This is a genomic window from Ruminococcus sp. AM42-11 (genome assembly GCF_003480145.1).
In the GTDB taxonomy this organism is placed as follows: Bacteria; Bacillota; Clostridia; order Lachnospirales; family Lachnospiraceae; genus Blautia_A; species Blautia_A faecis.
On sequence record NZ_QUIO01000005.1, the window covers coordinates 1 to 115,343 of the forward strand.

The 115,343-nt window shown below is 46.6% G+C and carries 123 protein-coding genes and 8 pseudogenes; 8 read left to right on the forward strand and 123 right to left on the reverse strand.

Translation table 11 applies throughout. The features are described 5' to 3' along the window. Window positions 1–403: collagen-like protein (locus DW904_RS04410; RefSeq protein ID WP_147422291.1), on the reverse strand; the 403-nt coding region annotated here is incomplete at its 3' end. 75 nt (window positions 404–478) lie between these two features. Beyond that, window positions 479–1,558, reverse strand: a complete 1,080-nt coding sequence (locus tag DW904_RS04415; protein WP_118578248.1) for a glycosyltransferase family 2 protein — start codon at window positions 1,556–1,558, stop codon at window positions 479–481. A 195-nt stretch (window positions 1,559–1,753) separates the two neighbouring features. On the opposite strand from DW904_RS04415, the gene DW904_RS04420 reads away from it, so the two are divergent. Next, window positions 1,754–3,184, forward strand: coding sequence for a hypothetical protein (locus DW904_RS04420; RefSeq protein ID WP_118578249.1), 1,431 nt, complete (start codon window positions 1,754–1,756; stop codon window positions 3,182–3,184). 87 nt (window positions 3,185–3,271) lie between these two features. On the opposite strand, the gene DW904_RS04425 is transcribed toward DW904_RS04420, so the two are convergent. The 10 genes from DW904_RS04425 to DW904_RS04470 form a co-directional block, all read right to left on the reverse strand. Next, window positions 3,272–4,861, reverse strand: a complete 1,590-nt coding sequence (locus DW904_RS04425; protein ID WP_118578250.1) for an AAA family ATPase — start codon at window positions 4,859–4,861, stop codon at window positions 3,272–3,274. A gap of 135 nt (window positions 4,862–4,996) precedes the next feature. Next, window positions 4,997–6,181 (reverse strand): ATP-binding protein, encoded by a 1,185-nt coding sequence (locus tag DW904_RS04430; RefSeq protein ID WP_118578251.1) that lies wholly within the window; start codon window positions 6,179–6,181, stop codon window positions 4,997–4,999. Between the two features lie 94 nt (window positions 6,182–6,275). Continuing rightward, window positions 6,276–7,412 (reverse strand): AAA family ATPase, encoded by a 1,137-nt coding sequence (locus DW904_RS04435; protein WP_118578252.1) that lies wholly within the window; start codon window positions 7,410–7,412, stop codon window positions 6,276–6,278. Between the two features lie 160 nt (window positions 7,413–7,572). Continuing rightward, window positions 7,573–7,800, reverse strand: coding sequence for a DUF6718 family protein (locus tag DW904_RS04440; protein ID WP_118578253.1), 228 nt, complete (start codon window positions 7,798–7,800; stop codon window positions 7,573–7,575). Beyond that, the gene (locus DW904_RS04445; RefSeq protein ID WP_118578254.1) at window positions 7,775–8,395 is read right to left on the reverse strand and encodes a RelA/SpoT domain-containing protein; all 621 of its coding nucleotides are present in this window, start codon (window positions 8,393–8,395) and stop codon (window positions 7,775–7,777) included. Before DW904_RS04445 ends, DW904_RS04440 begins: the two co-directional genes overlap by 26 nt. A gap of 228 nt (window positions 8,396–8,623) precedes the next feature. Then, on the reverse strand, window positions 8,624–9,586 hold the full coding sequence (locus tag DW904_RS04450) for a hypothetical protein (RefSeq protein ID WP_118578255.1): 963 nt from the start codon (window positions 9,584–9,586) through the stop codon (window positions 8,624–8,626). 727 nt (window positions 9,587–10,313) lie between these two features. Then, a complete protein-coding gene (locus tag DW904_RS04455; protein ID WP_118578256.1) occupies window positions 10,314–10,796 on the reverse strand; it encodes a hypothetical protein in 483 nt (160 codons plus the stop codon). A 54-nt stretch (window positions 10,797–10,850) separates the two neighbouring features. Then, the gene (locus DW904_RS04460; RefSeq protein WP_118578257.1) at window positions 10,851–11,552 is read right to left on the reverse strand and encodes a hypothetical protein; all 702 of its coding nucleotides are present in this window, start codon (window positions 11,550–11,552) and stop codon (window positions 10,851–10,853) included. Next, entirely contained in the window at window positions 11,545–13,377 is a 1,833-nt protein-coding gene (locus DW904_RS04465) for a recombinase family protein (protein WP_118578258.1), read from the reverse strand. Before DW904_RS04465 ends, DW904_RS04460 begins: the two co-directional genes overlap by 8 nt. 10 nt (window positions 13,378–13,387) lie before the next feature. Continuing rightward, the gene (locus DW904_RS04470) at window positions 13,388–14,365 is read right to left on the reverse strand and encodes an AAA family ATPase (protein ID WP_118578259.1); all 978 of its coding nucleotides are present in this window, start codon (window positions 14,363–14,365) and stop codon (window positions 13,388–13,390) included. Window positions 14,366–14,617: 252 nt separating this feature from the next. Between DW904_RS04470 and DW904_RS04475 the strand changes: the two genes are divergently transcribed. Continuing rightward, window positions 14,618–14,959 (forward strand): helix-turn-helix transcriptional regulator, encoded by a 342-nt coding sequence (locus tag DW904_RS04475; RefSeq protein ID WP_118578260.1) that lies wholly within the window; start codon window positions 14,618–14,620, stop codon window positions 14,957–14,959. Between the two features lie 164 nt (window positions 14,960–15,123). Here DW904_RS04475 and DW904_RS04480 read toward each other — a convergent pair whose 3' ends face one another. The 48 genes and pseudogenes from DW904_RS04480 to DW904_RS22745 form a co-directional block, all read right to left on the reverse strand. Continuing rightward, entirely contained in the window at window positions 15,124–15,447 is a 324-nt protein-coding gene (locus tag DW904_RS04480; RefSeq protein ID WP_147422292.1) for a hypothetical protein, read from the reverse strand. Then, window positions 15,431–16,129: a MerR family transcriptional regulator gene (locus tag DW904_RS04485; protein ID WP_118578262.1), complete on the reverse strand. Its 699-nt coding sequence runs from the start codon at window positions 16,127–16,129 to the stop codon at window positions 15,431–15,433. Before DW904_RS04485 ends, DW904_RS04480 begins: the two co-directional genes overlap by 17 nt. 110 nt (window positions 16,130–16,239) lie before the next feature. After that, window positions 16,240–16,653: a hypothetical protein gene (locus tag DW904_RS04490; RefSeq protein ID WP_147422293.1), complete on the reverse strand. Its 414-nt coding sequence runs from the start codon at window positions 16,651–16,653 to the stop codon at window positions 16,240–16,242. Window positions 16,654–16,800: 147 nt separating this feature from the next. Beyond that, window positions 16,801–17,739 carry a hypothetical protein gene (locus DW904_RS04495; protein ID WP_118578264.1) on the reverse strand — a complete coding sequence of 313 codons (939 nt, stop codon included), beginning with the start codon at window positions 17,737–17,739 and terminating at the stop codon, window positions 16,801–16,803. Further along, on the reverse strand, window positions 17,718–19,097 hold the full coding sequence (locus tag DW904_RS04500; protein ID WP_118578265.1) for a recombinase family protein: 1,380 nt from the start codon (window positions 19,095–19,097) through the stop codon (window positions 17,718–17,720). Before DW904_RS04500 ends, DW904_RS04495 begins: the two co-directional genes overlap by 22 nt. 19 nt (window positions 19,098–19,116) lie before the next feature. Beyond that, window positions 19,117–21,108: a recombinase family protein gene (locus DW904_RS04505; protein WP_118578266.1), complete on the reverse strand. Its 1,992-nt coding sequence runs from the start codon at window positions 21,106–21,108 to the stop codon at window positions 19,117–19,119. A 6-nt stretch (window positions 21,109–21,114) separates the two neighbouring features. Beyond that, on the reverse strand, window positions 21,115–22,131 hold the full coding sequence (locus tag DW904_RS04510; protein ID WP_243110306.1) for a recombinase zinc beta ribbon domain-containing protein: 1,017 nt from the start codon (window positions 22,129–22,131) through the stop codon (window positions 21,115–21,117). Further along, complete coding sequence (locus DW904_RS04515; RefSeq protein WP_118578268.1) at window positions 22,128–23,543, reverse strand: recombinase family protein; 1,416 nt, start codon at window positions 23,541–23,543, stop codon at window positions 22,128–22,130. Before DW904_RS04515 ends, DW904_RS04510 begins: the two co-directional genes overlap by 4 nt. Before the next feature lie 179 nt (window positions 23,544–23,722). Then, entirely contained in the window at window positions 23,723–25,201 is a 1,479-nt protein-coding gene (locus tag DW904_RS04520; protein WP_118578269.1) for a glucosaminidase domain-containing protein, read from the reverse strand. A 71-nt stretch (window positions 25,202–25,272) separates the two neighbouring features. After that, the gene (locus tag DW904_RS04525) at window positions 25,273–25,977 is read right to left on the reverse strand and encodes a LysM peptidoglycan-binding domain-containing protein (protein WP_118578270.1); all 705 of its coding nucleotides are present in this window, start codon (window positions 25,975–25,977) and stop codon (window positions 25,273–25,275) included. A 53-nt stretch (window positions 25,978–26,030) separates the two neighbouring features. Continuing rightward, window positions 26,031–26,449, reverse strand: a pseudogene (locus DW904_RS04530) (phage holin family protein). A gap of 136 nt (window positions 26,450–26,585) precedes the next feature. Continuing rightward, on the reverse strand, window positions 26,586–29,234 hold the full coding sequence (locus DW904_RS04535) for a hypothetical protein (RefSeq protein WP_118578271.1): 2,649 nt from the start codon (window positions 29,232–29,234) through the stop codon (window positions 26,586–26,588). A gap of 161 nt (window positions 29,235–29,395) precedes the next feature. Beyond that, entirely contained in the window at window positions 29,396–29,665 is a 270-nt protein-coding gene (locus tag DW904_RS04540; protein WP_118578272.1) for a hypothetical protein, read from the reverse strand. Next, window positions 29,662–30,282 (reverse strand): hypothetical protein, encoded by a 621-nt coding sequence (locus DW904_RS04545; RefSeq protein ID WP_118578273.1) that lies wholly within the window; start codon window positions 30,280–30,282, stop codon window positions 29,662–29,664. The genes DW904_RS04540 and DW904_RS04545 overlap by 4 nt, the downstream gene beginning before the upstream one ends. Continuing rightward, window positions 30,276–31,721 (reverse strand): hypothetical protein, encoded by a 1,446-nt coding sequence (locus tag DW904_RS04550; protein WP_147422295.1) that lies wholly within the window; start codon window positions 31,719–31,721, stop codon window positions 30,276–30,278. The genes DW904_RS04545 and DW904_RS04550 overlap by 7 nt, the downstream gene beginning before the upstream one ends. A gap of 11 nt (window positions 31,722–31,732) precedes the next feature. Further along, window positions 31,733–33,076, reverse strand: coding sequence for a hypothetical protein (locus DW904_RS04555; protein ID WP_118578275.1), 1,344 nt, complete (start codon window positions 33,074–33,076; stop codon window positions 31,733–31,735). After that, window positions 33,073–33,810 (reverse strand): hypothetical protein, encoded by a 738-nt coding sequence (locus tag DW904_RS04560; protein WP_118578276.1) that lies wholly within the window; start codon window positions 33,808–33,810, stop codon window positions 33,073–33,075. The genes DW904_RS04555 and DW904_RS04560 overlap by 4 nt, the downstream gene beginning before the upstream one ends. Beyond that, the gene (locus DW904_RS04565; RefSeq protein ID WP_118578277.1) at window positions 33,734–35,728 is read right to left on the reverse strand and encodes a phage tail spike protein; all 1,995 of its coding nucleotides are present in this window, start codon (window positions 35,726–35,728) and stop codon (window positions 33,734–33,736) included. The genes DW904_RS04560 and DW904_RS04565 overlap by 77 nt, the downstream gene beginning before the upstream one ends. Window positions 35,729–35,744: 16 nt before the next feature. Next, the gene (locus tag DW904_RS04570) at window positions 35,745–36,521 is read right to left on the reverse strand and encodes a hypothetical protein (protein ID WP_118578278.1); all 777 of its coding nucleotides are present in this window, start codon (window positions 36,519–36,521) and stop codon (window positions 35,745–35,747) included. Window positions 36,522–36,536: 15 nt separating this feature from the next. Beyond that, entirely contained in the window at window positions 36,537–41,246 is a 4,710-nt protein-coding gene (locus tag DW904_RS22735) for a phage tail tape measure protein (RefSeq protein WP_279254382.1), read from the reverse strand. Beyond that, complete coding sequence (locus tag DW904_RS24465) at window positions 41,246–42,136, reverse strand: phage tail tape measure protein (protein WP_279254383.1); 891 nt, start codon at window positions 42,134–42,136, stop codon at window positions 41,246–41,248. Before DW904_RS24465 ends, DW904_RS22735 begins: the two co-directional genes overlap by 1 nt. Before the next feature lie 83 nt (window positions 42,137–42,219). Beyond that, the gene (locus DW904_RS23560) at window positions 42,220–42,444 is read right to left on the reverse strand and encodes a hypothetical protein (RefSeq protein WP_243110297.1); all 225 of its coding nucleotides are present in this window, start codon (window positions 42,442–42,444) and stop codon (window positions 42,220–42,222) included. 264 nt (window positions 42,445–42,708) lie between these two features. Continuing rightward, on the reverse strand, window positions 42,709–43,428 hold the full coding sequence (locus DW904_RS04585; protein ID WP_118578279.1) for a DUF6036 family nucleotidyltransferase: 720 nt from the start codon (window positions 43,426–43,428) through the stop codon (window positions 42,709–42,711). Between the two features lie 66 nt (window positions 43,429–43,494). Next, the gene (locus DW904_RS04590; protein WP_118578280.1) at window positions 43,495–44,010 is read right to left on the reverse strand and encodes a helix-turn-helix transcriptional regulator; all 516 of its coding nucleotides are present in this window, start codon (window positions 44,008–44,010) and stop codon (window positions 43,495–43,497) included. A 60-nt stretch (window positions 44,011–44,070) separates the two neighbouring features. Beyond that, window positions 44,071–44,646, reverse strand: coding sequence for an abortive phage infection protein (locus DW904_RS04595; protein ID WP_118578373.1), 576 nt, complete (start codon window positions 44,644–44,646; stop codon window positions 44,071–44,073). A gap of 74 nt (window positions 44,647–44,720) precedes the next feature. After that, a complete protein-coding gene (locus DW904_RS22740) occupies window positions 44,721–44,885 on the reverse strand; it encodes a hypothetical protein (RefSeq protein ID WP_173702803.1) in 165 nt (54 codons plus the stop codon). Continuing rightward, window positions 44,882–45,262, reverse strand: a complete 381-nt coding sequence (locus tag DW904_RS04600) for a hypothetical protein (protein ID WP_118578281.1) — start codon at window positions 45,260–45,262, stop codon at window positions 44,882–44,884. Before DW904_RS04600 ends, DW904_RS22740 begins: the two co-directional genes overlap by 4 nt. 66 nt (window positions 45,263–45,328) lie before the next feature. Next, window positions 45,329–46,156, reverse strand: coding sequence for an SPFH domain-containing protein (locus DW904_RS04605; RefSeq protein WP_202187662.1), 828 nt, complete (start codon window positions 46,154–46,156; stop codon window positions 45,329–45,331). Window positions 46,157–46,218: 62 nt separating this feature from the next. Next, entirely contained in the window at window positions 46,219–46,833 is a 615-nt protein-coding gene (locus tag DW904_RS04610) for a major tail protein (protein WP_118524258.1), read from the reverse strand. Between the two features lie 34 nt (window positions 46,834–46,867). Further along, entirely contained in the window at window positions 46,868–47,185 is a 318-nt protein-coding gene (locus DW904_RS04615; protein ID WP_118578283.1) for a hypothetical protein, read from the reverse strand. A 10-nt stretch (window positions 47,186–47,195) separates the two neighbouring features. Further along, on the reverse strand, window positions 47,196–47,573 hold the full coding sequence (locus DW904_RS04620) for an HK97 gp10 family phage protein (RefSeq protein WP_118578284.1): 378 nt from the start codon (window positions 47,571–47,573) through the stop codon (window positions 47,196–47,198). Next, entirely contained in the window at window positions 47,548–47,904 is a 357-nt protein-coding gene (locus DW904_RS04625) for a phage head closure protein (protein WP_118578285.1), read from the reverse strand. Before DW904_RS04625 ends, DW904_RS04620 begins: the two co-directional genes overlap by 26 nt. Next, on the reverse strand, window positions 47,904–48,020 hold the full coding sequence (locus tag DW904_RS24960) for a hypothetical protein (protein WP_347562019.1): 117 nt from the start codon (window positions 48,018–48,020) through the stop codon (window positions 47,904–47,906). Before DW904_RS24960 ends, DW904_RS04625 begins: the two co-directional genes overlap by 1 nt. 247 nt (window positions 48,021–48,267) lie before the next feature. Beyond that, window positions 48,268–49,472 (reverse strand): annotated as a pseudogene (locus DW904_RS04635) (phage major capsid protein). 399 nt (window positions 49,473–49,871) lie between these two features. Next, window positions 49,872–50,429 (reverse strand): annotated as a pseudogene (locus DW904_RS23565) (head maturation protease, ClpP-related); the annotation flags it as partial. Between the two features lie 278 nt (window positions 50,430–50,707). Further along, window positions 50,708–51,418: pseudogene (locus tag DW904_RS04645) on the reverse strand (phage portal protein); the annotation flags it as partial. Between the two features lie 89 nt (window positions 51,419–51,507). Beyond that, a pseudogene (locus DW904_RS24965) lies at window positions 51,508–51,834 on the reverse strand (phage portal protein); the annotation flags it as partial. Then, window positions 51,834–52,049 carry a holin gene (locus DW904_RS04650; protein WP_233430175.1) on the reverse strand — a complete coding sequence of 72 codons (216 nt, stop codon included), beginning with the start codon at window positions 52,047–52,049 and terminating at the stop codon, window positions 51,834–51,836. The gene DW904_RS04650 and the pseudogene DW904_RS24965, both read right to left, overlap by 1 nt. A gap of 24 nt (window positions 52,050–52,073) precedes the next feature. Continuing rightward, the gene (locus DW904_RS04655) at window positions 52,074–53,699 is read right to left on the reverse strand and encodes a terminase TerL endonuclease subunit (RefSeq protein ID WP_207664906.1); all 1,626 of its coding nucleotides are present in this window, start codon (window positions 53,697–53,699) and stop codon (window positions 52,074–52,076) included. Continuing rightward, on the reverse strand, window positions 53,699–54,178 hold the full coding sequence (locus DW904_RS04660) for a phage terminase small subunit P27 family (RefSeq protein ID WP_107000223.1): 480 nt from the start codon (window positions 54,176–54,178) through the stop codon (window positions 53,699–53,701). Before DW904_RS04660 ends, DW904_RS04655 begins: the two co-directional genes overlap by 1 nt. A gap of 191 nt (window positions 54,179–54,369) precedes the next feature. Then, on the reverse strand, window positions 54,370–54,747 hold the full coding sequence (locus DW904_RS04665) for a hypothetical protein (protein ID WP_118578287.1): 378 nt from the start codon (window positions 54,745–54,747) through the stop codon (window positions 54,370–54,372). Between the two features lie 199 nt (window positions 54,748–54,946). After that, window positions 54,947–55,231 (reverse strand): hypothetical protein, encoded by a 285-nt coding sequence (locus DW904_RS04670; RefSeq protein ID WP_118578288.1) that lies wholly within the window; start codon window positions 55,229–55,231, stop codon window positions 54,947–54,949. Window positions 55,232–55,366: 135 nt separating this feature from the next. Beyond that, window positions 55,367–55,651, reverse strand: coding sequence for a hypothetical protein (locus DW904_RS04675; protein ID WP_118578289.1), 285 nt, complete (start codon window positions 55,649–55,651; stop codon window positions 55,367–55,369). Window positions 55,652–55,696: 45 nt separating this feature from the next. After that, complete coding sequence (locus DW904_RS04680; protein ID WP_118578290.1) at window positions 55,697–55,888, reverse strand: hypothetical protein; 192 nt, start codon at window positions 55,886–55,888, stop codon at window positions 55,697–55,699. A gap of 397 nt (window positions 55,889–56,285) precedes the next feature. After that, window positions 56,286–56,507: a hypothetical protein gene (locus DW904_RS04685; protein WP_118578291.1), complete on the reverse strand. Its 222-nt coding sequence runs from the start codon at window positions 56,505–56,507 to the stop codon at window positions 56,286–56,288. Window positions 56,508–56,709: 202 nt separating this feature from the next. Then, window positions 56,710–56,970: a hypothetical protein gene (locus DW904_RS04690; protein WP_118578292.1), complete on the reverse strand. Its 261-nt coding sequence runs from the start codon at window positions 56,968–56,970 to the stop codon at window positions 56,710–56,712. Between the two features lie 15 nt (window positions 56,971–56,985). Beyond that, the gene (locus tag DW904_RS04695; RefSeq protein WP_118578293.1) at window positions 56,986–57,192 is read right to left on the reverse strand and encodes a hypothetical protein; all 207 of its coding nucleotides are present in this window, start codon (window positions 57,190–57,192) and stop codon (window positions 56,986–56,988) included. Window positions 57,193–57,331: 139 nt separating this feature from the next. Beyond that, on the reverse strand, window positions 57,332–57,508 hold the full coding sequence (locus DW904_RS22745; RefSeq protein ID WP_195455161.1) for a hypothetical protein: 177 nt from the start codon (window positions 57,506–57,508) through the stop codon (window positions 57,332–57,334). Window positions 57,509–57,717: 209 nt separating this feature from the next. Between DW904_RS22745 and DW904_RS04700 the strand changes: the two genes are divergently transcribed. Next, complete coding sequence (locus tag DW904_RS04700) at window positions 57,718–57,969, forward strand: hypothetical protein (protein ID WP_107000230.1); 252 nt, start codon at window positions 57,718–57,720, stop codon at window positions 57,967–57,969. Window positions 57,970–58,168: 199 nt separating this feature from the next. On the opposite strand, the gene DW904_RS04705 is transcribed toward DW904_RS04700, so the two are convergent. From DW904_RS04705 to DW904_RS04780, 15 genes and pseudogenes are all read right to left on the reverse strand, one after another. Further along, window positions 58,169–58,360, reverse strand: a complete 192-nt coding sequence (locus DW904_RS04705) for a hypothetical protein (protein WP_118578294.1) — start codon at window positions 58,358–58,360, stop codon at window positions 58,169–58,171. Between the two features lie 73 nt (window positions 58,361–58,433). Beyond that, window positions 58,434–58,805, reverse strand: coding sequence for a DUF3846 domain-containing protein (locus tag DW904_RS04710; protein WP_202187663.1), 372 nt, complete (start codon window positions 58,803–58,805; stop codon window positions 58,434–58,436). After that, window positions 58,802–59,269: a DUF4314 domain-containing protein gene (locus DW904_RS24970; protein ID WP_118578296.1), complete on the reverse strand. Its 468-nt coding sequence runs from the start codon at window positions 59,267–59,269 to the stop codon at window positions 58,802–58,804. Before DW904_RS24970 ends, DW904_RS04710 begins: the two co-directional genes overlap by 4 nt. Next, window positions 59,266–59,745, reverse strand: a complete 480-nt coding sequence (locus tag DW904_RS04720) for a gamma-glutamylcyclotransferase family protein (RefSeq protein WP_202187664.1) — start codon at window positions 59,743–59,745, stop codon at window positions 59,266–59,268. The genes DW904_RS24970 and DW904_RS04720 overlap by 4 nt, the downstream gene beginning before the upstream one ends. Before the next feature lie 130 nt (window positions 59,746–59,875). Next, on the reverse strand, window positions 59,876–60,388 hold the full coding sequence (locus tag DW904_RS04725; RefSeq protein WP_202187665.1) for a gamma-glutamylcyclotransferase family protein: 513 nt from the start codon (window positions 60,386–60,388) through the stop codon (window positions 59,876–59,878). A gap of 1 nt (window position 60,389) precedes the next feature. Beyond that, window positions 60,390–60,626 carry a DpnD/PcfM family protein gene (locus DW904_RS04730; protein WP_107000236.1) on the reverse strand — a complete coding sequence of 79 codons (237 nt, stop codon included), beginning with the start codon at window positions 60,624–60,626 and terminating at the stop codon, window positions 60,390–60,392. Between the two features lie 67 nt (window positions 60,627–60,693). Next, window positions 60,694–61,632 carry an amidoligase family protein gene (locus tag DW904_RS04735; RefSeq protein ID WP_118578299.1) on the reverse strand — a complete coding sequence of 313 codons (939 nt, stop codon included), beginning with the start codon at window positions 61,630–61,632 and terminating at the stop codon, window positions 60,694–60,696. 232 nt (window positions 61,633–61,864) lie between these two features. After that, window positions 61,865–62,815: a hypothetical protein gene (locus tag DW904_RS04740; protein WP_118578300.1), complete on the reverse strand. Its 951-nt coding sequence runs from the start codon at window positions 62,813–62,815 to the stop codon at window positions 61,865–61,867. Further along, window positions 62,809–62,991 (reverse strand): hypothetical protein, encoded by a 183-nt coding sequence (locus tag DW904_RS04745; protein WP_118578301.1) that lies wholly within the window; start codon window positions 62,989–62,991, stop codon window positions 62,809–62,811. Before DW904_RS04745 ends, DW904_RS04740 begins: the two co-directional genes overlap by 7 nt. Before the next feature lie 223 nt (window positions 62,992–63,214). Beyond that, window positions 63,215–65,333 (reverse strand): annotated as a pseudogene (locus DW904_RS24975) (DNA cytosine methyltransferase). Continuing rightward, window positions 65,323–66,570 carry a site-specific DNA-methyltransferase gene (locus tag DW904_RS04755; RefSeq protein ID WP_118578302.1) on the reverse strand — a complete coding sequence of 416 codons (1,248 nt, stop codon included), beginning with the start codon at window positions 66,568–66,570 and terminating at the stop codon, window positions 65,323–65,325. Before DW904_RS04755 ends, DW904_RS24975 begins: the two are co-directional and overlap by 11 nt. Window positions 66,571–66,614: 44 nt before the next feature. Beyond that, window positions 66,615–66,842 (reverse strand): hypothetical protein, encoded by a 228-nt coding sequence (locus DW904_RS04760; RefSeq protein WP_118578303.1) that lies wholly within the window; start codon window positions 66,840–66,842, stop codon window positions 66,615–66,617. Continuing rightward, complete coding sequence (locus DW904_RS04765) at window positions 66,835–67,338, reverse strand: hypothetical protein (protein ID WP_118578304.1); 504 nt, start codon at window positions 67,336–67,338, stop codon at window positions 66,835–66,837. Before DW904_RS04765 ends, DW904_RS04760 begins: the two co-directional genes overlap by 8 nt. Further along, complete coding sequence (locus DW904_RS04770) at window positions 67,319–67,627, reverse strand: DUF2256 domain-containing protein (protein ID WP_118578305.1); 309 nt, start codon at window positions 67,625–67,627, stop codon at window positions 67,319–67,321. Before DW904_RS04770 ends, DW904_RS04765 begins: the two co-directional genes overlap by 20 nt. 434 nt (window positions 67,628–68,061) lie before the next feature. Beyond that, a complete protein-coding gene (locus DW904_RS04780) occupies window positions 68,062–68,388 on the reverse strand; it encodes an HNH endonuclease (RefSeq protein ID WP_347562020.1) in 327 nt (108 codons plus the stop codon). A 91-nt stretch (window positions 68,389–68,479) separates the two neighbouring features. Here DW904_RS04780 and DW904_RS04785 point away from each other — a divergent pair, with 91 nt between their 5' ends. Together DW904_RS04785 and DW904_RS04790 are read left to right on the forward strand one after the other, a co-directional pair. After that, window positions 68,480–68,863: a type II toxin-antitoxin system RelE/ParE family toxin gene (locus DW904_RS04785; RefSeq protein WP_118578307.1), complete on the forward strand. Its 384-nt coding sequence runs from the start codon at window positions 68,480–68,482 to the stop codon at window positions 68,861–68,863. Then, window positions 68,860–69,147 carry a helix-turn-helix transcriptional regulator gene (locus DW904_RS04790; RefSeq protein ID WP_118578308.1) on the forward strand — a complete coding sequence of 96 codons (288 nt, stop codon included), beginning with the start codon at window positions 68,860–68,862 and terminating at the stop codon, window positions 69,145–69,147. Before DW904_RS04785 ends, DW904_RS04790 begins: the two co-directional genes overlap by 4 nt. Window positions 69,148–69,231: 84 nt before the next feature. On the opposite strand, the gene metK is transcribed toward DW904_RS04790, so the two are convergent. From metK to DW904_RS04905, 24 genes and pseudogenes are all read right to left on the reverse strand, one after another. Continuing rightward, complete coding sequence (metK, locus tag DW904_RS04795; protein ID WP_118578309.1) at window positions 69,232–70,299, reverse strand: methionine adenosyltransferase; 1,068 nt, start codon at window positions 70,297–70,299, stop codon at window positions 69,232–69,234. Window positions 70,300–70,650: 351 nt separating this feature from the next. Beyond that, complete coding sequence (locus DW904_RS23590) at window positions 70,651–71,361, reverse strand: phage/plasmid primase, P4 family (RefSeq protein ID WP_243110300.1); 711 nt, start codon at window positions 71,359–71,361, stop codon at window positions 70,651–70,653. Beyond that, window positions 71,331–73,079 carry a nucleoside triphosphatase gene (locus tag DW904_RS04800; protein ID WP_243110301.1) on the reverse strand — a complete coding sequence of 583 codons (1,749 nt, stop codon included), beginning with the start codon at window positions 73,077–73,079 and terminating at the stop codon, window positions 71,331–71,333. The genes DW904_RS23590 and DW904_RS04800 overlap by 31 nt, the downstream gene beginning before the upstream one ends. Then, window positions 73,076–73,645: a type II toxin-antitoxin system PemK/MazF family toxin gene (locus DW904_RS04805; RefSeq protein ID WP_118578310.1), complete on the reverse strand. Its 570-nt coding sequence runs from the start codon at window positions 73,643–73,645 to the stop codon at window positions 73,076–73,078. The genes DW904_RS04800 and DW904_RS04805 overlap by 4 nt, the downstream gene beginning before the upstream one ends. Before the next feature lie 227 nt (window positions 73,646–73,872). Then, window positions 73,873–74,325 (reverse strand): hypothetical protein, encoded by a 453-nt coding sequence (locus tag DW904_RS04810; protein WP_118578311.1) that lies wholly within the window; start codon window positions 74,323–74,325, stop codon window positions 73,873–73,875. Between the two features lies 1 nt (window position 74,326). Next, window positions 74,327–74,629 (reverse strand): hypothetical protein, encoded by a 303-nt coding sequence (locus tag DW904_RS04815; protein ID WP_118578312.1) that lies wholly within the window; start codon window positions 74,627–74,629, stop codon window positions 74,327–74,329. Beyond that, a complete protein-coding gene (locus tag DW904_RS04820) occupies window positions 74,623–74,844 on the reverse strand; it encodes a hypothetical protein (protein ID WP_118578313.1) in 222 nt (73 codons plus the stop codon). The genes DW904_RS04815 and DW904_RS04820 overlap by 7 nt, the downstream gene beginning before the upstream one ends. A 113-nt stretch (window positions 74,845–74,957) precedes the next feature. After that, entirely contained in the window at window positions 74,958–75,257 is a 300-nt protein-coding gene (locus tag DW904_RS24980; RefSeq protein WP_347562021.1) for a hypothetical protein, read from the reverse strand. After that, complete coding sequence (locus tag DW904_RS04830) at window positions 75,257–76,024, reverse strand: hypothetical protein (protein ID WP_118578314.1); 768 nt, start codon at window positions 76,022–76,024, stop codon at window positions 75,257–75,259. Before DW904_RS04830 ends, DW904_RS24980 begins: the two co-directional genes overlap by 1 nt. A 9-nt stretch (window positions 76,025–76,033) precedes the next feature. Further along, a pseudogene (locus DW904_RS04835) lies at window positions 76,034–77,416 on the reverse strand (DEAD/DEAH box helicase). After that, complete coding sequence (locus DW904_RS24985; protein WP_347562022.1) at window positions 77,413–77,832, reverse strand: VRR-NUC domain-containing protein; 420 nt, start codon at window positions 77,830–77,832, stop codon at window positions 77,413–77,415. The pseudogene DW904_RS04835 and the gene DW904_RS24985 overlap by 4 nt, the downstream one beginning before the upstream one ends. Beyond that, window positions 77,819–78,055, reverse strand: coding sequence for a hypothetical protein (locus DW904_RS04845; protein ID WP_118578315.1), 237 nt, complete (start codon window positions 78,053–78,055; stop codon window positions 77,819–77,821). Before DW904_RS04845 ends, DW904_RS24985 begins: the two co-directional genes overlap by 14 nt. Before the next feature lie 9 nt (window positions 78,056–78,064). Next, window positions 78,065–79,132, reverse strand: coding sequence for a DUF932 domain-containing protein (locus tag DW904_RS04850; RefSeq protein WP_118578316.1), 1,068 nt, complete (start codon window positions 79,130–79,132; stop codon window positions 78,065–78,067). 99 nt (window positions 79,133–79,231) lie between these two features. Beyond that, window positions 79,232–79,570: a hypothetical protein gene (locus DW904_RS04855; protein ID WP_118578317.1), complete on the reverse strand. Its 339-nt coding sequence runs from the start codon at window positions 79,568–79,570 to the stop codon at window positions 79,232–79,234. Between the two features lie 12 nt (window positions 79,571–79,582). Beyond that, on the reverse strand, window positions 79,583–81,580 hold the full coding sequence (locus tag DW904_RS04860; protein ID WP_118578318.1) for a DNA polymerase: 1,998 nt from the start codon (window positions 81,578–81,580) through the stop codon (window positions 79,583–79,585). A gap of 78 nt (window positions 81,581–81,658) precedes the next feature. After that, window positions 81,659–82,243 carry a DUF2815 family protein gene (locus DW904_RS04865; protein ID WP_118578319.1) on the reverse strand — a complete coding sequence of 195 codons (585 nt, stop codon included), beginning with the start codon at window positions 82,241–82,243 and terminating at the stop codon, window positions 81,659–81,661. Between the two features lie 46 nt (window positions 82,244–82,289). After that, window positions 82,290–83,513, reverse strand: coding sequence for a DUF2800 domain-containing protein (locus DW904_RS04870; protein WP_118578320.1), 1,224 nt, complete (start codon window positions 83,511–83,513; stop codon window positions 82,290–82,292). An 11-nt stretch (window positions 83,514–83,524) separates the two neighbouring features. Further along, window positions 83,525–84,178 carry a hypothetical protein gene (locus DW904_RS04875; protein ID WP_118578321.1) on the reverse strand — a complete coding sequence of 218 codons (654 nt, stop codon included), beginning with the start codon at window positions 84,176–84,178 and terminating at the stop codon, window positions 83,525–83,527. Beyond that, on the reverse strand, window positions 84,175–84,609 hold the full coding sequence (locus DW904_RS04880) for a hypothetical protein (RefSeq protein WP_147422297.1): 435 nt from the start codon (window positions 84,607–84,609) through the stop codon (window positions 84,175–84,177). Before DW904_RS04880 ends, DW904_RS04875 begins: the two co-directional genes overlap by 4 nt. Next, on the reverse strand, window positions 84,587–85,144 hold the full coding sequence (locus tag DW904_RS04885; protein WP_118578323.1) for a DUF4406 domain-containing protein: 558 nt from the start codon (window positions 85,142–85,144) through the stop codon (window positions 84,587–84,589). The genes DW904_RS04880 and DW904_RS04885 overlap by 23 nt, the downstream gene beginning before the upstream one ends. Window positions 85,145–85,238: 94 nt before the next feature. Further along, entirely contained in the window at window positions 85,239–86,123 is an 885-nt protein-coding gene (locus DW904_RS04890) for a sigma-70 family RNA polymerase sigma factor (protein WP_118578324.1), read from the reverse strand. A gap of 317 nt (window positions 86,124–86,440) precedes the next feature. Further along, complete coding sequence (locus tag DW904_RS04895) at window positions 86,441–86,788, reverse strand: helix-turn-helix domain-containing protein (RefSeq protein WP_118578325.1); 348 nt, start codon at window positions 86,786–86,788, stop codon at window positions 86,441–86,443. Between the two features lie 939 nt (window positions 86,789–87,727). Continuing rightward, window positions 87,728–87,931 carry a hypothetical protein gene (locus DW904_RS04900; protein WP_147422298.1) on the reverse strand — a complete coding sequence of 68 codons (204 nt, stop codon included), beginning with the start codon at window positions 87,929–87,931 and terminating at the stop codon, window positions 87,728–87,730. Window positions 87,932–87,962: 31 nt separating this feature from the next. Beyond that, entirely contained in the window at window positions 87,963–88,724 is a 762-nt protein-coding gene (locus tag DW904_RS04905; RefSeq protein ID WP_118578327.1) for a hypothetical protein, read from the reverse strand. A gap of 300 nt (window positions 88,725–89,024) precedes the next feature. Between DW904_RS04905 and DW904_RS04910 the strand changes: the two genes are divergently transcribed. From DW904_RS04910 to DW904_RS22750, 3 genes are read left to right on the forward strand one after another with little or no spacing between them, the layout of a single operon-like run. Next, entirely contained in the window at window positions 89,025–89,534 is a 510-nt protein-coding gene (locus DW904_RS04910) for a helix-turn-helix transcriptional regulator (protein ID WP_202187666.1), read from the forward strand. A 34-nt stretch (window positions 89,535–89,568) separates the two neighbouring features. Further along, a complete protein-coding gene (locus DW904_RS04915) occupies window positions 89,569–90,243 on the forward strand; it encodes an ImmA/IrrE family metallo-endopeptidase (protein WP_118578329.1) in 675 nt (224 codons plus the stop codon). After that, window positions 90,240–90,410 carry a hypothetical protein gene (locus tag DW904_RS22750; RefSeq protein WP_167515455.1) on the forward strand — a complete coding sequence of 57 codons (171 nt, stop codon included), beginning with the start codon at window positions 90,240–90,242 and terminating at the stop codon, window positions 90,408–90,410. The genes DW904_RS04915 and DW904_RS22750 overlap by 4 nt, the downstream gene beginning before the upstream one ends. Before the next feature lie 52 nt (window positions 90,411–90,462). Here DW904_RS22750 and DW904_RS04920 read toward each other — a convergent pair whose 3' ends face one another. The 24 genes and pseudogenes from DW904_RS04920 to DW904_RS05035 all read right to left on the reverse strand — a co-directional run bounded on the left by DW904_RS04920 (window position 90,463) and on the right by DW904_RS05035 (window position 115,274). Next, a complete protein-coding gene (locus DW904_RS04920) occupies window positions 90,463–90,849 on the reverse strand; it encodes a hypothetical protein (RefSeq protein WP_118578330.1) in 387 nt (128 codons plus the stop codon). Window positions 90,850–90,993: 144 nt separating this feature from the next. Further along, window positions 90,994–91,335 (reverse strand): hypothetical protein, encoded by a 342-nt coding sequence (locus tag DW904_RS04925; RefSeq protein WP_118578331.1) that lies wholly within the window; start codon window positions 91,333–91,335, stop codon window positions 90,994–90,996. 23 nt (window positions 91,336–91,358) lie between these two features. After that, window positions 91,359–91,586, reverse strand: a complete 228-nt coding sequence (locus DW904_RS04930) for a hypothetical protein (protein ID WP_118578332.1) — start codon at window positions 91,584–91,586, stop codon at window positions 91,359–91,361. 80 nt (window positions 91,587–91,666) lie between these two features. Continuing rightward, a pseudogene (locus tag DW904_RS23600) lies at window positions 91,667–91,930 on the reverse strand (dTDP-4-dehydrorhamnose 3,5-epimerase family protein); the annotation flags it as partial. Between the two features lie 331 nt (window positions 91,931–92,261). Further along, window positions 92,262–93,125 carry an AraC family transcriptional regulator gene (locus tag DW904_RS04940; RefSeq protein WP_118578333.1) on the reverse strand — a complete coding sequence of 288 codons (864 nt, stop codon included), beginning with the start codon at window positions 93,123–93,125 and terminating at the stop codon, window positions 92,262–92,264. Window positions 93,126–93,153: 28 nt separating this feature from the next. Then, entirely contained in the window at window positions 93,154–94,017 is an 864-nt protein-coding gene (locus tag DW904_RS04945) for a hypothetical protein (RefSeq protein WP_118578334.1), read from the reverse strand. 167 nt (window positions 94,018–94,184) lie between these two features. Continuing rightward, window positions 94,185–95,735: a BCCT family transporter gene (locus DW904_RS04950; protein WP_118578335.1), complete on the reverse strand. Its 1,551-nt coding sequence runs from the start codon at window positions 95,733–95,735 to the stop codon at window positions 94,185–94,187. Further along, a complete protein-coding gene (locus tag DW904_RS04955; protein WP_118578336.1) occupies window positions 95,736–96,455 on the reverse strand; it encodes an NTP transferase domain-containing protein in 720 nt (239 codons plus the stop codon). Continuing rightward, window positions 96,456–98,225, reverse strand: coding sequence for a phosphotransferase (locus DW904_RS04960; RefSeq protein ID WP_118578337.1), 1,770 nt, complete (start codon window positions 98,223–98,225; stop codon window positions 96,456–96,458). A gap of 113 nt (window positions 98,226–98,338) precedes the next feature. Further along, on the reverse strand, window positions 98,339–99,058 hold the full coding sequence (locus tag DW904_RS04965; RefSeq protein WP_118578338.1) for a hypothetical protein: 720 nt from the start codon (window positions 99,056–99,058) through the stop codon (window positions 98,339–98,341). 222 nt (window positions 99,059–99,280) lie between these two features. Further along, window positions 99,281–100,111: a LicD family protein gene (locus DW904_RS04970; protein ID WP_202187667.1), complete on the reverse strand. Its 831-nt coding sequence runs from the start codon at window positions 100,109–100,111 to the stop codon at window positions 99,281–99,283. 36 nt (window positions 100,112–100,147) lie between these two features. Then, a complete protein-coding gene (locus tag DW904_RS04975; RefSeq protein ID WP_202187668.1) occupies window positions 100,148–101,293 on the reverse strand; it encodes a Coenzyme F420 hydrogenase/dehydrogenase, beta subunit C-terminal domain in 1,146 nt (381 codons plus the stop codon). A gap of 121 nt (window positions 101,294–101,414) precedes the next feature. Continuing rightward, a complete protein-coding gene (locus DW904_RS04980; RefSeq protein ID WP_118578341.1) occupies window positions 101,415–102,395 on the reverse strand; it encodes a polysaccharide pyruvyl transferase family protein in 981 nt (326 codons plus the stop codon). A gap of 34 nt (window positions 102,396–102,429) precedes the next feature. Next, window positions 102,430–103,647, reverse strand: coding sequence for an oligosaccharide flippase family protein (locus DW904_RS24470; protein ID WP_118578342.1), 1,218 nt, complete (start codon window positions 103,645–103,647; stop codon window positions 102,430–102,432). A 258-nt stretch (window positions 103,648–103,905) separates the two neighbouring features. Then, window positions 103,906–104,733: a glycosyltransferase family 2 protein gene (locus DW904_RS04995; protein ID WP_118578344.1), complete on the reverse strand. Its 828-nt coding sequence runs from the start codon at window positions 104,731–104,733 to the stop codon at window positions 103,906–103,908. Window positions 104,734–104,759: 26 nt separating this feature from the next. Then, on the reverse strand, window positions 104,760–105,965 hold the full coding sequence (locus DW904_RS05000) for an O-antigen ligase family protein (protein ID WP_118578345.1): 1,206 nt from the start codon (window positions 105,963–105,965) through the stop codon (window positions 104,760–104,762). Continuing rightward, the gene (locus DW904_RS05005) at window positions 105,958–106,635 is read right to left on the reverse strand and encodes a CatB-related O-acetyltransferase (protein ID WP_118578346.1); all 678 of its coding nucleotides are present in this window, start codon (window positions 106,633–106,635) and stop codon (window positions 105,958–105,960) included. The genes DW904_RS05000 and DW904_RS05005 overlap by 8 nt, the downstream gene beginning before the upstream one ends. Window positions 106,636–106,638: 3 nt before the next feature. Further along, the gene (locus DW904_RS05010) at window positions 106,639–107,223 is read right to left on the reverse strand and encodes an acyltransferase (RefSeq protein ID WP_118578347.1); all 585 of its coding nucleotides are present in this window, start codon (window positions 107,221–107,223) and stop codon (window positions 106,639–106,641) included. A gap of 9 nt (window positions 107,224–107,232) precedes the next feature. Continuing rightward, window positions 107,233–108,015 carry a glycosyltransferase family 2 protein gene (locus DW904_RS05015; protein ID WP_202187669.1) on the reverse strand — a complete coding sequence of 261 codons (783 nt, stop codon included), beginning with the start codon at window positions 108,013–108,015 and terminating at the stop codon, window positions 107,233–107,235. A 13-nt stretch (window positions 108,016–108,028) separates the two neighbouring features. Continuing rightward, on the reverse strand, window positions 108,029–109,207 hold the full coding sequence (locus tag DW904_RS05020) for a glycosyltransferase family 4 protein (RefSeq protein ID WP_202187670.1): 1,179 nt from the start codon (window positions 109,205–109,207) through the stop codon (window positions 108,029–108,031). Window positions 109,208–109,217: 10 nt separating this feature from the next. Continuing rightward, window positions 109,218–109,985, reverse strand: coding sequence for a WecB/TagA/CpsF family glycosyltransferase (locus DW904_RS05025; protein ID WP_118578350.1), 768 nt, complete (start codon window positions 109,983–109,985; stop codon window positions 109,218–109,220). A 702-nt stretch (window positions 109,986–110,687) separates the two neighbouring features. Beyond that, the gene (locus DW904_RS24990; RefSeq protein WP_347562026.1) at window positions 110,688–112,577 is read right to left on the reverse strand and encodes an L-fucokinase; all 1,890 of its coding nucleotides are present in this window, start codon (window positions 112,575–112,577) and stop codon (window positions 110,688–110,690) included. Continuing rightward, the gene (locus DW904_RS23625; protein ID WP_347562024.1) at window positions 112,556–113,755 is read right to left on the reverse strand and encodes an L-fucokinase; all 1,200 of its coding nucleotides are present in this window, start codon (window positions 113,753–113,755) and stop codon (window positions 112,556–112,558) included. Before DW904_RS23625 ends, DW904_RS24990 begins: the two co-directional genes overlap by 22 nt. A gap of 67 nt (window positions 113,756–113,822) precedes the next feature. Beyond that, the gene (locus tag DW904_RS05035; RefSeq protein WP_118578351.1) at window positions 113,823–115,274 is read right to left on the reverse strand and encodes a sugar transferase; all 1,452 of its coding nucleotides are present in this window, start codon (window positions 115,272–115,274) and stop codon (window positions 113,823–113,825) included. Window positions 115,275–115,343 lie beyond the last annotated feature (69 nt).

Below are 115,343 nucleotides of genomic sequence, written 5' to 3' on the forward strand. Positions count from 1 at the left end.
CGGTTGAGCCTGTCGCTCCGGCTGGGCCGGTTGGGCCTGTTGAGCCTATCGCTCCGGCTGGGCCGGTTGGGCCTGTTGAGCCTGTCGCTCCGGCGGGGCCGGCTTCTCCGGCAGGCCCCATAACGCCTGGCATGCCCGGCTCTCCCTGCGGGCCCATAGGACCTGCAGGGCCTACTGCTCCCTGGCATCCTCTTGGTCCCATAGGACCAGTCACACCGGGACACCCTCTTGGACCAATAGGTCCCATAGGACCGGTTGCACCACGAGGCCCTGTGGCTCCCTGTCCCGAACAACTGCAATCGCAGCCGCAGCGATTATTGTTTCCAAAACAGGATGTACAGGTGATATCACCAGAAGCTTCCTTTTCAGAAGAATTTTTCTGATTATGACGATCAAAAAACATACACATTCTCCCATAACAGCTTAGATATTCACTATCAATATATGAAATACTAACAATACAGGTGAATTTTCCCTCTCACTCCATACCCCAAACATCCCTGAAATACTTCTCATTTCCAATAACTGCCTGATGCAGAGGCTTCAATACTCTTGCTTTTTTATGAAATTCAAACGCCTCCCTGTGCCTTCCCGCTTTATCCAGACATACACACATTTGTATCGCAGGTATAAAATCATGACTGTCTGCAATATAAAAACCGCCGTTTTTCTTTTTCCGTGGCGCAAGAAGAGCCTGCTGATACCAATATGCTGCCGTCACATACTCCCTTTTTTCCATAAACAATCTTCCTATCTCACAACAGATCTCCGCTCTCGGAACATCCATCGTAAAGCTGTAAAAAAGTATATCAAAAGCAGCTGCATTCTCTCCCATTGCCTGATAACAGCAGGAAAGAACCAGACAGCTGTTCAGTTTATTCTCTATCCAGCCATCTGGTTCTTCCAGAAATTTTTTTAAAATTAAAATTGCATACTCATATTGCTTATGATAAAAAAGCTCCCGCCCATAATAAAAGAAATGTCTCGGTTCCATTTTTTCACCGGCATCAATCATCTGCTCATATATATGCAGATTGCGAAAAGACTCTCCAGCCTTTATTTTCCGATGCTCAATCACCACATCCGAATATGAAATATTCCCCGCCGGAACAACCGTTTCATGGACGCGCCCCTGCCATCTGAAATTCCGGGAAGTCTTCATAATACGCTCTCTGTAATAAGAAAACGTAACATGCTCCCATTCATCAAATCCCACTGCATAATCCATCATAACCACATCCGTATCTGAATCCATGCTCTCTTTCAACCTGAGCAGCTTCTCCTGATTTTCCGGCGTAATGACATCATCTGCATCCAGCCACATCCAATAATCCGTATCTGCTTTTTCCGTAATAAAATTGCGGGCAGCAGAGAAATCATCTTTCCACAAAAAATCATAAACCTCATCGGTAAACTCCCTGGCAATCTCCTTCGTTTTATCCACCGATCCGGTATCGCAAATATAGATTTTGTCCACAAGCTTGCTCATCGGCATGAGGATTCTGCGAAGTACAGCCTCCTCATTTTTTACGATCATACACAGGCCAATTGATATCATGCCAAATATCCTTTTTTCAATAGCCTATGCAGGACAAATTACTTTTATTCCCATTTGCCGCTTCCGGATATCCGCATTTTTTCCAGCAATAACGCTTTCCTTACGGATTACCTGTCATTTGTGTCAGTGACAACGTCTCCAAAATCTGGGAAAATAAAAATACAAAACATTCCACATAGAAAAGAGGTGCTGAATATGAGAAAAAAAATATGGAAAATACTACCTCTTGTGACCGGACTTGTGCTTCTGACTGCCAGTAGCGCTCTCACCGTTCATGGAGAAAGTGGCAACACCATTGACGTAACCCTGTTCAAGCTTAACCTTCCGGATGACTGGAGCTATGATCCGAATGATATCAGCGATTATGAATACACCTGCTCTGTCAGCGTATTCGAAGGTGCAGACAAGGATAGCTCACAAAATGATTTCACCATTAAAGCAAATGAAGAATCAAGCTACTCTTTCCGCAAATATCTGCAAACCTCCGATATCGATCTTCATGACTATGCAGACGGCACTATTGAAAAAACAACCATTGGCGATGTGGATTATATACGAACCACAGACAATTTTGACAGAATTTACTACATTTATCGTCACGAGCCATCCGGTGTGACCTACAAAGTTATCATTTCCGGAGAAGAAAATGATTCTGTCAGAAACGTTTTTAACAATCTGGAACTGAAATTAGAGGACACCGGCAATGTAGAAGCACCTTACCCCTGGGATGGAACTCCATTCACACCGGCTCCGCAGAGTATAGCTGTTGGAGATTATACCGTCACTCCGGAGTATATTCCATTTAGTGTTTCCCAGAACGGATTTGAAATCATGCGTCACCAGTTTGCAATATCTGGAGACCGGATGTATCATCAGCTGAATAATACTCTGGAAACTTATGAATATACTGGAAGCACTCTGAATCTTCTTTCTTCTGACACAATGGATGAGCCGGGAATGGATCTTTTTACAGACACGGACGGAAAACTTTATATTTCCCGTAACGGTGGAAAAGGAATCGTTATGAAAGACGGGCAGACCATATTGGAGACCGGCACAAGCGGTTACCTGTCTGTGCACCCATCCGGTGCCTGGGGCATTACCAGCTACCTTGGCTATGACACGGAAAAAGTAACCTTCCAGGACGGCAGCGTGCTTACAGAGCCCTGGATCTTAACCTCCATGAATGATGACGAGGCACGAACCGGTATTTTTAAATTTGTCAGCCTAGTTGAGATCAGCAATGATCATATTATGGTATACGGACGTCTTGCAGGAGATGACACCCCATCGAAAATAGCAGTTTATGATCTGGAGGGCAACCAGCAGCTGCTTCTTGGCGGTGACCAGCACGAGGATCCTGCTTATTTCGGAAGTCTCACGGGAATAGCGGAGACAGCGAATGGCTATATTGCAGCAGATGGAAATATGCGAGAATTCTACTTCTGGTCAAAGGACGGAACTCTCCTCGCCGAAGTAGACTGCTACGATATGTTTGGAACCAGATACCCCTGGATTGAAGATATGAAAGTTGCAGAGGATGGTTCTGTGATGGTTCTTATGACACAGGACCGTGACGACGACTCTGCAAGCGAATTAATGGTATTCCGACTTACAGGTTTCTGATACATTCCCCTCACGAAAGGGCAGGTTGTGGAGAACATCCACACCTGCCCTTTTAAGTTATTTTCATTCGGCACTGTTCTGGCAAAATCAATCTTTTTCGTACTTCTCAATCAGGCACTGGTGTTCCTTACTTTTTTTATCATAATTGATTCCAACAAGAAGAATATCGCCTGTATAATTCAAAATCGAAGAAGGATACTTTTTTGTCTTAATTTGTGTTAATGCAGTCTGCGCATTCTGGTTCCACTTCAATTCCACCAGCAATGCCGGATAATCATTTTTGTACTCTGGCTTTGGGATAAATACAAAGTCAGCAAATCCCCGTCCTGTAGGAAATTCACGGATTGGCTTAAAATAGTATTGCATTGCGCTTAAGTAGGCAATTGTAAGCACACTGCTCAAGGAATTCTCATTATTATACTGAATTACTGACACATGCTCGTTATGGATTTTTTCAATCTCTTCTGCAACCGCCTCACCATCCATATCCAATGTAGCATCCAGCAGATTTTCCGAATTCAGCTGCAATATCAGCATTTCATTCCACTTTTTACTCTCAACAGCAGTCGTCAGCTCCTGTCGTATCTCCTCATTTGGTACAAAAGCAGTCTTCCTGTTCTCATTATAACCAAGGTATCCTAAATGGATCATATAAGTCAATACATCATCTTTACTTTTAATATCTTCCGTATCATTTTGAAAAGCTGCCACATTCACCTTGACTTCGGCTCCGGAAAGCATCTCAATAACAGCTGTTTTCAGCCCATCATAGTTCATGTTAATCAACGGCACAATCACATCATAGGATGCTGTTTCTGACCAGTAACTCCTGTATTCCCCCCTTAGCATTACGCTGACAACTGCTCTGGGATTATAAACCTGGTAATCCTTCAGAAGATAGCCATCGTACCATCGCTTCACTTCAGCAAAGTCCTGCTGATATTTTTCTGACAGCTTTTTCACTTCAGCTTCTGTAAAACCAATATACGGAGCCAGATTACTTGCGCTCAGCATTGTAAACTCATCAAAATTATTTAATGCCGACTGAGTTTTTTCCTTTTTAATTGGAAGAATACCAGTAAGATATGCAAGTTGAATATATTTTGTTGGTTCTGTTCCTTTGAACATTGCCCTGAGAAAATTAATATACTCTTCTTGTACCCTTTTATTAACGTCCTTGTCACGAATAAGGACATCCCATTCATCAATGATGACAATAAATTTTTTTCCAGTTGCACCATTAATACGAGACAACACTTCTGGCAAAGATTCCGTCTTCTCTTTCAATACACCTGGATAGTATTCCGCAAGCTCCGCAATCGTCTTTTCCGAAATATAAGAAACCACCCGTTCAGGTCCACCAGCTGGCTCTATACACCATTGGATATCAAGATGTATTACATCATATTGGTTCAAGTGCTTCTTAAAATCTGCACTTTTACTAATTTCCAATCCGGCGAACATTTCTTCTGAATTACAGCCTCTGCTGTAATAAGCTGTAAGCATATTCGCTGTAATAGATTTTCCAAACCTTCTCGGACGGCTATTGCAAATATAGGCCTGCAATGTATTCAAAACTTTATTCGTATACTTAATAAGTCCGCTTTTATCAACATATATCTCGGAATTCAATGCTACCTGAAAAGCGAAATTATCTGGATTCACTAATATTCCCATCACACACACTCCCTATATAAAAAAGCTTCCACAGTATCACTATTTTCTACCAATAATGATATCATGAAAACTTTTGGTGCTCAATAATTTTATTGGGATGTTTTCTGAAAGCTCACAGAGAGTTACTGTTTGATTCTACTTTGATATACACCACTGTTTATATTCTTCCAGTCTTTGTATATATCCTGAAAATTCTGGAACCGTAAAATCAAGTTCTTTATATCTTACAGGATATATAATTCCCTTGCTAATTAACTGTGCTCTTGTTGTTGAAATAGATCCAACTGTTTTATTAAGATTGTGTGCAACATTTGATATCGTACATGGTAATTCACCACATTCTACCATTGCAAAAATAAATTTTTTATCACTTTCTGCACATCTTTCATATCTTGATTTAAAGAATCTTTCGTCCAGAGATGATAAAAATTCATCTATACAATTTTCTACATCAGACAATTCTATGACATCTTTATTTGTTTTATCGTACACAATTTTGCATAACTGTTGAATAAAAAAAGGATACCCTTTTGTAATTTCTACTATTTTGTTTGTGGCTTCATGTGCATATATTATATTGAATTTTTTTGCTGGCTCTTCAATTGCTTTTTCTGATTGCTCATCCGTCAATGAATCGATTTTTTTATACATAAACAATCTTTCGGAATAAGATTTTTCATCAGAAAGCATTTTATATATTTTAGGCAATCCTGCACCTATAATCATAATTGGATAACCTAACTGATTTGCTCTATGCAATGCAGCGATCAAAGATCCTAGCTGGTTTTGCTTCATATACTGAATTTCATCTATAAAGAAACAAATTGGCGTTTCCGTTTTTTGTGCGGTTTCTCCGATTGTTGAAAATACTTCAGTAAGTGTTTGCGTTAAATTATTTGACACATACAATTCCCTATCCTGCATTGATAAAGAAAATGAATTATCTTCTGGGTTAAAAGAAACAACTAAGGACTTTATTGCCTCTAATGGCTTCTGTATTAAATGTTTAAATTTTTCTTTTGCACTTACTGTTCTTAAAAATGCCTGAGAACATTCAGCAATCTGTGAAATAAAGTCATTTCTCTCCTCAATTTCAATATGCTTACAAAAAATACCTTTTTCTTCTGCAATACTTTGCAGCTTATTTATTAAAACAGTTTTTCCAACGCCGCGCAAACCACTAAAAATAATTGATTGAGTAGGTATATCCATAGTTAACGCATCAAACATTTGACTTACGTTCTGAATGTCTTCATCTCGTCCAGCAATATATACTGGCATTAAACCAGCACCTGGTCTATATGGATTTACTTTAAACATACAATCACCTCCGCTTATAAACTTATATTACCGCAATACGTAGCAATAAGCAATACAGTTCCGTGATATTTTTCCTATAAGTACCTATAACTTTTTATACCACAATTTCCCTTACAGCAAGCGTAAGTTCCTGCCGAATTTCTTCATTAGGAACAAATGCAGACCTTCGATTCTGATCGTATCCCAGATAGCCAAGATGGATCATATACGTAAGAACCTCATCGCGGTTCTGTATATTTACCGTATCATTTTTAAAAGTTGCCGTATTCACTTTCACTTCATCGCCTGATAACATTTCGATAACAGCAGACTTCAAGCCATCAAAACCCATATTGATCAACGACACGATTGTCTCGTAAGAAGCAGTCTCTGACCAGTAGCTCTTAAATTCGCCATTTAGCATAACTCCCACAACCGCCCGTGGATTATATATTTGATGCTCATTTAGGAGATAACCATCATACCACCTTTTGACCTTTTCGTAATTCTGATGATATTTTTTTGCAAGCATCTTCACTTCACTTTCTGTGAAACCGACATAAGGCGCCATATTGCCTGCACTAAGCATAGTAAACTCATCAAAATTATTTAGTGCTGACTGGGTTTTCATTTTTTTGATTGGAAGGATACCTGTCAGATATGCGAGAGCAATATATTTAGTTGGCTCAGTACCTTTAAACAGTCCCCTCAGGAAATTAATATAATTTTCCTGTACAGCCTGATTCTGCGCTTCATCTCGAATCAAAACATCCCATTCATCAATAATAATGACAAATTTCTGTCCTGTTTGATTTTTAACTCTTGAAAGCGCATCAGACAAAGAACCGTCTTGGAGAACCAAACACTCTGGATAAATTTCGCGCAACTCGTCCAGTACGCTTTTTGTAATAAACTGTACCACTTTGTTCTTATCTTCACAATTTGCCAGAAACCACTGAACATCAATATGAATTACATCATATTTGTTAAGATACTTTTTGAAATCCTGTGTTTTTCCAATTGAAAGGTCGGAAAACATCATCTCAGAATCTGCACCTTTGCTGTAATATGCTGCAAGCATATTCGCCGCATAGGATTTCCCAAATCTCCTGGGGCGGCTGTTGCAAATATACGCATCTGTAGTCTCCAGAACGCGATTCATATATTCGATCATACCAGTTTTATCCACATAAATTCTGGAATTCAAAGCAGCCTGAAAAGCACTGTTGTCCGGATTCACAAATCTTCCCATCTATCACACACTCCCTATACAAAAAAAGCTTCCACAGTATCACTATTTTCTACCAATAATGATATCATGAAAACTTTTTGGTCTCAATAATTTTATGCGTGTTTATGAATTCTTACATTAGTATTATTCGCACAAGCTGAGGTGCAAGCTTTACCTATATTTATCCCATCTTTTGAACCAGTTTTTCAAATTCCGTTTCATCCTCTATAAACGTATATGGAGCATACTCCCCATATGCAGTAGGACGACTAATTGTTACCAACTGAACTCCTCTCGAAGCCACTTGCTGATTCATTCTTCTTTTCATTTCAACCAAATGACTTCCATGTCGAGTCTTTAATGCAATGCAGCCATGTACATTCTTATTTTTGGCAATTAGATAGCACATTTTTTAATGCCTCCTCAAATTGATTTTCATTTCGAATTTCTCCTGCTTCATACATTTTTCGCAAAGTTTTTCCAACTTCATCAGGATAAGATTTTTTATATAGATAATCATGAAGCCAGTTATTTAATTGTCTATCATATAAAGTATTAAACTGAATTTCGATTGGATAACATGTACTTTTTCTTTGAAAGTAAACATGTACGCCTCTATATCCATCATCGTGCGCCTTTCCGTTAGACATATCTGCAATTCTAAATTTTTCTCTACTCAACTTCAAAACAGCATCATAGGAATCACAAAATGCCCGAAATCCTAATATGTCATTGAACACTTTCCGAGTTTGTGCGTCTGGATAATACCGTTCATATTTACTCACAATGGATTCAAAACTTTTTATCCGATAATCTAAAGCCACATCTTCCAATATTATTTGCCCATCATACCATTCTGCCATATCCACCAATTCTTTTATTAAATCCCCTTTAGCAAAATAATGCAAATTTTTCTTCAACGAAATACCCAATTTAGATTCATAAGAAAGTTGTTCTAATATTTCTATAGAAAGACCATTCAATTCCAAAATGTTATTATCCATCTCCCACCACTTTCTCAGAACAACTAAATTTTATCAATTCTATATTGTTTATGCTATATAATATCATAAAAAAATTGTTCACTCAAGTATAAATTCAACTCCAAATCTTCAGGTAAAAACATCCTAACACCAATATAGCAAAAGAAGTTGGATAACCGAGTAGTTACGTATTTTCTCAGATATGTATTTTAATATAAATAGTGGAATAATAAACACAACATATTCTCACTATATCATTAAGTTTACATTTTTCTTAACTTTATCCAGTGCCACATCTGACAGTTTTCCTTGACTGTTCATGTGAATTGCTAAAATGATATACTCTGTCAAAAACATATCTGTATACATTTTAAAGGTATCTCTATTTGCATTGATGCTGTTCATTCGAGCCGCAACATTTCCATGAAAATTGTTACATCGAGACGCATAAAGAATACCAAACAAAACCAACGACAATCTTTCTTCATCTGTAAATTTATATTTTTTCTTTGTTCTATTCGTATCGCAGAATGTAATCTCAGTTTCTTCTCCTATCATGAGTGCTTTCAACTGTGTTCCAAAACTGTGAGTTATTGTTCGGCTTTTTTCTTTATTCGCATTGGAAATTCCAAGACTTACTCTATCTCCAGCAAATACCGGATTGGAAATTCGACAATATGACTTACCGTAAGCGTTATCTAATATGTCCGATAGCACTTGTATTTTTCTTTTTAGCATTTTATAAGAGGAAGCCCTGTACTTTTCTGCAATTCCATTTTTTTCCATTGCAAACCCTTTAAGCATATATGATGCTACGTAATGAAATGTTTTGTTTGGCAACCTTTTCAAAAATGGCTCTAAAATTACTTTATATTTATTATTCCAGTCTGTTAAAATTGCATCCCGAACAAACTCTATTCCCTTTGTATCTTGACAAAATCCCACATTACCATCACCCAATTGTTGAACATAATATGAATGATTAATTGCCTGCCAACAGAATAACGCTGCTAAATCTGGTCTCTGTGGCAAAACATAATAACTGTCAAACAAATATGTAAGTATTTCATATGGATAAGATGAACTTTGATTTTCCCAATTTTCATCATAGAGAAAATTAAAATTATCCAATATATTATTGTCACCACATGGGAGAAGCGTTAAGTGATCGTCTTTTGAATAATTTTTTGCAAGTCTTAAAATATTATCCATAATAATCTTACCTAAAAATTTATTTTTCCCTTTCTATTTTTTCTATATAATCCTTTGCTTTGCTAACCATATCAGCAACTCTCGGATAGATTTTGGGCTTTTCAACACTTTCAACCTCCACCTCTAATTCTTCGGAAAAATGAAGGTATCATGTCCATCTCTTGCCCTGCAATAAAACAGACTCGCAGTAGGCGTATTTTGCATGAGTTTTATACGCCACCGTAGACCATCAAGCCGCCACTGAAAGTTTGAGGTAGACATTCCACCACCTTTAATTCGCCGGAAAAATAGCAACAGGGTGGAGTATAATGTCCATTTTTCGTCTTATGTAGGTACATTTTCGATTTTTCCGTTCATTTTTAGGCAAAAAGAAAAGAGCCACCGACCATCAGATCAGTAGCTCCAAGAGATTCATTTTTCTATTCAATTTTCAAAAAGCTCACTTTTTCGCTTATAAGTGATTTTATTCACTTTTCTGGGTTCATAAGTGATTATATTCACTTATTTCGTTTTATGTAATTATCATGGGGTGACAGAAAAACTCACTTATTTACCATTTCTATACAAGTGATTATAATCACTTTTTTATTGAGATAAGTGAGAAAAATCACTTATTCTCCTGCCCCGGCGTTTCCCTTCCTGCTGGCTGCGAAGCCCGTAGCAAGTTGGATTCTAACCAAGCTGGCAGCTTAATTCCCGTCTCTCTGCTGCCTTGCCCACACGCCCCTCAGACAGCCCCTCTGTCGGCTTTTACTGCCGAACTGGGATTGTTTTGCGATGGGATGGCTTCTGCCCGATGTGGGGCAACTGTGGGGCTTACAGCCTCGTCTAGCATTTTTCCGTTTTCTATCGGAATCGCATCTGAAATTGGAAAACTCACAAGGTTCTGTTCCAGGAATGACTTTCCGGCCAAACGGTATGATCTCTTCATATTCCAATGCGCATCTCGATAGATCATTCTGGAAAAAGCCACGCACTTAATCTCACAGCTGTTTGTTTCATTCAGCCTTGTCACCCGATGCGCTCCCGCATCCTCTGCCTTACATGCCTGTACTGCAATCTGCCCCATCTTCCGGTTGTACAAAAATCGGTAATGTGTCGGCCATCCAAGTGCCTCTAGCGTGCTGCGAAAGATGGTGATCCGTCCTTCCTCCGCATTAAATGTCACTCCCAGCATCCCGGAGTACCATTTCTGTTCTTTTTCCTGCAATCTTCTCACCTCCAAAAAAGGGCGCACTTCCCCCTTGGTATTATAAAATCATTTTTAATCAAGCCCGGTATCGGGGACTGTCCTTCCTGTCAAAACTCCCATTGATACATAACCATCCATCTGTCGGACTTCTGATTCTCTTAGGTGTTCTTCTACAGGCACGCCAAAAGTACCTGCAATATCATCCGGGTAAAATCCCTTCCGAGTATCCACAGGCTTAGTCTCCTGGCCTGTTGGCTGTTCTGCTACAGTTTCTTTCTTTCCACTTTGCCGCTCATGGAAGATTTCTGGCACGAGCAGATCAAAGACGTACAGAGTTTCTCCTTCGAAGGTAATTCTATACCCCAACACCTTATATCTGCATTCACTATCCCAGTCCATTTCTTTATAGACCAGTTCCGCAAAGGGCTTGCAACTCATCTTCCTGCTCTTACGCTTATCCGGCTTTGCAATGCACCAGCGCAGAGCATCCTTGTCGTTTTCATCACAGCCACGCACAACAATGCGCTTCAAATCGTTATTGAACATGACGTGTACATAAACCACATCCTCCAGACCTGTAATGCAGGCTGTGTTGAATGTGATACTATCCTTACGAATCACGATTGCAGGATCACGAAGATGTGCAAATAACTCCTTTCGCACAACTTGATATCCATCATACGAAAAGGTACTCTGTAATTCCTCCGCTCGTGCATCTCTTTCATTTTCTGCCTGCTCCGCTGATGGGGCAATGCTTGTGTGTTCCTCATTCATTCGTGTCGGTCCATCCTTCCATTATTTCTTCCGCCTCATGGAGCAATGCGTTCAGACCATCTGCGGTAAATGTATTCATTTCTTTAATTTCTGCTGCCGGCCGGAGTACATCCCAATTTCCTGCATAATGCTCCTGCTGCAAAATGCCAACCTGTGCAATACTTGTGATTGGCTGTCCAAAAGTTCCCGCCCATTCAGGTGGAAAAATGTAAATCGTCTGTTTGACCGTTTTGCCCTCGGCTTCCTCTTCTTTCGGTGGCAGAACGATTTCCTCTATTTTGATCATCTCCGGCTCATCCAGTTCAAAAAGCATCAGCTTATTGTCCCCTTGTTCCACAAACTGCCCCCGGAAACGATACTTCAAACCCTCTTCCCATTCCATAATGTCGAAAAGTGTCTTAGCCAGGCCACGGCAGCCCAGTGTGCTTGCACACCAGCGACCCTCTTTCAGCCTTCCCCAGTGAACAGCATTCGGATTGCCCTTTTCGCATGGCCGAATCGCAACACAACGGTCAACCGAGTTCAGAAGCAGTTCCACATACTCCACATCTTCAAACTTTTTCAGACAGGAGGTATTGAACCGCAGCTTACCATTGGAGATTGTCATCGCCGGGTTCTGTAGTGTAGAAAAATACTGAGCCCGTACTACTTCATAGCCGGACAGATCCAGCCGATCCATAACCTCTGTGGTGTTATCCGATTCCTCCTGCATTACGCTTTCAGAAGCCTCCCGATATTCTTCAGCCGAAAAGCCAGTCCAGTCCTTGTCGAAAGGTACATATCCTCGAAGAATACCATCATCCACCACACTCAGAACCGGCAACGGCCTATTCTTCCTTGTATAGTTGCGGGATGCCCTCAGATGATTGGCTGCATTATAAACCTCTCTGGACACAATCGCCTCATGGTGGTCCCTCTGTCGATACTGCGTCCGGTCATTGTTATTTTTCTTTGACTTATGTGTAAGAAAGTTCGGCGTGAAAGTCTTTCTTGCCAGCACATCCCCACAGTGGCGTTCATTTGCAATGACGCCAGCTATCGTACCCGGATTCCATTCGGTATTTCCCAGCTTGGTTTTACGCCCATACTCGGTCAGAAGCTCTGCAATCTCGGTAAAGGAAAAGCCATTCAGATACAGGTAATAAATGACTCTAACCGTCTGTGCCTCACTTTCATTTACCACAAGATTTCCATCCTCGTCCTGATCATATCCCAACAATGCCGGCGTCAAAAACAGACCTCGGCTGAACCGCCGGTCAATAGACCAGTTCATAATAATCGACTTGGAATGAGATTCCTCTTCAGCCACAGATGCCAGAATGGTCAGAATCATACGGCCATTGCTGTCCAGTGTATAAATATTGTCGGCCTCAAATTTCACACCCACGGGCGGGTCAAGATTTTTCAGCGTTTCAATGACCGAAAGGCAGTCCACAATGTTTCGGGCAAAACGGGCGATGGACTTTGTAAGAACCAAGTCTATCTTTCCCGCCTTACAGTCTTCAATCAACTGCTGCATTCCTTTGCGATGCTCCAGCGAAGTTCCGCTGATGCCCTCATCATCGTAAATTCCAACGAACTCCCATCCCGGCTGTGCCTTTATGTACTCAGTATAGTAATTTTTCTGAAGTTCATAGGATGAAGTCTGCTCGTCGTTGTCAGTGGAAACACGGACATAAGCCGCAACACGCCGAATAGAGGTACTTTCTCCAAGCCCCTCCACTGCCTTTGCCGGGATGACCTCCAATTCAGAAGCATCCACGCCCTTATATCTGTCTCTGATTTTCTGCTTGCGGTCTACCGACTCTGTTCCACTGTTTCCCATGTACTTCCTCTCATTCTTCCGGCTTTATGCTCCAAAACCATTGGCGCATCTTCCGATAACTTCGGATGCCGAGTTCTTTTTTCGTATTTTCTGCTGTCCTGCGACTGATGCCTTCGTCACTTATCCGCATATAGATTTCTCTTGCTCTCATATCGCCTTCGGAAAGCAGTTTTTTTATCAGGTATGCTGCTTTCTCAGACTTTGATTCAAACTTCGGAGGCTCTGACTCTGCTTCCGAGTCAGTTGGGATCTTACACTCCAGCCATCGAAAACCCTCCTCGGCCGTTATTGAGAAACGAATCTCTCCATCAGATGGGGCCAGATTGTTCTTGATCTGTCGCACAATGCGAATGTCTTTGTTTTCCGGATCATGCTCCATTTGCAGAACACTTCTGGCTGCTGCCACAACATCCACACTACCAATGCTCCGGTACAGATCTTTTGTCCCCTCTTTCTTGTTGAGGTGACCAATCAATACAACTGCACAGTCATACGCAGATGCCCACATTCCAAGACGCTGCATCAGCTTTCTCGCCCTGCCTGCAATCTGAAGGTCAGAATCACTCCCCAGATATGCCTGTATCGGGTCAATGACCACCAACCTTGGACGAAATTGTATAATCGCCTTTCTGATACGTTCATCATCCAGCGTCAAGCCACTGTTCATTTCTTCATTTATAAAAGCTACATTCCTACAATCTGCTCCACACGTTTCCAATCTCGGCTTGATGGTGTCTGAAGCATCATCTTCCGAACACTGGTAAATAACTTTCTGGGGCATTCCAATAGACTTTCCATCCGGCATAGTTCCACCCTTTGATAATTCTGCAATCAGATTCATCATCATGGTAGACTTTCCGTCGCCGGGGTCGCCTTGCAGCAATGTGATCTTCCCGACTGCAATGAACGGATACCACAGCCAGCGAACAGCTGTTGCTTCTACATCACTATATAATGTGAAAATTCCTGTTTCCTCTTTGCCTGTCATTCCCTTTACCTTTCATTTGCAGTCTTTTCCTACATTTATATTATAAGAGCTGCATGACATTTTGACTGCTACCTATCATGTAGCACGTTCCATGTTTTGCTACATAGTAGGTAGCAAAATGGCCTTAGACCACACAGCAGATAGGGGTGTGGCATTTTGCGGTCTTAAAAATCTCTCATATTCAGTTGCTATGTATTTTTCTCTGCGGGATAATCGTACCAGCCTTATGCGGGAAAACATAAGGAGGAACACATGGCTATTGACTATGAAGCCTTGGGCAAGCGTATTTCAAATGCCCGCAAACAAATTGGTATCACACAGGAGGCGCTCGGTGAACAACTTAACATGACCCGTAAACACATCAGTGTTATCGAAACTGCTATCAACCGTCCCAGCCTGGATACCCTGGTTGATATCGCAAATGCACTGAATGTATCTGCAGATGACCTTCTCGTAGACAGTCTGACGCACTCGGCATCTACTGCAGATTCTGAGATTCACCGTCTGCTTTTAGACTGCAATACAACGGAACAGGAAATTCTTACCCGCACCGTAAAGGAACTGAAAGCAATTTTGTATGGTTTAGGAATCTGATTTTGTAACTCATTGACCACATAACAAAAGGCCCGCATAAGCCACAGCTGCACTTCGGCTCACTCCGGGGTGCTGTCTGTGGTTCATGCGGGCAGGAGTAAAAAAGAAGCCCGCCAGCGTTCCATGTAGGATTCTACACAGTGCGCCAGCGGGCAGTCATTTACTTACTTTTTCGGCTTAAACTTTGCGCTATAAGCATTTACTGCTGCATCGTGGATAAGCCATCCAAATTTTCTCAAAAAATCCAATCGCTCTTCATCAGTCATCCATTTTGCAAGTGTATGAAGAACTCCCTCGTATCGTTCATTTTCTTTTCCGTTAAAAAACTTACCTCCGGGTCCCTGCTTAAATCTGACTGGAATCCCATTTTTAATTATCGTCCAGACAGTTGAACCACCATCTGTCTGAAACATGTCCCCGACCATGCCGTCCAGTTCTCCGGCATCCATTCTTTTCAGCAGTTCTCTTTCCTCACTCGTCATCTTCATCACCCCCACAATCCTCTACTTTTATATCTTCCGAATCATACGCTCCCATTGGGTATTCTCGAATCCAGCCTTCGATTTTTAATGTGTGGCCACATTCTGGACATTCATAGCAATCTTCAGAATTAAAGCTGTACACAAGATCCGGTCCCATACCATTTTCTTTTTCGTAAGAGCTTTCATCATACATGAAGTCCTCAAGGTCAACATTTTCTTCATGACCGCAATGAGGACATTTGACTGCTCTTTCCAGAGAAACCGGTCGATATCCATACATATCCTCGATATCGATAAATTCCTCGCCTGCCGCTTCTTTTTCGCTGATGATGTCCCAATAATGCTGCGTCTGGAAAGTTTCAAATTCTGCGCTGTCATCCAGAAGGTTATCCAGCATTTTTAAGGCATTCCTCTTTCGTTCAAGTTCATCATTGATATACTGTTTCCGTTCACGGATTGCCTGTTCAAGATCAATTTCTCCTGCTTGAAGTTTTTTTATATCTCCACAGGTTAAGCCAGATTTTGTAAGGACAACAATCCTCTGCAGGTTTTTGAAATCTGCTTCCGTATAATCCGTTGCCTTGTTTCCCACCGGCGGATGTTCTGGTTTGAAGATGCCCTCACGCTTAAAGAGTTTTATGCGCTCTGCATCAATGCCTAATTTTTCTTGTATTTCTTTTGGTCTCATAACATTCGACCTCCTTTCTGAAACCGAGTATAGCACATAGGGACTTTGTCCCCGTCAAGCCCTAAATATCATTTTTTCTAATTTTAAGGATACTCGATTCCAGTTTTATTTCAAGGCTTTTCTAAATGATTTGTATATTTCAGGCTTCGATACGCATCTCCAATGAATCCTACAAATTCCGGACTCATTGTCTCCACCACACTCTTTCCCTCTACATTCTGCAAAACAGCAATACTGACTCCGGACATATCATCTTCCCTCACTTCCAGTTCTCGTATCGAATCCGCCACGGCCTCATCGATGAACGCAGCAAACTTTGCCCCATCAACATGGCTTTGCACTGGCATCGGTGCGCCACTTTCACCGAACAGCTGGATTATCTTTGGTTCAATGATACTCTCCACCTTTTTCAAGGCTTCTTCCTCTGACATCCGCCTCAGATAGCCTTTCATTGCACTTGCCACAATGATTTCCATCACTGTTGTTCCATAATCCTCAACGGACAGCCAAGCTAACTTTTTCATGTCAATCACTCCTGCTATGTGTATTTCTGTATCCTCACCATATACCAAAACTCTGCACATAGCAATATGTACGATAAAAAATCCGTACAAAGCAAAAAGGGCCCTGCCGGTATGCATTTCCATACATCCGACAGGGCATCCTTTCCTTTATACAGCCTGCTCTCGTTTTGCTTTACTTCTCAGATATCTTCGGTACTGAACCGTATTGTCATACACCCGGTACGGGGCATCGACCAGCGTCACCAGCCCATCAAGGCTGCATTTCTTAAATCCCAGAAAACTGGTCAGTGTCCTCTGATTTCCACAGGTGGGCAGCGTTACACCAAAATTCGTTTCATAAAGTACGATATCGCCTTTCACCGTTCCCTTTTTCATAAAGGCGCAGTAGATACCTTTTTCAAAATGGAGCAGATCCGGTGCTTCCGCGATCCTCTCCGGCGTTATCTTCAATCGTCCTCGTTTCAGACTGGCGACCGCACCATCAACCGGCTCTCCATCCACATCCCGAAACAGGCTGCCCTGCACATCCAGCCCGTTCACCTTCAGCGGCATACCGGCGGCATTCTGTTCCGGCAGTTCTTTCAGGCAGGCAATGAAAAGGTCAAAATTTTTCTTCATAACCATAAGGGTTCCCTGTTCCTGGCTCAGCGTTTCTTTTTCCTTTCGGAAACTCTCAATTCGCTGCCGGATATCCTTTGCCAGACTTGCATAGGCTTCGATTTCAGACCCTTCTTCATAGTCAGCATGGTAGAAGCTCGTACCAATATCATTTCCCGTCAGCCCATTTCGGATATCACTGTCAATCTCGTCCAATGTGATGTTGCCCTCCGCCAGTGATTCATTCAGTTCCAAATTCTGCTCCAGCACCGCATCCCGCATGGCCGTAACCTGACGGCCGATCGTCTCCTGCAGTTTTTCTTCCAGCTCCTTGATCTGGGCCTCCAGCGTTTCCAGTCTTTCCAACGATACGCTGTTTCCTTTCATCTGCTGATACATCTGTTCACAGGCTTTATGAAAAAGTGTGCTGATTTCCGAAGCTTCATGGTTTTTCTCGTAATCCCGTTTCAGGCGGTACAGCATTTCCATAAAACTCTGTTCCAAGGCACATTCATGGATGCTTTCCGAAGGGCATCTTTCATTGGCTGCTTTTCTCTCGGCATCCGACAATCTCCCGTGTTTTTCCCTGCAGTACAGCTTCTGATCCGGTGTGCCATTCTGTCTGGCTTTTCGCCCTCACGCTTTCCCATCTTCTGTTTACACCGCCACACGGGATAAGCATATGCGTATTTTTCAAGGTAGATATCCATATCGCCACCAGTTGCTGCAAGGCTTCGGTCATCCGTGTACCCGGTTGCCACACCTGTATAGGTCACACGGAAGAATCCCTCACCGCATTCTTTTCCGGCTCTTTCTCCATGTTCAAGAACCGCACCGCAGACCAGATTTCCAAATGGCGAGCCGGTGTATCCTCTCTTCTTCTTTTGAGCCGGTACCGAATCTCCAACCTTGCTGGGCTTTTCATAAAGCATCGTCTGAGCCTTGTCCCATGTACTGCGGTCAATGATGCCAACATGATGGTTTTCTACATAATAGCGAGGTGCCTCACCTTTGTTGATCGTGGACCGATGGGTCAGGAAATCCTTTGTGATGGTCTTCTGCATCTCAATGTCACCCACATATTTTTCATTCCGAAGAACTGTGAGCACAGAACTTGCCGACCAGTTCTTTTTGTTCACCGTCTTTCTGCCAAGTTCATTCAGCTCCTTTGCAATACGGTTTGCCGTCTGTCCACATACATACCGTTCAAAAATATAACGAACCGTTTTTGCCTGTTCCGGATTGATCACCCATTCACCATTTTCACCCTTGTCATACCCAAGCATCCGGTTCAGATCAATCTTCGGCTTTCCAGCCTGGAAATTTTTCTGGATCGACCAGCGGATATTGTCCGAAATGGACCGGCTCTCATCCTGCGCCAGTGCGGAAAGAATAGTCAAGATCAATTCACCGGTCGCATCCAGCGTATCGATGTTCTCTTTTTCAAAGTAAACACCAACCGGAGGATTCTGCTGCCGAAGCTGGCGGACACAATTCAGGGTGTCCACCGTGTTTCGGGCAAATCGTGAAATCGACTTGGTCACGATATAATCCAGCTTTCCGTCCAGGGCATCTGCCATCATGCGGTTGAAATCCTCACGATGTTCCCTGCTGGTTCCTGATTTTGCCTCATCTGCGTAAATGCCTGCAAATCTCCATCCGGGTTTGTTCGTGATCAGATTTGTGTAAAACGCTTTCTGTGTGGTGTAGGAAGTCTGCTGGCTTTCATCCCCTGTGGAGACTCGACAGTATGCCGCCACACGGATATTGCTCTGCACCTTCAGCTGACCACCGTTATGCACCGACCGCTTTGTAGCCGGTATCACTTCTACTTTTTTCTGTGTCATATACTCTCCTCCGTTTCCTTCATATCTTTTTTCCGTTCCGACGCTTTCTATACTCTACCTGAACCGATTCTCCAAGGATCTCTGCTTCATTTTCCGCAAACTTTGGTTTTCCATCTTTGTCGTATACCCGATAATCCTTGAAGTCCTTTATAGTCCTTCTGGCTCCGAAAGCAGTAAATTCCATTCCGTAAATGGTCCGGTAATGGATCACATCTCCGTCCACTCTGCCAGATTCAATATTTACGGCATACATTTCCCGGCTGAAGGTTAGCATATCCGGTGTACTCAAGAACACACCCGATTCCGTCCACTGCGGTTCTTTATCATCCAGACCATGCACCACCAGCTTCTGTCCATAGCGGTTTTGCTCCGGCAGGGCCAGCAGTTCCTCCAGAAAATATTCGTACCTCTTTTTCAGGATGATGCCGCCTTCACTGCTTTCTTCCAAAATGTGAAGTTCGTTTTCCAGTTCTTCTTTCCGCTTCAGAATATCCTTCAGCAGTTCATTGTACATTGCCTCGGCACTTCCAGCCGCAGGTGTGTAAACACCATCCACACGCTGTTGATCCATCCCCTCCATAATAGCGTCCATCTGAATGCTCCCATCCCGAATGGACTCCTGTAAGCTCTCCTGCAGGAAAACCCGTTCCTGCTCTGCCATTTTCTTCTGTGCTTCCATCTGCTTTTTCATAAGGCGTTTACATTCCTGTTCCAGCTTCTGAAGCAGTTCCCTGAGTTCCAAAATCCGTCCTGAATGGTCTTCCGGCTCCCTCTGGCATTCACGGTATTTGACCGCCAGCTCCGACTGCTCTTTGTTTTCCTCGTAATCCCGTTTCAAGCGGTAAAGCATCTCCATAAAGCCTTGTTCAATAGCGACCTCATAAAGCTCCTCTGTGCAGTCTTTATCCGAACAGCGCATCTTCCCAACACCATAAAGCGGAAGTCCCTGCCGTTCCTTTGTATCTTCAATGGACTCTGCATCCACCCAGTATGCGGCAATCTTTCTCCTCTTGTGGACCATCGTCTTTCCGCACGCTGGACACGAAAGGTTTACATAGCAGATATTGAGAGGATCACGGCTTAGTAGCGGCGGCCTCCGTTTCATTTCACTTTGCACGATCAACCAGGTTGCCCGGTCGACGATCGGTGCGTGGTGGTCCCTGATGTAATACTTTGGAAGCTGCCCTCTGTTCGGAACCGCCTTATGGGAAAGAAAATTGCTGGTCACATATTTCTGCATCTCCAAATCGCCCACATACTTCTCATTTAGGATCACATTCGAGAAGCTGCTGGGGTTCCAGTCCGTGCCAGATACCGTTTTCCAGCCTCGCTCGTTCATCTCGTTAATGATCGTTGCACGGCCGGCTCCGCAGGCATATCTCCGAAAAAGGTAACGCACCGGTTCCGCCTGCTCTTCATTGATGATCCATTCTCCGTTTTCCCCTTTGTCATATCCGATCATCCGGCTTAGATGAACCATCGGCTTCCCTTCCTGGAACCGCTTCTGATAAGACCAGTGGATGTTATCCGAAATGGAATGGCTTTCTTCCTGAGCAAGTGCGGAGTAAATGGTCAGGATCACCTCACTGGTGGAATCCAGAGTGTTGATGTTTTCCTTTTCAAAAAAGATTCCCACAGGAGGTGTCAGCTGTTTCAGCTGTCTTGCGCAGTCGAGGGTATCCACGGTATTCCTTGCGAATCTCGATATGGATTTTGTGACTATTAAATCGATTTTCCCATTTCTCGCATCCTCCAGCATCTGGTTGAACTCATCCCTATGCAGGCGGCTTGTTCCGGTGATTCCCTCATCTGCATAAATTCCTGCGAATGTCCAGCCCGGATGCCGCTGTATCATATCCGTGTAGAATGCCTTCTGGGTCCGGTAGGACGTTTTCTGTTCATCTGAATCTGTGGACACTCTGCAGTAAGCTGCCACCCTTAACCCCTTCGGCTTTTCCTGGGCAGCCTTTTGAGCCGCCGCTTCCTTTATCAATCGTAAAACCTCTGACATTTTTCCTCACCCTTTCTTTACATATTTTTTCCGGTAGCAGTTATCCCGCATGGCCTGTCCGTCAAAATAAGATGCCGTATACCGGTAATCTTCTATATTACTGTACATGACAACCTCTGTCCTTGTGTCATCATACCAGTGAACCGTATAGTTCAACGGGGAATGGACCGTAATAGAAAGGACAAATGCCTTGCAGTAATCTGAGGTCACTCCATTCAAAAACTGCACCACGCCATCCCTTCCTTTCGGAAGTTCCTTCATCCATTCAATTGCCCGTTCTCTTCTCTTGTGGTCATTCTCCAAATCCTCCCAGTATCCTTCCAGATACTCCAACCGTTCTTCCAGATGCTTTTTCTCATCCATATCCCGGTCAAGTTTTTCTTTCAACCTTCTGATTTTCTCAGCATTGCTCTGAATGACTGCCTCGTCGATGCTCTCATCTCCCAGCAGTTTGCGTCTGGTCTGCATCACATCGTTCTGGCTTTCCAGAAGACGCAGTTTTTTCCCGCTGCTTTCCATTCCAATCTGAAGGGTGGCAATCTGCCGTTTGTAAAAAGCACGGTCCCGTTCCATAAAGTCGGTATGCTGGATGTTTTCCAGCCTTTTGATCATCTGTGGAACAAAGTCATCAGCTTCCTTTGTAAAACCTTCAAACTGCTCTCCGTAACGGCCGCTCATGATGTCCGCCACTTCCACATTATCGTGGATGGGCTGTGCGCTCAGCCGGAACCGCTCAATGATCGCCTTGCGGAAAGCCCTCACAATCTGCTCTTCATAAACTCTCTCGGTGTGGCAGATTCTCTTTCCATTGTAGATTTCCGCTGTTGGACAAAACCAGACCGGATAGTACTTGGAATTTCTCACACGGAAAAACCTGCCGCATTCCCCACACAAAATCCTTCCTGAGAATGGCTTTGATCCTTTCTTTACTCCCTTCTCTTTTTTGGCGGCATTGGCTCTGCGGATTTCCTGAACAGTTTCAAACAGTTCTTCGTCAATGATCGCCGGATGGTGGTTCTTCACCAATACTGCGGAAGTTCTCCATTATTCCGCTGGATGTTATGGTTCAGAAAGTCCACGGTGTATTTTTTCTGGATCAGGACAGCTCCTGTATATCGTTCCCTTTGTATCATCTGAGAAATAATCCTTCCAGTCCATCCTTCTTCCAGATCACTGTTCAGCTGTCCTTTCTTTGAGTTCTTTTTTCTGGCTTTGACCGCCACGGTCTCAGGAGCTGGAATCCGGTCATAATTCAAACCTCTGGCAACATCTGTATAGGCAGTACCCTCTGCCACTTCCTGAAAAATCCGGCGCACGATTTTTGCTTCTTCTTCCACAATTTCGATATCCCTATACTGATATCCACTTTCTGTCGTGACCATCTTTCCATTGTAGCGATACCCATATATGACCATGTTCTTTACCTCACCTCTCGGATAGCGCATCTTATTTCCAAGATTGATGTTTCTGGAAATACTCCGGCTTTCTTCCTGGGCAATCGCCGCAAGTGTCGTTAGAATAAAATCACTGGTCGGATCAGCTGTGTCCAGATTTTCTTTCTCAAAAAGGATCGTCACATTGTTGTCATGCAAAGTATTAAGGGCGGTCATAAAATCCGCCGTATTTCTGGAGAAACGGGAAATCGACTTGCATACAATACGGTCTATTTTCCCTTCCCTGCAGTGCCGCAGAAGTCTTTTGAATCCAACACGCTTATCCTTGACCGTTCCTGAAATTCCATAATCGGAGTAAACCCCGATTGGATTCCAGTCTGGATTGTTTTCGATCAGCTGATGAAAATACCGTTCCTGCGTTTCGTAGGAGTTTTCCTGGTCACTGGAATCAGTGGAAACTCGAATGTAAGCGGCTACGTTCAGATGCCCTTCCTTTTCCTTTGTCCTGCGAAAAGAAGCTGTGGAAATAAATTCATTTTCTTCTTTCATTGCTTCTGCCTGTGGCTGGAAGACCGCCTCGAACTCGCTTCTCAACCCACCGACCCGTTCCATAACAGGAACTGCCTGCTGCATTTTCTCCTTTGCAGCCAACGCCTTCTGGATCAGGGAAGCAATTCCGGCATCTCCGTTTTCCTTGGATTCGGATAACGGCAACTTTGTCTTTTTCTCTTTTTGTTGGGTAGACATCTCTTGGCGCACAACGCTTTCCTGCAAAAAAGAAGATGCAGCCGCCTTCTTTTCAGAGAGGTCAGCTGCACCACTTTTTTCTTTCACCGCTTCATAGGATTTCTTTTCCTGCACAGGCATCTGAGTCACAGATGTGGTTTCCGGCAGAACTGATTCGCCCTGTCCGGTCGCTGCCATCAACATCTTTGAAAGCTCGGCTGCTGAAGCATTCGGGCGGCTTTTCTGTTTCTGCTGTACGGTACTTTTGACCGTTGCGCTCTGCAGTTTCTGCAAAAAATCATTTGCTGTACTCATCTTGTTCTCTCCTTTCCGCCCATCTGCTTTTCTCTTCGGGCAGTCACATATTCCCTCTACTGCGTGATATTATCAAGTAAATTCGGTGCAGAAAGACGGAGAATAATCCACCCGATTATTGTCCTATCTGCACCATCCAATATGTAAAGGCCCTGCCTGAAAAGACAGAGCCGTATCTCTTACAATTTCTTGGCAAAATCAAGGCTGATCCAGCCATTACGCTTACCGGCATAGGCCTTCAGCAGACCCCAACGGGTTGCTCCCTCACCGTCTGCTTCCTCTACAATTGTAAATACGCCTTTTCCAGTGTACTGCCCGGTCTTAGCATAGTTCGTACCAGGTCCCTTACGGATATTAAGGTCACTGATTGAAACGCGTACCGCATACGGGCAGTTTGCCTTAACTTCCGGGTAGACTGCCTTACCCGCCGGGTCATAAACGAAATAGCCCGGATTGACATCCGCACACTGCTTTGCGTAAGCCAAGTCATGGAAAGCACCCTTCTGAGAAGCCGCATTCTGCCAGCTTTTGCGGACACGGTACCAGCCGGAGATAACCGTACCCTCAGAAGCCTTTGCCACATCATACTGCGTAAGGTTCCAACGCTCGATGATACTGCAAAGATTCTGTACATAAGTGTGGCTGGTCGCATAACCACCATCTTTGATCAGCTGTACCGCTTTCTTGTAATCCGTGCAGCCGGCCAAACCTTCATAGCGTTTCTTACTGCCGTTCATCGCACCGAGCAGATATGCGGCATGGTCGGTAATGGAATCCTCCACACAACTGTACTTTCGGAAGTCGGCTGTAATCGTGACCATCGAGCCATCATCATTCTGCTCCTGTGTTTTCTTGGTATAGACAGACTTGCCATCCCAACTGCTGCCGCTCCAGCTGTTCCCGGAAAGCGAAGTCTTCATGCCAAAGCAGTTATTAGCATTCTGTGCCAGCTCAGATTTACCGTAGCCGGACTCAAGAATGAACTGAGCCATTGACACGCAAGCAAGAATGCCAGTGGTTTTCTGGTTCGCAGTAAACAGCGGACCGATCTTTGCAACTGCTTCTGCTTCCGAGAGATTTTTCAGTGAAGAAGCCTGCATGCCAGATGAGGATGAACCGCCCAGTGCTGCAGTCACCTTCACGGCCAGATCACCAAGACGGGCATACAGCCAGTTTCCAGGGCAGCTTTTGTTTGCAAACCAGCGGTGAACTGTCAGAACCATCTCGTCTGCGGCAGGTACATAATTGAGAGTTTTATTCTTATCTCCCAGCCACAGAAGTTTTTTCTTGCCGTTTCGTCGGCAGATATCGGTACAGAGCTTAATGAGTGAACTGTACACCGCACTGTTCATGGCATACGGCTCATTCATATCACTGGCACATTCGATGGTGACCGCCCTCTGGTCATTGGCATTGCTGGACGAACACCAGCTGCGGTTCTTTTCCTCGACACAAAGCGACACACGGCCATCTGTACCGATACCGTAGTTGCAACTTGCCTGACGGCTCGTACTGGTAAAACAGCCGCAGATGCTTTCCGCAGAAAGCTGACCGACCACACAATGCGGCGTAATGCGGTCGATGCTGTGTGTCCTCTGACCGGAATGGTTCGGAGAGAGCTTGGTGTAAACAACGAGTGGACTATTGGTATATCCCATAATGATTTCCTCCTTCTAAAAAAAATTGAGGCCCAGATCACTCTGAACCTCGTGCTGTGGTTATTTGGTTGTTACGGAATCAGCAGTTTCATGCCGACCCGGATAGCGTTGGAAGTCAGCCCATTCAGCACACGGAGATCTGCACAGCGGCTGCCACTCCCCAGTTCCCTTTCTGCGATCTTCCAGAGATTATCACCGGGAACCACAGTATAGATCTTGCTGGCTGTGAAGGCATAGGTATCCGCACTGTTAAGAACGTAGGCCAAACCACTCACCGCTTCCGGGCACTTTATTTTCAGCCAGCCCGCACAGAATTCCACGATTTCAATCAGTGTGTTCCTTTTGTAAACGGTCACGACTTCTGCGCCAGTGTCCGGCATCTCCCGAATATTCATGAGGGTCTTGAGTTTGCCGTAGGCAATGGTTGCCGGAAGCTCCTCTGCAGTCGGGAACTCGTTCTCATCCACTTCAGCCTCTGCTTCTTTCTCCGCTGGGGTATCTTCCACAGGGACTGTGGTTTCTGGCTTTTCTTCCGGGATATCGTCCACGACTGCTTTCTCTTCACTCTCATCTGCACCAGTATCTGGTACAGCCTCTTCCGGATAAATCACGTTGCCGTCATTGTCGAACACACGGCTGCCGGGGTTTTCATCACACTTGGCTTTTGCATTCGCCAGCAGACGGTACGCTCCCAACTGGGATGCCTCATCTTCCCAGACTTCACGCACACGATAATAGCCGTTTGTCAGCTTTGCGGGATACTCTTTCTTACTCATATTGCTTTCCTCCTACTAATGAGGGAGAGACTCATCACCTCTCCCCGTTTTCCTTACTCTTTGTTCTGCTTGTCGCTCGTTTCTTCCTTCAGCTGTGCCAGCATCTCCTTCAGCTTATCCGGCACCGGAAGGCCAATGACAGCCGCATTTTCGAGGCAGCTCAGACCTTCATTTGCCAAATAGAAAAACACAACAGCAGTCTGATAGCTGCGCCATTCTGAAGAATCTGCGTATCAATGATGTTGGCAATGCCAACCAGTACGAAGATACACACCTTCTTGGCAATACCCTTAAAGCCAACTTCAGAAGAAAGTTCATGCTTGATGGCTGCTGCCAACACCCCGGTGAAGTAGTCGCAGACCACAAACACCACCAGTGCATAAAGGAAGCCATCAAATCCGCCGAAGAACCAGCCCAGGAAACCACCCAGACCTGCGAACATCCACTCAATCTTATCGATCACATTCTGCATAATCTTGTCCTTTCCAGCCCTTTTGGGCATAAAAAACAGGCGGTATCTCTGCCGCCCTTACGAAAAAATACTCCTTCTATAATGAACACTGTTTCACAGCAAATAACAGACACTTTGCGTGAAAATCAGTGGAAATTTATTTTCCGAATGCACGGATTACAGATCCTACCACACATTCTCCGATTCTGGCGTAGCCTTCCGTACTGCAATGGAGCTGGTCGCCATTAAACGGATACGGCGAAGATCCCGTATATTTTTCCAGAATAATGCTGCCATTCCGCTTCTGATAATAGGACTGTCCGTTCACATACCGCTGTGGTACACTTCCAACCACCCTGCCGGATGCATCTAGCTGATATTTGGCATACTGCTCGTTCACAGCATTCTTCTGTGCGCCAAAGACACTCCAAGTCCTGCGGTTGATCCCACTCTCATGCCAGAGATCACAGACTGCCACATTATTTACCTGCGCCACAGCCTTGATCGTATCTGACAGTTTTTCCATTGTCTGGCCAGTTCCGGTCGGATATTCTTCGTATCCGTCTGCATCCACATACGGATATTTGCCCGCACAATGCGGCGTTGCCACCAGCACATGACAGAGCAGATTCCCGGCATCCTCCAGTTCTTCATAGATGCGGTTTAAAAGATACTGGATTCGACCACAGATAGTCTCCTTTTCCGGGTAGCAGTCTCCTACCGAACCGAGTACCGTTGCTCTTTCGTTGTAGGCCGGCAGCACAATGATCAGGCTGACACCTTCTACGTCAGCGGCCATCAGCGGCCGCAGGACACCATTCTTATCCGTTTCTGCATTGTACGTTCCATCCAGACCGTTGTCACCGTCCGTCATCCGAAGGATTCCGATACCGCCCTTTGCATGGGTAGCAACATTCATACCGAGCAATTCTTCCAGCTTCTTCTGCCATTTTCCAGCCGCCGTAATGCTGTCACCAATGACCAGAGCCTTCTTCCCTTTCCAGCTACCGGACAGTTCCGCATATCCGGCAGCAACAGCTTTCTCTGCGGTATCAGATGCCACTGCATGATCTGCCTTTTTCGCTGTCTCCGCTTTTTCAGCATGATCCGCTTTTACTGCCACTTCCGCTTTTTCTGTAAGAATGGCGTGTGTCGCATTCTTCACAGCGGAGGCACGTTCCGTTATGCTGCTGTGACTGAGTGCCTCAATCTCCTCATTGGAAAGCCCAGTCACGTTCAGCACCCACATGGTCACAACAAAGGAAGTGTAATTGGAACCCGTCAACTGCACCGCAAAATTCAGATTATCCTTTCCACCAGCATATTCGTAAACCAGATTCATTTGAAACGGAAGCGTTGCTTTGTTCAGTGTTCCACACGGCACACGTTTTGCCCAGTTTGGAATACCCGGTTCGATGATGCCAATGGATACCTCTCCCAGCTGTGTGTCATCCGTTTCTACAGATTCCACCCTGCCAAAGACAAGATACTTCCCGGCAGCCAGACCACTCAGCCGTACTCCGCCGAACACGCCCCAGTCTTCGTTGCGGGTCACGGCAGCCTTTGCCCACGCATACATTGTGTCCTTTTCCTGAAACTTGCTGGAGAAAGGAATCATTTCAGAAAAGACAGGGCATCCATATGCTACATTGCCCAGCATTTCCCGTGTCTGGTCTGAAATGCCGGTTCTGTCTGCATACGGAACGCTCATGACTTTTCCGGCAATGCCCCATGTGTCATAATACTGAAGGATGCTGTCCTCAACCGGACTGCTGCTGATCAGTGACAGAACTTTCTGCAGTTCATCATCACTCTGTCCCGTCACATCCAGTAGGACACATCTGCCGTCACACTCCACTACAGCATCATTCCTTGCAACACACGGAGAAATATCCAGCCTGTATGCATTCTCCAGAATCTCTCCGAAAAATACCACATAGATTTCATTTCCGTGAGCAACTCTTACCACCTTCGTCACATGAGTATTCAGATTTGCACCTTTGGAATCATACTGGTAGCAGCTCACACCGGCACAGGAGCCGGAAATTTCCCGGATCTTGGAGATGAACAGATATTTTCGGAATTTGCCCATCAGCATATTGGTAAAGCGATGGTAGAACTGACCGTAATCCGTAGTTCCCGTGATCCGGTAATCCAGAAATTCTCCTGCTTCACATTTAGCCCCCAGCAGAGCCGGCATCGCAGCCTTTGGGAACACCTCACCCAGATTACCATTGGAACCGGCAAGTGCCAGCTTTGCTCCGGTGATCCCATTCTCCACAGCCAGACTGTACTGCCCACGGATTGCTTCACCAGCGGACGGATACACCGTTCCATCCTGCCCAACCCGGACATCAACCAGTTCCGCCGCATAATCTGCCTTAACGTCTGTAGAAGCTGTCACGTTTGCATCCAGCCGCTTGTTCATCTGTTCCACAGCTGTGTTCATGGCATCTTCTGTTTTCTGCATGGCAGACTGTGCATCGGATACTTTGGTGTTTACCCGGCTCTCTGCTTCCGATACTTCTTTGCTCATGGATGCTTTCGTTTCCGAAAGATCCTTGTGCATTCCTTCCACATCTTCTGCAACATCCGTTTCCAGTCTGTACATCTGGGCGTTGAAATGACTGCACAGGCTCCAATAATCCGTATCGGACAGCACTGTACCTGCAGGGACTGGCTTTCTGGAAATATAACCATCCCCACTTTCCGCGTCCAGAACGATTGTCAGTTCCTCATATTCCTTTTTCTGATTCCATACGCCATCGTGTTTCGGAATGATCCGCTTACCCTTAAAAGTTCCCATAAAAAATCTCCTTCCTGCCGGTGTTTATCCGGCTGTCCTCATAACAGTTTCGGATAGTCACCCGGTCAGGGAGGAGTTCTTTTCTTATGGCGGTCAGGTTTTACCCCCCCTCGAACATTTTTTCGATATACCGCTTTTTCTTCATTTTAGTGTCCTTTCTCTTACTGTTCCAAAATTCCAAGTTCGATCATCTTCTTATACAGCATAGTTCCGATGACCGTCTTGGTTGCAGCTGTGTAATGAACGGAATCTGCCAACAGTGTCTGCGGAACCTGTCCCTGTTTGATACGCTCGATGTCCGCATCCGTGGGATCAAGGCCTGCATCGTCCAGACCATAGCAGCTGATGACCGTCTTGCCATCCGTGTCATACACCGGATGCGCCAGATACTCTCTGAGACTGACGAAACGTCTGCCAAACGCCTGCTTCATCTGCTTTTCATATTCTGCACGCTGGCTTTCCGTTCCAGACGAAAGGCCCAGCACCAGATATTCCTTTCCCTTGAAGTGCTAATCATCTGCTGATGCATCCGGATCAGGTCTGTAAGGTCTGCATATCCTCCGTTCTGGCCTATGAAAAGGATCATCACCTCGGAAGCCTGATTGTGCAGCCGGTCAAATGCAGTACGGACCGCAGTCGGACGCTTGATTGTGACAGCTTCACCAGCGACAGAACGTGTAAACGTCCAGATGCCGTTGGTATCTGCATAGTTTGTGCCAGTCCAGCGGAGTGTGCCTTCTACCTCGCCAATCTTGACCGGATTGACGTGAGCTCCACCCTGCAAAAGCGGTGTTACCTTGTAGCCTTCTTCTGTCAGGATACCGGAATCCGTTTTTCGCACAGCAAGCGTCACTGGCTCACAAGCAGCCGGAATGGTAATGTTGTTGACCAGCATCACATCGGCTCCCTGACGGGCAGCAATCGTTCTGGCATTCTCGCCACCGGTACCGCCGTTGTAGACCGGAATCCCGGACAGCTTCTGAAGAGTGGACGTCCATCCACCTCCTGCGGTAAGAGAATCGCCCCAACAGACAATACCCGTCAGCACAGTCGCTTCTCCAGATTTTTTATTCGTGCTTCCTGCCCATTCAGTCTTTCTTCTGCCTTCTCCGCACCGGATTTCAGCTGTTCCAACGAAGCATCCACCTCTGCAAAGCGTTCTTTCAGCTTTCCGTGGTTCACATAGGAACACCAGTAGGTGTATTTACTCTGGAAGAAGGTTGCCATATCTTCATTGGAAAAACTGTCATCCGCAAAAGCATAATCCTGCCAGTACCATTTCGGAGTCCATACAACAGGCTCCTCTCCGGAATACTTCCGGGTGTTCCAGATGCCAAACCAGCTGGCACTGAATGTTCCTGCTTCTTTCTGTACTCGGATTACTTCCAGTATTTCCTGCGTAAAAGCAAACCGCCAGACATACATCTTTCGTTTTCCGTAAATGGTACGCTTCAGCACTGGTGAAACATTGATTGGATTCGTGAACTTACCATCCAGATAATAAGCAATCAACAGCCGGTTATCATACGCACCACCCTGAACACCTTCCGGACAGTTCTCGAATTCCTCGACCTCACAGAGATAACAATACTGATAGCCTTCTTCAAACTTCCGGAGCATCTCGTCAAAGGACATCATGCCGCTCAGCTGCTTGGCATATCCCTGGTTATGCGGCTGATCGGATTCTTTGCTCAGACCGATGCTGAACTCGACCACCTGGTCAAAACCTGTACCGCTGATCTTTGCACTTGCCCGGTTGCCGGTACTCTGGAATCCAAAACGGTAGGCATATGGATACTTCTCCGGGTACGCCAGCGTATCCAGCCCAAACGAATAACGCACTCCCGGATGATTCAGCAGTTCCTCCGCCGGGACGAGGAAGAAGTTATCTGCAATGACCGCACTCCCTGCGCTTCCGGCATACCCGGCTTCCTCTGCACTCTCAGCCTCCTTTGCATGGGTAGCACTTCCGGCTTCGTTAGCAAATGTCGCTGTTTCTGCATGGTCTGCACGGCTTATAAACCGTGACCGGGCAATGAAGGACTGCTGGTTTACAATAGAGGTTGTCAACTGGATCTGTCCCAGATTTTCTACGATTTTGTCATTCAGAAAACTGCCTGCGAAAACGATATACAGCGGTTTCCCCAGTGCAATGACTTTTTCCACCATCTCCTGTTCCAGAGGGTAAAATATCCGGGAACCGACCGTAACGGATGTGGTAATGATCGGGGTGACCGTGGATGCCCAGCTTCCAATACTGTTGACATAAAAGCGAACTTTCACTTCTGCCCCTTCAAGCTCCTTGTTTCCTTCCGGTCCGATGCCCTCCAGAGTCAGTTCCAAATACAGCCGGTCCAGCCGTTTCAGCTTCATCATCTGTTCATAGGAAATGCAGTAAGCAAAATGCAGAGATGACCATTGGGGCTTTTCATACTGTGTCACATAGGCAGCATGGTCAAACTTGAATACCACATTCTGACCATCCACCTCTGCTCCCGTCACACCTTTTGACAATGCGCCATTTGTGTTGTCCTCGGCCCAAAATAATAAGATACCGGCAGCCTTGGTGCTGCCATTGCATCGATCAGTTTCAAACGCTCAGCCAGGCTGTCATATTCCACACCTGCAGAGTCTGTATGACAGTCCGTCACCTCTTTCAGGATTGCCTCGTGCGCCCGCAAAAGCTGTGGTAGGGATGCCTCTCCGGCTCTGGCATTGATGATTTCCTGCTCCAGAATCCGCAGACAGTCATGCTCAGAAACATATTTCCATCCAAGATCTTTGACAGCTGTTGTTTCATACGCATACACATAAAACTCACTGTCCTGTGCAGCAGCTTTTTCCCTGCGGATACAGAAATAGAGTTTTCTGGATGCCGTGTACTTCGTCACAAACTCTTCCCAGCGGCTTTCGGAAAAATCCAGATCAAACGCTGCCAGATAGCCGTTTTCCTCATTCAGCTTTACTGCACTGAGGGGCACACAGCCAACTTTTCCATTATCACTGCCCCATGCATTCGGGGAGTTCGTAATGATAGCCTGTCCTTCATACGGCACCTGATTACTCAGAATAACGATCCGGAACGACTTTTCTTTGCACTCTTCATAGGAACCGAAGAAACCAAGAAAGGTTCCCGTGTAACCAGAAACATGATGAACCAGGCAGCGGACAGCTGCACCTTCCATACTATTCTGAACAGTATTCTCATTCCGGTATGCAGTTCCCATTTCTACCGGAACGATTTTTCGTAGCAGGCCTGCTGTAATACTGCGCATGGCTTCCCCGGCACTCGGATAGGTAGTCCCTTCACTGTCCACTCTGGTATCCACCAGTTCTGCGGCATAGTCCGCCTTGCTGTCCGTGGATGCCGTCACATTTGCATCCAGACGTTTATTCATCTGGGCAACTGCCGCATCCATGCCATTCTGAGTACTCTGCATTGCTTTTGTCGCCGCGTTGACATTTGACGTTACACGATTCTCCGTTTCGGACAGTTCTTCCGCCATTTTCTGATGAGTCTGCGAAAGTTCCTCACTCATCGCAGACTTCGTATTGGCAAGGTCTGTGTGCATTCCTTCCACATCTTCTGCCACATCCGTTTCCAGACGGTGCATCTGGGCATTGAAATGGCTGCACCTTGCCCAGTAGTGCTCGTTTGTGAGTAGCGTACCGGCGGGAACATCATACCGGCTGATATAGCCATCCCCCGTTTCCGGGTCAAGAACGATCATCAGCGGTTCATAACTTCTCGCCTTGTCCCAGTCTCCCTCATGCCGGGGAATGACTCTCTTTCCAAGAAATTCTCCCATTGTATCTCCTTCCTGCCGGATCTCCGGCATCATTGTTCTTTTTCTTCTCCATACTGGATGACCAGTTGTGATTCTTCATCCAAAGAAAACACCAGACCCAGATCATCCCAGGACTGAAAATTCAGATAGCCGTTTCCGTCAATGGAGCTGTTGACCATCTTGTCATACACATCTGCTGCCACCTTTTCCATCGTACTGGAATAAGATCCTTTCATCAGCCCCAGTTCATCGTCCGACTCCATGACGAGATATCCATCCTCGGAAATATAGAAGCCCTGAATGCCAGACATCGTTGCATCCACGCACTGCTTATAAGTCAGCGTTGCGATCTTCCGGTTCGTGATCGCCGCCCGTGCCACATTCAACGTCAGGTTGAACATTCCCAGCACATCCCCCTCATCAGAAAGAAGGTAAATGTCGATGGGAAAACGACCATATACTTCCGTCATAAAAGAAGTGACGGTCAGGATGATCGTACCGGAATCCACAAACACAAGCTCCGGTCTGGATTCGCTGGAATACTGGAACACCGCTCCATCTGGCCTTGTACCCGAATAACTGACGATGGTACCTTCCTGCACAACATATTCCACCGAATTCTGATATAGTCGGCATCTGACTTTTCGTGCCTGATTGTCAAACTGTTTGACTGGGATCTGGACAGGGATCAGATTTTCCGTGAAAGACAGTTCAATCTCCTGAAAGATCCGGACTGGTTTCACTGTTGTTACTGCCGTCTCCTGTGCTTCCTGTGTCTGTATTTCCACTATTTGTTTCCTCCTTACTGCCATCGCTTTCGCCTCCTCCCTGCCCGGTGTTGTCCGGTTCTTCTGGCTCTACTGGTTTCTCTGGTTCTTTTGGGTCTTCTGGCTCATATCCAACAGTTCGCCAGTTTTCTCCATCCCACAGTTTCAGCCGCAGATTCTTCTTATCGACCCACAATGCATCGTTCCCCGGCTCCTCTGGTGCGGTTTCCGATACTGGGATACTCGGCTGATACTTTTTATCCAGTTCTTTTTCGACATCTTCCGACAACTTCTTTGCCACGCTGTATCTCTCATCCAATTCCTTTTGCAGTGCTTCCGAAAGTGTCGTGACATTTCCATACCGGCTGTCCAATTCCTCAGCCAGTTCTTTGGATAACTTCTTTGCAGTTTCATACCGCTGATCCAGCTGCTCTTGGAGTTCGGAAGAAAGCGCTGTTGCCGTCTTATACCGATCATCCAGTTCTTTCAGCAATTCCTCGGAAAGCTCCGTAGCTTTCTTGTAGCGGTCATCCAGTTCCTTGAGGGTCTGTTCCAGCAGGATTGCTGTCTTGACTGCGGTGTCATCCGACTCCCAACCATAACCCCACGTCTTACCGCCATCCGTGGATACAAACAACCCGGCAGAGCTGTTCTTCCATGCGACCGTTGACTGTTTCAAGGCTGCAGCATTGAATGCATACCGGACCGTATTGCCTTTGCTGTCCGTCTCATTCTTATAATGAAGGCCAAACAGTGCGGCAAAAAGCGCACCGTCATAAATGATGGATGCTGTGATTCCACCGACCTGCTCCCCCACTGCTGTCTCCGCACGGACCGCTGTATCGTAGGCAATCGTTGCTGTATTCCGGATGCTGTTGAGTGAACCAGTCAGGGAGGAATTCCGGCTGCTAACCGTGGAGTTTGAAAGCGTGATGCTGTTATAGCGTTCCAGCAGCGTGTCATACTCGGTTTCGGTGACTTTGGAACTGACTTCGATTCCCAGCTTTGAGATAAACACATGGACCGTATCGCAAAGGGAAACACGCTCTGCTTCCACAATGTCCTCATACCCCGGCGTATTCCAGAGCTGCAAAAAGTCGATCTTGATATCGATCTCCGGCTCTGTTAAGTCCGTGGTGTCGATATAGTTCTGTGCGTATTCCCGAAGTGCCGCTTCACTCGGCTTTTCCTGAAAATTGCTGGTACAATCCAGCACGGTGATCTTCTGGTAGGGGATCGACCGTTTGCTTTGCAGCACCACCTTCTCCGGCAGTTCCATGACTGCCTGCGTTTCGTTGTCTACCCAGTACGGATGCACCCCTGTAATCGTGTTCTCGATGGACTTTTCCATCTTGAAATCCGTCAGGTTCTTACCGTAGATGATGTGGACGTTATGGTCGGCACCTCTGGCCTTATGGAACTTGACCGTATACCGGTCCCACTCGAACTCACCGCCAAAAACATCCAGAACTGACCCGGCCATACCTCCAAGGCAGTTTCGGAAGGAGGATGGAACTCCCAACGTAAAGGTTGCACTGGATTCCACATCCGCCCAGACATTAAACGGACAGTCAGAAGCCGCATGGCTTTTCAGCCCCCGCATTGCCCCGACACAGCCGGTCACTGAAAACGGCGATACCGTGATAAAGTTGAGCTGGTAGGAAATATGCCGTGCCTGCACTTCCAGCTTGCCATCAATCGGGGTTGTGATCTTGTAGATTCGGAACGGCTGAGACTGCATGGTATCGGATGGCTTGGCAAGGATGATATTCCCCTCCTCCAGCATCTCTGCATGGATACCTTCCGCCGGGCAGATGAGCTTCAGCTCATAGCTTCCGTTTCTCTTTTCCGTTACGGTACAGGACTGTGCATCTGCCAGCTTTCCGATGCCGTTATGGTCAAATTTCATTTCTCTGGAATCATATAAACATGGGATCACTGGCTGCACCTCCCTCTTACAGCGTCCACCAGCGAGGAGTCACCTCCACCGCCGTGATACCGCCTGTCCATGTGATCTGCGTCTTTCCCTCCGGCAGTTCCGGGAAGTCATCCGAAAGGATGGTCTCATTGCAAAAGCCGGAAGCGTTGTAAGCGTTGTGCGTCTCACAGTTGAGCAGCACGTAGTCCTTGATGCTGTGGATGGTGATTTTCTCCTCACCCACATACAGCTCACCACCCGAATCTCCGTAGACCTTGAAGATGGGCTGTGCCGGGAAAGCAAAAGGATTCTTTAAGGTCGACCTGCCATCCAGCCGGATCACCCTCTGCCCATCCATACTCCAGCGCTGGGGCTTACAATTGAAGGTCAGTTCCATCTCAGCGGCTTTCTGGGCTGTCACATCGAATTCCAGAGCATCCTTGCAGACTGCCATCCGGAAGAAATCCGGATCGTAGGTGTCCTGCAATTTCTGATACCCGATCGGAGATAACAGCCATGCCTTGACCGCCGCTGTCTTGGCTGGCAGACCGTTGAAGAAAAATGCCTTGTACTTGATATCCACGTTCTGGTATCTTCTTCTGCCTGCCTTCGCATTCTCGGAGAGGATGTCCCCATTCCTGCCGGGTACAGAGGTACTCTCCACATCCGCTGCCGGGGAATCATACACACCAGGACCAGACAAATATAAAAGGAAGTCTTTGCTGGACTTCCCGGCAAAGGACAGATACTGTCTGGCATATCTGCCTTTTAACTGAAACTGTGATACCGTCTGCTTTGGGGTGTTATAGCCCATACGCATCTACCTCCTTTACTTGAAGACCGAATCATCCTCGTGGATCATGCCGTTGATCTTATCGGCAACGGTCTGTGCCAGTTCGTCATCGTTCCGCACGTTATAGCCGTTGACTGTGATATACACACCGCCAAGGTTGGTCGTCCGGGTCGTACCGCCTCCGGCCAGAGCTGCCTGTGGGAAGTTCCATCCAGAGCCATCGAAGTGCGGCAGGGTCAGTTCCGGCAGGCTGAAAGAACTGATGCCCTCCATTCCCTGCTGTACCTTTGCTGCCATCGACTTGATCTGGCTGATCAGTCCACCCTCGCCTTTCTTGATGCCGCCAGTCAGCAGCTTCATGAAATCTGGCATATAGGTATCGGCATCAGACAAAGGACCCTCGTCCGGCACCGAGAAGTGCAGGAACGAGCGGATGCCCTTCGCCACACTTTTGACTGCGCTGCCGACCCAGCTCACGCCCTTTTTGATGCCTCCTGCGATACCGCCAACGATGTCCTTGCCCCAGCTGACTGCCGAGGAAGCCACGTTCTTGATACCGCCCCAAATGGACGAAGCCACGTTGCCAATAGCAGAAGCCGCATTGGAGATACCGTTCTTGATGGCCGACACACCCTTAGAGAACACCGACGTGACCTTGTTCCAGATATTTGTGACACCCTCACGGAAGCCATCACAGTTTTTCCAGAGTGCTCTCAACCCAAGGCCAATTCCACCTACCGCTGCCACTGCGATACCTGCGGGACCCGCCAAGCCAGCAAGTGCTGTGCCTGCGGATGCGAGGAAACCACCTGCGGAGCTTGCTACGCCTGCAAGGGCCGTACCCGCACCTGCCGCCAAACCAGATACGGTCGTACCGACAGAACCGAGCAGACCGGAAAGCGTTGTGCCGACTGTCCCGGCAATACCGCCCAGCGAAGAACCGATAGACGATACAATACCGGAAAGACTGCCGCCTAAACCGCCGATCTTCGACACTACACCGGAAAGCAGCCCGCCCAGATTCGACAGGATTCCCCCACCGCTGGAGCCAAGGCTTCCCAGCTTCGAGATGATGCCGGAGATTCCCTCTCCCAGACCACCCATTTTGGAAGTCAGCCCAGAGATCAGGTTGCCAAAGTTCGACACGATCTGACCGCCATCTGCACTGCCGATCTTCGACAGGAAACTGCCGATGTTTGACAGCAGACCGCCTCCGTTCTCTGTACCGAGGACGTTGCCAAGGTTCTGCATCGTGCTTCCAAGGTTTCCGATGGTGTTCTTCATGGAGCCGAGCTTGTCCACAAGACCGGTGACCGTATTGACCGTGTCACCGACTTTGCTGATGCCGCTTCCCAGGCTCTTTAGGAAATCCGAGTTGAGGGTATCGCCAAGGCTGCGGATCGCATTTCCAAGGGAACTGGTCTGAGAACTCAGCTCCCCAATGGAATCCTTCATATCCGTAAAGCCCTGCTTCACTTCATCGCTCATACTGCCGACTGCGGTTTTGGTGATGACCTGCAGGTCAGCCCAGAGCTGCTGGAACTGTGTTTTCAGCCCGGAAAGTCCGGAAATCAGCTGGGTCTGGATACCGCTTCCCACATCCCTTGCAGCACTACCGATACCACTCTGACTTCTCTTGATCGTAGTGGCAAAACTGCCGATCACAGAATCCATCCAGCCACCCAGAGAATCCACAGGAGTTGTGAGGTTGCTGCTCATAGACCCGGCAAGCCCCTGCACAGCCTTCACTACCGACTTGACATTTTTCTTAATGCCGGTCGCCAGCAGCTTCATGAAGTCGGGCATATAGGTATCTGCATCGGACAGAGGGCCTTCATCTGGCACGGAGAAATGCAGCAGGCTTCTGACCCTGCTTGCGACATTTTCTGCCGCTGCGATCACGGAACCGGCTGCTGCCCGGACACCTGCCGCCATCTGGGAACAGATATCTGCACCCCAGCGGTATGCCGAAGAAGCAATCGAACCGAGCGAGTTAAAGCTGCTCCTGATATTTGCAACACCTGAGGAAACCGTGCTGCGCAGGCTGGACATTGCCGAAGACACCGTGGACTTGATGCTATTGAAAGCAGAGGTCGTGGTAGATTTCAGTGTGTTCCAGCCGCTTGTGACCGTACTGCGAACTGCGGATACAGAGGAAGTTGTAAGAGACTTGATACTGTTCCACGCTGTCGTGATGACTGTTTTGATACCATTCCAGCTTGTGTTCGTCAGAGTTTTCACTGCGTTCCATGCGCTTGTCATGGACGATTTTACAGAAGCAGTCGCCGAAGTAGTCAGAGACTTGATTCCGTTCCATGCTGTGGTGATAACGCTCTTGATGCCGTTCCAGCTGGTCGTTGTCAGCGACTTCACGGCATTCCATGCACTGGTCATGGAAGATTTGACTGCCGCTGTTGCAGAGGTCACATTGGATTTCACCGCCGAGAAGCTGTTCTGGATACTGGACTTGATGGTATTCCATGTGCTGGCGGTACTGGTCGTAATGGAACTCCATGCAGATTTCATCGCGGCACTTACACCTGCCGTTCCGTTTCTTACCGTCTGGCTGATGGCCGCCCAGCTCTTACTGTATGCCTGCTCCACACCTCTCATGGAGTTGGTGATGGAGGTAGACAGCGTGGTGGACAGGTTTTCTGCCGCCGCAGTTACAAGGCTGGTGTTGGTCGTGATGCCGTTTGCCAGACCCTGCATAAAGTCCGGCATCCAGCTTTCCATATCAGCCAACGGGCCTTCGTCCGGCACGGAGAAGTGCAGGAAGGAACGGATACGGTCCGCCACTCCCGATACGGCATTTGCCACATCCTGAATCCTCGACTGGATACCGGACACAATGTTGCCGATCATGTCTGAACCCCACGAGAATGCCTGACCAGCCAGACCCTTGATAAAGGAAACCGCACTGTTAAAACCGTTCGTGATGGTGGTCTTAATACCGGAAATCGTAGAGGAAATCCCGGATTTCATCGAGTTAAAAGCTGTGGCCGCTGCACTCTTGATGCTGTTACTGAGGGACGATACCGTGGATTTCATAGCATTCCAGCCGGAAGAAACTACCGATTTGATGCCATCTACCACCCCGGAGATCTTGCTGCTGATGGCAGTCCAGATAGAAGAAACCGTGGACCGGATCGCAGAAAGGACAGTCGAAATGACCATCTTGATCGCATTCCATGCCGTACTCATCCGGGTCTGGATGCCAGTCAACAACGGAGACAGGAAGGATACAATCGCATTCCACACCGTTGTCACTGCTGTCTGGATCGCAGTCAGTACAGTAGAAACAGCTGTCTGGATCGCGGACCAAACCGTAGAGAAAGTCGTCTGCAACTCAGTCAGCAGCGGAGTCACAAAGGCGACGATGGCGTTCCAGATAGAAGTGATCTTCGTCTGGATTGCGGTCAGTGCTGCGCCGATCAGGATCTGAATCGCCTGCCAGATGGTCTCAAACAGATATTTGAACGCATCCAGCAGAGGCTTTATGGTGTTATAGATGCCATTCCACACCGAAGTGATCGTCGTGCTGATGGTGTTCATGACCGTAGAGATCGCGGTCGAGATCGCCGTCCACACAGTTGTCACCGTGGTATGGATCGTATTTATTACAGAAGAAACTGCTGTGGAAATAGCAGTCCAGATGGTACTGAAGGTCGTCTGGATACTCGTAAGAACAGTCGTAAAGAAGCTCGAAACTGCTGTAAATACAGTCGTTGCCACTGACTGGATAGCAGAAACTGTGTTTGAAAAGAAGCTGCTGATTCCACCCCACACGGTCTCGAAAAAGCTCTTGATACTGCCCCAGACAGTCTGCCAGTCTGTCCCGAACAGACCAAAGAACACATCCAGTGCGCTCTTTAATGCGGTAAGAGTCGTAGAGAATACAGACTTCACACCTTCCCAGATGCTGGAGAAGATTCCCTTTACCGCTTCCCATGCGCCGCTCCAGTTGCCGGAGAACACATTGGAAAAGACATCGAACAGACCCAGTAAGGTATCCAGAACGACACCGAGGATAGTCGAAATATTCTGGAATGCTCCCTCAAACAACGGTGCAAGCACTTGACAAAAGCCATCCCAGACTGCTTTCAGTACCTCGGTGACATCCTTAAAGTCGAAGCCCAGCCCGTTGATCCGCTGTGTCAGCTGGTCGCAGAAGCCTTTCACCTTGGAAACAATGTCGTTCCAGATGCCGGTAATGGCAGTACGGAACTCTTCATTGGTGTTCCAGAGATTCATGAATGCTGCCACCAGCGTACCGATGACCGCCACCACTGCTACGACCGGCCCGGATAGACCACCCAGAACCACACCCAGCTTGCTGAACACACCGCTGGCACTGCCCACATGGGTGATGAGAAGCCGGACACCCTTTGCAAGAGAACTGAACCCCCGCATCGCTGTGCCAACCGTTGATATGGTCTTGCCAAGCACAATGAGCAGCGGACCAATGGATGCTGCCAGTAGTCCGATCTTGATGATCGTTTCCCTAGTACTTTCATCCATACTGTTGAGCTTGTCCACGAACTGCTGCACGGCAGATACGATCTTACGGATGGTCGGCATCAGGATATCGCCAAAAGAAATAGCCAGCTCTTCCAACTGAGATTTCAGGATGGTGAGCTGACCATTTAAGTTGTCCTGCATGGTTTCTGCCATGCTCTCTGATGCGCCGTCACAGTTTTCAATGGCACCACGCAGTTTGTTGATGTCCGTTTCACTGGAATTCATCAGGCAAGGAAACCGGACATGGCATTCTTGCCGACCAGTGCTTCTGCATTGGCTGCTTTCTCAGATTCCGACAGCCCAGAAAATGCCACACGGCAATCCGCAAGGATATCGTTCAGGCTTCTCATGCTGCCATCCGCGTTGCTGGTCGCAATCGTGACCTCACCGATGTTCTTGCCCACAAAGGTCACTTCACCGGAAAGGTTGTTCATGATGGTACGAAGGGACGTACCTGCCTGCGAAGCCTTGATACCACTGTTTGCCATCAGACCGATGGCTTCTGCGGTATCCTCTGCCGAGAACCCCAGTGCACCGGCGATAGGTGCGCAGTACTTGAACGTCTCGCCCATCATGGAGACATTGGTATTCGCATTGGAAGAAGCGGCTGCAAGGATATCTGCAAAATGCCCGGAATCTGCCGCAGACAAGCCGAAAGCTGTGAGGGCATCCGTAACGATATCCGAAGTCGTGGCGAGGTCTTCACCGGATGCCGCCGCGAGGTTCATGATACCCTCGATGCCGTTCAGCATGTCAGAAGTCTTCCATCCGGCCATGGCCATGTATTCCATCGCCGAAGCAGCCTCGGATGCGGAGAACTTTGTCTTTGCACCCATCTCACGGGCTTTTGCACGAAGCTGGTCGAAGTCATCCCCAGTCGCACCGGAAATAGCAGAAACCTTGCTCATCTCGGAATCGAAGTCGGCTGCCGTCTTCACTGCGGCAGTGCCAAGACCCGTTACAGCGGCAGTCACCGGCAGGAACTTCTTGCCGACATTCTCCACAGAAGATCCGATGTTCTGAAGCTTTTCTCCGGCTTCATCGATCTTGGCAAGCGTCGCATTTGTAGTGGCCGCCTGGTCCTGTAAGGATCGCAGATTCTGTTCAGTCTCCACGATCTCACGCTGGAGGGCATCATACTGCTGCTGGGTGATCTCACCGTTGGCAAGCTGCTCATTGGCCTGCTGAGCCGCAGTCTTCAGCGTTGCCAGCTTTTCCTTGGTAGCTCAATGGCATCCTTCAGCATCTTCTGCTTCTGAACGACCAGTTCTGTATTGGAAGGGTCCAGTTTCAGGAGTTTGTTGACATCCTTCAGTCCGGACTGCGTCCCCTTGATTGACTTGTTTACACTTTCCAGTGCTTTGGAGAGCTTGGTGGTATCGCCGCCGATCTCAACGGTGATGCCCTGGATTCTGGATGCCATGTGGATGACCACCTCCTTTTGGGCATGAAAAAAGCCCGACTTGCTTTGTCACAAGTGGGGCAAAATTAAAATACGAAATGATAAACTTGAAATTTCTAGAGTAATTTCGCTTTAGCAATTTCACAAAAAGCCATTTTCTTGAAATTGCTAAGCAAAACAGGCCACGAATTTTCATTTTCCGATGATTTTCTACCTATTGGAGGTAATGTCCGAAAAATTGATATAAAAATACCCCTGTCAGATTTCTCCGACAAGGGTGTATTATCAGTTGTTATTCTTTTCTTTTTTTGCTTTGGCTGCTTTTAGGATATCCACAAGATTATCTCCGTTTAGAACATCCGGATAATCCTCCTGAAACTCCAACAAAATATCCTTATTCTGCATTTCATCTTCACGAATTTTCTCATACAGTGCCGAAAGATCCGGATTCTGGTAAACTGCCTCGATGAAAGTTCTCGATGATTCCGGTAAGTTCTCATACCCCTCATACAATTCATCAGCAGCTCGTTTGATGCTATCTAAACTAATTTCTTTTTTAGCATTCTTTTGCTCAATAAGAATTCCTACAACATCTGACAGATCATTTTTATACTGTCTGCCTGCCATTAACTTCATTACAACCAAATATTCTGCTGATACAGTCCGGATTCTTAAAACATTTGAGAATGTCTTATAATACTGCGAATACTGGATCAATTTAGGCGTATAAGATGCTGTCTTCATGAAGTCTGTGTTTAACCATCCATTTGGAAGGCCCATCCGGTCTCCAACATGGTTAATGGCATCTTTCATAGAGGATGATGCCTGTATAATTGCATCCATATCGTATGTCATCTCACGAAAGCCATAATTGATGAGTACCGCTGCACCACCAATCAAAATAATTTCAGCGGGCATTCGTGATCCATTCATTTTCCTAAATTCTTTTGATAATTCTTTCAGATACCCATCCAAATTATCTTTTGTAAATGGTACTTCAGACAAGGTTTCTTACCTCGCTTTCTACAATATTAAACCTCATAAACTCAGGAATTGCCCTTTTTCTTGCCTCTATTTTACAGTCTCACTATGCATAACCGCAGCCTGAATCAGCACACTTGAAGGATACACCACCTGTGCCAATTTATGTCTACGGATATCGTTATAATTCGTACACATAGGAAGGTCATTAATCTTCGACAAATAATCAATCATTCCCAGCAAGTACAAAGATTCTGGATACCACATTTTTTTATAAAGGCTTCGGATTGTATCATTTTCCAAAGTATTAATAATAAAATCAATATCACCCATATCCTTTACATGATGGCAAGTGTTGCTTTTGAACGTTTCAAAAGAACTACGGTATTCTGCATTTTGTGCCATTTCCTGCTCATCTGCTTCCAATAAAGCATCAACTGTAACATTCAATGCTTTTGCTATTTTATATAGTGTTCCAGCTGAACATTTTTCCATTGAAGTTTTTCCACTGCAAATGTCCGATATTGTGGCTTGTGCAACACCACTTGTTTTACTCAACTTATACCGACTCATTTTGGCTTCCCTAAGAAGTTCATCAATAATCATGTATCATCAACTCCTTTCTCTTATATTATATCGGCACACCGAAGTATAGTCAAGGATATTTTACAAAAGAACTTCCATATATCTGCGGATCACATTATCAACCCGAAATAGCTTTGCATACTCCATGAGTCGATTCAGGTCCTTGTCTCGTCTGGAAACATATGTCTTCAGAATGGAATTGAAATCCTGTGCTTCAATACTGCTCCGGCTTCTCATCAGGTCACAAATCGTCCGTTCCAGGTCATACATCGGAATCATATTCCCGTCATTGTCTTTCACAATGATCTTTCCGACATCCAGTAATTCTCGTTTTACCGTATATACTTTACAACTTCCATCCGCTGTAAGCCGATGCGCATTGTAACCGCTGTATATGGTAAGTGTGTGGACAAACGGTTCTCTGTCTGTCAGGCCATGATAATAAAAAGCCTCGTCATGTGAAAAAACAACATTTGCACATCTTTTATGAAGCACATACAGTTCATCTACCCAATCCGATCCCGTTGAATAAACGCCCCGGCTGACCGACTCCAATCCGTTCTCTCGGACATATTTGTAAAACTTAAATTTTGAAATTCCAGATTCTTCCGCAATTTTCGGTGTAATATAATCATAATTTTGAACCAATCTTGTCATCTCATCCACAGAATCACCATCCTTCCGTGCTTATATTGTAATCGAAATAAGCACGGAAGTCGAGCTTTATTCTGTTAAAAGACATCCATGTCATGTTGAGATGCCAGCTCTTTGTACGGATAGTCGTCGTTCTGCCGCTCTGTGAACATATCATTGACCAACCCGATGGTCAGCAGGTCGAGGTCGGCGATGCTGATACCGAGCTGTACACAGCGCAGCAGAAAGAGCGGGGTGGTCATTTCCCGCTCACTTTTGCGAGGTTTTTTCTGGATTCCACCTCGGTCTGCACATTCAGACCCCACAGTTCGATCAGCTGGGGCAGGATCTGATAAATGGAGAAGGTGTTGAACTGGTCCAGGAACTCCTCCGGGCTGTCCGGCACCTTTGCCGGGTCTGCATGACGGGCCATCAGCCATGCCAGGTCCTCGAACATTTCCAGACTGAACAGGTCGAGGTTGGAATTATCCTCGTCGTTCTCTCCTACGCTCTTTTCCAGCTGGCGCAGATCCTTGTAGATGTCGCGGCCGAACTTTATCCGGTACAGGCGAGGCACAGCGGCACTTGCCTTAAAGGTTACTTCCTTGCCATCGATCTCGATTTTCTTTGTAACTGCCATAATCGTAATCCTCCAAAATTTCATGTAAAATTAGCAGAGCCGAAGCCCTGCCGTATATCGTGTTTCTTACTCTGCCGAGTCAATGCTGACCAGTGCATTACCGCCGCTCACAGTCGGCAGCTTTCCATCCCACTTCTGGATCTTCTGGTAATCAATCAGCGTATCGGACAGACTTTCTGCCAGTTTGCGGTTTGCCTCTGCCTGTGCATCTGCGGCAATGGAAGTTTTCTGGGCATCCGCCTCTGCATTGGTGATCGCCACCTGCTTATCCGCTTCTGCCTTGGCAATGGCGGCTTCATTCTCGATCTTCTGCTTATCTGCATTCTGCTGTGCAATGGACTTCTGCTGGATGGCTTCGTTATAGGCATCCTCGAAATTCATGTCGTTGATGACGACTTTGTTTACGAACACAACGTCCTCACCATATTTCTGCACAAGAGATTCTGCCAGCTTCTGCTGCGCCAGAGGCTCGATCCTGGTGCGGTTCGTTACCTCATTGGGACCAAGTTCAGCCATCGCAGACTTGATGGCAGATGCCACCAGCTCATCACCGACCAGATTCTTGATGTCGGACACATTCGCATACAGCCAGGCACTCTTCTCAGGAAGCACCTGATAGGTCACGATGACATCAGCAGCATACACCGGAGTCTTGTCAGAGGCTTCGCCCCAGACCTGCGCCTCGATGTGTTTATCCTGCTGCTTGTTGTTGACCTTGTGAATGCTCTGCACAAAGGGAATGCAAAAGTTGAGCTTGCCGCTCTGGATGGTGGTCTCCTGGATCTGGCCAAAGCTGGTCTTCACGCCCGTGTATCCGGTGGGGATGATGTGAAACGAACAGACAGCCAGCACCAGAACGATAATCACTGCGAACAAAGGAAAAATCTTCTTCATAGTCATATACCTCTTTATAATAATGTAAGCAGAGCCGAAGCCCTGCTGTGTGTGTCGGTCACTTAGCCCTGCGGCTCCTCGGTGTGACTGGTGTCTTCGGTGTCCACAGCTTCCGCCTGCGGCTCGTAGACCGCATCGTACCACTTGTTATAGACATCATCGGTGGTGTTAGTACCGGTCTTGGCCTTGACATAACCGTTTGCCAGAGGGGTTGCCTGCAGGTTCAGGGTGTCTGTCTTGACTTCCTTGCTGTCCTCGTTGGTCTCACCCTCGATGGACGGACGGCTTGCCACACAGTTGTACAGCACATGGCGGATGTGACGCTGGTCACCATCGAACTCGAACAGGAAGGCGAAATGTTCCAGTTCCACATTGGCGTTCTCAGCAAGCACGCCGTTACCATCCAGTTCCTCGTGCATGATGTCCGTGAGGAAGCTCTCCGGGATCAGCGCGATCTCCAGATCGCCCTCGTAGCCGGAGTTGTTATTCACAACATAGTAGGCGATATTGTCCGCATAGAACGGCTCGATCTCGCCATTGGCATCCATAGAAAGACTGACGGCACCGGGGATACGGACCGGCTTTGCATAGGTGACACTGCCATCTTCGTCAAAGGTTGCCTTTGCATAGTGGCAGTTTTTCAGGCCAAATTTGACCTTATTGCTTTTCTTCGACATAGTGTTCCTCCCATAAAAATATCCTGCATGAGCATCACACAGTCAGCTCATACAGGACTTCATACATCTTTTCGGTTTCGATCCAGACCTCGCTTTTCTCATAGTAGAGTTCGTGTGCGGTCAGGACTTCTTCAATATTTGCTTCCATATCCGGGTCTTTGTAATCGGTGTAGACCTCAATGTCCAGCCGGTTGAAATGGTGGTACACAAGATTATCCGCGCCAAAGTTCTCAGCTTTCGGATACAGGAAGCAGATAAACGGTGGATCAGGGCTCTCCCCTTCTGCGAAATGGTCATACGCATAAGGAAGCCCCATCTCCTCCACCAGAGCCTTTACTTCTTCGTGGGTCATTGGTTCCTCCTTACTTTAGTGCCTTTTCGATAAGGGACTGGAGCTGCTCGATACCTGCCTGTTCAGCCGGAGCGATATGCGGTCTTCCTGCCACACGACCGCCGCCACGCTTGGCATGACCTTTTTCCAGAAGATGCGCCAGCTGGTAGCGGTTCTTGGAATGCACCACCATCTGAAGACTCTGACTGGATTCGGACTGCTTGGTCGCTACCCAGCTTCCCTTGTATGCGCCCGTCCGGGACGGTGCATTGGCCGAAATCTGGTCTTTGACCGTTTTCGCAGATTTGCGGACTGCCTTCTTAACCTCGGTGGAGGCAAGGGTCGCATATTCTTTTAAGCCCTCGTTGATGGCATCTGCCATCTCATCGATGCTGACAGTTCTGCTCATCCGGCTGCCTCCTTTCCAGTCTGCAATGGATCTTCAGGATCTTCTTCTGATAGTTCATCGGGTCAACGGATTCGATATTGTAAAGCTGCTCCCGGAAGCGGATGCGGAAACCGGTGGAAGTCAGGCATCTCGTCTCACTGCACCAGCGAACCGTAAACACCACGCTCTTCTGTTCGGCTGTGACCTCACCCTCTTCTTCCTGCGCCTGATAGGTCGAGGCGTAGGCAAAGCAGGTGAAATATTCCTCCCATGTGTTCCGATGGTTTCCGACCTTATCGGTCACGACCGTGCTTTTCTCGATCGTGATCCGCTCATTCAGCTTTTCGATCATCAGAACACCCCCTCCCTCACAGCAAACAGAATGGAACGAAGCGTCAGCATCAGCTGCTTATGGTCAGCTTCGTCCCGGTGCTCATAGAGATACCCCAGCGCATACAGAATCGCCACACGGCAGGTGCTGCGCAGGCTCCCAGTTCCCTTGTAGGCTGTACTCCGTTCTCGGCATCCCGGTCAGCGGCATTGACTGCCTCCCACTGGTCTTCCGATAAACGGCCCACATCCTTGCACATCTGCTCCGCAGAAGATAAAAGGATGCCGATCAGGGCATCCTCATCGCTGCTGTCCACGCGGAGATAGGTCTTCGCTTCGTAAAGCGGAATCAGTGCCATAACCGGCTCCTCCTTTCCAGACTTTCTTAGCCCTGCGGTGCCATCTGCAGAAGCTGTACGGCTTCGGGCAGGATCAGCTTGCCATCCACACGCTGGGTGGTCAGGAAACCGACCTGATCAGTACGGGCATACAGCTCGTTCAGACGGCGGAAGGTGCGGTTCTGGCGGTCAGCCACCCAGTAGTAGCTGTAATCGCCAAAGGCCATGACCTTGCTTCCACCCTTGATCTCCGGCATGAAGGCGGAAGTCTTCAGCGGACGGTTCAGCAGGGTATCCGGCTTGCCGATCTCCAGACCCGGCTTCCAGATATAGTTGCCGTTGTTATCCTTGATGGTCATCAACTGCAGCACCAGGCTTCGTTGCAGAGGAACTGTGCCTTCTTGCGGTACGGAGCCTTCAGTGCATAGTAGAGCTTGAAGATCTCATCGAAGGTAACGGCATCCTTCTGGGCAGCGGTCACACCGACCTTGGCACCGCCGGTCTCTGCCAGCAGACCCAGAGGCTTGCCCACACCGTCGCCGGTGATAAAGGCACGCTCCTCTGCGTTGCCCATACGCACACCGAAACGGCGGGCAATATAGGTGGCAAGGTCAAAAGCGGAATCGTTCAGGAGTTCGTTGGAGATCTTGATCATGGTGCCCAGCTTGTATGCAGACAGCATGGTCTGGCCGAAGGTAGTATCGCTCTCCGGGATCTCCTCACCCTCATCGATCCAGCTTGCCTCACCGGTATCCTCTGCGATGGGGATCTTACGGGTGCCGGAGCTGGTGCGGATGACCGTTGCCAGACCACGGAAGATGTTGTTCTCCTCCAGTGCCTCCACCAGCTTCTTCTCGAACTCATCGGGAACGGTAAAGCCGCCCTCGGTGTCCTCACCCACAGACAGGGCATTGCGGACCTCGCCGTAATGGCCACGGTTGCGGATCATGTTCCAGAAGTTCTCGGCATACTCGGCAGTGGCGGTCGGCTTGACATCCTTCTTGGCACCGTTCTTCGGGTCAGCGTGGACAGGACTGGAAGTCGGTGCGGACAGCTGTGCCTCGATCTGTGCCTGCTGCTCCAGACGCTCGATCTCTGCACCCAGGTCCTTGACCTCCTGTGCCATCTTGTTGTACTGCTCCACGGCCTCAGCCTTTACCAGACCGTTCTCGCCGCGGTTCTTCTCCAGAAAGTCCTTGGTCTGCTCCCAGAGAGTGTTGCGCTTGGTGCGCAGTTCCAGAATCTTACTCATAGTGTTTGTCCTCCATAGATTGATTTGTGGTGATATAAAAAACAGCCTGAATGCACATCACTTCATGCACTCAAGCTGTTTCATCAGGATATTGTAGGGGATGCTGCCATCCTCGGTCTTGCCGTCCAGATCAAGGACAGGGCCGGAATTGGCAGGTGGTTCGGCCGGAGGGGTCGGCTCTGCGGACGGTTTCGGGTCAGCAGGCGGCTCCTTCGGCTCAGTGTGCTTCTGACCTACGTCTTCCGGCTTCACCCCCAGACGGTTCAGGACGATTAGATCCATCTGACGGCTGGAGAAAAGGTGCCCTGCCGTATCCTTCTGGAACGGCTTCTTTTCTTCGCCCTCGCCCGGTTCACTGTCAGGGTCTTCTTCCGGTTTCTCCGGGTCTGCCGGGTCACTGTTCGGCTCCTCCTCTTTCTTTGCAAAGAGGATCTCGTCTGCGAAGCCCAGCTCCACAGCCTTCTTCGCATTCATCCAGGTCTCGTTGCTCATGAGGTTTGCAATACGGGCATGGCTGAGTCCGCTCTTTGCAGCATAGGCGTTGATGATGCTCTCCTTGACTTCGGTCAGCACCTCGATGGCCTTTTCCATGTCCTTGGTATTGCCCATTGCAACCGTGCTGGGGTCATGGATCATCAGCATGGCAACAGGACTCATCTGAACAGTATCACCGGCCATTGCCACAACAGATGCAGCAGATGCCGCAATTGCATCGATCTTGACCGTGATGCTGCCCTTGTAGTCCTTAAGCATGGTATAGATCTCGGCAGCGGCGAACACATTTCCGCCCGGACTGTTGATCCAGACGGTCACATTCCCCTCGCCGGATTCCAGCTCATCCCGAAACATCTGCGGCGTGATCTCATCACCCCAGAATGATTCCTCATCGATGGGACCTTCCAGCCGGAGGATTCTGGTGTCGTCACTGTTTTTGATCCAGTTCCAGAATTTCTTCATCGGGTTCTCCTTCTTTCATTCTTTCGTGGCTTACTCTCACTCAGCCGATTTTCGCTGTCAGGTTCTTCTTCCGGGTCTTGTTCCTCTGGCTGTGTCTGTTTGGGCTGATTCTGCTGGACTGCGGCAGCTTTATTCTGCTGCGCCACCCCTGCATCTTTCAGCTTCACATAGCCGCCGTTCAGGTAGTAGTCATCTCCGCCCTCCTCTGCCGGGATGAGATCCATGTTCTCCAGACGATGCACATCATTCGGAGAGAGGAAGCCGTTGCTGATGCCGGTCGCATAACCGTTCATCCGGCTCTGGTAGTCGCCACGGAGCAGACCGTCCACATTGAATTTTGGAAAGTAGGTATCCTGCTCCTCTTCCAGCAGAAGATCCTTGATGATGCCCTGCTCGATGCGGACAAGCCACGGAGTCAGGGAGTGCATCACGAAGTTCAGCGACTGGTATTCAATGTTGGAGAATGTGGCTCTGGACAGATCGGCTACCAGATGCGGAGGCACACGGAAGATGCGGCAGATCTCCGTCACGGAAAACTGCTTCGTTTCCAAAAACTGGCTGTCTTCCGGCGGCAGGGAGATCGGTTTGTAGGCCATGCCCTCTTCCAGCACTGCCACACGATGGGCGTTCGCTGCGCCACCATAAGCCGCTTCCCAGCTATCGCGGATACGGTTCGGGTCTTTCACAACGCCGGGATGCTCCAGCACACCACTGGGCTGTGCGCCGTTCTTGAAGAAAGAGGAACCGTATTTATCTACCGCAATGGAAGTACCGAGGCTGTTCTTCATCATGGCGATTGGCGAGAAACCGATCAGACCATTAAAGCCAAGCCCCGGCACATGAAAGATCTCGTCCCGGCGGAAGTAGATGTCCTTGTTCTGCTCTCCCGGAACTTCATCCGTGTATGCGTGGTAGATATAGTAGAGCTCGCCACTTTCATCTCGGTCAACTTCGACATTTTCCGGCAAAAGCGGATACAGACCCAGCACCGTGTTCTTGCCATCCCGGACGATCTGTGCGTAGCGTTGCCCCAGAGAAGCAGATGGGTCATCAGCGTTTCCCAGAAGACAAAGGATGTCATCTCCGGGTTGGGCTGGCGATACAGGATCTTATACAGCGGATGATCCCTCGCCTTTTCCTTGTTGCCGTTGTCGTCTGTCATCCGGTACAGATGCAGCGGCAGTGCCGCAATGGACTCTGCCAGCAGACGGACACAGGCGTACACAGTCGGGATCTGCATGGCTGCTTTCTCATCCACCTGCTCCCCGGCATTGGAGCGACCAAACACAAAGGTCTGCCCGGAATCGCGGACGTTATCCGTGACCTTCGGCAGACCTTCTTTTGGCTGTTCTGTTTTGGGAGAATCCCTTGGATTCTCAAACCCCATCCATTCCCAGAATCCCATTAAGCCTTATCCCCCTTTTCCAGTTCCGGCAGACCGGCAAGGCTGGTACCGAGGGACGCAACACCCGCCACGATCACTGCACTGCCAACTGCCATCCAGTCCACAGTTCCGCCAGGCATCTGGGTCACGACCAGAGCCGCGCCGGTCTGGAACATCGTCTTTGCAGCACGGATGCCGGCTGCCTTCCACCATTCTGCACTCATCAGATACTTCATTGTGTTTTCCTCCAAATCTTCATATCAAAAAACGATCATGTCACGTTCGTCATAGACGCTTCCCTGCTGCTGTCCTTCGTTTCGGATGCAGCGGTCCAGTGCCATGATCGCAGCGACGATACCATCGATCTTCTCCGGCGATTTTGCCTTTGTCGGCTTGATATTGCCTGCCGGGTCGGTATCCACGACCACATTCCCCGCCATCCATGCCATGACCGGGTTGCCGCCGTGAGTAATACGCCCTTCCATCAGGAGCTTGTAGAACTCTTTGGTAGGCGGGCTCATATCTTTAAAGCCCTGACCGAAAGGCACGACCGTAAATCCCATCCCCTCAAGGTTCTGGGTCATCTGCACCGCACCCCATCGGTCAAAGGCAATCTCCAGAATGTGATAGGTCTTGCCCAGCTCCTCAATGACTTTTTCGATAAATCCGTAGTGGATGACATTGCCCTCGGTCGCCATCAGGTAGCCCTGCTGATACCAGACATCATACGGAACGGATGCCCTGCGCACACGCTGGGGGATCGTATCCTCCGGTATCCAGAAAAACGGAAGCATGATGTACTTCTCCTCTGGAACTCTGGGCGGGAACATCAGCACAAAAGCCGTGATGTCTCCAGTGCTGGACAAGTCCAGTCCTCCATAACAGTCACGGCCTTTAAGTGCTTCCATATCGATTGGCTGATTGCCGAGGTCATAGATGTGTTCCGGGATAAACCGGGTCAGCGAGGACACCCACATGTTCAGACGAAGCTGCTTGAACACATTCTCCTCTGCCGGGTTATCCAGTGCTTCCTGATATGCATCCCGGACACGCTGGATCTGAATGGTCTGCCCCAATGAGGGATTTGCCTTATACCAGTTGGCTTCATCATGCCAGTCATCCTCATCTGTCAGTCCATAGACCACAGGATAAAAGGTGTGGTCGATCTTACGTCCAGCCAGCAGGTCAAGGGCTTTCATGTGGAGCTCGTAGCAGATGCTCTCCTTATCCGTACCGGCCGTGGTGATCAGGAAGAACAACGGCTGCTCACGGGCATCACCGGAACCTTTGGTAAGGACATCGTAGAGTTTTCGGTTTGGCTGGGCATGAACCTCATCCAGCACCAGACCTGACACGTTCAAACCGTGCTTCGTACCAACTTCGGCAGACAGAACCTGATAAAATCCTGCGTTCCCGTAGTTCACGATGCGCTTGGTGGCTGCCATGATCTTGCACCGTTTCAAAAGTGCCGGGGTCATCTGCACCATCTGGTGGGCAACATCAAAAACAATGGATGCCTGCTGGCGGTCAGCCGCCGCACCATAGACTTCGGCAGATGGCTCATTATCGGCAAAAAGCAGATACAAGGCCACCGCAGCGGCAAGTTCGGACTTGCCGTTCTTCTTACCTATTTCGACATAAGCCGTGCGAAACTGACGTTTTCCCTTTTCATCCACGATGCCGAACACATCCCGGATGATCTGCTCCTGCCAAGGAAGCAGCCAGAACCGCTTGCCCGCCCACTTGCCTTTGGTATGACGCAGGTTTTCGATAAAAGTCACTGCCCGGTCTGCTTTTGCGGCATCGTAATGGCAGGTCGGAAGCATGAACCGGCTGGGTTTGTAGTCCTTCAGTTTCGGATAGTTTTGGGGTCTGCACTCTGCCATCAACTTCCACCTCCTCCCAGCAGATTCTCCATCTCATCAGCTGCATCCGCAGGACCGCCGTCCGAAGCAATGATCCGGCTTCGGGAGGACGGGGTCAGACCGAACTGCTCTGCAAACTTGTTCATGATCTTCAGATAGGTCTGGGCGATGGAAACCTGCGGCACCTGCTGCCAGTACCCAGATGGGGTCTTGACAATGGTGCCGTGCTGGGTGATAAATTCCTCAGCCTCTTTCCATCGGGCATACGCCTGACAGTAACCAGCGAAAGCAGCCATATCCACTTCGGTCAGGATGCCGATGGCTTCCATCTGCTTTGCAAGTCTGCGCCACTCTTTCTTTGCTTCCGGCTCCAGCCACTTCGGACAGGCCGGTGCTTTCTTGTTGGGCTTCGGTTCGCTGGTGTTCAGCGGATGCTTGCCCGGATTACCTTCCAGTTCCTTCATGGCGGTCGGCTTTGGTTTTCTGCCTCTGGTAGCCATTGGCATCTCCTCCTTTCTGCAAAAATGGGTAAAGAAAAAGGACCTCCAAAGAAGTCCTCGAAATATCATTTTCCTAAACAGGAAACTTTTCTGTATAACTAACAAATAGTTTCCCATTTCGGCAACTTTATATAAAACACATCGGATACGAGGCACAGCCCCTTTTCGGGGCGTGTACCTTTCGGGTGCTGTTAGGCGTTGGGGTTGGCTTCCTTCCAAGCCTCGTATTCATCGACCAGCTCCGCTTCCTCGATGACCTGCCAGACGCTGCAGAAGCGGCTTCTCTGCTGCTCGATCTCCGCTTCCGTCCAGTCTTCCGGCTTGCGGCTCATGTCGTGGTAGGCATCCATCTCCGCTTTCGTCCGGAAGAAAAGAATCTGCTTCAGCTTCAGCGTTTCCTCGTTATTCCGCAGGCTGTACCGCCTGTCTTCTGCCGCCCTGCAAAGGCTTCCGAGATCGTTGCAGCTGAGGGTCATGTCCTGCTTGAAGGCGATCTCGATGCCGATCAGCTTCTTCTCGGTGTCAGCTTCCTGAATGTTCTTAAGGTAGGTTTTTGCTTTGTTCGTCATGGTCTGTATCCTCCGTGTGTTTTGTTTTCCGTAGGGCTTTTCCCTTCGTTGTGACTGTATATTACCGTCACTGCCCGGACATAGCAAGCGGCTATGCTGCACGATCATACACACCTCTTTTTGTCGGATTTATGTGTATTTCCACACTGGAAGAATCCGCCACTACGAGCAAAAGCCCCCGAAGGAGCTCTGCCCTTTTTCAGTGTGCGTTCTTGATGCACCACTCGATCGCGTGACCGGCATCCGTGTAGGTCTCATCGGAAATCTTCAGAAGCTCCAGTCGGCACTCAATCGGTGACCAGCCTTCCTCTGGGTCTTCCACAAATCCGTATACCGCTCCCTCCAGCATGCCGTTCCAGTTCATCTGGGCAACCAAAACCCGGTCGCCGAACTGCATGATGCTGTCGTAGCAAGGTCTGAGTCGGTCGTAGAAACTCTCAATGCTGATGTTGTTTTCTGGGAAATTAATCAAATGCTTTTTCATGGTGAATTCCTCCGTGTTTTCGTTTTTCCCTTGGGGCTTTCCCCTTTCGGTATGTGCATATTACCGTCAGATGCAAAGGATAGCAAGCGGCTAAAGTACACGATCTTCCGCCCGGAATACCAGGCAGAATGTACATCACTCTGCGTCCTGCTCCATGAGTTTCACTATGGTGTCGTAGAAGAACTGCGGGTCATATGCCAGCGGCTCCCGTCCGGCTTCCTTATCCATCCTGATCTGGTCTTCCACCATATCCTCGGCAGCCTCCAGCGTGAAGGCATCCTTATCGCTGTCATCCATGTGGTTGTAGATTTCCACGATGACATCCATCATCCGTTCTTCCATGTGTGCTTTCCCTTCCTCCACGCCGCCACATCTGCCCCTGTCTGGGGCGTTGTCGGTTCCTTCGGATTGTTTTGCCACCCGTGGCACAAGCCCCTGTGTGGGGCTGTGTCGGGGGCTGTCGGTTTATCTGTTCATCCGTCCCAGCAGGTAGGCTTCCTCCATTGTTTTCTGGATGCCCCAGACCGGAACCTCAATGAAGTCCTCGCTGTCATTGTTGCGGGCTTCGAGGTCGCCCCGACTGTCTACCGCTGCCATCAGGCGCTTGGCGATCTCCAGCAGGGCTTTTTCTTCTTCCTTGGTAATGTTCTTCTTCATGGTGGTTTCCTCCGTTTTTCTTGGTTTTCCGTTTCGGTATGTGCATATTACCGTCTATGTCACACACTATCAAGCGGCCATACTACACAAAGATAGCCGTCCGGAACTGTGCGTATTACGGCAGGAGAAAAGGGCCGCCGTTTCCGGCAAGCCCCACGTGTTTCTCAGGCTTAGTAGTCTTCTTCGTCCTCGTAATCTTCCTCTTCGCCCCAGTCATCTTCCTCTTCATCCCAGCTGTCATCCTGGTCTTCTTCCTCATCCTTGAAATCCCACATATCTTCGGTCGGCTGGTTTCTAAGGTCTGGGTTCTGCTCGACATAGTCGGCAACTGCTCCGCAAAGGATGTCCAGAACCTTTTCATAGGCTTCCTCGCTGTAGACTGCCCAGGCATCCGCAGTCAGCTTTGCGATTTTGTCGTTGCCCTTGACTCCAAGGAACCGCCCTGCAGGGTTGCAGTTTCCTTGCCGTAGCCGATGCCCAGCTGGTCGCCGTCGTTGTAAAAGCGGTATCCGATGCGGCTCATTGCCCGTACCAGCTCTCCTGCGAGGCTGTCTGCCTTGCCCGTCTCCGGTACCAGTTCCTTGAAAAGTTTATTGATGCGGTCTTCGTTCTTCGTCATTGTCATATCCTCCGTTTTTATTGTTTTCCCCTTTCGGTGACTATATATTACCGTCACTCTGGGGCACTATCAAGCGGCTAAACTACACGATCATCAAACTCTGTAATTGTCATATTTATGTGCTTTTCATGCCATTTTTCGGAAGACCGACACGAGCAAAAGGCTGGTCATTTCCAGCCCCTTGCGCCTGTCGGTCTTGCCTTTAGCGGATGATTTCGAGGTAGCTTATGTTACCCCAGCAGTCCGTTCCCTTGAAGCGGATGTGCTTGTCGTTTTCCCTGTCGAGGGTGAATTTCCGCAAGAGCTTCATCTTTTGGATGCGGTTCAGAAGGTCCTTGCCGTTCTTCGCATCCTCAACGGCATCCCTGATCTCGACCGCTGCGCTGTCGCTTCCGTACCAGAGGTTGCTGAATGCCTCCGGAATTCCGTTTGCAAGGTAAAGGTTGATTTTTGTGTAGGTCATTGTATTTTCCTCCTCTCAGAATGTCATCGTTTCCAGAATCTCATCCATGCCTGTCTCCCAGTCGTGGCGGCCAAGTTTGATTTTGCTGTACATCTCTGCGCTGTCCGGCTCATCGAAAAGCCGAAAGCATTCTCTTGCCAGCTCCTCGCTGGTGTGCTGCTGGATTTCATCCGGCTGTCCATCCAGCCGTGTAAATGTGATCTCGTAAGTGTAGCGTTCCATGTTCTTTGCCCCTTTCGTTTTGGTAGCTGTATATTACCGTCACTGCCGGATACTATCAAGCGGCTAAAGTACACGATCATCTGCACCCTGATCTAGTGGATTTATGTGTTTATCTGGGGAGGTTTCCCTCCCCGTTTTCTTAGCTGAACATCTCTGCCGTGTCATCATCGATCCAAAGGTGCATGCCGTCTGCTTCCATGATCGCGTGGTCTTCATGAACCTCGGTGATAATCCCTTCCCGGCTTCCGCTTCCGTCGAATTCGTCCCAGTGCCATGTTGTCTTTCTTCCCTTTTTCCATGTTCTCCAATCAGCCATTCTGCTGTCCTCCTTTGCTTTTTGTAGCTGTATATTACCGTCACCGCCCTGTGATAGCAAGGCCATAAAACGTCATATTATCACCGATCTTCACCCTTCATGTTTGGTACATATATGATCCCTGATTGACTTGCTATATATGTGTTTCTGCGGCATTATACACACAACGAAAGCAAAGAAAACCAAACCAAAAACGGAGGACAAAAACCATGAAAAAGACCATTACAGAAGTTGAAACCGCAATCGAAAACCGCATCGCAGAGCTTGAAGAAGAATACGAGCTGGACATTTACGACCGCAACGACATCCGGGAAGAAGAATACCAGAAAGCCGGATGGCGGCACGACCCTTTCCCAGAGGAGCTTGAGGAAGAAGACGAAGAAGAGGAAGAGGATTGGCACTACCACAGCATGGAGGAACGACTGAACGAGGTCGGTATGAGCATGAGGGATTTCTTCTAAGGAATCCCCCAGAGGCTCCCCAGCAGAGGCTGGGGCTCTGCCTCGTATCCCCGGTTTTGGTTTGGTATGATACACAAAACCGCTGCCAGATGTTTGTGTACATTATGGCGGCGGTTCTCCTTGCTATTGTTGCTTTCCAGAGGTAATATACAGTAAACTGGAAGGGGGGTCTCATTCTTTTGAGGCCCCCATTTTCCGTCTAATCGGCTGCGCCCTGTATTGCCTGATGCATCACCCTGCGGTTATGCGCTCTGGCTTTCTTTTTCAGGTCCCTTTTCCATCTGCGAATGGTTACTGCCTTGCAGTGATTTCTCGACCATTCGTATTCATCCAGAATGTATCTGCCGCCGTGTTCCCTCTCACCATAAGCCGGCATCTTTCTGTGTCCCATAGGCTCCTCCTGTTAAACCAAGCCCTCCCGGTCTTTTCTGGCCGAGAGGGTATTTTTTTCTGATTGTGGTATCTTATTCCGGCTTCGTTCCGTCATCCATCTGGATGACTGCCATCTGCCCGAACATGCTGACGAATGCCTCCGGCACCCAGAAGCGTTCCCTGAATTTCCGGATCAGGTCTTGGGGCAACTCTGCGAAATCTTCCTCTCCCAGTCCACAGATGAAGAAGTTTCCCTTGATGGGCTGCTCCAGCTCCGGGATGTATCTGCTGAATGACTTCTCGGTGAACAGCCCGTTGTCATCGGTGACCAGGGCAGCGCGTTCTTCCCAAGGGTATGTGGCTGTGATGCAGTCGCAGTCGAGGATGCAGTAGAACTCTTCCAGGGAGTTTTCGATGTCCACCACCTGCGGATGCTCCATCGGTTTGATCAGAAGGACTTTCATTCGACCCAGCCCCCTTTCACGATTGCCCAGTCTGCAAGATGCATCTTCTGCTGTCCGCCCCATGCAATGTCCTCTAACGCTTCCTCAGTTCCGCAGCGGTTGCAAATCAGAATGTCCGCCCTTCGGCTGAGTGCCTGCTGCTGATGGTCGTAGCAGTCAGGATTTGCTCCGCACCTGGGGCAACGTGGGCCGGTCTGTCGCGTTTTTCCAAGCCGGTCGAGCGACACCTTGACCTCGGCTTCTGAAGCCACACGGTGGCAACTGTCCGCACCGTAGGAAATGTTCAGATGGCTTCCGGTGTCCCAGCTCACTAAGATGTTTCCGGCATCATCAACCCCGTTGCAGGTTCCCTGCGTTCCGATGGGCGGTGCCTGCCTGTCATCCATCTCATCGAGGATGATCCGGCATCCGACCGGGAATTCTGCCCGAAGGCGTTTGACTGTCTTTTCGTCTGCGAAATTCATGCCTGCACCTCCTCGATCATCCGCTGGGCGGCGTCCTTATCCATGCATTCTTTCAGCGCACCTTCGAGGATGTGCATCGGGAAGTGGAATGCCTTGTAGCCGTCATGCAGGACTTTGTAGTAATACCGGCTCGGTGCGCGGTGTCCGAAGTCGTTCTCCATGATGTAGACCATTGCGGTCACCCTCTCCGGCTCTGCCCCTTCCCGGAGCAGTTCGAGGTTCAGGTCTTCCTTGCGGTAGTAGTTCGGGTAGCCCTCATAGAGGTCGAGGTTTTCTTCGTCCCTTTCCGAGATTTCCCACACCAGAACCGGCGTGTTCTTCTTCGGGTTCGGTGCGATGGTGGCGCAGCCCCGGAATAAAAGCTCCCAGCCGGTCAGCACCGCCTGCCCTGCAATTTTTGCATCCGGGCATCGGTCTGACATCTGCTCCACCGACAGGTTGCTGCCGTAGGCGATGTAATATTTCTTGTTCTTCATTTGAATCTCTCCCTTCGGTTTTCTCCGCTCTTGTCTGGCGGTATGGTATATATCACTCTTTTGCCCTGATTTATCAAGGCCGATGAGCATCATATACTGCACAATGTTTTTTCCCTGTGATCGTGTACTCTTACATCATCTGCCGCTTCTTCAGATACCGGACGGCTTCCGTCCTTCCGATACTGGCGGAAAGCCCACGCTTCAGTGTGTCCAGTGGAAATTCCCAGTCGCTGTATCCGCCGCGCAGCAGTTCAAAATACTCGGCATCCGGGCAGCCAAGCCGCCGGTCCTCGTGCATCACATAAGCGATGCAAGGCTTTGCCTTTTTCATGCGGTTCCCGTTCAGGTTCCAGACCGGAAGCTGGAACTGCTTCTTATAGTAGTATTTTGGGCAGCCCTCGTATCGGTCCAGCAGGAGCTCATCGTATTCTGAGAGTTTCCAGACCACTGCCGGTACGCTTTCATTGGCATCCTGCTCAATGGTGGCATAGCAACCGGTCTTGCTCTTTTTGAACAGGAGCCGGTAGCCCTTGATCTCGGTCGTGCCGACCACCACAGCGTAGGGGCATCTCTTTCCCATCCGCTCCATGTCGAGGTTGCTTCCGTAGGCAAGGTAATATCTGGATGGGACTCGGCTGATCAATTCAAACATCCGCCTCACCGTCCTCCCTGCCAGTGAATTCCACGCCCTGGAAATCATCTGTCCCAAGCTCAATCTGGCTGTCCTGCCACCAGTCCTCTGCCACTCGCTGGGCTTCCTCCACGGTCGGCTCTTTCATTTCGGATTCATAAATGGTCACCGTTCTCTGGTAGGTCTCGGTGATGGTCACCTTAAAGGTCCTGCCGCCCGGTGTGCTTTCATTTTTTAACGTGCTTTTCATAAACCTGCACCTCCTTCTACCGCCTCAAGGGCGGTTGCCCGCCCAAAAGGTGCCCGTGCATCCTGGCTTATTTGTTTCGCCAGGATGCGTTGCCCTCCATGTTCCGCAGAAGGATCTCCCTTGCCGTTGCAAATTCATCCCCGATGAATCCCAGCCTCAGCATCCAGCACCGCATCGCGTACTTTTCGTTGTCGGTCTGCTGGGGCTTCGGGCTTGCCGTTCTGACCATCTTGGCAAGCTGGCTCATTGCGAGGCAAAGCTGGATGTAGGCTTTCATCTCTCCAGCGTGCAGTCCGTTGCGCTTTCCGTCCGCTGGGTCTGCAAATTGGAAAAGGCGGAATTCAATGGTTCCTTTTGTAAAGGTGGCATGAAGGTTCAGCATATGGTACCGGCTTGAATTGTAGTGGGCATTCCGGTTTTCCCAGCTGGAACCGTTGCCTTCGTACCAGATGTCTTCCAGCTTGCGCATGGTGGTCGGCTTCTCGCGGTTCAGCCGGTCGAGGAAGCGGTGGTCGACTACCCGGCAATATTGTCCGGTGCGCCCTGCGTCGATCCGGATGGCTCTGCCGATCTGCTGTTCGTGTGCCGCCATGATGTTCACAAGGTTGCGGATGGTCTTTGCGGTGTGGTCGCCTTTGCCGATGTGGATGTGGACCCCACATCCGCGACTTGGGCCGCTCTTTGCGCCTGCCTTGCGGAGCAGCCGGATGATTTCCTGCAGGGGTTCGATGTCATCGTAGGTGAGGATCGGGGTGACCAGTTCGCATTTTTCTGCGTCCGGTCCGTAGATGCTCACATCCCTCTGGAATTTCCAAACCCTGCCCAGCTGGTCCTTGCAAGCCCAGCTGTAATATCCGTACTCGCCGGCGGCGTTCCATGCTCTGGTTCCGAAGTACTCGGCAACCTTTCTTGCCGCTTTTTCTCTGGTGATGTTGTTCATCTCGATCTCAACTCCGATGGTCTGGTTCTTCATGGCTTCAATCTGCTCTCTTGTTTTATCGTTCATGGTATGTTCTCCTTTGTTTTTTCCTTGTTTTCCCTTTCGGTATGTGCATATTACCGTCAGGTGCGGATAATAGCAAGGATATAAAAGAACATATATTCGACAAATATGAGCCAGAATGATCGTGTACATTTCTGTGGTTTATCCGCTTGATAATGTACATTTTCAGAGTTAATATCGGTACAATGGAAGAGGATCTCGCATTTTTTCCGGCCCACATTGGGGGCTTGGGAGCTTACGCTCCCGCCTCCAGCATCTGCGCCGTGTCTGCCCCACCGCCGGGCTGTGTCGGCTCGGCATCTGCTGATGCGATTGTTTCCCCAGCGGAGGCACTACCTTCCTGTGCTGCCTGTTTCGCGGCTTTCAGGGCATCCCGCTTTGCCTTTTCCCTTGCAAGGAACTTCTGTGCTTCCTCATCCGTGCGGAAAGCCGCATGGCCGGAAAGGTTCTCCATCAAGATCTTTCTGGTCTGCTTGAAGTCCGGGCCATTCATGCCAAGGCGCAGAAGCCAAGTTCGCAAAGCGTATTTCTCATTTGAATCGTTCACCTCTTTTGCCTGAATCCGCTTCTGGCTGATAGCCTGCTGATTCATCAGGATCGCAAGGTGTCCGAATGCAGTCAGGTGGTCATAATCCGGTGCCGTCGGGAAACCTGTAAAGGTAACTTTCTCATCTGTGATCGTCAAGCCTTCCAGGGAAGCACCATGCTGTTCTTCATATTCTTTGACCGCATGAATGAAATTTGCTACCGCATAAGTGCAGCTGTCATCTTTCAAGGCATCCACCAACCCCTTATCGGCAAGGAAAATGCCGTCCGTTGCCTTGCTGATGAGTTCCCCTCTGCTGTAGATCAGATTGACCAGGTTGCGAAGCGATACGCCGTTATGCTGACTGATTGGAAAAGAAAAATCCGCATCCAGAGGGATTGCTTCTTCTGACACAGGCTGTTCCGTGCCTTCTTCCGATGGGATTTGCTCTGCACTCTCCATTTCGGATTCCCCATCTTCCTCGGCTTCTTCTGGATCTCCGTCACAGGTCTCCTGCCCATTTGGATGTACTGCCGGGATCATCTGGACACCCTCGGCAAGGTCTACCGCAGGCTGTTCGTCTGCAGTTTCCTGCAAAGTCTCTGCATCCACATCCTCGCCGCCGCGGATCAGGCCTTCATTCATCAGCGTAGTCAGCAATTCCAGATCTGCATTTTCCGCCTCAACCAGCAGGTTGCCATCCCGGTCAATGGTATAATCTCCGATGTCATACGCATACCGAGGCGCCTTGGTGTAGTAGGATGGATGCCTGTCAACTCCTCCATCCGCTTTGCCAGTGTTTTGCGCTCCTCTACATTTAGTTCAAATTTCAACATAATTCATCGCTCCTTTTTCATTATTTTGTTTTTGTACATCCCGATGTTTTTTTCGGTAGCACATATATCACTCTGAACCGGGCAAATAGCAAGTCCATTTCCGAATAATCTTTATGTTCGACCCTTTACACAATGAGGTGCAAACTCATTTGTGTAAATAGCCCCGATATGTAAGCCGCCATATCACTGGGTGACTGTCTACCTAGTAATATAGCGGGCCAGTTTATTCTTCCAGACCTGCGCACCATGCGATGCCGGCCAGAACAAAAAATGCGTTGGCTAAGCATATGCCGTTGCCCCAGATACGGTACTCTGCCGAATCCGTATACGGGTCAGCCAGCCATTTTCGGATCTGCTTCTCCGTTTTCGGCTTCTTGGCATGGGTCACGATCTTACGGTGCGTTTCAAACACCTCCGTCCAGAACGCCAGCTCTTCTTCGGTCGGATCTTCCGTTCCGAGATCTCTGCACCACCAGTCCGGGAAACCCTGCAGTCTGGCACACTCGGTCGGTGTCAAACGGCGGACGGTATAAGTCACAGGTGCGGGCTGTGCTTCCGGGTTGTCGATGACCAGACGGTCATTAAAAGCATCCTGCCCGTTGAAGCCGCTGGGATGCGCCCCTGTTGCCACCGTTCCCATGACACCCTCGTTCAGATGCGGTGCCGGTGCGATGGTGGTCGGGTCTTTGTAATCCCGTGCCATCAGGGTCGGTGCGACTTCTTTTGCCACCTGCATATAGGAGCCGGTGGTCATGGCATACACATCCTCCGGTGCGCAGACTGCATGACGGTCAGTGGCATCCAGTGTAAAGCAGACATCCTCATTGACGCCATCGCCCTGCGGACCGTTCTCATCCTTGCGGCCGATCATGTTGCCCTGCAAGACGAAGGTCTGCTGCTTCATCCCTAGCTCTGCTGCAAGTGCTGCTGACTTCTCTCCCAGATCCCGGACTTCATCCCTCTGATTCTGTGTAAAAGCAACCGGCTCTACTACACAGATGCCGCCCTGGTTACAGGTCGGGTCTCCACCACTGCGGTCAAGAGTCCGGGATGTATCTGCTTCATAAAAACCGCTATGCGGATTATCGGACATCATGGAATGACTGGCTTTGGAGCAGACACCGTAGCATTTCGGAACGAACAGCGTCTGGTCGTTGTTGCAGCCGAGGGTGGCTGACTTTTCTTCCTGCCAGATGGCTCCCTTGCCGCCGCCCTCACATCCGGAGCGGATCTTCAATGTGACTGCCGGGGAGTTCTCAACATCTTTCACCGGGCTTTCCACCGACTTTTCAACACCATCCATGACCAGTGGAACATTGCCGCCACCCGTACCACACCGGCTGGTCAGGGTCTGCACCTTGCCATCCTCGGAAATCTTCACCCGGCTGTCTGCAGGATGGTTTTCCAAAGCAATAGCGGCAGGCACAACACCAGCCCGGAGAGTTGGTGACCGTTCCTCTTCATACCCGATGCTTCTTGCGTTGGCAGAGTGTTCCGTGCAGAAACCGGCTGCTTCCAGAACACACGGAGGATGGTGTGCTTCTGCTCGAAGCGTTGATGTCGCTTCCTTTGTCACATCCATTCTCTCCCCACCCTGATCATTCAGGCAGATTCTTCCTGTGCCGCCTGCCTTTCCAGTGCTGCTTTCAACACAGGTGGCAGCTCTTTGCCACGCACGGAAGCTCTCCGCAGAATACCGAGACACGCCTCGGACTCAAATAATACTTTTGGGGCACTCTGTCTGCAAAATCTGCGACAAGGAAGATTCGTTTTCTACGCTGGGGCACGCCCCACCACTGTGCATCAAGGACTCGATACGCGACACTCCATCCGTCTCCCAAATAGTAGTCAGCATCCGGCCATCCCTTTTTCTCAGGCGCAGGCACCTGGGCGGACGGTTCTTTAACACCGATGACGGCTTCGAGAACTGCCTTGAAGTCCTGTCCTTTGTTTGAGGAGAAGGCCCCTGGCACATTCTCCCACACGATAAATCTTGGTTTTTCTCCATTGGTCTTACACCTCATTTCCTTCACGATTCGGATTGCTTCGTAAAACAGGCTGGACCGTGAACCATCCAGACCGTCCCGCTTACCGGCGATAGACATATCCTGACAGGGACTTCCAAAAGTAATGATGTCAACAGGCGGCAAGTCCGCACCGCTGATGGCAGACACATCACCATAGTGCCTCACCCACGGCAGGCGCTTGGTCGTGACTCGGATGGCAAAGGGCTCCACCTCGCTGCTCCACAGCGGAGTGATCTGCCCGGTCAAAAGTCCACCCAACGGGAAACCCCCGGAACCATCAAAGAGGCTGCCGAGTGTCAGCTGTTTATTCTCCATCGGCATCCTCGCTTTCCGGCTCGAAGGTTGCCACTTCCTCGAACTTCAGCTTCTGACCGTCGCGGATAACAAACACATCATCGTAGTGGCCTTCGCTGTGTTCGATGTACCGCTTCACGATAACATCCACGAACTTCGGGTCCAGCTCGATGCCCCGGCACACACGGTCTGTTTCCTCACAGGCGATCAGTGTCGAGCCACTGCCGAGGAACGGATCAAGCACGATGCCGTTGGTCATAGTGGAATTGCGGATCGGATAGCTCATCAGACCGATGGGCTTCATGGTCGGATGGTCCTTGTTGGACTTCGGCCGGTCATACTCCCATATGGTCGTCTGCTTCCGGTCGGAATACCACTGGTGCTTCCCCTTCTGCTTCCAGCCGTAAAGACACGGTTCGTGCTGCCACTGGTAAGGACTGCGGCCCAGCACCAGCGCATTCTTCTTCCAGATACAGCACCCGGACAGGTAGAACCCGGCATCCTTGAATGCCTTTCTAAAGTTCAGCCCTTCCGTATCTGCATGGAAGATGTAGATGGAACCGTCGTCTGCCAGATGGCCGTGCATCTGCTGGAACGCTGCCAGAAGGAACTGGTAGAATTCCGAATCTCCCATGTTGTCATTCATGATCTTACCGGCAGTCTCTTCCACATCCACGTTATAAGGGGGATCGGAAAGGACCAGATTTGCCTTGGTTCCGTCCATCAGGGTGTCGTAGCATTCCGCTTTGGTAGAATCCCCGCACAGAACGATGTGCTTTCCCAGATGCCAGAGATCACCCTCTTTGGAGAAGCATGGCTGCTTCAGCTCGGATTCCACATCGAAGTCATCTTCCTTGACCTCTTTGCTGTGGACCTTGTTGAACAGCGTCTCGATCTCAGGCGGGTCAAAGCCTGTCTTACCGAGGTCGAAGTTGGAATCTTCGATGTCCTTGAGCAGGTCAGCCAGCAGAGAATCATCCCATGCACCCGTGATCTTGTTGAGTGCAATGTTCAGGGCTTTCTCTCTGGTCTTGTCGATGTCCACCACCGCACAAGGCACTTCTGTGTATCCCAGTTCCATTGCAACAGTCAGTCTCTGATGGCCGCCGATGATCGTCATGTCGGCATTGACCACCAAAGGATCTGCGAAGCCGAACTCCGTGATGGAGTTCTTGATTTTCTTGTACTCTTTATCCCCCGGCTTCAACTTTTTCCGGGGATTGTATGCAGCCGGCTTGAGTACGGACACCGGCAGCATCTTTAGTTCAGCAGTCGCTTCATGTAAGCCCTCCCGTTTTAGATTCACATGCGTATGACCCCGGAAAACGGCACGAAAAAGGAGCCGAACAAAAAGCCCGACTCCATTTCACTGCCATCTTCTTCTGGCTGCGGTTTCTCTGCCATCTCGCACCATTCCGGTTTTTCCCCGTTCACAGATGCCAGGACCTTATCTTCCGCATAGTCGATTGCATGTACACAAATACCCCCGGTGTTGAACAACGGGTACACACCGATCACCTTTTCACTCATGCTCCTTCGCCTCCTTCAGTCCATATCGAAATTCAAAATAACAATTTCTGCTGCAGAACATCCGCTGACTCCTGCTTTCGCAGATTGCCGTAAACGGACGGCCACAGTTCTGACAGAATGCTACCCTGCCAGCCTTTTCCCGTTTATAATTCCTTCGTTCATATTCAGCATAGCACTCATCCGAACAATATTTTCTCGGCGCACCTCTTCCACTCTGCCCGATGATTCTTCCACAGACTGGACATCTGCGTTCTTTCACTCTGCCCGGCGGCACCAGATGGCAGCTTCCTATTTCCGGCAATCCCAGTTCTCGGCAGTAATCCATCACCTGTTCCACAGGCATTCCCGTCTGCTCTGCGATCTGAGAAAGTTTCGTTCCAGAAAGCCGCAGCGTCCTCACCTGCTCCCTGGCAGCATCAAACGCCGTTCCTTCAAAAACACAATCCATACGGATGCCATTTCTTCTGACATCCCGTTCAATACTCAACGGCTGCATCTTTTGCCTCCTTTCCTCTGCCCCGGTTAGCACAAGCCCGGCTGCAATATTTTCGTTCCAACCCGTACTGATGCCGGTAGGAAAACTCCCTGCCGCACACCGGGCAGATCTTCGACCGCACGGTCTTCCAGTTCTCCGGCTTCGGGTGGGTGTTGTTCCACCGTGACCGGCATTCCGGTGAGCAGAACTTTCTCGGTCTGCCTTTATGATTCGGTACAATGGCTGTACCGCACTGAGGACAGAAGGAAAACGCCATGTCCCTTATCATCTCAGCCGTGTAATCTTCCATCTGCCCTCACCCCACTCTCATTTTTCGCCGTTTCTTCGGCGGTTTCTTAGAAAAATCTCATAATTCATACGAAAAGCGGCGAAGTGGAAATCGGCACCGCCCCGCCAGGTTGGATCGTTGTTGCGACGTCCGATTCCCGCTCGCCCTCGCTCCTCCCGGAACAAGCTAAAATGTGCGAAAGCTCCCTGTTTACGAGAGGTTTTCACACACTTTGGTTCATTTCGGGGAAAAAGAATGGCACCGGAACCGAAGCTCCGATGCCTGTACATTTCTCCTGTTTCATTTTGCGCCGTTATTCCTCTGACCCCCGGCCTATGAATTTTGCGGTTTTTCACGCAAAAGGGGCCACCGGTCTCCGTGTGACTTCACCGTAGAGAAGTGACCCCGGCCCCGGCGGGGGTGTCAGTAGGTGTAGGTCGGGTTGATGTCCTCGGTCAGCGTCTTTTTATCGTGGCAGCTCTTGCAGAGAGCCTGCCAGTTGTTCTGGTCCCAGAAAAGTTTCTGTCACCACGGTGCGGAATGATATGATCCACCACCGTTGCCCGGACGTACTTGCCCTGCTTGGCGCACTGCTCACAGAGCGGATGGGCTTCCAGATACGACTTTCTTGCTTTCTGCCACCGTCTGTTGTATCCACGCTTTGCTGCCGGGCGGGTGACTTCTGGATGGAGAGGCAGGTGCTTCTCACAGTAGAGCCGACCGGCTTCCACCAGCTCCGGGCAGCCGGGATGATGGCATGGTGTCTTTGGTCTGTACGGCATTTTACTTTTCCTTTTCTATTGAAATCTGATAGCATTTATGCTATCATTATGTTGAACAAATGAATAAGATAACTTAGGAGACCATACACTAATGAGCGACGCTAAATATGAAATTGCGTTCTATCAAACAAGAGACGGTGAATGTCAGGTTTGGGACTTCCTCGAAGGATTACGCATTAAAGCCTCTACCAACAAGGATGCCCGCATCCAACATAAGCAAGCCAGCTTATACATTGAGTTGCTCTCACTAAACGGGACCAACATGAATGAAAACATCACAAAGCATTTGGAAGAAGACATCTGGGAATTACGTCCCGGTAACAACCGCGTTTTTTATTTCTTCGTCCAAAAAGACACCTTTGTTCTACTCCATCAATTCCGTAAAAAGTCTCAGAAGACTCCTCGCAGGGAAATTGAGAAAGCAAAGCGTGAACGTGATGACTATCTGTCCAGAAAGGAGAACGGTGAATTATGAAAACTTGGAACGATTACAAAGAACACGTAAAAACAGTCGATCCTGTCATTGCAAAAGACATGGAAGAAACTGAAGAAATCGCAGCCATCGTAACCGCAATGGTCGAGCAGCGAAACGCACTTGGCTTAAGCCAGCGTGATCTTGCTGCTATGTGTGGCATTCCTCAGTCCTCTGTTGCAAGAATTGAATCTTGCAAAACAACTCCTAATCTTGGAACTTTGTTAAACATTTTCCAGCATCTTGGACTGACTCTTACCGTTTCCCAAGCTAGACCAATGGCATGATGTTTAATCCTCCGGGAGTGACGGGGAGCCTTACGGCGTAGAATATCACTCACTTTGAGAGCTTATCCTCGGATAGGCTCTTTTTTATTTCTCCCACGGAAGACCAGCCTTACCGAAATGACCGTAAGCACTGACCTTGTTGTAATCTACATCCAACAGACCCAGCCGCTTGATGATACCCTGCGGAGTCAGGTCGTAGCTGTCATGAACGTAGGCTTCGATGAAGTCCAACGACTGGTGTTCCGTACCGAAGCACTCCACCGACACACCCACTGGCTGTACCACGCCGATGGCGTAGGCCAGCTGGACTTCGCACTTGTCTGCGTAGCCGGCCTGCACGATGTCCTTTGCAATCTTTCGTGCCATGTATGCTGCGGAGCGATCCACCTTGGTGGGGTCTTTACCGCTCAGAGCACCGCCACCCATGCGACCAATGCCGCCGTAGGTATCGCACGCCAGCTTCCGACCAGTCACACCACAATCGGCGTAGCTGCCACCCAGCACAAAACGGCCGGTCGGATTGACCAGCTTCGTGAAGTCCCCATCCAACCCATACTCACAGGCGGCCAGTACCATCATGGATTCGATGATGTGCCTGAAGTCGCCGACCTCCACATCCGGGCTGTGCTGCACGGAGCAGAGGAATGTGGTGATGCGTCCGGTGTCGTAATCGTAGCTGATCTGCGCCTTGGCATCTGCACGGAACATCTTGGACGGATGGTTCTTCAGCAGCTGCAGGAACTTGGTGGCGACCATGTACGGGATCGGCATCTGCTCTGCCGTCTCGTTGGTGGCGTAGCCATACATGATTCCCTGGTCACCGGCACCGCCCTTATCCACGCCGAGCGCAATGTCCGGTGACTGCTTGTCCACCAGAATGCCGATACGAAGAAGCTCAGTCAGGTTCCAGCCCAGCTTTTCAGCACCGATGCGGTTGAACACATCGTGAACGATCTGGTTGTAGTTTGGCCGATAATCGGTAGTGACTTCGCCGGCAATAAAAAGCTGGCTCTTTTTCAGCAGACACTCGATTGCCACACGGGCGTTCCTGTCATGCTGGAGAATGTCGGTCACGATGGCATCTGCGATCTGGTCACAGATCTTATCGGGATGACCATTGCTGACCTGTTCACATGTAATAATCTTACTCATGTTCTGTCCTCTCTTTCATGTATCACAAAGCAGGCCGCCTTTGCCCATGCCCACAAATAGGCTCCCACAAAGACTGCCTGCTCTGTCTCGGTTAAATATTTCGGTTAAAAGAACCACGTTCTGTCTCTCACAAAATGGGGCTGTTCAAAAAGCCGGGCCACCCAGATGAAAAGCAGACCTCAAATTCTCTTATTTGCTTTTCTTCTTTTCAACTCATGTAGCACGTAGCAACTATGTAGCTGAATTTTATATAAGAAAGCTATAAAAGAAAGTAATAATAAAAAGGGGTATGAAATCTCGGCTACAAACCTGCTACTCGCTACAACGCAGCCCGAAATCCACGAAAAAAGTTTATAGAAGGCTGTCTTTGGGCTTGTAAGCATCCTGCACAGTCTGATCCTCTGCCCCTTCTTCCACTTCCTTGAATTTACAGCCGAGAATCAGCGTCGTTTGGCCGCCACCGCCTTTGGGCCGTTTTCGAGCCACTGTAAAATGCACGCCGAGGGCATTTTTGAAGTTCTTCTGGTTTTCCGAAGAATAACCATTCTCCTCACACCACTTTGTGTACAACTGGTATGCTGCAGCGGTCCGAAGTTCAGCCTCATTATCTTTTTCCAGCCACGCTTCGATAAACTGTCCGATTCGATCAGAATCATCCTTGTAATCTTCCGTAGCTTTTGTGACAGCCTGCGGAAGTTCCAGACCTCGCTGGCAATATTTCTTGTACCCTTCCAAGCACCAGTTGAAAATACCTGACAGGTTCTCCGGCTTCGCAAACTGCCCCTTCAGCCCCTGGTCCTGTTCTCCCTCTTCAAAGTGACGGTTGAACGGTATGATTTTCAGTCGGCCGGATTGGAACAGGGTCATATCATTAACATTGGGCAGGTAGTTCGTATTGATAAAAATCTTGAACACTGGCACAAAATCAAAGCTGTTCTCATTCAGGAATCGGGCGTTGATGGTATCGTTGCCGGTCATTCTTTTTACGAGAGCTGCATTGAATGTGATCTTCTTCTCCGGCTCAGAGATATTTACGAATCTGGAACCGACCAGACGAGCCACTTCTTCCGAGGTCCGCCTGTGTTCCCACCACGGAATTTAGCTGCCAACATATCCGGATTTGATGTCTTTCCGTAGTCGCCCATGATCTTCAGGAATGTTTCCATTGCAGTACCTTTTCCGTTTCGGGAAGTGGCACCGTAAAGGATAAACATACACTCCTGAGAGGTGTCTCCTGTCAGGGCGTATCCCAAAGAACGCTGAAGGAAGTCTGCCAGATCTGCATCCCCGCACATGACTTCCTTGATAAACGAGTGCCAGCGTTGGCAGTCTGCATCCGGGTCATAGGTAATACCGGATTCCATTGTGAGATAATCCTCCGGCCGATGCTCCCTGAATTCCAGTGTCCGCATATCCAGCGTTCCATTTTTGCAATTAAAGAAATACTTGTTCCTGTCGAATGCCTGCATGGAGATCGGATACACGGACATGGCATCTTTCAGCATCGTTTCCCGGTTCTTACGCAGTTGCAGCTTTCGGACACGGTCGATGAACCGCTTCCTGGCATCCTCTTCAGTGATCGTCAGGGCAAACACATACAGCTTGTCAGCCAGCAGCTTTGCCAGTTCCGACACCTTGAGATTGCCTTTGTCCGGCCGCCAGACAGAGCCGTCATAGACATACCAGCCTTTACGCTCACTGTTGTACCGGGCGATCTGCTTGAAATAATCCGCAAACATATTGCCCATACCGATCTCATTTCTTCCATACCGGGCATTTGTATGCGGAGCCATTTCTTCCAGAGTAACTGTGATCTTGGTGAGATCCGGCTGAAACTCGATATAATCATCCTCATCCAGCTTGGAAAATTCCTCATCGACAATGTCCTGCGCATTGACCGGCATATAGACAGCCGAACAGGTATTGACGGTATTGCGGATGGAAATCGCACCGTAGGTCGAACCAGCCTGCTTGCGATCCCACTTATCACGCATCAAGCCCGATGTACGGAAGATGCGATCCATCTGCTCCTCATCGCAGCCACACCAGAATGCCAAAATGGACAGTAACGCCATATCTGCATCCGACTGGCTGCCATAGAGATCTTCCCAGTCACCGGCAAAGAGTTTTTTGAATTTATCACTGTTGCTGGCTTCATTGGCGTGTGCGATAACTGCCTCATCATCCAGATACGAATGGTGCTGGAAATGGGTCTGCTGCACCTGCTTGTTTCGCTTCATCAGCGTGTCCAGCAGTGTTGTCATTGCCGTTTCATCGTTTGGGATCTCACCTGTGCGGTAAACATCTCCCGTTACGGTGACGAAGCGGTTCGTCGCACCGGGCATATACACTTCCAGACCTTTGCTGCGGTTGTTGATGTAGTAGACCGTCTTGTCATAGACGTAGTCTTCCGGCACACAAAAGAAACCTCGCAACCCTTTGCCGGACGGTGATTTTTCCACGTAAGCTGTAGGAAAGATAGAAAGGACGGTGTCCGCTGTATCGTTCAGCGTGCCATCCTCCCGGATACAGTGGTCGATATCAAAAGCACCGATTCCGTTGCCAACTGCAATACCGATACCGTCATAACCACCCATTGCATAAGTGACGAGGGTATTCTTGAAATCTGAGAATGTACGCAGGTCATTGATCTTTGCCCGTTCTCCCGTTGCCGGATTAAACGGCATCTTGGTCTTCTGGCCATTGCGCTTTTCAAACTTCCAGACACAGAAGCTGCAGGTCGTTTTCAGCTTGCCCGGAATGTTCTTGATGTCCATCATGCCTGCGCCTCCCTTCCCGTACAAGCCTGCATCGCAAACTGCTTTTTAACCGCAGCTTCGATCTCCTGCTTTTTCCTGGCCGAGGTCACACGGCAGAGCCGGCTGCACAGAACCATCTTGTCAATGGTCGTGATCTGCTCCACCAGCAGAATGGATTCTTCCAGACACTCATCCCGGAGCATTTCACAGTCTTTCTCGGTGACCGGAATGTGTACCGGCAGCTCCAGCTTCTTCAGCTTAGAACTCATCGGGATCGCCGTGATGATCGGGGAATTGCGGTTTGCCATATCGTTGCTGATAACCAGCACCGGACGGTTTCCGCTCTGAACCGAAGTGCCATAATGATTTCCCAATTCTGCAAACCAGATTTCATACTGCTTCGGTATCTTTGTTGCCGGCCACTGATCTGCTGGCAACTCGTGAAACTGAGGTTCTTTCGATGTCAGTTTACAAGATGCCTCTGATCTGCGGTGCGGCTTTGTTTTTCCACGCTGATTGATGTATTTATTGACATGGATCTTGCGGCCGCGCTCTACCGGCCGGGCATTACTTTTCTTTCGTCCCATCAGGATATCACCTCCATGTTGATAGCAAAAAGGCCGCCCAAGTTCACACTTTTAGGCGGCACAAAATGTAAAAAGGCGTAAAAAATACCGGACAGCATCTTCTGCTCCCGGATTTTCTGCGCCTTCGTTTCTCCTATTTTCCTAGTTTAAAGTATAGCAAAAAGCCAATGTACGGTAAACTGGAAAAATGTTCATCTGCGTTCATTTAAGACCGCATCATGTTCAAATCACAAAGAATTTTCCAGAATCTCCTCCAGCTTCTTCAAGTCGGCCTCAACAGGAGAAATATTGTCAGCCAGTTTTTGGATTCCGATTTTCTTATACTTTGTTGCCGTCGTTCTGGACATATACCGGTTCCGTCCTCCACGAATAGATTTGAGCGGTTTTCCCTCAACAAAATGCTGTATCAAAACCTGCTCGGCTTCATAAGGCAAAACCATTCTCATAGCTCTGTCTACTATTTTCAGCCATTTAATCGAAGCCTTGAATCCAGTCAGAGCTTTGTCTGCATATTCCTCATACATTTCGGTTTCTTTTGGATATTTGGCATCCGCAGCCATATCCAGATTATACTTCCATACCTCCTCTGCCTTTTTTCCATCGGCCTTGATACGATTGTACTTTTTACAGACCTCCATTGCTGAAGCAATTTTCTTCTCCATAATTTCTTCTGCCTGCATATTATGCCCCCTCCCTTCTCCAGCGAATCACAGCCGCAATTCCCTGCAAAGCATTTTCTTTTTCCCGGACTACGTTTCGACGGGTCAGATTGTTTCCATCTGCCCCTGTGATCTCCGACTGCTTCTTCCCATCTACAAACAGTTGCTCTGCCACAAGCCGGGTCTGTCCGCGCAGACTACGAAGTCCTATCTCGAAGAGTTCAATCTGTTCACAGACTTCATAGTAAGGTTCCAGAAACTGCTCAGTGCGCTGGGTCTGTACTTCCCGGTTCATGGATGCCAGCACCTTGTCACAGTTCAGCACGGTGCGTTCCACCGGATTTGATGTACCACTGGTCTGTACGCGCTCGGATTCCTCATGTGCGCCCTGCGACAGCTATAGATGATCTCGTCCTTAGTATAAAACCAGGACCGGGAATCCTCGTACTGTTGCCGGAGCAGATCACGCCTGTGAACCAGAAGCCGATAGGAATCGGCCAGTTCCTTTGCCTGTGCCATATAATCCATCTCGTCTGCCATACTGCACCTCCTGTTCTGGTCTGTTTATTTTTATCACGCAATGTCACCTAACGCCCGGATGTTCTCCGGAGTCAGAGCGGCACCGGCTTCCGTGAGCAGCTTCACGAGCTTTTTCATCTCGCGCTCCGCTTTCCGGTGCAGGTTTTCTGCCCTCCTCTTTCTACGCTCCACAGCTTCAACCTCACTCTTGCCTGCACACCAGAAATAAGTGTGCAGGCATCCAGATCCGTCAGCGTGTTGTACCAGTTGGAGTGAAAGAAACCTTCCAGCCTCTTTTTCTCAAACTGCGCATCCCGGTTGTTCGGATGGTCCTCCAGACGGAACAGTACGGTTTTGTAGTCCTTGACAGCCTGCAGGATGATTGCATTCGCCAGATTCTCGTAGCATTCCAGATTGTCTGCTGCCATTCCCATCAGTCGTTCACCCTGCCCTTTCCTGAATCATGCGCTTTCGTGTCGTACCATGGTGCCGGCACCTTCTGTCTATCCAATCCATACTTGAACATATAGATGGAATCCCATGCCGCCTCGTACATGCAGTCGATCAGTTTGCGGTTCGGCTCCGGCATCAGAGCTGCATTCCGCACAAACAGGTCAACAAAGTTTTCTTTTTCTTCCCTGTCTGTCACCAGACGGTGTTCCTTCGCGTCAATCAGGATCTCAGCAAAGCGATAGCATTTTCTCTTGTTCTGCTGAATCCAATCGAAACGCCAGGTAACCGCATCCAAAATCGTCTGTCTGGTATCCTCCGCTGTCAGCTTCGGTGCATCCGGGTGTTTTCCTGCTACCACTGCTTTCGCATAGCATTCCTCCGCACGGTCTTCCGCACAGAAACGCTTGTGGAACTGAAGCTCGTAAGATTTTGCCTGACACATGAGCAGTTCGATCTCATGCTCATAGGCTTCCTTCGCCAGCATATCCTGTGTGACTCGCAGGTCAGAGGTCTTACGGGCAGGTGTTTCCCCGAAGATCGCACACAACAGCCCGGTGCCACTGTACGGACGGAACATCGCATACGGTGTGAAAAATCCATCTCTGTTGCGCTTCCGCTTGCTGGTCTGCACATGCGGTGCAGTCATGTAGTGATATCGGTCGGTATCCAGAATGCCGTGAGAGTTCTTTCTCTCAGAGGCACGATCCTTTGCATTCAGAAACTTGTAATTGGTCGTATTCTTTTCCATAATCTTCTCCTATCTCCCCAGCTGCGCCTTGACTGCTGAGATCAGTTTTTCCTGTGTCATATCTTTCTGCTCCAAAGCGGCCATGACATCCTCGTCCACGGTGTCCTTGGTGATGATATGGTGAATCGTGACCACATCCGTCTGCCCCTGCCGCCAAAGTCTGGCATTGGTCTGCTGGTACAGTTCCAGACTCCATGTCAGTCCAAACCAGATCAGAATGTGTCCGCCCTGCTGGATATTCAGACCATGTCCAGCCGATGCCGGATGGATCAGAGCGACCGGGATATTCCCGGCATTCCAGTCCTTGATGTCGGTGCTGCTCTTGATATCCCGGACTTTGATTTTCAGCTTCGACAGATGGTTGATGATACGCTCCCGGTCATGCTTGAACCAGTATGCCACCAGCACCGGCTGTCCGTTGGCCGCTTCGATCAGGTCTTCGAGAGCTTCCAGCTTGTGGTCATGGATGACTCGTGCTTTGCCGTTCTCGTCATAGACCGCGCCATTGCTCATCTGCAACAGCTTCCCTGTCAGTGATGCGGCATTGGCAGCATCTATGTCACCGTCTTTGAGCGGGATCAGCAAGTCCTTTCGGAGCATATCGTAGAGTTCCCGCTCCGGTGCGCTCATCTCCACCTCATACCGGCTTGGAATACAGTCCGGCATATGGAGATAATCCAGTGCTTTCATGGAGATTGTGATATCCGAGATCCTCTGGTAGATCAGCTCCTCTGCTCCTTCTCTGGGCTTGTATTGGAACACAACACCGGTGGATGGATTCATGGAAGAGGCCTTGAAATAAGCCTCCCTGTACCGGCCGATGAATTTACCGAGCCGCTCCCCTCCATCCAGAATCCCGATCTCCGCCCAAAGATCCATAAGACCATTGGAAGAAGGGGTACCGGTCAGCCCGACCCACCGCTTCACAAACGGTCGCACCTTTCGCAGAAACTTAAAACGCTGGGACTGGTAGTTCTTGAACGATGACAGCTCATCGATCACAACCATGCCAAAATCCCAGCGCATTCCATTTTTCTCGTAATACTCCACCAGCCACTTGATGTTCTCCCGGTTGACGATGTAGATCATCGCCGGGTGGTGGACTGCCGCGATCCGGGTCTTGACATCTCCAACGATGACGGAAATGTCCAGCCCTTTCAGATGATCCCACTTTTCGATCTCTGCCGGCCATGTATCACGGGCCACACGCAGCGGCGCAATGATCAGGACCTTGCTGACCTCGAAGGTCTCCAGCATAAGGTCTTTGATGGCCGTCAATGTGATAACGGTCTTTCCTTAACCCAAGCCCATATCCAGAAAAAGGGCTGCGACCGGGTGTGTTTTGATATATTCTGTACAGTAGCTCTGATAATCATGTGGAATGAACTTCATTTGGGCATCACCTCCTCCCCGACATCCTGAGCCCGTGTTTCCGGCTCCTCGCTTTGTGTATTTCCCTGCGGCAGCGTAACTTCCGGCATCTCCGGGATCTTTGCACCGATTCCCTGGGGGATAGGCTCGCCCGTTTTCCAGCGAAGCAACGCATGAATAGCAGGCTGGATCTGTTCCGGGCGGTCTACGCAAAATACCGGAAAGCCCAGCGCCTCCAGCTGCTGTCTGCGTTTTCTCTGAAGGATACGCATCTGCTTTCCGGGTGCTTTCAGTTCCACAAACGCACACTTGCCGCCGAGCAACAAAACCAGTCGATCCGGCACACCGTTCATGCTCTGGCTGGTAAATTTAAGGGCCTGCCCACCGGCGGCCCTGACTGCTTCCACAAACTGCTTTTCGACTTCATTCTCCCTCATCCGGCTTCGCCTCCTCTGCCCGCCAGACACCGATGCGTGGGCGTTTCTTTTCCTGGCATTCCCTTTTCGGGCGTTTCCTTGAGCGGTGCTTCTTCTTGCGCTCTTCCCGAACCACATTGCCGATGGCTTCATTGGCAGTCGGGTCCGGGTGGCTATGACTGACTTTCCTGTTCGGGGAGCTTTCCTCTTTGTGTTCTGTGATCCAGTGAATGACATCTTCCATACCGTCACCTCACTGATTGATCTGCTTCCACTGCTGCGGCTCCATCGTGGCGACCTGCCAGCCGATGCCCTCCAGTGTGGTAGCACGGTCATAGGAAACAACATCCTGCGATGCACGGGTCACCGCATTGGACAGACCGTACAGAGAAAGGTCTCCGCCTTCAATGAGGTACTTGAGGATACCTTCCTGTTCCTCGGCATTGATACCATAGCTCTGGGCAGTCAGCTGCACCACATCCTGTACCCTGCCGGTGATCGGCACTGCCATAGATTCCTGCAGGCGGCCGACCACCTGGGAAAAGCGAGCCTCATCGATGGCAGCCATCGTGGTATCGCGGAGTTTCAGCAGGAATGCCTTGTCCTCTGCTTTCATCGTCTCATCCGAATACAGGGCAAAGCTGTCCTCCACTGCTTTTGCCTGCCGGCCCACATGATGACGACGTTCGCCCATGTCATTGACCACCATGCCGTTGGTGCAGACCAGACGGTATACCAGCGGCTGAATCGACACAGCTCCCAGACCGACCTCGGAGTTGGAGATCATCACACCAGCCTGGACAATGTCACCCTTGCGGACTTCCATCTCCAGACGGTGATTGACCACCTTGAGGTATAGACGATTCTCCGTCACCTCACAGGACATGACCTCGTACTGGTCGTTACCTGCAAACAGTGGCAATACTGCTGTGGCGATCTCCATGTTGTCGATACGGCGATAGCGTTCCGACAGCAGCGCACGGGCCACCTGTCCGGCACCGTAATCCATCGAGCGAACCATGTAAGAACTGGGCTTGTCCACAAACCAGCTGTTCACATTCTCGGCCAGCAGTTCCGGCTTCTGTGCCTGCATGAGATCATAGTATTTGGCCGGGATACCCAGTGCTGATGCCACCTGACGATGGAACAGTGAGGTCGTACCAAACACCTCCTGCTGGCTGGTCGTAAGATGGTTGATCTCAAAAGTCTGTCCATCCTCCCGGAGGCGCATCCCCTGCGCAGGACTGATAAAGTCCTGCTTTGCCTGATTCTGACGGTTCAGTTCGACCAGGACTTCCTGCAAATTTCTTCCTGTTTTCATAGCAATTTTCCTCTCTATCTCTGCGGCGCATATTTATACGCCCGTTTATGCGTCCGTGTCCTTCCGACAAAAACGCTGTGTTTTTATAACTACAAGTGCTTATAATTCCCGGTTGATCATCTGCCGGATGATCCGAACAGCTCCCTGCATACGTCTACGGTTCAGCCGGGTATTCTGCAGGAGCGTGTCCAGAGCATCCACTTCGTCCCGGATGTCACAGAGGACCGACCGCTGATGGTCAGCCAGGCGTTCATTCTCCTGTTCCATGCGGTCGTACTCTTTTTCGTAATCATCGATATTCTGCACATTAGTTTCGATATATTCCTCGATCTCCCGGCGAAGTTCCTCTCCGGCATAGTCCTGCACCGCATCCAGCAGATCCCGGATGCCAAAGGTTGTCAGGAGTTTTCCGTCTTTCATTTTTAGAACGTGAGGCATCTCGCTCCCCCTTTAATCCTTAAAGTAGTAGCTGCCCTTATATCCGGCAGCATTCAGAGGAAGGTCTTTGCACCACTCCGGGTTAACGGACATCAGCTTGCAGACCTCATCCACCGTGTACCGATCCTTGGGTGCTTCGATGATGACTTCATCGTGAACATGACCTACGATATTCAGGCCATAGCCTTCCATCCGAGCCATTGCTTCTGCCAGAATGTCACGGGCAATCGCCTGTGTCGCATTCTCCACCAGCCGGCCGGAGTAGGTTTCCTGTCTGGCCCATTTGTGGTTCTGCCCCACTCCTTCATAGGTCAGGCTCATCCTTCCGAAGCGGTTCGGCTGCAATCTCGGTTTCAGATACACCAGCTTTCTGCCGGAAGGCAGCAGCATCCAGAGCGTACCGGAATAAAACTCAAATGCCAGCTTGCCGATCTCCTGTCGCTTTCCGGTTTTGAATGCCTGTGTTGCCGCCTTCTCCACATCCCACCAATACTGGACGATCTTCGGATTGGCTTCCCGCCAGGAATCGATGATCTCCGGCAGTTCCTCTTCTTTCAGTCCCATCTGCAGAGCACCCATGCTGATAAGTGCGCCGGAAGAACCACCATAACCGCAGGCCAGCTCTGCCACCTTTCCTTTCTGCCGGAGTTCTCCATTGATGCCGTGCTTCACCACCGGCACATGGAACATCTGACTGGCAGAGGCACAGTAGATGTCCTTTCCTTCCAAAAAGGCTTCTAACCGCCACTCCTCGCCGGCTTCCCATGCAAGCACACGGGCTTCAATGGCGGAGAAGTCGGCCACGATGAACTCACAGCCTTCTTTTGGAATCAGCATGGTTCGGATCAGCTGCGAAAGCACATCCGGGGTATTGCCGTAGATGGTCTCGACCATATCAAAGCACCCCAGCTTCACCAGTTCCCTTGCCTCATCCAGCGTGGAAATATGGTTCTGTGGCAGATTCTGCAACTGGATATTCCGGCCGGAATACCGACCAGTGCGGCTGGCCCCATAAAACTGGAACAGCCCTCTGGCTCTGCCATCTGAGCAGACACAGCGTTCTGCCGCCTGATATTTCTTCACAGAGCTTTTTGCCATCTGGAGCCGGAGCTTCAGCATATCCATTGCCTCGGCATCCACTCCGTTCTTGTCCAGTTCCTCGATCATCTGGGCTACATCCTTTTTACCCAGCGTGTCCATTGGAATGCCGCGTTCATCCAGCCATGACTTCAGCTGTGACACAGAGTTAGGATTCTCAAGCCCGGTCAGTTCGTAGGCTTTCTTACTCATAGCATCTGAGAGCAGCAGATCACAGGCAATGGCCTGCTGCACCAGTTCCGTGTCGATCTTTACGCCCCGGTCATTGATACGCTCATTGACCCGGTAATGCTTCCACTCCTGCTCCGGCATCGGGAATTTCTTCAACCTCTTGTAAATGTCCACCTCGGTGTTGACATCCTGAATGCAGTAATACTTAAACTTCTCCCAGTCAGCTGGGTAATGCTCCGGAAGATTCCGGGTTCGCATCCCATTGCTTTTCGTTGGCTTACAGGGCATGGAAAACAGCTTGATCAGCCGCTCGCCTTCCTTGTCTTTCTGCTGGCTGGTCTTCAGCACGGTGCCAACATCCTTTAGAGCCATTGGAAGAGTCAGCGATGCCGCCATAACCATCGTGCAGATCCAGCTGTCTGGCGAAAGGAATTCTCCCGGCTTCAGATACTGTCCGGGATAGTGCCGGTTCAGATGCACCGAGAAGCACACCCGTTCAAAAGAGGCATTGTGAGCGATCAGGCGCACATTTCCGGACTGGAAATCCTCCAGCAGCTCTTTGGGGAGCGGTTCTCCCGATGCAAGGTCTGCACATCTGGTTTCGCCAAAACCATCCCCTTCATCGGTTGCCCAGGCGACCAGCAGAATCTCAAAGCTGGGATCTGTGGCATAGCGGTACAGGCCGCATTTTCCAATGTCCACCTCGCTGTAGGTCTCAATATCGATCAGCGTTTCTTTCAAATATCTCACCTCTATTCGATGTAAAAGGCCGGAGGACACTCTGGCATCCCCCGGCACGGTTACTTATCTGTGTTTCTCTTAGCGAAGGTAATCCGGCAGTTCCTCACCGGCGTCGCCGCCCAGAACATCCTCATCGTCCAGCGCGTCAAAATCAGACTCTGCCGATGCCTTGCCGGACAGACGGTCGCCATCCTTGACGAACTGTACGTTCCCCAAGCCGGCAGCCACACCGCGGTTGCCATTGGCGTTAAAAGCGTAGAAGTTCACACTGACGTTGCAGTAGCAGCCGGAGTATACCATCATCGGGTCCGCCACAGGCTGGACATGACGGTCCACAACCTGCGGTGCATCCTTGCTGGAGGCATTCACAAAGAAATGCTCCTGGTAGTTCTCATCATCCGGGCGGTCGATATCGCCGTCACGCAGAGGCAGCTTCAGGTTCGGCGGAATCTTGCCGCCCCACTTACGGGTCTTGCCATCCTCCTTGGCGGCCTCCACTGCCTTGTGGATCGCCAGCAGGGTCTTCTTGTCCTCCTTCGGGATCAGGCAGGAAACGGAATACTTAGCCTCGCCGCCGTTGATGCTCTTCGGTTCAAAGATGTTTGCAAAAGAGATACGGCACGGAATAACGACCTTAGTTACACTGGAAATCTTGTTAGCCATAATAAAAATCCTCCATCAATCTGTTTTTTGTGTATTGCTGCTGCCCTCAGTCGAGGACAGCAAATTCATCTTCCGCAGTCTGCAGATCGACTGCCTCTCTGAGGTCCGAATCCGGGACAAGTGCCAGCTTACCGGGCGGCTTGACCACATACTCTCCCAGAATCTCCTGGAACTTTTTCTTCCCCATGAGCTTTTCAAAGGCTGTCAGGGAGATCAGCTCTGTCTTATAAATATCGGTATATCCGGCCTTCTCTGCCGCGGCCACCACCGATTTCGTATCAAGGAACTGTCTCTTGCTCCTGCCCTCGACCACCTTATACCCATCCCAGCTGACACCATGATTGATGGCCTCGGAACTGACATAGGCAAAGATAGCTTCGATCCAGGACTCGATACGGTTCAGAGTCGGCAGCATCTTCTCAATATCTGTCTTGGAAAGCAGTGCTGGGGATTTAAAGGTCGGCACGGAGGTATCCGGATCAAAGGATGCTGTCGCATCCGTTTCCTCGGTTTCATCCTCCAGCACACCGGCATCCAGATCCAGAAATTCTTCTTTCACCAGAGCCATTGCTTCATCGGCACAGGCTTTACAGGAAGTTCTGGCACGGCAGAACCGGCACCAGTCTCCGGGAACCTGCTCGCCTTTTCCTTCAAAGGCCAGCTTTGCCCTCGGTCTGACATAGGTTTCCGCCCAGTCCAGCAGTTCCTCCACACTGCATTCAAACGTTGAGATATTTTCCAGTCTCGGCTGGATGATGGTCATGGACACCTTTTTGATGCTGTACAGATATCCGTAGGCGTGGTAAGCGCCCAGGGCATACAGCATCATCTGCGGATTGTGGTCACAGTTTACGAACACGCCCTTGCCGTTCTTGTAGTCCATGACATACAGTGTCCCGTCTGCGATGATCACGCAGTCACCCGTACCAAATCCCTGCGGAACGAGGTGGCTGTAATCCAGCCGTTCCTCCACCATGACCAGCGGATGCGGACAGGTCTCCTTGATACGCTCCACTGTGGAAATGATGAATTCCGCATAGATATCGGTGTTCGCTTCCATCTCTTCATCCTCATACTCGGAGGTTGGACGCTTCACCCGTTCATGCAGATATTTCCGCAGCTTGTACTCGCCCAATGCATGGGCGGCAGTTCCCTCCTCAGCATACACCGAGGATTCATTTGGAAAGTTCTGCTCCAGCCTTGCAGATGGCGTACAGTTCAGCCACCTCTTCGAGCTGGAAGCAGAAAGGATTGCATGTACTTCCGGCATGATGACCTCCCTTAAATCTGGGAGACATCTGCCAGAAATGCTTCGTACTTCTCTGCAGGCAGGTCAGACAGCTGGGCCACACCATAAGTCTTCAGAAGCTGGCCGATCTTCTCGTTGTTATCACGCTTCTTCTTGATCTTGGCGACAATAACCGCCGTGATCTCGTCCTTGGTGATTGTCACTGCAGACTGTGTTTCCGCTTTTGCAGCAGGTGTATCCTTGCCAGCGGTTTTGTCGGACGGTGCTTCTTTCTGGCCGGTATCTTCTTCCCACGGCAGCGCATCCGCATCATCCACCGGATGCTCATCCTCTGCAGTTTCTGAACTCTCGGAGTTCACTGCTTCCTCTGCCTCGCCAGAATCTTCTACCACAGGCACCTCTGCAGCTTCCTCGATGGCCGAAGGAGCCGTCTCTCCCACTTTTTTTGTTTTCTTGACCGGCTTCTTACGGGGATGCACAACTGCCGGGCCTTTCTTTTCTGTTACGGGCAATACTGGCTGTTCTGCCACCGGAAGCTCCAGTTCATCTTCCGTCTTTGCATTTTCTGCCAGCATATCCAGCTGCTCGGATACGCCGGCAAACATCTGTGCCAGACCGTCAAAGACCTCGACCAGACCATCCACAACTTTCTTCGGAGCATTCAAGACATTCAGTTCGTCCATCATGCGTTTTCCTCCTCTCCGTTTTCTTCCTCATCCCCCCACAGGTCATCCAGATAATCGGCCTGTGCCTTCAGGACTGCCAGAATAACCTTCTCGCACAGACCGGTTTCCTTATGGATGCGATCCAGCATCTCATCGAAGTCGATATCCTCCGCCGGGTCGTCTGCTTCAGCATCAGGCTCCTGACCAGAACCGTAGTTGTAAGAGATCATGCGCTCATCCATGTGGAGATGCAGGTTCTCGATGTTAATGGAGAGGAGTGGAACACCAAGCGGGCGTGCCGGCATCGGCTTGTCCTGCTTCTGAGCTTTCTTTTCTTCCTCTGTCTTGACAGGAAGCGGAACCTTTACCACCTTAGCGTCCTTCAGCATCTCGCCGATCATTTCCTCCAGAGTCATGCTCTTCTCGTTCTTATTCTCCATTGTCTTCCTCACTTTCTGCAGCTTCCTGCTGCCCTTCTGTTTTCTTATCATCCAACGGCACATGGTACTGTTCTGAAATGTTTTTCAAAAGCAGTTCAACCACACGCCCCGGCTCCGGGAGATTCCGGACCTTTTTCTGCAACTCATGGGCTCTCTTGATTTCGGCAGCCATGCCTTCCGACACGGTATTCCCAAACATCCAGAGTTCATCTGCCTCCTCCAGCCATTGCATTCCAAGCTGAATGCCGGTATTTCGTTCCTGCTTTTCTTCATCCTTTAAGAACTGAGTGAAATACAGGTGCGGTGCCAGTGGCAGAAAGCCCAGTGTGGAAAGAATCCGACAGGCCATCTTTGCTCTGCGGATGTTTGCTTCCAGTTCATCTTTTCTGCACTTCTCGTCCTGCGAAATAGGGCGATACGGTGAGCAGACGAAGATTTTTCTTGGCAGGTGTTCTTCCTGCGGTGCACCGCCGGGTGGACGGGCCTCCTTCGCATTTTCTAACTGGGCAGTTTTCTTTGCAGCTTCATTCATGCTTACTGCACTCATAAGTTCTGACCTCCTGTTCATGTACTTGAGAAGTAACCCTCTCACTATGAACATCTTTTTGAGCCTTTTAACAGACACTTTTCTAAAAACTTTTTTAGAAATTTTTTCTCAGCCTTTTTACTGCCTGATTCATGATCCGGTTAACCGACTGCTGGCAGATGCCAAGTTCTTCTGCAATCTCGTATTGGTTCAGACCTTTATAAAAGTAAAGCTGAAGGATCTCCGACTGGCGCTCAGTCAGCTTACTCATGGCTGCATACAGGCGGCGGAGTTCCTGATCTGCCAGCAGGTCGGCATTATCCTCATCCAGAAAATCCACCATGACTGCTGCCGACCAGTCGGAACCATCACATTCCAGGGACACATTTTCAGTCTCAGCAGTGCGGTTATTCCGATTGTGCTCCATCCGGCGTTCCCCTTCCATGAGCAGACGAACGCTCCACTCGGTGTCCTCAAAAGTCTCGGCCGGCACTACCTGATATGTACCATCTGTAAAGTCATAGCGGTAATCACCACAGCGGTCCACTACCATAACTGTGTGTGCGCCATCCATCTCATAGACTGCATAGCCGTTTTGGTAAACGGTCAGGGACGCATCAGCCACGGTTGTCTGTGCAACAGCCATCGGCTGCATCTCTATGAGTGCCTTGAAACTCGGCAGCTTCTTCTCCAACACCGCATCGATCTTTTCCTTTAACTCATGTAAGGTGATATGCACATTCTCTGCGATATCTGCGGCGATATGTCCTGCGTCCTGTACCGCTTTCTCCACCATCTGCGGTTGGCGGATCTCCATCACGCCAACGCCACCATTGATTGCAACCGCTCCGGTCATCATGTTCATCATCATTGTTTTGTCCTTTCCCCCGGACTCTGAAAGGGAAAGATACCGAAGCAGGATGCTGATGAAACGCTGAGCCATTTGGTAGGGCCATAAAACACAAAAGACCGATTCCAGAGACAGCAAGAATAATCCCAACCGCACACCTCCACAGCCAGCAAATAAATCGCTGTTCTGTGAAGTTCTGCTATGGTATCCTTCGCCTGCTCTAGAATCGGGCTTACGATATTTTTTTATTTGTCCGGGGCTTGCTGACAGATGCTTTCATTTGACTCTGTGGGCTTGTCCCTTGGACTGATTATATGATAACAAAATGACCGGGGGCTTTCCTCAACCAGACTGTTGAAGATATGTTTCCGGCTCTACCATTTGGTAGAAATTCAAAAATAATTGGCATGGAGGACCGTCAATAACATAATCAAAAAAACCGCACAGTAATCTTTCTACTGCACGGTTTACGCTGGTACTGCCAGCAGCCCCTTCATCTGTCGAAGGAGCATTTTTTGTTCTTCTGGTGATAACTGATGGAATACATCTTCCGCTTCTCTCTCAATATCTGTCTTTTCAGTTTTGTGTATGTACTCCTCCGGAATCAACCTCTCTACAGTTGTATTGAGAGCATCTGCCACCTTTACAGCAGTATAAAGACCTATTTTCCGATCGGCTACTTCGTATCGGTGGATTGAGTTGCTCTGAACTCCTGCTTTTTCTGCCAGTTTCTCCTGTGTCATTCCTGCCGCATCCCGCATTTCAAACAATCGGCCGGCTACTTTCTCATGAAAACGCTTTTCTTCTTCAGTCACTCAATCCACCTCCTCTCTTGTGTAAGTTTCCTACTTTATAATATCCTTTTTATGTCATTTTCGACATGGGGACTCACTGCATAATTCGACCTGAAATCAGTAGATTCACTACTACTTTTTGTCGAAAACAGGTACTTGCATCCCTTTTGCCCTTAAAACGACAAAAAGACCGGAGCAAATAAAGTTACAAGTGTGTCGAACTCTGCGAAACTTGTCTCTTTATTTACTCCGGTCTTATAGATTCTATTGCCTATATGTACCGGCGTGTACCAGATTGATAGTTAATCCCAACCTACGAACAAGCGCACTTCGACCCAACATACTAGTAAACATCATCCGTATTGCGACTGTCCATTTCAAATTCTAGTCGCGATTGATCCAAATAAAAATAAACTTTACTAAATATGTAATAAGTACGTTGTTCATCATCCAAACTCTTGTTGGATAGAACGGTCAACTAACTATTTTCTGGTACACCTCCTATTGCTTATTCTCTATTTATCATTTCACCACGATTTGTGGTAATTTTTACTATATCATAAAAACCACAATGAGTAAATAGAGTTTGACAAATTTTGTAAGATAAAGCAGAAACAAGTCGTTATTTTATGCATTATGCCATACAGCATCTACCATAATATCCGCAAAATCTAATTGAACCTTTGCTGACTTAGATTTTGTTGATTAGTAATAACCAGCCATGCCATATTTTTTAGACACCTGCGTACGGTAATGTTCCGGATCTTATTTTTGTAAATCCGGATAACAAAAAAAGCCGAGGCAGACCAGGGCACCTTATACTAAGGTCATCCCAAGTCTACCTCGGCTTACTACGCACATTACACTTTCCAGCGTATTCGAGCAGCACCTACAGGTAGGTGTAAATTCAATCAGGCTGGCTCACACGTCCTGCGGTGAGTCAAGCTGTTACTGGAACAGTCATATTCTGAACTGTTCCTTTTTGTCTTCAAAGGTCATGTATGGACCAGAATAACACTGTTCGTTAAAATCATCCAGATACTCATATCCCTGCAGTTGCCCGTTTTTCACATAGGCCACAGCCTTACGGCCGTTAACGACCGCACGAGTTGCAAGCAGTACTCGCTTTCCTTGCGATGTGTAAATTCCACACTTAGAAATCACTCCTACCATCTCCTCTTCGTTTTCTTGTTTTTCAAACCTTAGCATCCTTCCAAATAGATGTAATCGGTTTACCAATCTGCTTCTCAACGATTTTTCGTATCTCCGGATGTTTCTTCATATAGAGCAACACCTGCTTATCTCTTTCCATATACTCATCACGTATAGGATCTTCGTCATCCCCATACAAATCTCCAACATCATCAGTGTCGCCAAGTTCCATTCCCATTTTAAGCACCTCTGCCAATTCACCACAGTGTATAGCTGCATTCACGGTACTGCATACTGATTCTACTGCTAACTTCTTAGCAAGATTTTCCAAGCCAAGTACCTGCTGTGTGTAAATATAAGGTGTAAGATTTTCCGCATAGCAATCAATCATACGATGACAATACTCTAATTTTTCTCTCGCAGAAAGCTGAAACATCATATCTAACGACTGTGCTACGCCAATAATATCTGCCTCACTGTATCCTTTTTGTGACAAGTAGTCAATGAAATACTGGATGAACTCATGTACTTCATTAAGAGTTAGACTTCCATCCTTATCCTCCCAAATTTTATGTGACAGACCTTCTTCACGAGCAAGCTGTACGAGTATGATTTTAACAAATTCTTTTTCTTCATTGGGAAACTCAACTTTTCCTTTTCCCCTGAACAGTATTTCCATATCTCCACCGCACCGCTGAATCAGCTTCGTAAATTTTCTCCACAGCTTTTTTTCTGCAGAATCCATGTTTTCAAATGGAAGTTCTTCCTTTACAACCTCTTTTATAATTTGTCTTAAAGAAATCATAGAATTGTTCTCCTTTCAAATTGTTGGCTCCATTATATCACTTATAGACTCCAAAACCTGGACATCCAAAGCCTATAAGATGTCCAATTTTATGGAACACTACCTGTAATTCCAGAGGACTTCAACTCACCTCTTGACTTCTACAACCTTCTATTGTATTATAGGAACAGGAGTTCCCGAACCTTTGTTCTTAGTATATAGGAACAGTTGTTCCTTGTCAAGTAGCTTTACAAAATTATGTTGTAAATGTTGGTGCTTTCCCTCCAACAGACAACAGGTTATCCCACATGGAGGCATGACATGAAAAAAGAAACGAACTTTGAAACCAGTCCACTTAACACACAGGATGCCAAGGCAGAAGCCGCCACTACTCTGGCTCCTGACGCAACCAATGGAGATAAAATAAAAGCCCTCCGCACCGCCCAGCACATGAGTATGGCTGAACTGGCACGTCGGGCTTCGATGTCGGATCGTGCGATCCGCTATATTGAATCCAACCAGCGAGAACCAAGCGTAGAAGCAATCCAGAAGATTGCGGTTGCTCTTGGAGTCACTACGGATTATTTTATGGATGAGGCAACCTTCCAGCAAGAGCTGAACGATGACCTCTTCTATGCAGATGTCCGCAAAAAGTATGGTTCCCGCGGCGTTGCACAGGCAAAAAAAATAAAAGAACAGACCACTGCCCTGTTTGCCGGCGGTGAGCTGTCCGAAGAAGATCAGGCTGCTTTTATTAAAGAGATGGAAGCACTTTTCCTCGATGCGAAGGCCGATGCGAAGAAATTTACTCCCAAAAAATATCTGCGGTAAGAACTGATATTACTCCAGAGGAAAGGAGTCTACCTTGAACACACGCGCTATTGATATGGCCGATGCTGTAGTTCGCCGCTACAAGACCCGCGATCCGGAAGAAATCATTTCCCGGAGAGCCATAAAGCTCAAAGACATCCGGTATTGCCACGACCTGCTCGGTTACTACACAGTCATTCTGAACTGTGAGTACATCGGCATCAACACAAATTGTACGAATGCCCAGCGTGTATCCGCAATGGCCCATGAGCTGGGACACGCCCTCTTTGACCGGAAACACGCCAGTTCCGGTCAGGCATTCCAGGACACCTATTTTTATAGTCTGGATAATTCAAAGACAGAACGGCGAGCCAACACCTTCGCCGCCGAACTGCTGCTGGCAGACGATGCTGTTCTGGAACCGATTGGCTACTATGAATACACTGCCGATCTAAAACAGCTGGAGGCAAATCTGCCTTCCCGCTGTGCCTCTGCTTATCGAGCCATGAAGTATCAGGAACTTTTGCAGGAGTTCCAATACGCACACTCCGGGCTGATCACCTTGGATGAGATTGCCCAGATAAACTCTATTGAGAAACACTTTGTGGATTTCAAACTGAACATCCTCGCAGACAAAGGATACCAACTTCCGTTTCTTCCTGAACTCCACAATGATTTCCTGAAAGACTCCATGAAGAATTGCAACGGAAATGAGGTGACGATGGATTGAACTTCTATTACTGCGATGCCTGTCATTACTGCTTTGAAAGCAAGTCACTTCCTGACCGCTGCCCGGACTGCGGTGCAGTGGAACACGATGAAAAGCCAGCTGTACGTCTGGCAACGGAGAACGAAATAACTGAGCTGCTCCGGATACGAGCAGAGGACAAAGACTGATTGACTGCCCCACTGTGTACATATTTCACAGTGAGGCATTTTTCGTTACAAACTATACGTCAAGGGCCTCCAGCATCAGCCGCATCCCGACTTTCATGCCTTCCTCAAAGGCAGTCTTTTCCCAGGCGCAGCACACGCTTCCCTGCCTGTCCATAATTTTCTCCCACAGCGGGATATCTCCGCCGTAGTCATCCACCAAGACATCCATTCCAGCTATACCTCTGAGCCAAGTTTCCAGATTTTTCTCTTTTTGCTTGGCCTCCTTGCCGGCCTCGGTGGTCTGCGGTGCTATGGAATTATTCTCCGTGTAATGCTCATAGATCAAATCCAGCAGATTCTCGACCGGTGGATAGTACTTTGGCGATGCTCCCTCCAAGTATTTTTCCAGTATTTCTTTCAGTTTTTCTATGACGCTACCATCCTTTCCAACCGTAAGCAATTACATTCTGCTCCCCGGTTAGGATGGATATTAGCATCAGGTTTTGCACATAGCAACTTGTTTTTATAATTAGTTTTAACTAACCTACGCTTCTAAAAATAACCGTGTGAACTTTTGGAGTTCAGTTTGTCCACACGGCTTATATTATTTCAACTTCTCAAGGATTTCGTCCGCACTCATCCCACTGGCTAATAATTTCTTAACCACATTCTCGGCTTCCGACTTTTTCGCTTCTTCAGCTGCCTTTGCATCTGCCTTTGCCTTCTTCGCTTCGAGCTTGGCGATTTCCTTTTCCACCTGCTTAATCTCCGCTCTCTGCGGCTTCAACGATTCACGCATAGACTTGATGTCTGTCTTTAGCTCCTCAATCTGAGCAACAGTCTTAGCTACGCCCTCTTCTAAGAGAGCTTTGTCCTTCTGCAGCTTTGCGATCTGTGCATCGAAGTCGATTTTAGTGCGGTTTTTGCTTCCTTTGGTTCTGGGCATATAACAACTCTCCGTTCAAAAAGTTATCTTTGATTATTAACTGTCCTTGCCACGATTTCTAAATCGCTAATTGTATCTGCATCAATTTTTGCTATCAGCTTTTTGAATTCATCTTCTAGCCTTAATCCAAGGTTATCTACTGAAGAATACGGACCGGCTCCTTGTATTTCACGAATCTGACGGTTCTTTAACAATTCGATATCACTTTCAATTTGTCCTATCTCCAGTGCATAGCGTTCTGATATTTTCATAGCAAACTCCTTCCTTGTTCAAAATATCGTCCTTGTTGCTAGCCACCTTGATGGCATCCTATATTTTTATTAAACCACCATTACTTATCTTTGGCAATATAGAATGGAAATTTCTCTGCATTCCTGTCTTTCTCCGAAACAATGTACTCCCCGGCAGGCCAGCTCTCGCTTTCCCAGATAAAGTCTGAATCGTACCGCACGGCTCTTGCGGCTTCTGCGCAGAAATCGTTGTCCACGCACCACTGCATCGAGGTATCATCTTCCAATGTCAGGTATCCATGCGCAAAACCTCGTGGTATATACATCTGCTTCCGGTTTTCAAACGACAACACCGCACTGTATGCGTGACCGAGGTTTCTCCCGGTCGGAGGTCAACTGCTACATTGAAAATCGAACCATGCAGACAAGATACCAGCTTTGCCTGGGCGTGTTCCCCTTCCTGAAAATGCAGACCACGCAGTGTGAACGCTTTTTTGCTGTATCCCTGGTTGATCTGTCGAACATTGAAATTTATAGATTGGTCGTATGGCACAGCAAGATATCCTCTGAAGTCTTCAAAGGCCGGGACTGTGAGTATTATTTGCCTTGTCTGTCTTGTATCCATCGTTGCGTCTCTCTTTTTTATTTTCGTTTCAAACTATACGCTTTTTAGGAAAACACAGGGTCTCCCCTGTGTCACCACTGTTTCCGATATTCTCTTGGACTGATTCCTTCTACTTTTCGGAACATCCGGCTGAAATAATTTGCATCCCCCATGCCAACGGAAACACCAACTTCATCCACAGTCATATCTGTGAAGCGAAGCAGCTGCTTGGCTCTGGTGATCCGCTTTGAGATCAGATAGTTATTGACTGTTCTTCCGTAAGTCTCTTTGAAGATTTTGGATAGATAGAACTTGTTAATAAAGAACTTTTCTGCCAACTCTTCCAGCATAATTTTCTCTGTAAAGTGTTCGTCCAGATATTCCTTCACGGCTGCCAGTTCCAGCCGCTTTCGAGATATTGTAATACTCTCTGGATGCCAAGACTGCTCCATTAAGAGAGTCAACAGAGTCCCTAGCTTCTCATTGATTCGCATATCCCGTATGTAATCGGAAGATGATGCCAAATCGTAGATATCCGCAAGAAGTGTAGTGAACGGTTTAATATCCGCCGGGTGGAACACAGGGCGACCTCCACGCTCTTTGTACTTCTCATACACAGCTGGAAGGGACGGTGCATAGAAGTGGCACCATTGGAGAGACCAAAGGTCATCCGAGGTGGAATGACTGTAGGCCTTTCGGCAGTCGATGAACACACAGTCTCCCTGATGTAACTTGAACTCTTCCCACTCATACCTCAGCTCTCCTTCCCCAGACAGAACAATAAAGCAAAGGAACGACACCAGATTCGATCTCTTGGATACATGTGGGTGAACAGCCTGCAAAGAGCCAACCTCCTGCAGATGGAGCAAGGATGTTCTTGCAAAGGTTGATGGGGTGTAAATGATTCGGGAGGAACTTACAGAAGAAGACTGTGGATTGAATAGTTCTTGGTCCATAAGTTGCTCCTTTCTCACATACACTGCATTATTTTTTCCAAAAATTTCTAAATTTATTCCTTAGAATCGCCCTTCTAACCTCTCTCTTCACCTCAATCATCTGATTATTTCTAACCGTCACCGGCAACTTTATATCATCTTCAAATTTATATCGTGTGTTGTAAGTTTTTACAAATAATTTAATGAATGTTGGATCATACTCCAAATAATCAAACAGTTCTTTCCAGTAACCTGCCATAAATCTTGCATCTACAAAATATGAAGCCAGCTTTTCTCCCAGTTGTATCATTAATTCTTCGTTAGGCGTTTCCTTATATTTCTTTTCTAATTCTTCAATTTCAGGATATTTATTACGGAGATTGGGCAACCTATTCTTCACATTATTCAGAATCTCCAGTAACTTGAAGTTGAGATTAATGAAGAAACATGACTGAATAGAATCAATCAGCAAGTCGTTTCCTTCATACGACAATGCCAAATTCGCAAAATAGACGTCGCCTTTGTGTTCCAAATAAAAGCCAACATATTTCTGTGCATTTTTCTTGCGAAGTTCATTGCAATCACAGTCTTTGTTTCCTTTTTCTCTTTCTGGAACTAATGGTACATATTTACCAACCGTTTCAATACCATCATATATATCTTCAATACATTCATTACATCTAAAATCTTGCTTTAGCTTTCTCTTGCTATACCACACTTGCCATTTATAAATAATAACGACACCAATGATGCTGCAAGACACACCAGAAAAATAAGTATTTGTGATAATCTTCTCTACCAGCGGAAAAAATGGCAAACCTGCAATTGTCGTAAACACACCAACTTTCCATGCAATTAGTGTTAATAGGATTAAACATAGCAATGTCAATGAAAGCATTACTTTTCTATACATAAATTTTCCCTTCACTACCTATAGAATTCCTTTTTTGCCTCTTAGCCGTTTATTGAACGTTGCCTGCTGCTCACCTCGTAGCGGTGTGCAAATTCTTGAGCAGCTACCGTGTGGGATAACCACACGGCTTTTGTCTAATTATACTACTGACTTACATATTTCTCCAGTTAATTCTCACCTTTTTCTTTTGTCGACTTTTCCAAATTTTCCATGTATTTTTTAGCATCCTTCATAAAGCTGATGGCAATCATCACAATTACCGCGCCAATCGGAAATGCCGCAACAATACTCACTGACTGAAGATTGTTCATGGAACTTTCAGCAAACAGCAAAGCAATCGGAAGCAGAATCAGCAAAATACACCACATTAACTGAATCCCCTTATTCGGTTGTTCATTATCCCCTAACCTGTGATAGCTGTAACAGGATGCCGTTAAAGCAATCGAATCAAAAGAAGTCGCATAGAAAGCGATCATCGTTAACAGAACAACTACCATGATAACAGGTGCGCCCGGCATTGTTTTGATGATAGACACAATCATGCCATACAGATCTCCGCTTTCCAGATACTGTGCAATAAAGTCAGCTTTTCCAGTTACTTGCATTCCCATAGAATAGTTACCAAGTACAATAAAACTTGTCAATGTAGAACCAACACCAAATATGTAACCACCAAGAATTGTCTGACGAACTGTTCTGCCACGAGAAATACTGCCGATAAAGAAAGGAGCAGCTACGCACCAAACCATCCAGTAAGCCCAATAATAGATTGTCCAATTCTGCGGGAAATTCGATGTGCGAAGCGGGTCAGTGAACGTAGACAGATCAACAAAGTTCTGTATCATCCGGCCAAGAGAAGAAAAACCAGTTTCAATAATGTACCGTGTTTCTCCGCCAAACAGCAGTACAAAAGCAATCAGACCAAAGAACATATAAATACAAATGTTTGCCAGCTTGCTAATTCCCTTAAATCCATGCAACAAGGAATATGTATATACAGCGCAGGTAATCAGAAGAATAATAATGTTGATCACAGTACGACTAACGGCAACATGGAACAGTTCACCGATAATGGTCGCCATCAGTGGTGTTGCCACGCTAAATGTGGTAGCAGTACCAGCAAGAAGTGCAAACACAGCTAACAGGTCAATAATGCGACCTGCCCAGCCATCGGTATACTTTCCAAGAATCGGACGGCAAGCCTCTGAGTACTTCTGACGGTTTCTTTTTCTCACATGGAGCATAAAACCAAAGGCAACAGCCAGCACCAAATAGAATCCCCACGGAATAAAACTCCAATGGAACAGAGGATATACGCCTGCCCAATCCTGAATACTTCCCATCTCTGCCAGATGCGGATCAGTCGCATACAGCACCCATTCCGAGAACGAATAGAACAAAATATCTGCTGCAAGACCACAGGTGAACATCATTGAGCCCCACGCAAAGAAGGAATATTTAGGCTTCTCATTCTGCTCGCCAAGGACGATGTTACCATACTTAGAACCGGCAATATACAGAGAAAGGATGAAAATCCCCAATCCAATCACCAAGTAATATGTACCAAAGGTATCACCAAAGAAAAAGCGGATCTGGCTCAGTACCGCATTCGATTGTTCCGGTATAAAAAAGAATAGAACACATAATGCAATTACGATTGCCAACGGTACCAGTGTTATCATCCAGTCTATTTTTCCATGTTCTTTTTTCGTATTCATTTACTTTTCCTCCACATATTTTTTGTAGCTGGCATCCAAAGCAATTAACTCACTCAGATTATCCACCTCTATAATATCGTCCTTATTCATAGGACGGATACCTAATTGATACTCCTCCGGATAACAGAACATCGCCACATCATCCCAGTAGATTTGTCGATTCTTCTTTTGTTCAAACTCGATTTCCAGATGATGTTTCAGTCTCTTTCCATCCTCTGCAGTCCAGCGGGAAATACTGTACAGCTGCCATCCGCCTTTTCCGCCTGTCCGACTGCATGCTGTAACAATGCCATTCTCAACAGTCTGAAGCCACTCATCCGTTTCTCCATCTGTCCAAACACTGTTATAACCAGAGCGTTCAAACTCTGGTGCAAGAATTTCCGGATTATAAATAATCTGATCACCATCCAGAATAATCGCATTTTCAATGTAATCTCTTGCCACGTAAAGCGATGCAATGTTATTGCAGGTATCATAGTAAGGATTTTCAATCAGCTTAACACCAGGATACTCCTTTTCAAGTGTCACAAACTGCTCTTTCAGATATCCAACAACAACATAAATCTCATTGATTCCGTTTTTATGTAGTCCATCAATCACAGTATCAATCATCCGCGTCCCATTCACTTTGACCAGCGGTTTCGGTGTTGTCAGCGTTACTGGGTGCATTCGATTTCCCAATCCCGCCGCCATAATAATAGCTCTTTCTACTTTTGGCATTTACTTTTCCTCCCCTTGTTTTTTCAGTTCCTCTTGAACAATTCGGTAGTAATCCTTTGCATATCGGTACTGTCGAAGAGAATACTCGCCAAATTCTACACCAAGATTTCTCTTATACTCACACCAGTTACTCCATAAAAGTCCACAGGCTGCAATATAACAATAAATCTTGATTCTGGTCTCATCACTACAGCCTTCAGTAAAGTAGGCTGCAATCAACCGATCCACCTGACGTTTATTGTAAAGAGAATAAATACAGAACATTGCAACGTCCACATGAGGGTCCTGCATTCCGGCATATTCCCAGTCAATCAAACGAATTTCTTCCTTGCCATCTTTCTCCACAAACAGAAAATTATCTGGCACTGCATCAATATGAGTCAGGACCTTTTCTCCAGCATGTGCATCAATATAAGGTTTCAGTGCTAGAACATTTGCTTTTGTTTTTTCATAATCCTTATAAACAGAAGGTATTCCCTCCCACAGCGTTTCATAGAACTCCATTTGTCCAAAAATATCAAACTCGTGATTTACTTTCAATTTCAAGTCATGGAACGCATGTAGCCGCTTCATACACTTCTTGACGTCTTCGTAGTTCAATGGATCACATACTCTTGCGCCTTCCAGAAATTCCGTAATCTTATAGCCATTTTCCGGATTAATATATGCAATATCATCACAAATGTGTTTCCCATCAATGGCCTGATAAACTGCCGCCTCCTGACGACGGTTAATAAGCTGGTCAGTTCCCTCTCCCGGAATACGCATGATATATTTCTTTCCTTTGCAGGTAAACAGGAAAGACCGATTTGTCATACCTTTTTTCAAAACGGTAATATCCGTAACCGCTTCCGGCTTTGCTTTTAGGGCTTCGCAAATCACCTGAATTGCATCCGTTTTCAACTGGTTAGAATCACTGTCGATTTCCCGGAGTTGCTCATAGGTGTTAATTTCTACGACATCTGCTGAATGAACCACACGCGCCGCAACAACCATCCGATCCTTGTTATAAAGTGCTTCTTCCCAGAAGGCTCCATCGTACCGCTGATTTTCACAAAGTTTCTCAATGCGTTCTGCAACTGTATCGGCATCCTCTTTTACCAGATAGCAGATACCAATCATCGCATTGCCGCCATAACATTCCGGCACAGTTACCAGCTCCATCTTACGGTTAACTCGAACATTGCTCTCGTTGTCCACAAGATCACTGACCATGTACCAAGAGTACAGTTCATGGCGGTGGAACGGATTTCTGTCACACCAAATGTCGCAAGGAATAATATAAGCATTCTCCAAATGGTCTTTTACAAGTTTAATCGAATGCAGATTATTCTTTGCTGCATAGTCAGCATTAACTACGAGTTCTACGCCATACTCATCAATCAAATATTCGTATTTTTCTTTCATGAAACCTACGATGACATAAATTTCTTTAATCCCCACTTCATGAAGCTGCTTAATGATACGTTCAATAAGCGGTTCTCCATTGACTTCCAAGAGACCCTTTGGCATCTCTGTATTAATGGGAACCATCCGCATACCAAAACCCGCCGCCAAAATAACTGCACGTTGTGGGGTTTTCTGCTTAAATTCTGTAATTGCTTTCATTGTTGGACGTATGGAATCGTCTATGTATTCCAATTTTATAAGTTCTTTTAATGATCGATTAACTACGCCTAAAGAATGACCGGATACCTCAGCTAGTATACGCTGATTTATAAACGGTTCAATCAGCAATGCGTTCAAGATATCGCTTTCCTGTTTGTTCATGTACTTTCCTCTCCTTCTTATTGTGAACGCTTTCTTAAAAAAAGAAGTCTATTATATTAAATAACAGACCCTTTTTTCACTTCAAAAGCACATCAAAGATAATTGCTATTTTATTATCTCCAATAACTTCCACCTTCTACAGTTTTTTTTCCATTAGGAGTTTCATTTTCAGACGGATAAACCCAATACTCATTAAAATGTGCCGCCCATGCTGGCCAATTATCCCAGCGTTTTCCACGAATACCAAACAATATTTGCATATTACTTGCCATGTGGATAGCCTGTTTTCCTAGTCCTTTTATGTAGGCTGCTAGCGGCAATCCATAAGCTCCAGCTGCAATTAAAGCTACCTGAAAATCTTTTTTTAGAATTTCTGCTTTCATTGATTCTAAAGCATCGAAATATGATGAAAATTCAATTACTTCATTTTCGCCAGCATTACTTTGAATTGCACGCACACACTCTAAACTTTCAAATGTTGGCAATTTAGAGTTTTCAAAAAGCTTGTCTCTTTTTTCATATTGTTTCTTTATAGTGTCTACAAATGGATGAATGACTAGTACTTTTTTTCCTTCCAATGCCGTAGTCCACACATCATTGTAAAACAAAATGTTGTTAACAGCATTATTAAGAAGTACAACATTTGGGGAAGCATATTTTTTAATTAATGAACATTCACCTTTACACCCCCATGAAAACACCCCATCAGCATCTTTCAATGCACCTGTGTATATTTTACAAAACTCATCAATTGTTTCTTTGTCATTTGGAAAAACTCCAGCATTATACATAATATTATGGATATTACGTTGTTCATATGGGACATTTTTCATCCATCGAACAGCTGTTCTCGATTCTTCCGCTCCTAAGCGACAAATCATAAGGGGGTCAGATGAAGCTAGCTTTTTCTTTATGTAAGCTGTAGCCCCCCCCCACTTCTAAAGGTTGATTTCCAATATACTGTATATGGTAATACAAATCTCTAAGTTTATTCTTTATAACTTTAACATTATAAGTTTGGTTATCCGACATAACTATTTCCTTTCATTAAATAATTATTTGTTTCCAAGGTCAATTTTTATAATTCCATGGATATTTTTCCTTTTTTCTATTGGTGGAGGTGTCATATAATCTCCATATCCATCTGTCAGAAATTCTTTATATCCTACTGGTGCCGAAAAAAAAGTATCTTCAAATTTCAAAGAAATGTATTTTGAAAAATATTCTTTTTTCATCGCCCAGACTCCAAGTTTCTCAGCAACTTGCGGATATATCAATTCACTTTTTTCTGTATTTGCAACCTTTACTATTTTCATATAGTGCTTCTGAATTCTATCTTTGCTGACAAACTGCGAAACAAAACGAACAGGTAAATAAATCATCCATCTCTTCCAATTAATTGTTTCATTTTCCATCCACGGTTTATAATTAACTTTAGTTTTCAATAACATTTTCAAAAAAGTTAATTTTGTAATAAGTTTTCTTCTTTTATTTTTGTCATTTGGTAAATTATCGTAAGGAAATAGATCAATAAAAATCCCACAGTTTGCATCGCTGTCCTGAGCAATTCTCTCTTGATAAATTGTTCCCTTCTTTCGTATTTTTGCAAAAGCATATCCATATTCTCTATCTGAATCCCAAGTTTGCAAGAAAAATTCGGACGACAGATTTTTCTTGGCTGTAGCAATAAATTTTTCATAATTATCTCGCGTAAAGCCGAAATCCAAATCATCATCCCATGGAATAAATCCCTTATGCCTTACAGCTCCTAACAAAGTTCCTCCATCCATAAAATATGAAATATTATTCTGTTCACAGATTCTTTTAACTTCTTTTGCTATCTCCAACTGTATAAGTTGAACATTCCTCAACATGACATCATCCATTATTTTTTTCCTCGACATTTCTCTTAAACTTGAGTATTAATTCATTCTCACAATTGTTTTAAGTTTTCTCTTAACTTTTCCGAATATGGATACTTTTGGTTTTACAAACTTTAACAATTCATCACAATTTTCCCCTGCATCAAGCGCAGCAAAAAAAGCATTTCTATTAGGATGAGGTGAAACAGATTTTCGACTGTCAGCCGTATTAGGAAGTAGTTCTTCTATGTTCCCCTCTTTATAAGTCATTTCGCCCATAATTTTTTTCAATAAGTCCATTCCTTTTTCACTATGCACAAATACTATAGAGGTTCCCTTATCATCGTCCATCTCTGGATATATATTATCAATGCCCCAACAGTCTCCTATTGTTATATCAGAAGGTCTTGATAAATTTTTAAACTTGCATGCATAGCATGACGGCCTCAAGCAAATGTTTGATAAAAACATTTGCATAAACGGATCTTCTGCAAAGATCCGTTCGTACGCCTTATTATTAGAAAATTCTAATAATAAGGCGAACGTTTTCCAGCCATATTTCTTATGTCTGAAAAACGTTCGCCGCACATGTCCATTGTGCAGCACCTCTTGACTTCTCAAATATCTATTCCAGACTTTAGGACTAGGTACTCCATGACACAAAACATCAAGAGTTAACAAATTAGGATATTCTTTTTTCAAGTACCCTTTAAGCCCTGCAATCTGACATGCAGTCCCACTATATAGCACCTGACGTCCCGCATCTAACGCTACTTTAGCTTCATAATAAGTGTTTTCTATCCTACTTTGTAAATATTTACTTCCTTGCAATCTTGTTATTTCTTCAATATGCTCAATACCTATATGCGACACCATAAATTCATCATCAAAAGCCGCACCAAATACCATACCACCTTTATGTAATACATTTTCTGCTAATAGAGTAAATATTCCTCCCGATGAACTTCTAAGCCTAACATCTTCTATATCCGCAAATGCCGCATATGCAGGATAGTGTAACATTTCATTGCTATTAGAGTCTGCGTTAATAATTGGACATGCTTTTTTACACAATCCACATTGTACACATGTGCTTAAATCAACTTCCGGATATGTGAATCCTTCATAGTCCGTTCTCATTGTGATGCATTTTTTGACACATGCCTGCGCGCAAGCAGAGCATCCGCAGCAGTCTTTTTTATTCAAAATTTCTATTTGATTAACAACTACTTTTTCTTTAGATAGTGCTTTTTTTAGATATTCAAATGAACGTTCTCTTTCTTTTTCTATGTATTTATCAACACATTCCCAATCAATGCTGCTATCTTCAAGATTTTTTTTTATAAATTACTTTATCTTTTTGTATTCCACATTGTCTCAGTAGTGAAGTAAAGCGTGAATTTTGGTTTGCATGCTGATCCCTTCTGTTAAAAATATACAACTTCGTATGAAATATAATCGAAAAAACAGAAGCATGAAACGAATCTGTGCAAACATAGGTAGCGTTATTTATTAACCATATAAACTCTAAAGGATTAATAAATTTACATTTTCCCTTTAAGGCATTTATAATCTCTGCATTATTTTGCTTTGCTAATTTTTTTATAGCCGTTTGATATTCAGCACTTATTTCTCCTAACATATAAACCAGAATATACGGCTTCTTTAAATTAAATTTAGGCTTAATGGCCAAAATTTCCCACTCTTGCCTTTTTAATAATAATGTAGGATCTACATGCGTTTCGACTGGAGTCGAACAGAGATTTCTAACTATTCTTTCTCCACTATCCTCTCTCACTGAAATCGAAGAAAATTCTGCTAAGTAATGCCTTATATCGTCCTTTCTAGACTCAGACAGCATATCAAGATTATCAACTCCAAAACTTGCAGCATACGAAATTTTTCTATTTTTCGGCACAAAGCCCAAAAGTTCAAACTCTGTTGCAAATCCAAAAGTTGGATTCCACACCTGGTCGCTTCCCGTAATGAAATATTCATATCCCGTCGGTTCTTTGCTGAATCTTCCATTATTATATGTTACATTGCTATATTGCAAATTTTTCGAACAACATTTCCGAAAATTTTCATTTCGCTTTTCATTTTCTCTGTAACCGTTATAATTCAGTATCCATTTCACCAAATTTGTAAATGAAAAATTTTTTTTATTAAATAGTGGTGAATTTGTAAGATTCAAAATGGTTTCTGCCTCAAATCCAAGTTCATTAACAATTTTTTGCATAGCTATATTTTGAAGCACATTTCCATAATTAGCATTTTTGGTCAACGTGATAATTCCAACTTTCTTCATACACCCTCCTACTCTTTAATAATGAATGTAATACTTATACACGTTTTTTACTGATCAACTGCAAAATAAAATCCCTATTTTTTATTGCCCACAACAAACAAATTATACAGAGAACTGCCAGAATGCTGTATCGCAATAATACAACTCGATAGAAAAGAGCTGGGCACATAATTAATACTGAGAAAACAATTGTCATCACGATTATTACAGATGCATTAAACGGGTTTTCTACTTTCTTCTCTTTGCATACTCTGCTCATAAACATATAATGCAGTCCTGCATAAATATAGTAAGAAACCATTGTTGCATAACTTGCTGCTATATAACCGTATTTTTGAATCAAAATATAATCAAGAATAATGTTTATTACTGCAACTGTCACAGATGAAAACAACATTGCATTCTGCTTATGAAAATAAATTTCAACATTTCCAAAATTACAATAAATAAAATACATAAACATACCGATCAGCAACGGTGGTGTCGCCCAAATTGCTGATTTGTATTCAGAAGGTGCCAAAACACCAATAACTTCTGGAACAATAAATGATGTTAATACAAATCCTACTCCTACTAATGAAACTATCTTGTAGACATTCTTCCCAATTTCCTTCATTTTTTTTGCTTCCAGCATCTCATAAATCCATGGAGTCACCGCTTGGTTGATACTTACTGTTACTATATTCATAATGCTTGTTACATTTGTAGATATACTATAGATTCCAGCTGCTGAAGATCCACAAAGAGTATTTATAAGAACTCGATCCGATTGTGTCATTATTGTGCTAGATAAATAATGCGGTATTAAAGGCAGATTAAACTTTATACCATATTTCCAGTATTTTAAATCAACAGCTTTCTTTCCTCTGGTTAAATTCAAAAAGTAAACAATGCCATATACAATAACATGCGTAATAACTGTACCTAGGATTCTTGCTTCTGCCTTATGTTCTGCCGAATTTAATACAAGTATTACACTTAAAGCTGGCATTAACAGCGAAGACAATATTGTAAAAACGGCCACACTCTTATATTTATATTCATATCTATTTCTTATTGACCAAAATGACATACCTGCTGAAAAAACAATGTCTATCATCATCAAAAGCATAATTGGTTTTGACAAGCCAATTACATCTGCCAATTGTCTATAGAATACAAATAATACACTAAATACAATCAAAGAAAGTATTGTAGTTAATGTCTGCATAGAAGATGTAAATCCGTCTTTATCACTCTTGTACTCAATCATGCGTTATTATATACGCCATTATATAAATAAAGTGTGCAAAGGACAGTAAGAATGGCCTCCCATGAATTGTACATTGAAACAACTCCAAAATCGCTTGTTCCCATAACTCTCGTAAAAATTGGAGTAGTTAGAAAGCCTATGGCTTTTTGTAGCACACTACATGCTAAATACCACATAGACGCCTTTACTGGCAATGTCATATTGGTATACAACTGGCTTATTTTTTTTAAATTAGTTTTCATTTATTTCTCCGATTCTTCATGCGATTTCCCTTATAATGTCAACTATTTTTTTCTTCAACTCAGTTTTATACCGTTCAAAAATTGCTATAACCCTATCAATCAATTTCAAATTTTTCATATACTGATCACAAATAATTCTAATCTCCTTACTATGATCAGTAGCTTTTTTCCCCGAAAGGCCATTGTGTAGTTGTCGATAAGCAGTCCCCGTTTCATATGTCGGCTGAAAAAAGACTCCAATTCTTGCTAATCTCATCAACAAATCCAAATCTTCATAAAAATTGCGAGGATAATTATAAGCTCCAACTTTAAGAACGGTTTCTTTTCTAATACAATAATCTCTAGGTACTCTTTTTTGTTTAGATAAAGAAATAAGTGTTTTTAATACTCTATTTCCTTTCATAAATTCATTTTTTCTCCGTCTTCTGTTAGTTCTACACGGAATTACCTTTCCATCCTCATCTACCAAAACAGTAGTAGAATAAGCAAGTCCCTGATAACCTTTTTCCTCCAATAATTCAAGCTGTTTCATTTCATTTTTTAATTTATCCACATTGATATAAAAATCATCTGAGTCAATGAATGTCACATAATCATAACTTGCGTTCTGTAGTCCTAAATTTCTTGCCTTTGAAACTCCACCATTTGTTTTTGGATATATGAGCTTTATAGTTTCATTTTCCTTTGCCAATTTTTCAATAATTCTTCTTGAATTGTCCGTTGAACAATCATCTACTATTATTATTTCTTTTGGCATATAGCTTTGCTCTAGCACACTATTTACGCATTTTTCTATATATTTCTCTTTATTATAGTTAGGAATTATTATTGAAATCCCTTCCATAAACCCACTTCCTCACTTCCTGGATATTAATTTTCTATATTAAAACGTTTTATTGCAAGCGTATATCCCCAAAAAATTGCAACATAATTAATAATTCTTGATTCTATTCCAAAATAGCTAACAAAAGTCAAAAATCCTAATAGTACAATTGAAAAAGTAAATGCTGGTGCTATTTCGCTTTTCTTTTTTATTAGAAGCAATAATTCTTTTATCATACTAAGTAAAAAAGATACATAAACAGTTACACCAATAATTCCATAATCATATAGAGTATTAAGATAATCATTATGTGCTAGATTTCCATTTAAAATGTACATATAACCACGGTATTTATAAAATCTAAACGCATGATAACCATGTCCTATCAATTTTTCGCTCAATGTCGATGCATTAAATGCCTCCAAAACATTTTCCCAAATTGCGCTGCGCCCATTTGTATCACCATTCAACATTTCATTTAATCTTTCAACTATATCCAATTTCATTAGCTTTGTCACAAAATACATTGCCAAAAAAATTACAAAAATTGCAAGAATATATTTTGCCATTCTATTAACTATAGCTTTAACATTTCTTCCTTGAACTTTAGCTTTTACAAGGAAATACCCCATTATTCCGACAGCTAAAACAAGGATACAACTCCGCTTACTTGTCATTAGCATGATAAGAAATGTACATATTAAATAAATTACATTAAACTTAATGCCATGCTCCATATCCATTTCATATAATGAAAATGGGACCAGTGCTAAAAGCACATATGTTGGAAACATTTCACTCGTTCCTGGAATTATCCCCAAAATATGTTCAATGACCAAAACAAATGAATATCCCAAACATACAATTTTTGTTATCTTTAGAATTCTAAAAAGAGATACCTCTGAAATACAATTTTGAGCCGTGACCTCATAAGCAGTAAGAAATAGAAGAGGCCATAAAGCAGCATCTGTAAAATCATTTATAGAAGTTTGGGTAACAATAAGAATATTAAATGTCACTATCAGCACATAAGATACTGCCAAAAATGTAGGACCCCATATTGTTACCTTACTCTTGATATTTTGAAGAATAATTAATAGCGCAAATACAAAGCAAATAAGTCTCGCTAATAAGTATCCCATAGGTTCGCTATTTGAAAATGTTAAAATTCTATATGCAAAAAAGCAAGACATAAGCAATACGCAAACCAGTTCACCATATAACAGATATTTTTGTATCGCTTTCTTACTCATTTTTTAACTCCTTCATCATTGTAGAAATATCTGCAAATAAATCACAGTTATTTTTTAACCATTTCTTATCTCTCTCCCACCATTTGATTGACAGTAAACAATTAATTTGGTCTTCTTCAAATCTTTTTCCAATTATCTTTGCCGGAACACCTGCTACAATCGCATATGGAGGTACATCTTTCGTAACTAAAGCATTCGCGGCAACAACTGCTCCATTTCCAATTGTCACACCTGCAAGAATTGAGGCACCATCACAAATCCAAACATCATTTTCAATCTTCACATAATACTGATTATCTGGATCAACATAAGATTCTTCACAGTATTTTTGTTTTTCCACATATGTAAAACCAGCTTGTTTCTGCAAAGAAAAAAAAGCCGGATGTATCGATACAAATTCATGAACCGGATGATTTCCGTGAATAATTCGCACATTTGGCCCAATACACGTATATCTTCCTACATTGCAACCTTCTATGCTGCTATTATGTCCAACATAAGTTGCATACCCCAAACTCGATGATACTATTTTTGCATATCTGTCTATAAAATTATTTCCTTCAAATTTGCAGTCAAAAGATACTTTTGAGCATCGTGCAAACCTACATTTTCTTTTTTTTAATTTTATTTTTTTTATAGTACTTTCAATACTTTCTCGAATTGCACTCATATTCTACTCAACCTTTTTTATAAATTTAGCAGGATTCCCCGCCCATATTTCATAATCTGGAATAGATCTAGCAACAACAGATCCCGCTCCCACAATGCTTCTTTCACCAATTGTAACTCCTTTAAGAACTATGGTGTGAGCACCGATGAATGCACCATCTTTTATTACAACAGGGGCATGTTTTACTCCTAAATCTACAGTTCCCATTCTCTCATTAAAATCCAAAGAATGAAAATCATTATCATAAATTTTGCAATTTCCTCCTATCAAAACATTATTTCCTATTGCAATCGAATCTACCGCAACAAGAGCACTATTTGATATTCCGGTATTATCCCCAATTGTTATAGTTGCATTATTTTTTGCAAATAAAATAGTTTTCACGTCACCACCAATCGGATTAGTTTCTCTGCAAGAAGTGATTGATACATTTTCGCCTATAGAGATTGTACCTGTTCCTCTAACAAATAATGTCCCATGTGTGGATAGCCCTTTTCCACAATTAATTTTTCTCAATCTCAGCGTCAAAAGATTGATGACATGACTTGGAAACCATTTAATTGCTATAATTGTTCTCTTTAGTCCCATATTATTAAATCATATTCCTTTCAAAACTCGATACACTCTCGTTCCCTTAATCATATTGACCATTTGATTTCTAACTGTTTTTATAATCTCTATACTTTTTACTTTTATTTGGGGTTCTCCATAAGATAACGCCATTCTGCTTCCTTCTTTAAATACAGCCTTAGAATGTGTATCACTTACTCCTCCAGCTTTAAATTTTGTCAAACATTGGTCAATATAATCAAACTTTTTCCCTGCTTTATACATTCTATAAAGTAATTCTTTATCCATGCAGTATTTATAAGTCACATCAAACAAACCACATTCCTCATAAGCTTTTTTCTTTACAAATGTAGATGGATGAATCAAAACCATGTTATACAACAGTTTACTTAAATCATGTTTAGGTTTAGACACATACTCTAAATTTCTTTCGCTATCAACCCAATAGCAATTTCCATAGTATATATCCACATCTATTTTTTTACATTCATTTTTCAATATCTCCGATGTTTCCGGAAGCAATTCATCATCTGCATTAATCAACCCAATTAATGTTCCAGATGCCATTTTTATTCCTTTATTAAACGCATCACTAATCCCTTTGTCTCTTTCTGAAATGTGCTTAAATAGTATTCCCTTTTCTGCAAAAGATTTCTCGTAACTACAAACTCGATTGTACGTTTTGTCTTTTGACCCTCCATCAATAATAATGTATTCATATACTGGACATGTCTGATTTAAAACTGATTTTATAGTTCTATCTATACACTGTTCAGCATTATAGCAAACAGTAACTATTGACAATTTCATATTATATTTCTCCTCATATTTCATTCTTTAGGCTTTCATAGACATCAATAAGCATTGCATAGTTTCTTTTTTCTGTGTATTTTTCATAATATTTAGATGCTGTACTTTCACATATACTATTGCATTTCATTACGCAAGTAATCATATCTTCTATAGAGTCAAATTGAAATTTATAACCTGTTATTCCCTCTTCAACAACACTTCCAGCATTTCCCAAATCAGAACAAATGACAGGTGTTCCAACACTAAACGCTTCCACAATGCTCATCGGAAATCCTTCATACCACTGAGTAGGCAATACAAGTGCTTTGCTGTTTGCTATTATTTTTAGAGCCACATTATTTGGCACAAATCCACGCATTTCAATGTTCACATCGTTTTCTCTAATGAACGACTTACACCAATCTTCCATTGGACCGGTACCACAAACAATTAACTTTGGGGCTTCTTCTCCCATACGTTTCCAGGCTTCAAAAAGTAAGTCAATTCCTTTTAGCTTATCTAATCTTCCTGCAAAAACAAATTGATCTTTTCTATCCTTTTCTGGAACATAGTCATTTTTACATTCAACGAAATTAGGCTTTACAAATACCCTTTCCGGTTTAATTTGCTTTAATTCCAACAGTTTTTGCTTATTAAAATCAGTCAAGCAAATATAATTGATTTTTCCGTAAATTCCTGTCATTCGATGGAATGCAGTACTAAGTACACATGCCAATGTCTGAATTTTACTTCCTCGATAGCAACGGTGTTTTACTGCGCATTTCAAACCATACTCTACGCAATCTTCACAAATATGCCCATCTCTATAAAAAGTCGCACCGGGACAGAGTAGCCGAAAATTATGTATCGTCTGAACCACTGGAACCTTCATGCGTCTTGCCGCATAATAGACCGCTGGACTCACCAGATTAAGTGTGTTATGAACATGAACGATTTCTATCTTCTCATCTCTTATCAACTTCTTGATGTCTCGGTATGTTCTTGGATTAAACACTGTTGTAATTGGAAGAAAAACTTTCTGAAGTTTTGACATTTGCTTCAATTCTGCATTATTACGGCTGTATAAGATTACTTTATGGCCATGCTTCTCAAGCATTTTCTTTTCATTGGCAACAACTGTATCTTCTCCACCTGGAATCTGGTAATAATTATGTACAATCAAAATATTCTGTTTTTTTGCATTGTCCACAGTCATTACCTCACTTTCCTTTTATCATTGCATTCCAAATAAACTTCGTATTAGTGCTCCAATATCTCTTAAACAACCTCTTGGGATCTTGCACTAAACGATACACCCACTCCAGATTATGTTTCTGCATCCACACCGGAGCACGCTTAATATTCTCTGCATAATAGTCAAATCCAGCTCCAACACCTAGCATCAGTCCATCAATTTTTCCCTGATGTGCTGCCATCCACTTTTCCTGTTTTGGAGCTCCAAGCCCAACCCAGACAAAGTCTGGTTTAGTTTCATTAATTCTCTCTATAATTGCCTTATCTTCCTCTTCCGTCATCGGTCTAAACGGAGGACTGTACATTCCAGCAATTTGAATTCCCGGATAACTGCTTATGAGTTTTTGATACAACAGCTCCAATGTTTCTTCTTTGCTGCCATAAAAATAATGGCGATACCCTTTCTTTGCAGAGATCTCAAAAATCTCCCCCATTAAGCTTGGGCCTGTTGTGCGCTCCATATTCTTATGACCGCGTTTCTGACCAACAGTAGAAAGAGGACCGCCATCTGGAATTGCCATTAATCCGCCATTTTGAATCGCACAGTAAGCCGCATCTTCAAAACTGGTTACAGTTGTATGTACATTTGAGACGCATATGTAGTCTCCTTTTATTTCCGAAATATTTTTTTCGAGATAGTCTACCAACCACTCCATGTTAATCGCCGCAATATTAACGCCCATAATATTGCAAGTTGGAATGAGTTCTTTATCAACCTTTCTCTTATACTCCATTTCTCGCACCTTTTCCTCTTTTTCTACTTATATGGAAGGCTCATATTGAGCCAAGCAATCTATTTAAAACAGTGTGTTTATCATCCATGCCGGATGAGCTATCGCACTGTAGTTATCATTTTTCTCACAGTGGTCATCTTCCGCAGCCATATTGCAGTCCACTTTTCCGACCACCACTGAATCTTTTGCGTAGACCTGTCACGGGCTACTCACTTATTTTTCCTCAACTGAAACTTTATGGTAGACACCTTCATACCAGCTCACCAACAAAGTGTTGCGTCTTATTGTCATAACTCGCAGTCGCGCTTCTCTATTTTTCAAAGTGCTGACCCTTATTGTCACAACCTTCGCACCAGTTTACTTTGTTAAAACTGTACAAGTTCATACTGTTTCTTTATTGCAACATGAACAATCATCTACTCTCTTCTACCTCTAATTCCCCGGAAAAATGCAGTTATCATGTCCATCTCTCGTCTGCAATAAACTTTTCCAGAAAAATAGATTTTGGGCTTTTCAATACTTTCAACCTCCACCTCTAATTCTTCGGAAAAATGAAGGTATCATGTCCGCCACTTGCTCTGCAATAAAACAGGCTCGCAACAGGGGTATTTTGCATGAGTTTTATATGCCACCGTAGACCATCATGCCGCCACTGAAAGTTTGAGGTAGACATTCGATGTGCTATATTTCCCTTTATTTCTATTACCATACAAACTCCGCATCCCAGACATCCACTCCAGAGTCCTGGTAAACATCCAACAATCGTGCTCTTAGCATTTCCTTGCTAACACCTTTTTTCAAAATCACCTGCAAGAATCCGCCCCCACCGGCACCAGAAATAAATTTCCCATCAATCAAATCCTCACAGCTTGCAAATATCTGATCAATGCAAGTATTGGTTGAACCAGCATCCAACTTCTTGGACACTTCCCAATGTTCATTCAAAAGTTTGGCAAAAGCATTTACATCTCCTTGTTCCAGTTCATATCGCATCATGACAGCCAGATGCTTCATCTCTTCCAACGCTTCTTTTGATTCTTCTTTTCCGCCAATATAGTTTCCAACTACATCCCGAAGCAGATTTCTTGCCAGACGGCGCTGTCCGGTGTAAATAAGTGCAAATCTTTCCTGAAGTTCCGTCTTTGTAGCCTCATCTAAATCCAGATATTCCACTTTCAGCTTCTGCTTCATACCAGGTCTTGAGGTGATATATTTGATACCGCCGGTAAGTCCTCCAACCTGGTCCTGCCAGCCGCCACCAGTACTCATAATCTGTTCCAGATTCAATACCAGTTCATATACGTCAGAATCACTCCAGTTTGTTCCCAGGAATTTTCCCAAAGCACGAACACAGGCTCCTGAGAGGATACTGCTTGTGCCAAGTCCGGAGCCTTTTGGAACTCCTTTTACACGAGTGGACATGTAGAAGCCACCGCCCATCTCATCCAGGATTTTTTCCAGATCAGCTTCACCTTCCATAGGGATAATTCCACACGCAATCAGTGCTGCTTTATGAAGTGCAAAAGAATCATATGGATTATGGCAATCCTGAATTTCTGCTGCAGTTGTTACAACACCATGGGCATCCAGATCGAGACTTGCAAATTCAATGTGTTTTTCCGGCAGCTTTCTTAATTCCACTTCGATTGGTTCCTGTCCATTCAGCAAAATTGCAGCATTTAATACAACACCGCCTTTTTCATTACAATATGGCGGAGTATCCGTCCAGCCACCGCCCCAGTTCACACGAACCGGAAGACTTACTTTTACCTGATTTTCTGCAATCTTATATTTCTTTACCTGATTTACATTACTTGCTTTAAATATTTCCTGCTGGATTGTGGCAAAGCATTTCTGCTCTACCTGATCGTAGCTGATTCCGTGAAAATTCTTTTTCATAAACTTCATGGAATGGGAAATACTGTATAAAACACGGATTTTCTCTTCAAATGGCAATTCTTTTTCTGCCATTTCCATAAGCATGTCAAACTGTTTTTCATCCAATTCTGTAATGCCAAATGTTTTCAGAGAATCTACATAATGTTCTCCGGCACGTAAACGATTCAGGAAGCGCTCAATAAGGATCCGGTTTTCCAGTTTTTCTTCCCATGGAACCAATACAGAAGCATCTGCCATCTGGAAGGATTCTTCCAGAGAATAACGTTTCAGAGCCTTCCATTCTGCAACCTTCACTTCGTCGGCTTTTTCAGAACTCATTCTATGAAGAAGCAATGCCCAAGAAACAGCTTTTTCCTGGCTATCTATAACCGGATAAAGCTTCGCCTTCCACAAAGAGTGATTTTCACTTTCCCAGATATCTTTTGTCTTTAAATTATTTAAATTTATAAAGCTCTGTAAATCTCCGGCAAGGAAGCTGCCTCTTTCTTCCAGTGTTTTCTTCGGATTATCTTTAATTCCATATGCTCTTACAATATATCTCTTCTCGCCGTTATCTCTTTTTAACACAACTCCATGCAACACCATGGATGGAACCGTTACATCTTTAAGCTCCAGCTGTGAAATTACACATTCTTTCTCTAAAACGGTATTTCCTCTCAGCCAGCTGTTTTCTACATAGCATTTATCAACCAGTTGTACGGTTCCTCAATAAGAGCATTATGTACTGCTGCCTGTACTTTTTTCTCAGATTTATAATTGGTAAATACCATTGGCTTCCAATCCAGATACTCATAATCTGCAATCTCATCTGTTAAAAGAGCCAGAAGCTCCCTGGTTGTTCCAAAATGAATAAATTCAGCAGGAGAAAGGCAAATCAGCTTCATTCCGAATGAATGCAATGCTTCCCATATTCTGGTACGACATTCAGTTAGTTCTTCACAGAAGGTTCCTTCTGGCTGCTCTTTGTAGTACTGCTCCAGTGTAGAATCTTCAGCTAATGGATAAAGAAAATCTCCATATAAACTGATTCGTGATTTTTCATTGACAAAACGGGCGTATTTTTCTGCATCGATTTTGCCATCTGTCTGAACCAGTGATAATAGAGCATTCATCAGGTTTACATCAAACAAAACTGCGCCTGTATCCAGGTCTACATTTCCATGGGTATTTACAGCCCCTAATTTTTCCAGAGTTTCAATGGATTGTTTATGAAGGAATTTTTTTACATAGTCTTTTCCATTATTCAGGAATACGCCATGATCTTTTCCCACATCTACCGGAGATTTCATGGAGATTGCTGCGGCACCATGAAACTGTGCATCGATCTGTAATGGATTAAACAAAAGAAGGACATCACCTGAAAGTACCAGCATTCCTTCACGAAAGCGCGATGGTACCCCTGCCATGCCTATAAGAAACTCATCAAATAAAGTTGACGCTCTTCCATCAGGAAGTTCACGTGGTACAGGAGAAAAAAGCTTTCCACATACAGAATATTGCGGAACACGTTTACTATCGCCGCCAGAATGAATTACAAGGATTCGCTTATTATGGAAATCTCCTGCAATATCTTCCTGCTCTGCTAGTTTTCGCAGCACCTGCAAAGTAGCGCCTCCAGATCCAACTCTTTTTCCATCTGGATCTGGTAATACGAGATACTTTGTTTTACATGGAAGTACATTTTTATTTTGTCGATATGTAATCTGACTTTGAAAAGCATTGGCCTGTTCCTCATTTGATGCAGTCAATACTATATAATCCCATTGTGCAAAGCTTCTTTTTCGAATGGATCGCTGATAATCTTCCCAGGCATCTATATAGCTTTGTCTTAAAAACAGATTTTTCATCTTTTTGTATTGATCAATTATCATAACTTTCTATCAATTATCCGGTAACCAGATTTCCTTTCCTTTATTATGTATAAGAAGCAATATAAAATTACATAGATCCATCTTTCTTAACCACAACCATCACCGTCTTCAAAAGTATCTTAATATCCAGCCCAATATTCCAATTCTCTATATACTCTTTATCCAACCTCACAACTTCCTCAAAGTCCGTAATATCACTCCTGCCACTAACCTGCCACATCCCTGTTATCCCCGGCTTAATTGCCAGTCTTACCTTATGTCTCGGTTCATACAAATTCGTCTCCGAAATCAACGGCGGTCTCGTCCCTACAATGGACATATCCCCCTTAAGCACATTAAAAAACTGCGGGAACTCATCCAGACTCGTCCTTCTAATAAAGTCGCCCACCCCGGTCTTATGCGTCCCATCCGGCAACACCTTATTTCCAATAACTCTGGGGTCGAAGTCCATCTTGAACATTTTCCCATCGCCCAGTTTGTTCTCTTTCATAAGCTCGACTTTCCGCGCTTCTGCATCCATGTACATGCTGCGGAATTTGTACATTTTGAATTTCTTTCCGTTCTTTCCCACACGTTCCTGGGAGAAGAAAATCGGGCCTGGGGATGCCAGGTAGATGGCGGGACCAACAAAGATGGTAATGATTCCTGTGAAAATACAGCCAACCAGTCCGCCGCAGATGTCCATCAGGCGCTTCAGGAAAAGCTGCCCGAAGGATGCATAGTTCAGACTTGTGGTCAGAACTGTGTAGCTTCCAACCTTTTCCACAAACTGTCTTTTGCCAGTCTGGTTGGTGATTTTTGCAAGATTCAGATGAACGGTTACGCCGGTTTCGGTGAGCTTGTCGATAAGCCCGTCCGGGTATGGCAGATCTTCAGCGATGACGATCAGCACCTCGTCAATCCACTCCTGGCAGACGTACATAGGCACGTCACTTTCGCATGCAACTACAGGGACGCCACAGATTTTCTCACCGGTACAATCCTCATCGATCACAACCACTCCGGCAAGGGAATATCTGGCATAATTGTTTTCCTGCATGCTGTGCACTACGTTCTCTGCTACTGCTTTGGAAGTGATGATCAGCAGCTTCTTGTCGCCGCCGTTTTCCATTTTTTTATGTAGGGAATTTTTCCAGATTTCTCTTATGGCATAGGTGAGGACCAGGTAGATCACAATTGTGGTGATCAGGATCATTCTGGAAAAGCTCTGGCCTTCCTGGATTATGAACAGGTAAGCGATTGCAAGAGCACCTACTGCCACAGCATTTTTCAAGGTGGTGACAAATTCCTTATAGTGACCTCTTTTCAGAACGCTTTTCATGGTGCCGGAGGTGAAGATCACCACCAGGTCGGCAAATCCAAGGAATATTGCCATATTTCGATACAAAATATCTCCATACACATTGAATCCGTACCCGCGGAATGCATATGCCAAAATAAATGCCAGCTGCAGACAGATCATATCCAGAACAATAAAATCCACATGTTTTAACCAGCCCTCTGAGTCCTTCCGATACATATTTTCCTTTTCCCTCCCAAGTACTTTTCTTCCGTTCAGCTTAGGTAAATACAGTTGACAGAATCCTTC

Excerpts from the sequence above, each read along its gene's own strand:
- DW904_RS04885 (WP_118578323.1), bottom strand. The coding sequence starts at position 85,144 with ATGAGTGCAGTAAGCATGAATGAAGCTGCAAAGAAAACTGCCCAGTTA.
- DW904_RS04765 (WP_118578304.1), bottom strand. The coding sequence starts at position 67,338 with ATGCAGCCGTTGAGTATTGAACGGGATGTCAGAAGAAATGGCATCCGT.
- DW904_RS04700 (WP_107000230.1), top strand. The coding sequence starts at position 57,718 with ATGAAAAAGACCATTACAGAAGTTGAAACCGCAATCGAAAACCGCATC.
- DW904_RS04965 (WP_118578338.1), bottom strand. The coding sequence starts at position 99,058 with ATGAAAAATGTCCCATATGAACAACGTAATATCCATAATATTATGTAT.
- DW904_RS04970 (WP_202187667.1), bottom strand. The coding sequence starts at position 100,111 with ATGGATGATGTCATGTTGAGGAATGTTCAACTTATACAGTTGGAGATA.
- DW904_RS24970 (WP_118578296.1), bottom strand. The coding sequence starts at position 59,269 with ATGAATTTCGCAGACGAAAAGACAGTCAAACGCCTTCGGGCAGAATTC.
- DW904_RS04820 (WP_118578313.1), bottom strand. The coding sequence starts at position 74,844 with ATGGCAGACGAGATGGATTATATGGCACAGGCAAAGGAACTGGCCGAT.
- DW904_RS04705 (WP_118578294.1), bottom strand. The coding sequence starts at position 58,360 with ATGGGACACAGAAAGATGCCGGCTTATGGTGAGAGGGAACACGGCGGC.
- DW904_RS05000 (WP_118578345.1), bottom strand. The coding sequence starts at position 105,965 with ATGAGTAAGAAAGCGATACAAAAATATCTGTTATATGGTGAACTGGTT.
- DW904_RS04475 (WP_118578260.1), top strand. The coding sequence starts at position 14,618 with ATGGCTATTGACTATGAAGCCTTGGGCAAGCGTATTTCAAATGCCCGC.
- DW904_RS04505 (WP_118578266.1), bottom strand. The coding sequence starts at position 21,108 with ATGTCAGAGGTTTTACGATTGATAAAGGAAGCGGCGGCTCAAAAGGCT.
- DW904_RS04995 (WP_118578344.1), bottom strand. The coding sequence starts at position 104,733 with ATGGAAGGGATTTCAATAATAATTCCTAACTATAATAAAGAGAAATAT.
- DW904_RS04845 (WP_118578315.1), bottom strand. The coding sequence starts at position 78,055 with ATGGAAGATGTCATTCACTGGATCACAGAACACAAAGAGGAAAGCTCC.
- DW904_RS04695 (WP_118578293.1), bottom strand. The coding sequence starts at position 57,192 with ATGGAACGCTACACTTACGAGATCACATTTACACGGCTGGATGGACAG.
- DW904_RS04540 (WP_118578272.1), bottom strand. The coding sequence starts at position 29,665 with ATGAAGCAGGCGTTTGGCAGACGTTTCGTCAGTCTCAGAGAGTATCTG.
- DW904_RS04755 (WP_118578302.1), bottom strand. The coding sequence starts at position 66,570 with ATGCTGCCGGTGTCCGTACTCAAGCCGGCTGCATACAATCCCCGGAAA.
- DW904_RS04595 (WP_118578373.1), bottom strand. The coding sequence starts at position 44,646 with ATGACAAGATTGGTTCAAAATTATGATTATATTACACCGAAAATTGCG.
- DW904_RS04805 (WP_118578310.1), bottom strand. The coding sequence starts at position 73,645 with ATGGGACGAAAGAAAAGTAATGCCCGGCCGGTAGAGCGCGGCCGCAAG.
- DW904_RS05015 (WP_202187669.1), bottom strand. The coding sequence starts at position 108,015 with ATGAAATTGTCAATAGTTACTGTTTGCTATAATGCTGAACAGTGTATA.
- DW904_RS04440 (WP_118578253.1), bottom strand. The coding sequence starts at position 7,800 with ATGTGCTATCTAATTGCCAAAAATAAGAATGTACATGGCTGCATTGCA.
- DW904_RS04930 (WP_118578332.1), bottom strand. The coding sequence starts at position 91,586 with ATGAAAATATCAGAACGCTATGCACTGGAGATAGGACAAATTGAAAGT.
- DW904_RS04760 (WP_118578303.1), bottom strand. The coding sequence starts at position 66,842 with ATGAGTGAAAAGGTGATCGGTGTGTACCCGTTGTTCAACACCGGGGGT.
- DW904_RS04850 (WP_118578316.1), bottom strand. The coding sequence starts at position 79,132 with ATGAAAACAGGAAGAAATTTGCAGGAAGTCCTGGTCGAACTGAACCGT.
- DW904_RS04660 (WP_107000223.1), bottom strand. The coding sequence starts at position 54,178 with ATGGCTACCAGAGGCAGAAAACCAAAGCCGACCGCCATGAAGGAACTG.
- DW904_RS04620 (WP_118578284.1), bottom strand. The coding sequence starts at position 47,573 with ATGAGCAGAACTGTCAGCATCGATGAGATGGCAGATGCCATCAACGAG.
- DW904_RS04855 (WP_118578317.1), bottom strand. The coding sequence starts at position 79,570 with ATGCCTCACGTTCTAAAAATGAAAGACGGAAAACTCCTGACAACCTTT.
- DW904_RS04735 (WP_118578299.1), bottom strand. The coding sequence starts at position 61,632 with ATGAACGATAAAACAAGAGAGCAGATTGAAGCCATGAAGAACCAGACC.
- DW904_RS04515 (WP_118578268.1), bottom strand. The coding sequence starts at position 23,543 with ATGAGTACAGCAAATGATTTTTTGCAGAAACTGCAGAGCGCAACGGTC.
- DW904_RS04435 (WP_118578252.1), bottom strand. The coding sequence starts at position 7,412 with ATGGGAAGATTTGTGAATCCGGACAACAGTGCTTTTCAGGCTGCTTTG.
- DW904_RS04480 (WP_147422292.1), bottom strand. The coding sequence starts at position 15,447 with ATGAAGATGACGAGTGAGGAAAGAGAACTGCTGAAAAGAATGGATGCC.
- DW904_RS04940 (WP_118578333.1), bottom strand. The coding sequence starts at position 93,125 with ATGGACCAAGAACTATTCAATCCACAGTCTTCTTCTGTAAGTTCCTCC.
- DW904_RS04780 (WP_347562020.1), bottom strand. The coding sequence starts at position 68,388 with ATGCCGTACAGACCAAAGACACCATGCCATCATCCCGGCTGCCCGGAG.
- DW904_RS04925 (WP_118578331.1), bottom strand. The coding sequence starts at position 91,335 with ATGCCCAGAACCAAAGGAAGCAAAAACCGCACTAAAATCGACTTCGAT.
- DW904_RS05005 (WP_118578346.1), bottom strand. The coding sequence starts at position 106,635 with ATGAGTGCAATTCGAGAAAGTATTGAAAGTACTATAAAAAAAATAAAA.
- DW904_RS04710 (WP_202187663.1), bottom strand. The coding sequence starts at position 58,805 with ATGAAAGTCCTTCTGATCAAACCGATGGAGCATCCGCAGGTGGTGGAC.
- DW904_RS04685 (WP_118578291.1), bottom strand. The coding sequence starts at position 56,507 with ATGACGAAGAACGAAGACCGCATCAATAAACTTTTCAAGGAACTGGTA.
- DW904_RS22735 (WP_279254382.1), bottom strand. The coding sequence starts at position 41,246 with ATGAATTCCAGTGAAACGGACATCAACAAACTGCGTGGTGCCATTGAA.
- DW904_RS04490 (WP_147422293.1), bottom strand. The coding sequence starts at position 16,653 with ATGAAAAAGTTAGCTTGGCTGTCCGTTGAGGATTATGGAACAACAGTG.
- DW904_RS04720 (WP_202187664.1), bottom strand. The coding sequence starts at position 59,745 with ATGAAGAACAAGAAATATTACATCGCCTACGGCAGCAACCTGTCGGTG.
- DW904_RS04495 (WP_118578264.1), bottom strand. The coding sequence starts at position 17,739 with ATGGAAATGCTGTACCGCCTGAAACGGGATTACGAGAAAAACCATGAA.
- DW904_RS22740 (WP_173702803.1), bottom strand. The coding sequence starts at position 44,885 with ATGACCACCCCGCTCTTTCTGCTGCGCTGTGTACAGCTCGGTATCAGC.
- DW904_RS23560 (WP_243110297.1), bottom strand. The coding sequence starts at position 42,444 with ATGGCATCCAGAATCCAGGGCATCACCGTTGAGATCGGCGGCGATACC.
- DW904_RS24980 (WP_347562021.1), bottom strand. The coding sequence starts at position 75,257 with ATGGGAATGGCAGCAGACAATCTGGAATGCTACGAGAATCTGGCGAAT.
- DW904_RS04425 (WP_118578250.1), bottom strand. The coding sequence starts at position 4,861 with ATGGGAATATTAGTGAATCCAGATAATTTCGCTTTTCAGGTAGCATTG.
- DW904_RS22745 (WP_195455161.1), bottom strand. The coding sequence starts at position 57,508 with ATGGCTGATTGGAGAACATGGAAAAAGGGAAGAAAGACAACATGGCAC.
- DW904_RS04655 (WP_207664906.1), bottom strand. The coding sequence starts at position 53,699 with ATGGCAGAGTGCAGACCCCAAAACTATCCGAAACTGAAGGACTACAAA.
- DW904_RS04590 (WP_118578280.1), bottom strand. The coding sequence starts at position 44,010 with ATGATTATTGATGAACTTCTTAGGGAAGCCAAAATGAGTCGGTATAAG.
- DW904_RS04745 (WP_118578301.1), bottom strand. The coding sequence starts at position 62,991 with ATGTTGAAATTTGAACTAAATGTAGAGGAGCGCAAAACACTGGCAAAG.
- DW904_RS04485 (WP_118578262.1), bottom strand. The coding sequence starts at position 16,129 with ATGAGACCAAAAGAAATACAAGAAAAATTAGGCATTGATGCAGAGCGC.
- DW904_RS04625 (WP_118578285.1), bottom strand. The coding sequence starts at position 47,904 with ATGATCGAAAAGCTGAATGAGCGGATCACGATCGAGAAAAGCACGGTC.
- metK (WP_118578309.1), bottom strand. The coding sequence starts at position 70,299 with ATGAGTAAGATTATTACATGTGAACAGGTCAGCAATGGTCATCCCGAT.
- DW904_RS04650 (WP_233430175.1), bottom strand. The coding sequence starts at position 52,049 with ATGAAGTATCTGATGAGTGCAGAATGGTGGAAGGCAGCCGGCATCCGT.
- DW904_RS04470 (WP_118578259.1), bottom strand. The coding sequence starts at position 14,365 with ATGACAGGCAAAGAGGAAACAGGAATTTTCACATTATATAGTGATGTA.
- DW904_RS04665 (WP_118578287.1), bottom strand. The coding sequence starts at position 54,747 with ATGACGAACAAAGCAAAAACCTACCTTAAGAACATTCAGGAAGCTGAC.
- DW904_RS04615 (WP_118578283.1), bottom strand. The coding sequence starts at position 47,185 with ATGACCCACGAAGAAGTAAAGGCTCTGGTGGAGGAGATGGGGCTTCCT.
- DW904_RS04810 (WP_118578311.1), bottom strand. The coding sequence starts at position 74,325 with ATGCAGGCAGAAGAAATTATGGAGAAGAAAATTGCTTCAGCAATGGAG.
- DW904_RS04525 (WP_118578270.1), bottom strand. The coding sequence starts at position 25,977 with ATGAGTAAGAAAGAGTATCCCGCAAAGCTGACAAACGGCTATTATCGT.
- DW904_RS04770 (WP_118578305.1), bottom strand. The coding sequence starts at position 67,627 with ATGGAAGATTACACGGCTGAGATGATAAGGGACATGGCGTTTTCCTTC.
- DW904_RS04570 (WP_118578278.1), bottom strand. The coding sequence starts at position 36,521 with ATGGGCTATAACACCCCAAAGCAGACGGTATCACAGTTTCAGTTAAAA.
- DW904_RS04430 (WP_118578251.1), bottom strand. The coding sequence starts at position 6,181 with ATGTTTAAAGTAAATCCATATAGACCAGGTGCTGGTTTAATGCCAGTA.
- DW904_RS04785 (WP_118578307.1), top strand. The coding sequence starts at position 68,480 with ATGAGCGACGCTAAATATGAAATTGCGTTCTATCAAACAAGAGACGGT.
- DW904_RS04690 (WP_118578292.1), bottom strand. The coding sequence starts at position 56,970 with ATGACCTACACAAAAATCAACCTTTACCTTGCAAACGGAATTCCGGAG.
- DW904_RS04415 (WP_118578248.1), bottom strand. The coding sequence starts at position 1,558 with ATGATATCAATTGGCCTGTGTATGATCGTAAAAAATGAGGAGGCTGTA.
- DW904_RS05025 (WP_118578350.1), bottom strand. The coding sequence starts at position 109,985 with ATGGAGTATAAGAGAAAGGTTGATAAAGAACTCATTCCAACTTGCAAT.
- DW904_RS04605 (WP_202187662.1), bottom strand. The coding sequence starts at position 46,156 with ATGAAGAAGATTTTTCCTTTGTTCGCAGTGATTATCGTTCTGGTGCTG.
- DW904_RS24985 (WP_347562022.1), bottom strand. The coding sequence starts at position 77,832 with ATGAGGGAGAATGAAGTCGAAAAGCAGTTTGTGGAAGCAGTCAGGGCC.
- DW904_RS04950 (WP_118578335.1), bottom strand. The coding sequence starts at position 95,735 with ATGAATACGAAAAAAGAACATGGAAAAATAGACTGGATGATAACACTG.
- DW904_RS04600 (WP_118578281.1), bottom strand. The coding sequence starts at position 45,262 with ATGGCAGTTACAAAGAAAATCGAGATCGATGGCAAGGAAGTAACCTTT.
- DW904_RS04500 (WP_118578265.1), bottom strand. The coding sequence starts at position 19,097 with ATGACACAGAAAAAAGTAGAAGTGATACCGGCTACAAAGCGGTCGGTG.
- DW904_RS04555 (WP_118578275.1), bottom strand. The coding sequence starts at position 33,076 with ATGATGCCGGAGATCCGGCAGGAAGGAGATACAATGGGAGAATTTCTT.
- DW904_RS04905 (WP_118578327.1), bottom strand. The coding sequence starts at position 88,724 with ATGATTTCTTTAAGACAAATTATAAAAGAGGTTGTAAAGGAAGAACTT.
- DW904_RS04460 (WP_118578257.1), bottom strand. The coding sequence starts at position 11,552 with ATGAATGAGGAACACACAAGCATTGCCCCATCAGCGGAGCAGGCAGAA.
- DW904_RS05010 (WP_118578347.1), bottom strand. The coding sequence starts at position 107,223 with ATGGGACTAAAGAGAACAATTATAGCAATTAAATGGTTTCCAAGTCAT.
- DW904_RS04520 (WP_118578269.1), bottom strand. The coding sequence starts at position 25,201 with ATGGGATATACCAATAGTCCACTCGTTGTTTACACCAAGCTCTCTCCG.
- DW904_RS04420 (WP_118578249.1), top strand. The coding sequence starts at position 1,754 with ATGAGAAAAAAAATATGGAAAATACTACCTCTTGTGACCGGACTTGTG.
- DW904_RS04730 (WP_107000236.1), bottom strand. The coding sequence starts at position 60,626 with ATGAAAAGCACGTTAAAAAATGAAAGCACACCGGGCGGCAGGACCTTT.
- DW904_RS04830 (WP_118578314.1), bottom strand. The coding sequence starts at position 76,024 with ATGGAAAAGAATACGACCAATTACAAGTTTCTGAATGCAAAGGATCGT.
- DW904_RS04680 (WP_118578290.1), bottom strand. The coding sequence starts at position 55,888 with ATGAAGAAGAACATTACCAAGGAAGAAGAAAAAGCCCTGCTGGAGATC.
- DW904_RS04910 (WP_202187666.1), top strand. The coding sequence starts at position 89,025 with ATGAAAAAAGAAACGAACTTTGAAACCAGTCCACTTAACACACAGGAT.
- DW904_RS05035 (WP_118578351.1), bottom strand. The coding sequence starts at position 115,274 with ATGTATCGGAAGGACTCAGAGGGCTGGTTAAAACATGTGGATTTTATT.
- DW904_RS04670 (WP_118578288.1), bottom strand. The coding sequence starts at position 55,231 with ATGAAAAAGCATTTGATTAATTTCCCAGAAAACAACATCAGCATTGAG.
- DW904_RS04955 (WP_118578336.1), bottom strand. The coding sequence starts at position 96,455 with ATGCCAAAAGTAGAAAGAGCTATTATTATGGCGGCGGGATTGGGAAAT.
- DW904_RS04875 (WP_118578321.1), bottom strand. The coding sequence starts at position 84,178 with ATGATGGACGAACTGAATGTCTTGAATGCTCCGAAGAAAGTTGTGGAT.
- DW904_RS04945 (WP_118578334.1), bottom strand. The coding sequence starts at position 94,017 with ATGTATAGAAAAGTAATGCTTTCATTGACATTGCTATGTTTAATCCTA.
- DW904_RS04790 (WP_118578308.1), top strand. The coding sequence starts at position 68,860 with ATGAAAACTTGGAACGATTACAAAGAACACGTAAAAACAGTCGATCCT.
- DW904_RS04960 (WP_118578337.1), bottom strand. The coding sequence starts at position 98,225 with ATGAACAAACAGGAAAGCGATATCTTGAACGCATTGCTGATTGAACCG.
- DW904_RS04445 (WP_118578254.1), bottom strand. The coding sequence starts at position 8,395 with ATGGATAATAACATTTTGGAATTGAATGGTCTTTCTATAGAAATATTA.
- DW904_RS04465 (WP_118578258.1), bottom strand. The coding sequence starts at position 13,377 with ATGGGAAACAGTGGAACAGAGTCGGTAGACCGCAAGCAGAAAATCAGA.
- DW904_RS04535 (WP_118578271.1), bottom strand. The coding sequence starts at position 29,234 with ATGGGAACTTTTAAGGGTAAGCGGATCATTCCGAAACACGATGGCGTA.
- DW904_RS04870 (WP_118578320.1), bottom strand. The coding sequence starts at position 83,513 with ATGCCGGAAGTACATGCAATCCTTTCTGCTTCCAGCTCGAAGAGGTGG.
- DW904_RS23625 (WP_347562024.1), bottom strand. The coding sequence starts at position 113,755 with ATGATAATTGATCAATACAAAAAGATGAAAAATCTGTTTTTAAGACAA.
- DW904_RS04865 (WP_118578319.1), bottom strand. The coding sequence starts at position 82,243 with ATGGCTAACAAGATTTCCAGTGTAACTAAGGTCGTTATTCCGTGCCGT.
- DW904_RS24470 (WP_118578342.1), bottom strand. The coding sequence starts at position 103,647 with ATGATTGAGTACAAGAGTGATAAAGACGGATTTACATCTTCTATGCAG.
- DW904_RS04980 (WP_118578341.1), bottom strand. The coding sequence starts at position 102,395 with ATGAAGAAAGTTGGAATTATCACGTTGACCAAAAATGCTAATTATGGA.
- DW904_RS04450 (WP_118578255.1), bottom strand. The coding sequence starts at position 9,586 with ATGGATAATATTTTAAGACTTGCAAAAAATTATTCAAAAGACGATCAC.
- DW904_RS04610 (WP_118524258.1), bottom strand. The coding sequence starts at position 46,833 with ATGTCGAAGAAAAGCAATAAGGTCAAATTTGGCCTGAAAAACTGCCAC.
- DW904_RS04800 (WP_243110301.1), bottom strand. The coding sequence starts at position 73,079 with ATGATGGACATCAAGAACATTCCGGGCAAGCTGAAAACGACCTGCAGC.